The following is a 91342-nucleotide window of genomic DNA, read 5'->3' as shown; positions in this document are numbered from 1 at the left end:
GGCCGGGCGGGGCCGGCGCCGCACCGTCGCGCCGGCCCCGCCCCTGCCGGAGACAGCCATGTCACAGCACCCTGAAGAGAACGGGCTCGCTCCCGACGACGCCCTGCTCGTACGCCCCTACATCGCCCCGTCCGGCCCGCCGGCCCAGGCGGAGGTCCCCGCGTGGCCGCAGACCGGTCCGTTCGCCTTCCCCGGCCCGGAGCACGACGCCGGACACGACGCCACGCACGCCTTCGGACACAGCTCGGAGGCCGGGGCCGGGGCCGGGGCCGGGGCGCGGGCGGGGGTGCCCGCCGCGACCGCCGCGCCCCCCGCTCGCGGAGCCCGGCGAACCGCGCGCGCCGGCCGGCGCAGCCGGCTCCCCGTGGCCGTGGCCGGCGTGCTCGGACTGGCGGCAGCCGGTGCCCTCGTGCTCCTGCTGACCGGTCCCGACCCGGAGCGGCCCCGGGCCGAGGCGCCGGCCGACCTGTCGCTGCCGGCCCTCCCGGACCGCAGCCCGGACGCGGCAACGGGATCCCCCGGCCCGCCGTCCGCCCGGTCCGCCGAACCGTCGGCCTCGGCGACCGGCGCACCGACGGGCCCGGGGACGACACCGCCCGCCGCCCCGAGCGCATCGGCGCCGCGGCCGTCGAACGCGTACGTGACCCTTCGCATGGGCGACAGCGGGCCCGAGGTGCGCGCCCTCCAGGAGATGCTCTACGGGCAGGGGTTCACGTACGTGGCCGTCACCGGCGTCTACGACGGCCAGACAAAGCGCGGTGTCGGCCAGCTCCAGCGCGACCGCTCCATCAAGGGCGACCCCCAGGGCGTCTACGGGCCGAACACGCAGGCCGCCATGGAGTAGCGGGCGTCCGTGGTTCAGCGGCCGCCCGCGACCCGCAGCACGGTGCCCGTCGTGTAAGAGGCGTCCGGGGACAGCAGCCAGGAGATCGCCCCGGCGATATCCTCGGGCCGTCCGGGCCGCCCGAGCGGGGTCGCGGCCCCGATGCGGGCCGCACGGTCGGGGTCGCCCATCGCGGCGTGCATGTCGGTCTCGACGGTGCCGGGCGCGACGGCGTTGACCCGGATCCCGTCCGGGCCCAGCTCCTTGGAGAGCCCCACGGTCAGGGCATCGGTGGCCGCCTTGGTCGCCGCGTAGTGCACGTACTCCCCGGGACTGCCCAGGGTGGCCGCAGCCGAGGAGACGTTCACGATCGCGCCGCCTCCGGACTCCGCCATGTCGCGGGCGGCCCGCCGACAACACAGCAGGTATCCGAGGAGGTTGACCTCGACGACCCGGCGCAGGTCCTCGGTGCGGGTGTCGGCGAGCCGGCCCAGCGGTCCCGTCACCCCGGCGTTGTTGACCAGGCCCGTCACCGTGCCGAGTTCGGCGCCGGCGATGTCGAAGAGCCGCTCGGCCCCGCACTCGTCGGCGGTGTCGGCCCGTACGGTCACGCAGCGGGCCCCGGCCGCCCGTACGCGACCGGCGACGGCCTCGGCGGACGCCTCGTCACGGATGTAGCCCAGCACCAGGTCGTGTCCGTCCGCGGCCAGTCGCAGACACGTGGCCGCACCGATGCCCCTGCTGCCGCCCGTGACGACGGTGACCGGACGACGTGACATGGGAGCCTCCTGCGGGACGCGGATCGCGGATCGTGGAGCGTGCCCGTGCGGGCCCGTGCGGGCGCGTGCGGGAGCCCGTCGCGTCGCACGGTGCGGCAGGCTAACACCGTGATAATCGCTGGACCAGCGAAAATGGTGGAACGGAGAGTGGCGTATCACCGATGCGCCGCACCGCCCGGCGGCCCCGACCGGGCGTGTCGGTCTCGTCCATGACAACCCGTTGGAGGCCCTCCATGTCGACCCTGCGCGTCACCGTCGAAGGACTGACCGTCCACGAACATCCCAACGCCGACGCGTTGGAGCTGGCCCAGGTGGGCCTCTACCGAGCGGTGATAGCCAAGGGCGCCCACCGCACCGGTGACTTCGCGCTCTACATCCCCGAACAGGCCGTGCTGCCCGCCGCTCTGATCGAGGAACTGGGCCTCACCGGACGGCTCGCCGGCGGCAATGCCGACCGGGTCAAGGCGGTCCGGCTGCGCGGCGAACTCTCGCAGGGCCTGGTGTGCCGCCCCCGCGCCCTCGCCGACGTCGACCTGGCGCAGGCGGCCAAGGAGGGCACGGACTTCGCGGAGCTGCTCGGCATCACCAAATGGGCCCCGCCGATACCGACCACCATGAGCGGCGACGTCGAGGCCGCCGCCGACCTGCTGCCCTGGGTGGACATCGAGAACCTCCAGCGCTATCCCCACATCTTCGAGGCCGGCGAGCCCGTCGTCCTCACCGAGAAACTGCACGGAACGGCCAGCCTGTTCACGTACGTCGTCGAGGGCGGACGCTCCATCGTCTCCTCGAAGGGCTTCGGCGCGAAGGGACTCGCACTGAAGGAGGACGGGCGCAACCTCTACTGGCGCGCCGTGCGCGGCCACGGAGTGCCCGCCGTCGCCGAGGCGCTGGCCGAACGCCTCGGCGCGACCCGGGTCGGAATCTTCGCCGAGGTGTACGGCGCGGGCGTCCAGGACCTGGCCTACGGAACGGACGTGCGCACCGCCGACGCGCCTCCCGGATACGCCGTCTTCGACGTGTCCGCGGAGATCGACGGACAGGTCCGCTGGCTGGACCCGGCCGCCGTCCTCGCGGACGGCGAACTGCCGCTCGTGCCACGGCTGTACGAAGGCCCGTACGACCTGGACACGGTGCTGGAGCACGCGAGCGGACGCGAGACGGTGTCCGGGCGGGCCGCGCACCTGCGCGAAGGCGTGGTCATCCGCCCGGCGACCGAGCGGTACAGCCCCGTCGTGGGCGGCCGCGCCATCGCCAAGGCGGTCAGCCCGGCCTACCTGACCCGCAAGGGCGGCACCGAGTACGAGTGATCGCCCAGGGTGTTGCGACGCCTGCGACCGACGCCCTGACCACGGCGAGACCCAACAGGGGGAGCCGCCGGTGGTGGGGCCCCTGCCGCACCGGTGTCCGTCCCTGCCGCGCACGCCGGCGGCCCCGCCCCACCGCCGGCACGGTGGGGAAGGGTCCTGTGCACCCCGGAGCGGTCGTGCACCCCTGACCGGTCGTGACCCCTGAGTGGTCGTGCACCCCTGAGCGGCGGCCGTGTCCGACCTGCCGGGGCGCCGTGCGCGTGGTGGGATGGGCCCGGGGCGGGGTCCACCAGCACACCGAGAGGTCGGGTACATGTCCGAGTCGGGCCGGAGCGGCCAGGAAACCATGCGGGCGATGGCGTACGAGACGTACGGCGGGACGGAGGTGCTCCACGAGGCCCGGCTGCCGCTGCCGAAGGTCGGCCCCGGCGAGGTCCTCGTCCGGGTCACGTGCGCCGCCGTCAACCCCGTCGACTGGAAGATCATGGCGGGCGGGCTCGACCCCCTCATGGACGTCGTGTACCCCGTGGTCCCAGGCTGGGACGTGGCGGGCACGGTCGAGAAGGTCGGCATCGACGTCCCCGAGTACGCCGAGGGCGACGAGGTCATCGCCTACGCCCGCAAGGACTACGTGCACGGCGGGACCTTCGCCGAGTTCGTCACCGTGCCCGTCCGCGCCCTCGCGCACAAGCCCGCCTCGCTGAGCTGGGCCGAGGCCGCCGGACTCCCGCTCGCCGGGCTCACCGCCTACCAGCTGCTCACCCGCCTCGGCACCGGCAAGGACGACACCGTCCTCATCCACGGCGCCGCCGGCGGCGTCGGCTCCCTCGGGGTGCAGATCGCCCGCGCCCTCGGCGCCCGCGTCATCGGCACGGCGTCCCCCCGCAACCACGACCGGGTGCGCGAGCTCGGCGCCGAACCGGTCGAATACGGCGACGGCCTCGCCGACCGCGTCCGCGCCCTCGTGCCCGACGGGCCCACCGTCGTCGCGGACTTCGTCGGCGGGGTCGGCGGCGTCACCAGAGAGGTCCTCCACGACGACGGCCGGCACGCGTCCATCGCCGACCCCAGCGTGCTCGGATCCGGCGGCGAATGGATGTGGGTCCGTCCCGTCGGCAGCGACCTGGCCGAACTGGGCCGACTCGCCGACAGCGGACAGCTGAAGGTGCCCGTCGCCAAGACGTTCCCGCTGGCCGAACTGGCGGCCGCCTTCGAACTCAGCCAGGGCGGCCACACCCCCGGAAAGATCATCATCGAGGTCTGACCCGCACGACCCCGCCCGGACCGTGTCCGCGCAGCGGCTCCGGCGGCCCCGTTCAGGCGCCCAGGTCCGGCACCTCACCGCCCGCCGCCCAGGACACCTCCACCCCGCGCAGGCCGGCCCGCCAGCGGTCGGCCGGCCCGGCCAGCCGCGCCGCGTCCGGCGGCGCGGCCCCCAGGCCGATCGCGTACCGGGCCAGGCCCGGCCCGGACTCGAAGGGGCGGGGCCACGCGTGCGCCCCGGTGACACCGGCCTCCTCCAGCGCGCCGAGGAACGCCCGCAACCGCCCGCGCACCCGGCCCCGCACCTCCTCGAACTCCTCCTCGGCCGCCCGTACGGTCACCACCGCCCAGGCGGCGTGCCGGCGGTGCGGCGCCGGTGCGGCCGCCGCCAGGGCTTCGACGCCGAGCCCCGACTCCAGCAGCTCCCATGCCCCGTACAACTCCTGCACCAACAGGTCCCGCAGACCCGGCGACACCTGGGCGGTACAACTGCGCACCGGCTCCGACGGGGTGAGCACCGTGACCGGATCCGGATCCGGATCCGGATCCGGGCCCGGCGCAGCCGCGGGCACCGGATCGGGCCCCGCGGCCGGCCCCGCCCACGAGACCGGCTCGCGCCAGTCCCAGGCGGCCCACCTGCCGAAGAACTCCCGCACCAGCGCGTCGGGAGGCAGGGCCCCCGCCTGCCGGACCGTGCACGCCGCGAGGACCGACCAGGCCACGCCCGGCAGGCCCCCGAACGGTGCCGAGTCCAGGCCCCTGGCCCGCGCCCACGCCTTCACCCGCCGTGCGAGCCCGGCGAACGCGGCATGCTCCGCACCCACCGCCTCCCGTACGGCGTCGGCGTCGCTCACCGCGCTCAGCGCGACGGCGGCGGCCTCACCCAGCTCCGCCCGCCGCGTCACCGCCAGCGCCGGATCCAGGCCGCCGCTGGCGACCACCACCAGGTCGACGGACAGCGGCCCGACACCGAAGCGCAGGCCCGGCACGCGGGCCCCGGTCACCTCGCGCAGCCCGCGGGCCTGCGGCAGCGCGCCCGCCACCCGCTCGCGCACCAAGGCCATGTCGACCGGTCCCGGGAGTGCCGCCACCAGGTCCAGATCGGCGCCCGGCAGGTCGCAGCCCATCCGGCGCGAGCCCGCCACGTGCACCCGCGCGCCCGGCAGCGCGGCCCCGATGCGCGCGGTGACCGACTCGGCGTGATCGGCACCAGGCTCCGACCGGTGCTCCGGCAGGGGCTCCGGGGCCCAGCGCACCTCGCCCGTGCCCAGGGCCACCGTCGCCCGCACCCGCATCGGGCCGTCCCCGCGCCGCGAGAGCACGGCCAGCTCCCCGACCCGCGCGGACACGCCCCCGCCGAGACGCGCCGCGAACTCGGCGACCGCCCGCTGCGGATCCCGGCTGCGGCCCAGCGTCAGATGCGGGGTGTAGCCCCCGTACGCGCCGGAACGCCCCCGGCATCCGGGGAACCGCGCCTCCAGCGCGCGCCGCAGTTCCAGCCACGGCGCCTCCCCGGCCGCCGCCGGATCCAGCCAGACGGCGGCCTCCTCACGGTGCCCGAAGCTGTGCACGCCCTCCAGCCGGGCCTCGAACGGGGCGGTCTCCGCGGCCGCCTCGGCCAGCAGCGGGACGGCCTCGGTGAAGGAGGACTCCGGTACGAAGCCGAAGAGCACGTTCACGTGCGCGGGCCAGCGGCCGTCCGCAGGGTCGTGGTCCCGGCGGACCTCCCGTACCGCGGCCGGGAGGCGAGGCGGCAGCCACGCCACCGCCGTACGCACCGTCGCCGGCACGTCGAGCCGAGCCGGCGACGGTGCGCACGGCGTCCCGAACTCCACCGTCGCCTCCACCCCGAAGTGGTCCGAGACGAACAGCCCGTCGGCTGCCGGGCGGTCGCCGCGCAGCGCCGCCCGCATCACCCGGGCCGGGGTGGAGCCCAGCAGGATCCGGTCCAGCCGGCTCGCGCGGCCCGTCAGCGAACCCACCGCGGCCAGCGGGTTGGCCACCGGATCGAAGGTCGGCGTGGTGTCCGCCGCCCCGTGCACCTCGCACCAGGCGTCCCGCATGCCGAGCGCGGCGGCGGGCCCCGCGACCCCGTGGCGGCCGTCGTTGAAGTCGCCCAGCAGGGCCACACCGGCTTCGACACCGCCCAGGCCCTCCGCGAGCCGGGCCAGTTCGCCCTCCCGCCGCTCGTGCCCGTTCTCGGTGTGGTCGCTGGTCAGGTGGGTGGCGGCGACGACCAGCGGCCCCGCCGCGGTGTCCACCGTCACGGCCGTGACCGCCTTGTGCGCGCGCAACACGTGCAGGCCCGCCTCCCGCACCGGCAGCCGGCTCAGCACCAGCAGCCCGCACTCGGCGACGTCCCGGCCGCCGGGATCCGTGCCCAGGGTGTACCCGGCCCGCACCCACGGCGCCGCCAGCAGCATGCCGAGCAGCTCCGGCTCGACCTCCTGGAGCGCGATCACATCGGCGTCCGAGGCGGCCAGATCGTCCAGCAGGAGCGGCCGGCGCCGGGCGGTGGCGATGCGCGGGGCGTCGTAGCGGTCCCACAGGGTGTTCCAGGTCAGCAGCCGTACCGAGGACGGCGCCGCCCCCGCCTCCACGGGGCCGGCCTGCGCGGGACGCCAGGCGCCGCCGCCCGCCGGATCCCAGGCGTACGGGGTCCGCGCGGTGAAGAACGGCGCCCGCAGCAGGCGCGGATCACGGACCCGGCCCGCGGAGGTCACGTCGATCACGTCCACGCCGGTGGCCCGGTCCCACACCAGCTCGCCGTCGGCCTCGACGAACAGCACCCGGTGCCAGGGGATGTCCCCGCCGGGCACGAAGGAGGGCAGGGGGACCCGCTTCGGTGCCGCTCCGCGCTGGAGCAGGCCGAGCACGAACCGCGCCGGATCGAACCGGGGGTCCCAGCGGACCTGGTGGTAGAGCTGCTCACTGGTGCGCATCGAAGCCCCCGCCCGTCGTGACCGGGCCCGCCGCAAGCGTGCCCGCCGTGTCCTCCACGTCCCCGCCCGCGCCGACGTACCACGTACGGTGCGCCCTGCCCGCGTACGGCGGGCTGAACCGGTGCAGCTGCGAGGCCAGCACCTGCGGCGGCACCGGGTGCGGTCGCACGCCGTTGCGGCGCTCCAGCTCAGCCTCCTCGACCAGCACCACGGCATGGGTGACCAGCGCGTCGCGGCGGCGCGCGACCGCCCCGGCCAGACCGCGCTGCTGGTCGGTGAGCGACGTGGCGTCCCACACGACCGTCCCGCCGCGGGCCAGGGCCGCGTCGAGCCGGTCCAGACCCTCGCGCAGCACGTCGGCGTTGGCCCGCTGGTCCGTGCGCGAACCCCGGGCGGTGCGCAGGTCGTCGAGGCAGACGTACGCGTCCACACCGGGCAGGCCGCGGCCGAAGGTGCTCTTCCCGCTGCCCGAGGGGCCGCACAGCTGCACCAGCCGGGGAAACGATCCGTCGCGCCACTGCCACGTCGCCGCCACGGCCTCCTCCACGGCGGCTCCGGAGATCCTGCCGTCCGCGAACGCGCGCCGGGCCTGCGCCCAGCAGCGGTCGGCAGCGTCCGCGTCCAGGCCTGCGAGGGGCTCCCGCAGCGCGGCGCGCAGGGACTCCAGCGGATCCGGGCCGCCGACCAGGCCCGCCTCCTCGGCCCACAGCGCGGACCACTCCACGCACTCGCGCGCCCCCGGCCCGTCGGCCAGTGCCCCGGCGAGCGCGTGCAGCACCCCGAGATCGGCGGCCGCGGCCATGCGTACGAGCCCGGCCCGCCGATCGGCGTCGGGGAACGGCCGCTGGAGGTACGGGTACAGCCCGAGCAGGTCGCCGACGCGTCGGGCGAGTCCCATCCCGGCCGGTCCCGCGGCGAGCCGTGCGGCCACGCGGGCCCGCGGCTCGCGGCGCAGCGCGGCGGCGAGAACCCCGGCCAGCCGGTCCTCGCCGGTCCGCCCCATGGCGTCGATCCGGGCGGCGGCCTCGAAGACGTCGGCGATGTCGGCGGCCGTGTCCGGGTCCGTGCCGACGGCCGCCGACAGGGCCCCGACATCGGGCTCGGCTCCCGAGCGGACCGCCCACAGCGGGGCCGCCGGACCGAGCCCGTTGGGCACGACCTCCGCGTACATCCAGTGGGTGCCGGTCTGCACGTGCCCGCCCCGCACCCACTTGGCCACGCGACTCCCGAAGTCCGCACGGGCGAAGCCGGCGGCCGCGCGCACGACGTAGCCCTCCTGGCGGGCGGTGTCGAGCCTCAGCCTGCGCAGCGTGCGTTCGTCGAACGTGCCCCGCCACAGCACGCGCGGGGTGGGCACGCCCAGGCCCCGCAGGAACCGTACGGTCCGGTCCCAGTCGAGACAGTGCTCCCCGTCCCACACCGAGAAGCCGTAGAACCAGCTGTCCAGGTCCTCGTACGGGATCGAGTGGCGTGCGTAGAGGTTCTCCCCGCACACCCGCCACCCGGCCGGGATGCCGGGTCCGATCCGCCCCTGGAGGGCCTTGACCCAGGCTCGTGAGGGGTGGTGCCCGGAGTCGAGCGAGCGGGCGTGCAGCCCGTCCGCGTACAGGGTGGTGTTCTCCCCGTCGAGCTTCTCGGTGACCACGACCTCCCGTCCGGCCAGCCCCGCGGACCCGGCGGCCCGGACGTCGTCCGCCGAGGCCCCGGGCGACCAGGGCAGATGGGGCGTACGGGGGTAGTGGGTGCGCATGATCCGCTCCGGCTCGACGACGGGGTCCGCCGTCACTGTAGGTATCCGGGACCGGGCGGATCCACCCAATTCAGCGGCACAGGGCCACGATGGCCGGTGACACCGTGCCCTTGGCCGCCTCGCACAGCGGACCCATGTCGTACGAACGCCCCGGGACGGGCCGGGGCTTCGCCGGAGCCGCCGGCTGCCGGCGGGCCTTCGCCCGGGGCGCGGGCTTCGCCGGTTTCACGGTTCTCACGGTCCTGGGCGCCTCGGCCCTCCGCGGCGCGCGCACCGGCCGGGCCGGCAGGTCCGCGGCGGCGGCCGGCCGGTGCGGCGCCGACGCCGGTGCGAAGACGGGGTCGTCCGGCGCCGGCGCGGTCTGCCCGGACGGCACCGACGGCACCGACGGCACCGACGGCAGCCGGACCAACGGTCCGGCCACGGCCGCGGGTTCACGCGGCAGCCCGCGGTCCGCGGCGGGAGCCGGCTGCGGCGGCTCCGGCGCGGGCACCGGAGCGGGATGCACCGTCACGCATCCGGAGGCCATGACGAGCGCGGCAAGTGTCAGGGGCAGGGCCCGGCGCAGCTGCATCCGACCACCCTGCCGCACCGCCGCCGCGCGGGCCGCGCCGATCACACGGTCGGGTGACTGCGGCCCCGCGACCCGAAACCTCTCGGCGAGCGCGGCGGCGGCACCCGCCACCCGCTCCACGCGGTGCGGCGAGCACGCTCCGTGCCGGCCCGGCCGGAAGCCGGAGCGGATCCGGGCGATCGAACATACGATGGGCGGGAACCGGCGCGGGCGGCTCGCGGCCCCGCCGGACCGGGCCGCCCCTGGGAGACGCATGACACAGGCCGCCGAACCGGCGCGGACCGTCATCCTGACCGTGGACGACGATCCCGGAGTCTCCCGCGCCGTCGCCCGCGACCTTCGCCGCCACTACGGCGCCGGGTACCGGATCGTGCGCGCCGAGTCCGGCGAGTCCGCGCTGGAGGCACTGCGCGAGCTGAAACTGCGCGGCGACCTGGTGGCGGTGATCCTGGCCGACTACCGCATGCCGCAGATGAACGGCATCGAGTTCCTCGAGCAGGCCCTGAACGTGTACCCGGGCGCGCGGCGCGTGCTGCTGACCGCCTACGCCGACACCAACGCGGCGATCGACGCGATCAACGTCGTCGACCTCGACCACTACCTGCTCAAGCCCTGGGACCCGCCCGAGGAGAAGCTCTACCCGGTCGTCGACGACCTGCTCGCCGCGTGGCGGTCCAGCGACTACCGCCCGGTCCCCGCCACCAAGGTCGTCGGGCACCGGTGGTCGGCCCGCTCCTCGCAGGTGCGGGAGTTCCTGGCGCGCAACCAGGTGCCGTACCGCTGGTACTCCTGCGACGAGCCCGAGGGACGCCGGCTGTTGGAGGCGGCCGGGGCCGACGGACAGCGGCTGCCCCTGGTCGTCACGCCCCAGTGCACCGTGCTCATCGAGCCCGCGCCGGCCGACCTGGCCGCCCACGTGGGGCTCGCGACGACACCGTCCGCCGACTTCTACGACCTCGTCGTGATCGGCGGCGGCCCGGCCGGGCTCGGCGCGGCCGTGTACGGGGCCTCCGAAGGCCTGCGGACCGTACTGGTCGAGCGGTCGGCGACCGGCGGGCAGGCCGGGCAGAGCTCCCGCATCGAGAACTACCTCGGCTTCCCCGACGGCGTGTCGGGAGCGCAGCTCACCGAACGCGCCCGCCGCCAGGCCGGCCGGTTCGGCGCCGAGATCCTCACCGCGCGCGAGGTCACCGGCCTGGAGGCCGTCGGCCCCGCACGCGTCGTCCGCTTCTCCGACGGCTCGTCCGTCGCCGCGCACAGCGTCATCCTGGCGACCGGGGTGTCCTACCGGCAGCTCATGGCGCCGGGCTGCGAGGACCTGACCGGCCGCGGGGTGTACTACGGCTCCTCGCTGACCGAGGCCGCCTCCTGCCAGGGCCACGACGTGTACATCGTGGGCGGCGCCAACTCCGCCGGCCAGGCGGCGATGTACCTGTCCCGGGGCGCGAAGTCGGTGACGCTGCTGGTGCGCGGGCCGTCCCTGGCGGCGTCGATGTCGTACTACCTGATCCAGCAGATCGAGGAGGCGCCGAACATCTCGGTGCGCACCCGGACCGCCGTCGAGGCCGCGTACGGCGAGGAGCACCTGGAGCGGCTGTCCCTGCGCGACGTCGACAGCGGTGGGACGGAACTCGTCGACGCCCAGTGGATGTTCGTCTTCATCGGCGCGGCCCCGCTGACCGACTGGCTGGACGGCACGGTACTGCGCGACGACCGCGGGTTCATCCTGGCCGGCCCCGACCTCACACCCGACGGGCGGCCGCCCGCCGACTGGCCTCTGGACCGGCCGCCCTACCACCTGGAGACCAACATTCCCGGCGTGTTCGTCGCCGGTGACGCGCGGGCCCGGTCCGCCAAGCGCGTCGCCTCCGCGGTCGGGGAGGGAGCCATGGCCGTCATGCTCGTCCACCGCTACCTGGAGCAGTCATGAGCGGGCGGCCCGTGCGCTGCGACCCGCAGGAGATCGCCTCGCTGTTCCTGTTCGAGAAGCTCACCCCGCAGCAGCTCGGGCAACTGTGCGCCGAGGGGCGCGTGGAGCGCTTCGACACCGGCCCCGTGTACACCGAGGGCGACCCCGCGTCCTGCTTCTACGTGATGATCGAGGGCACCGTCGTACTGTCCCGCCGGGTCGGCGGCGACGACATCGAGGTCAGCCGCACCTCGCAGCGCGGCGTGTACGCGGGGGCCATGCAGGCCTACCTCGGCGACCGGGTGCCCCAGACGTACACCAACTCGATGCGGGTGACCGAGCCGACCCGGTTCTTCGTGCTCCCGGCCCTGGCGTTCTCCGACTTCATGCAGGAGTGGTTCCCGATGGCCGCGCACCTGCTGGAAGGGCTGTTCTTCGGCGCGAAGAACACCCAGCGGGCCATCGGCCAGCGCGAACGGCTGCTGGCCCTCGGGTCGTTGTCCGCCGGCCTCACCCACGAGCTCAACAACCCGGCCGCGGCGGCCGTCCGGGCCACCGCCACCTTGCGCGAACGCGTCGGCAAGATGCGGCACAAGCTGGCCGTCATCGCGCAGGGCCACTACTCCCGCGAGGCGATCGCCGACCTCATCGAGGTCCAGGAGCGCACGGTGGAGCGCGTCGCCAAGGCGACGGCCCTCAGCCCGCTGGAGGCCTCCGACCGGGAGGACGAGCTCGCCGACTGGCTCGACGACCACGGCGTCGCGGAGGGCTGGCGGATCGCGCCGACCTTCGTGCAGGCCGGACTGGACGTGGACTGGCTGGAGCAGGTCGCGGCGGCCGTCGGCGACGACATCCTCCCCGGGGCCGTCGGCTGGCTCAACTACTCGGTCGAGACCGAGCTGCTGATGGACGAGATCGACGACTCCACCACCCGCATCTCCCAGCTCGTCGACGCCGCCAAGCAGTACTCGCAGCTCGACCGGGCCCCCACCCGCGTCGTCGACGTCCACGAACTCCTCGACAGCACCCTGCTGATGCTGTCCGGCAAGATCGGCCCCCGGGTGCGGGTCGTCAAGGACTACGACCGCACCCTGCCGGACGTACCCGCCTACCCGGCGGAGCTCAACCAGGTGTGGACCAACCTCGTCGACAACGCCGTCTTCGCCATCGGGAGCACCGGAGGGGACGGCACCCTGACGGTCCGCACGGCACGGGAGGGCGACCGGCTGCTGGTGGAGTTCCGCGACACCGGACCCGGAATCCCGGCCGACATCCGCAGCCGCATCTTCGACCCCTTCTTCACGACCAAACCGGTCGGCGAGGGCACCGGACTCGGCCTGGACATCTCCTGGCGGATCGTCGTCAACAAGCACCACGGCAGCCTCCAGGTCGAATCCGCCCCCGGCGACACCCGCTTCCAGGTACTGCTGCCGCTGACCGCACCGGAACCGGACCCCGACCCCGGGAACCCGGCCGGAACCGAGACCGCCGAGGAGCCCGCATGACCGACATCAAGGGGATCGACGCCGGCGTCCCGCCGACCGGCACCGGGTGCGCCGACTGCGACGCGGCCGGCGGCTGGTGGTTCCACCTGCGGCGCTGCGCCCAGTGCGGACACGTCGGCTGCTGCGACTCGTCGCCCGGCCGGCACGCCACCGCCCACTGGAAGGCCACCGGACACCCGCTGGTGCAGAGCTTCGAGCCGGGCGAGGAGTGGTTCTGGGACTACGACGGCAACGAGATGTACGAGTCCGGGCCCGCCCTGGCCCCGCCCGGCCACCACCCCGCGGACCAGCCGGCCCCCGGACCGGCCGGCCGGGTGCCCGAGGACTGGACGCGCCGGCTGCACCGCTGACCCGCCCGGGCCTGGACGTACTACGGGGCGGGTTCCAGCGCCCCGCCGTGCGGGTGGCCCGCCCGGCGCAGGGCGGCGGGCGTGGTGCCGTACCAGCGCTGGACCGCCCGGCGCAGCGCGCGGGCGTCGGCGTAGCCGCTGCGGGCGGCGATCGCGTCGATGCCCAGGTCGGTGGTGTGGAGCAGCCGCGCGACGTGGTCCCGGCGCACGGCCTCCGCCTCGGCGCTCCACGTGGTGCCGTGTTCGTCCAGGCGGCGCTGGAGGGTCCGCGGGCTGACGGCCATGCGCCGCGCGACGGTGGCCAGGGCCGGTCCGGCCTCGTCCTGGACGGAGGCGAGCGCGCTGCGGAAGAGATCCAGCCAGTCGCGCAGCGGGACGGCCGAGGCGAGGGTCTGGTCGGCGTGCCTGCGCAGCACGGCCGACAGCCCGGGCTGGGCGTGCGGTGTCGGGGCGGTCAGGTCGGCGGTGCGCAAGGTGATCGAGCTGACCGGGGCGCCGAACTCGATGGTGCGGGTGCCGTAGAGCTCGATCAGCGCGTCGTGGTTTCGGGGTGCCTCGGCGGCCAGGGCCACGTGGAGGGGGACGAGCGGCCGTTGCGCGGCCTCCCTCAGGCGGCGCAGGTACAGGCCGAGGGCGCAGGCACGTACGGCGCAGGCGGCCTCGTGGGCGAGATCGCCCCTGTTGAGGTGGCTGAGGGTGACGCGGTTCCCGTCCTCGGTGATCCGCAGGTCGTCCGTGCTGGTGTCGACGACGGCGGCGAGGTAGGCCGCGGCGTCCCGGATCCCTTCGAGCGGAGTGGGCGCGGAGGTGATCAGGTAGTCCCACACCCCGAGGCTCCCGACGCCCGACTCCTGGGCCAGCAGCAGGGACACCTCGGTCCAGGGAGCGTGGACGGTCGCCAGTTCCGCGATGCGGATGCTCGTGACGGCGGGCGGCCGGCACAGGTCGTCGTTGAGGTGCTCGGGCGCCATGCCCAGCAGGTGCGCGTAGCCGGTCGGGGGTATTCCGAGCAGACGTGCGGCATTGACGTTGAGTCGGGTGAGGGCCGAGGACGTTGTCCCCCGATGCGTATGCGAGACCACAGGTGGTGAGCATAGACCAGCGCGAAATACCAGCTCATCGCCGCCATTTGGGTCCTGATGTCCCCAATCCGACGCGCCGGGTCCCCCCTTGGCGCGTTCGGTCCCCTTGCTGACGTCCGCTGCCATGGGTCGAGCAGGCCTCCCCGGCCTAGCGTTGTGATCGTTCCCGCGGGGTGCCCGGCACCCGGGGACGAGTACGGGAGGTCCCGTCCGGATCGGAGTCCCCCCACGGGGGTGGGGGGCTCGGACCCATGGCGCGCGGTCGCCTCCCGTCCTTCGCTGCGGACCGCCGTTTGACCCTCGACCTGGTGGAGGGCGCAGAGTTCCGGCTGTGGAGAACGACATGCACAGCATCGGTGAGATGGCCAGGGACAGCGGCCTGAGCGTGAGCGCGCTGCGGTTCTACGACGGTGCCGGCGTGCTGGTCCCGGCCCGCGTGGACCCGGCCACCGGCTACCGCTGGTACGGCCCCGAACAGCTCGAGGAGTCCCGGGTGCTGGCCCGGCTGCGCCGGGCGGGCATGCCGCTGGCGGACATCCGGCTGGTCCTGGCCGGCCTGTCCGGCGCGGACACCGACCTGGTGCGGGGGCTCCTCCGGGCGCACCTGCGCCGCCTCGAGCAGGGGCTGTCCGATGCCCGCGGTGAGTTCTCCACGGTCCGAGCGCTACTCGAACGCAGGGAGAACCCCATGACACCGCTCCGCACCGCCACCGTCCGACTCACCCTCCGCGCACCGGAGCTGGCCGAGGCCCTGGACGCGGTGCGTTTCGCCGCCGGCACCGACCCGGAGCTGCCGATGCTCGGCGGCGTCCTCTTCGACGTCGACGGCGGGGCGCTCCGCCTCGCGGCCACCGACCGGTACCGGATGGCCGTCGCCGGGGTCGGGGCCGCCGGGTACGACGGACCCCGGGTCCAGGTGCTCGTGCCCTGCCGGCTGGCGGACGCCATGCGGGCCCTGCTGGGCGAGGACACGTCCGTCCAGCTGACCGTGGACGCCGACCGCGTGGCCCTGCGGGCGGGCGACCACGAGGCGGCCGGCCAGTGCCTCGACCACGACTTCCCCGACTACCGCCGCCTCGTGCGCCTGCCCGCGGGACGCCGGGCCCTCGTCGACGTCGAGGCGTTCCGCCACGCGGTGGAGACCGGCCCCGTCCGGGACGGCGAGCCGCGCGAGCCGGACGGCCCGCTCGTCGACCTCACCGTGCTCGAGGTGGCCGACGGCGCGGTGAGCGTCTGCGAGGAAGGCCGCGGCGCCCCGGACCGCGTCGCCGTCAACCGCGCCTTCCTGCTGCAGGCCCTCGCGGCCGGGGCCCGGGACGAGCTGATCGTCGAGGCCGGCGCCCCCACGGCGCCGCTGGCCGTCCGGCGGACCGACAGCGAGGACACCTTCTCCCTCCTCATGCCGGTCCGCCTCGACGACTGAAACGGGCCGGCCCCGGGGTGTCCGGCGGCTCAGGGCCGGACAGTCGTCAGGCTCGGCCGCCCACCTGGGTGGCCAGCCGCAGGGCGTGTTCCACCGGGCCGCGGCGCAGCGGGCTGTCGGCCCAGACCCGCTGCCAGACCCAGGTCAGGGCCAGTGCCGCGCCGCTGAAGGCGATCCACGCCGACCAGGACGCGGCACCGTGGGCCGGGCCGGCCAGCACCAGGGCGTGGGCGACGTACGCGCTCAGCGCCATCGCCCCCAGCACCGCCAGCGGCCGCAGCAGGCGGGCACCCACCGCGTGCCGCGCGGCCAGGGCGCACAGGCCGATCAGGGCGCACCCGACCCCCGCGTTGCCGAGGGTCTCCAGCGGGGTCTGGCTGTAGGGGTCGGCCAGCAGCAGCCAGTCCCACGAGGTGCTCGGCACGGCGCCGAACTGGCCGCGCAGCACCTCCCGTACGGGGTCGGCGGCGGCCATCGCCTCCGGGTGGTGGACCGCTATCGCCTCCAGCAGCCGCTGCCGGGTCCCGAACACATGGGTGGCGAGCCACGCGGAACCGTACCCGGCGAGCGCGGCCGCCGTGCCCCACACCGCCATCCGCCGGGCCATCGGCCGCTCCCGCACGTCGCACAGCCGGGCCAGGGCCATACCGGCCAGGACGTACGGGAAGTAGGTCGCCAGCGGATAGGCCCCGGTGAGCAGCAGCTCGCACACCGCCGCCCCCAGCCCCGGCCAGCTGGTCAGGTCCGCGGCCTCGGGGACCAGGCCGCGCCCGGAGGACCCGTACCCGAACAGCGGGCCCAGCAGGAACGACAGCAGCGGCCCCACCACCACCGACGCCCCCGCGACGGCGGTGAGCACCGGGGTGGAGAGCCGCGTGAAGGGCTCGGCCGCCAGGAAGTACACGGCGAAGAAGGCCAGGATGACGAGGATCCCGGGCCACAGCGAGGCCAGGTACAGGCCGAGTACGGCCAGGACGGCGCACCGGATCAGCAGCGGACGCCACCGCGACGCCCAGCCCTCTGGGCGCCGCGCCGGGTCGGCGCCGCGCTGCGCGAGGACCAGGGAGAAGCCCGCGAGGAGGGTGAAGAGGGCCGGGGCGCGCCCGTCGGCCGCGACGAGCAGGTACCCGGCGCCCTCGGGCTGCGGGCTGGGCCCCACGTGCACGGCGAACATGCCGAGGACGGCTATGCCGCGCACCGCGTCCACCCCGGCCAGCCGGCCGGAGCCGCCGCCCCGCCCGCCCGCTTCCGCTTCCTTCCCGGCACCTGCCCCGGCACCCGTCCCGGCCGCTGTTCCCACCGCTGTCCCCGCCACTGCCGTTCCCGCTCCGCCCCGAAGTTGGTCGGACCGGCGGTGTTCACGCCGCCAGTCCGCCCCCGCACCGTACCAACGACGGCATAACCAGGTAATAAGGAGGGAGGGGCGCGGCAGAGCGGCCAGGCCGGTTCCGGCTCCACGGCCCGCCGTAACCAGCGGGCCGCGCCCGCTGTTGCACAGGTGGCGGGTCCACCCAGGTGAACGGAGTCCCGATGCCGCAGCTGACCGACCACAGCGCGACCGACGACCGTGAGTGCGACGCGGGGACCTGGATGAGCCCGCAGGAGTACGGCGCCTCGCGCGCCGCCGTCTGGACCGCGGCCGTCGTCCTCGTCACCGACACCGACGGCCGGATCCTCGTCCAGAGCGTCGACTACCGCGCCGAGCGGATGCTCCCCGGCGGGGCGATCGACGCGGGCGAGGCCCCGTCCGCGGCGGCCGCCCGCGAGCTGCGCGAGGAGCTCGGCGTCGACGGCCGCTACCCGCGCGGCCTGGCCGTCGACTGGATCCCGGCCGACACCCCCGGCTTCCCGCCGGAGATGCGCTTCCCCGGCGAGATCCTGCACGTCTACGACGGCGGGACGTGGACACCGGAGCGGATCGACGCCGTCAGCCTCCCGCCGCAGGAGATCACCGGCATCCACTTCGCCGAGCCGGCCGACCTGCCCGCCGTGATGGACCCCGGCGACGCCCGCCGCGCCCTGTCCGCCCTCCGCGCCCGCATCAACGGCTGCGGCGCCGCCCTGCTGGAGGACGGCCGCCCCACCGCGCCGACCGCCCTGGACCGGCTCGGCGTGCTCCGCGCCCGCCGGATCCCGCAGCGCGGCGCCTGGCACTGCGGCCCGGTCCCCGCGCAACTGCCCGTACGGGACGTCTCCGCCTGGCTGTTCGCCCCCGACGGCCGCGTCCTGCTCCTGATCGCCCGGGCCACCGGCGCCGCCCACCTCCCGCCCCCGGCCGCCGAGGGCTCCGCGGGCACCGCCCCGCTGGGCTACCGGTGCGGCGAGGAGGGCGCGCACGTCCGCGTCGCGGGCCGCCTCACCGGCCTCCCGCCGGCCGCGGACCCGGCGTACGCCCGGCTGCTGGCCACCCCCGAACAGGTCCGCGAGCTCAGCGACTGGGGACCGGCCGGCGAGGACGAACTCGCCGCGGTCCGTGCGGCCCGCGCCCGGCTGGGCCTCCCGGACCCCGCCCGCACCCCGCTCGCGGAGCTCCCCGAGGAGGGGGTGCGCTGGTGACCGGCGGCGGAGCCCGCCCGCCACCGCCGTGATCGGGAAATCCCTCGTCCGCGGTCCGCGGTCCCGCAGCATGGGGCCATGAGCGACGACAGCGCGATCACCTACACCCTCTACATCCAGGCCGACCCGTCCCGGGTCTGGCAGGCCCTCACCGACCCCGCCTTCACCCGCCGGTACTGGGGGCTGAGCTTCGAGACCGACTGGGCGGTGGGCTCGGCGATGGCCTGGGTCGAGCGGGGGGCCCGCACCAGCGACCCCGGGCAGCTGGTCCTGGGCTGCGTCCCGGACCGCCTGCTGTCCTACACCTGGCACACCTTCAGCCCGCAGTGGGCCGCCGCCGTCGGGATCGACGAGGCGCTGCGGTCGGAGCTGGCGAAGGAGCCCCGCACGAAAGTGACGTACGAGATCTCGCCGGTCGGAGACACCCTCGCCCGGCTGACGATCCGCCACGAGGGCTTCGTGCCGGGCGGCACCCTGATCGGAATGTGCCGCCGGGCCTGGCCGATGCTCGCGTCGAGCCTCAAGACCCTGCTGGAGACCGGGGCGCCGCTTCCCGAGCCGCAACACGAGACGAGCCAGGGGGCCGGCGGATACGAGGCGCACGAGACCCGCGGGGCCTGACCCGTGGCACCGAGAGCCGACGGGCGCCGGGCGGTCGCCCGGAGCCCGTCCCCGTACCGGCCGCCCGACCCGCCCGAACTGCACGACCCGCCCGAACTGCCCCGCTCCGCACCTGAGATCATGTGTAGCGACCACGAATCAGGAGCGCATCCATGACACTCGCACACCACCGCGTCGTCATCACCGCCGCCGGCCGCGACTTCGGCCGTACCCTCGCCCTCCGGTTCGCGGACCGGGGAGCGGAGGTCCACCTCTCCGCCCGCACCCTCGACGCCGCCGAACGCGTCCGCGACGAGATCAGGGCACAGGGCCACGGCGCCGACCGCGTCCACGCCTACGCCTGCGACCTCACCGCCCCCGCCTCCGTACGGGAGTTCGCCGCCGCGGTCGCCGCCCGCACCGACCGCGTCGACGTACTCGTCAACAACGGCTCCCGCTACCAGCACGGCACCGACCTGCTGTCCGCCTCCGACGAGGACGTCGTCGACACCCTCGCCTCCGGAGCCACCGGCACCGTACTGGCCACCAAGGCGTTCCTTCCGCTGCTGCTGAAGTCGCCCCGCCCGGACATCGTCACCATGGTGTCCGGCTGCGGAGAGGCCGGCCACCACCGCTCCGACGCCCACGACGCCTTCTACGCCGCCAAGAGCGCCCAGGCCGGCTTCACCGAGATCCTCTCCCGCCGGCTGCGCGACCGGGGCGTCCGCGTGATCTCGCTCTACCCACCCGACTTCGACAACCACGACCCACTGTCGGAAGCCTGGGAGGGAGCCCCGCGCACGGCGAAGGACCCCCTCACCGCCCAGTCGCTGGTCGACTGCGTCTTCTTCGCGATCGGCCAGCCCCGCGACTGCTTCATCAAGTCCTTCCACTTCGAGCAGGTGTGAGGCACGGCCGCCGCCCCTGACGGAGATCCTGGACGCCGCGCCCCGAGACCGCGGGAAGGCACCCTGACCGCCGGCCCGCCGCGGTGATCGTGTGGAATGGGCGCCATGCGGACAGGCAAGGAACAGGCGCGACCCGCCATAGGCACGCCGGCGAGGGCGCCGGCCGTGCGGGCGGGCGCAGGCCGGGAGGGGTCCACCACGGGTGCCGACCGGGGGGCACGCGGCCGTGAGGGGGCCTTCCGATGAGCCTGGCCGACTCCGACACGCCCCACGAGCACTGGCGCTACGCCCGCCACCTGGAGTCCCTGGCCGCGGTGCCGGGCGGGAACGCCGAGGCCGAGGCCGAGGCCGTGACCGCCGTACTGGGCGATCCCGACCGGGTGATGGCCGAGGCGGCAGTGGTCACCCATCTCGACCGCCGGGCCGCGGGCCTGCTCGACGACGACGGGTTCACCCTCTGGGCGCGGGCCATGTCCGGCGTGCTCGGCGGCCGTGCCTTCCCCGAGCGCCGGCTGCGGGAGTGGAGCCTGCTCAAGGCCGCCACCCGGGGCGAGCCCTGGTCCGCCGCCGAGCTGACGGGCGCGTCCGACTGGTGCCAGCGCACCGCGGTCCGGCTGCTCGCGTCCCGGGAGGCGCTGGAACTGCTGGCCGCCGCCGCCCGCACCCGCCGCGTCCGCAACGCCGCCGCCGAGCGCCTGCGCCGGGCCCGGTCGCCTGAATCCATGTGACCCGCCGCCGACCCGCCGCTTAAGGGCTGTCCCGTAATCCCCGGCGGGCGCACGACGACGGCTACGGCACCTCGCTGCGTTGTCGGAACGCCCGAATACGCCCAGTACGAGGACGCTCCTCCGCCTTGCGATGCACCGCATCTGGCGCCGTGCGCCGATCCACCGGGGATTGCGGGACAGCCCTTAGGCTGCCCGGGTGACCAGCGAGCACCTCTCCAGGATCAACGGGTTCCTGGCGGCCTTCGCCCGCCGCCAGGCCGCCCGTACCGTCCGGCTGCCCGGCGGGTTCGCCGCCTACGACGACGCCTTCGCGCACTCCCGCGGGAACAACCAGGTCGTCATCGAGGGGGCCGTCGACCCCGAGGCGCTGCCCGCCGTCGCGGAGGAGGCACTCGGCCACCTGCCGCACCGCCTGGTCAGCGTCCTCGACGACGAGACCGCCCGGGCGTGCGCCGGACCGCTGGTCCGTGCCGGCTACACCCACACCGCCTATCTGGTGATGCTCCACACCGGACCGGTGCCGGCCCGCGCGGACGCGCAGGAGGTCGGCCTCGACGCACTGCGCGGCCCGCTCACCACCCGCTGGCGCGGCATCCTCCCGGACGTCGACGACGAGGTCGTGCGCCATCTCGTCGACCGGCGCGAGGCCCGCCTGCGCGGCGCCGACGACGTCCGCTTCATCGGCTCCCGCGCCGAGGACGGGGAGGTCGCCTCCTGGGCCGACCTCTACCTCGACCCCGCGGCCGGCACGGCCCAGATCGAGGACCTGATGACCTCGCAGGCGCACTTCGGGCGCGGCCACGCCGACGCCGTCGTGGCCACCGCCCTGAGCCTGGCCGCGGACGAGGGCTGCGACACCCGCTTCCTGACCGCCGACGCGACGGACTGGCCGCGCCACTGGTACGAGCGGCGCGGCTTCCGCGTCATCGGCCACTCGCACGCCTTCGAACGGGACTGACCTGGCGGGCCGCCCCGGACGGTGTCCAGACGGTCAGATGCCGCGGCGCACCCGGGCGGCGCGGCGCGCCTCGGCCTGCTGGCGGGCCTCCAGCGTCTTGCGGGACTCCTTGCCCTTCCCGGGCCGGCCCGGCCGGGTGCCGATGCCGCGGAAGCCGAGCTCCGTCCCCGACGGCCTGCCCTGGGCGTCGGTCGGCGCCGAGCCGGACAGCGGCACGCCGGACGGGGCCTTCGCGCCGGTGATCCGGCTGAGCGCAGCCTCACCGGAGCGGACCTGCGTGATCGTCGGCCGGATCCGGGCGTCGGACAGCAGCCGCACCATGTCGCGGCGCTGGTTGGGGGTGACGAGCGTGACGACCCGGCCGGACTCGCCGGCCCGGGCGGTCCGGCCGCCGCGGTGCAGGTAGTCCTTGTGGTCGGCCGGCGGGTCGACGTTGACGACGAGGTCGAGGTCGTCGATGTGGATGCCGCGCGCGGCGACGTTCGTCGCGACCAGCACGGTGACGGCCCCGGACTTGAACTGCGCCAGGGTGCGGGTGCGCTGCGGCTGCGACTTGCCGCTGTGCAGCCCCTCCGCCCGTACACCCATCGCGCGCAGGTGCTTCACGAACTGGTCGACGCCGTGCTTGGTGTCGAGGAACATCAGCACCCGGTTGTCGCGGGCCGCGATCTCGGTCGCCGCCGAGACCTTGTCGGCCGCGTGGATGTGCAGGACGTGGTGGTCCATCGTCGTCACGGCGCCCGCCTGCGGGTCGACGGACGACGAGACGGGGTCCTTCAGGTACGTGCGCACCAGCTGGTCGACGTTGCGGTCCAGGGTCGCCGAGAAGAGCATCTTCTGGCCCGCGTGGTGCACCTGGTCCAGGATCTCCGTGACCTGCGGCATGAAGCCCATGTCGCACATCTGGTCGGCCTCGTCGAGCACGGTGATGCGTACCCGCTCCAGGTGCACGTCGCGCCGCCCGACCAGGTCGCTGAGCCGGCCCGGGGTGGCCACGACGACCTCGGCCCCGGTCCGCAGGGCGCTCACCTGCCGGCCGATGGAGAGTCCGCCGACCACCGTGGCCATCCGCAGCCGCAGGGCCGCCGCGTACGGCTCCAGCGCCTCGGTCACCTGCTGCGCCAGCTCGCGCGTCGGTACCAGGACCAGCGCCAGCGGGCGCTTCGGGTCGGCCTGCCGTCCCGCGGTGCGCGCCAGCAGGGCCAGCCCGAAGGCCAGGGTCTTGCCGGAGCCGGTCCGCCCGCGCCCGAGGACGTCACGCCCGGCGAGGGCGTTCGGGAGGGTGGCGGCCTGGATCGGGAACGGCCGGGTGACCGACTGGGCGGCCATGGTCTCCACCAGCTCCACGGGCAGGTCGAGCTCGGAGAACGACTCCACCGGCGCCAGCGCCGGCGACTTCGGCTCGGGCATCGCGAACTCACCCTGCGGCCCGATGCTGCGGGGGGCCTTGGCGGCGGACTTGGCGCCGCCCTTCGCACCGCCCTTCACACCGAAGCGGCCATGAGCTGACGGGTTCCTCATGCAGGACCTTTCGAAGCAGCGGGGAAGAAGAAAAGAAGATGGTCAACCGCCCATGGTACCAGCGGGGGGCAGGCCCTCCGGGGCGTCGAGACCGCCGGAGCGGACCTCGGCGCAGTGGGCGCGGACCTCGGCCGCGGCGCGCTCGAAGAAGTCCGCGATCACGGCGGTCTCGTCGGGGGTGTAGTCGGCGAACAGCGTGCCGAGGCGGTCGTAGAACGGCTGGTAGACAGCGAAGACCCGGGCCGCCGCGGCCGGCTCGGCCACGACCCGCACCCGGCGCCGGTCGGCAGGGTCGGGCCGGCGGCGCGCGTAGCCGGCCTTCTCGAGGCGGTTGAGGACGCCGGTGACGGCGCCCGTGGTGAGGTCCACCAGCTCGGCCAGGTCGCCGGCGGCGAGCGGGTTCTCCCCGGCACCCAGGATGTGCCCGAGGCAGGTCAGGTCGGTGACGTTGAGCCCGAGCCGCTGCGCCACCTCCTGCTGGCCGACGATGCCCAGTGCGACGAACTGGTCCATGCGCGAAAGCGCCTCCGCGGCCGTGGCCGAGGGGCGGGGCTTGCCCTGCACGCACATACTCCTTAGCATCTAAGTTACTTAGCTGATGAGATACTTATCTCGCGAAATAAGCATCTCCTTGTCCTGAGCCTACTGCTGCCCTCCGACCAGGGAGAATCATGAGCGCGCACGGTCACGTCGATCTCGGCCACACGGTGGCCGGCTGGACCGGAACCACGTTGGCCCTGCTGGGCTTCACCGGCGCGGGGGTCGCCGTCTGCGCGGCCTGGCCGCCCGGGATCCTGATCGGCCTCGCCGTCGTCGTCCTGGCCGGCGTCGTCACCTGGCTGCTGCACCTGGCCGGATGGGGCAAGCCGAGCGGCCCCCGTCCGGAATCCGCATGGGACTGGCGCACCCGCGACAGCGCGGCCCGCGCCGGGCATGCCGACTGCCTGGGCTGCCGGGCCGGCGGACCCCGCCGGGCCGTCGCGGCCGCCCGGTCCCACCCCCGTCCCGCGGCGCCGCTGCCGGCCGCCGGGGAGGGCGCGTGAGCCCGTGCGGTGCGGGCCCGATCCCTCGTATCGCGGACAGGGCGATCGTAAGTTCGAGCGCGCGACGCGCCCCAGTTGGCCGCGTCCGGCGTGTGCTCCGCGGGACTGTTGGGCAGGATCGAGACGGCCGCGTGTGCGGCCCGCAGTGGACCATTGTGAAGGATCAGCAAGATGGCAACAGGTGTCGTGAAGTGGTTCAACTCGGAGAAGGGGTTCGGCTTCATCCAGCAGGACGACGGCGGTCCTGATGTGTTCGTGCACTTCTCCGCGATCCAGACCCAGGGCTTCAAGTCGCTGGAGGAGAACGCGCGGGTCGACTACACCGTCACCCAGGGGCCGAAGGGCCCCCAGGCCGAGAACGTGGTCCCCATCGGATAGCCGCCACCACGAGCCGCGTGCCGTGAACGAAGCCCCGCCGGTCCGCCGGCGGGGCTTTCGGCATTCCGGACCGGCCTCAGGCCGTGGCGGCCCGGTGCAGGGCCAGCAGTAGCGGCCACAAGTGATCCGCGAGGGCGGTCGGGTCCGCCGGGATCTCCTCGTGCAGCCAGTCCGCGAGGACCCCGGTGAAGGTGGCGGCGACCGCCGAGGCCACGAGCTCGGGCCGGGGGGCGCCCACCGCCGCGCGCTCGGCGCGGGCGCGGGCGCGCAGCTCCCGGTGCAGCCGGTCGCCGAGGGGGCCGCCGCCGCCCGGGAGGAGCAGGGTGCGGTAGAGCGGCGCCCGGGCCGCCGCCCCCGCCAGGAACTCGGCCAGGGCCGCCGGGGGCCTCGCCGGGGGCAGCGGCGAGGGGCCGGTCTGCCAGGCGTGCAGCGCGTCCACCGCCGCGTGCACCACGTCCGCGCACGCGTCGACGGCGAGGGCGGTGAGGTCCTCGTAGTGCAGGTAGAAGGTGGCCCGCCCGACGCCGGCCCGGCGGACCACCGCCGAGACGCTGACCTCCGCGAGCGGCCGGCCGGCGCACTCGGCCAGCAGGCCCTCCCGCAGCCGCCCCTTCGTCCGGGCCGTACGCGGATCCTCCGGGGTCATGCGGCCGCCAGTGCGGCGCCGAGCGCGAGGGCGCCCGGTACGGCCTGGGCGAAGAGGATCCGCCGGTTGGCGGTCGCCGCCCCGAACACGCCGGCGACGATCACGCAGACGAGGAAGAAGACCTGCACGGCGAGCGAGCCGATGACCAGCCCCCACACCAGGCCTGCGGCGAGGAAGCCGTTGTACAGGCCCTGGTTGGCGGCGAGCGGCGCGGTCAGCCGGGCGGTGTCGGCGTCGAAGCCGTGCAGCGCCCGGCCCGGCGGCCGCTGCCACAGGAACATCTCCAGGACCAGGAAGTACGCGTGCAGGGCGGCCACGAGGCCGATCAGGATCAGAGCGACCGTCTGCATGGCCGCCTCCACTTCTTGCGAGAAGGAACGAGGGAGGGAAACTTCCTGGACAACTGTACAGGAAGTTGGCTGTCCGACCCCGCCGCTACGCTGCTCGCATGCTCCTGTACGAGGAATTCGGGACCGGGCGCCACCGGGAGAGCTCCCTCGTCCGGCACGCCCTCGGCGGCACGCACGACGAGGCGCTCGTGGCCGGCCTCGCCGGCGGCATCGGCTTCATGTACTTCGTCTTCGAGTACACCGGCCGCCCGCCCCAGCTCACGATCGTCGCCCAGGCCCACCCCGGATCCTGGGTCCGCTCCGCCCTCGACCGGCTCCGCGTCCCCTACGACGTGGCCCACAGCGCCGGGCCGCGCTGGGACCGGGTGCACGCGGCGCTCGACGCCGGGCGCCCGGTGTTCTGCACCGTCGACCGGTCAGGGCTCCCGTGGCACGGGGCCGGCGACGAGCCGGCCGGAGCCGATCCGTACACCGTGGTCCTCGCCGGCCGCGACGGCGACACCCTCTACGTCGAGGACACGGCCCCGACACCCCACCGGATCCCCCGCGAGGAGTTCGGCGCAGCCTGGTCCGGGCACCGCAAGGGCCGGCACGAGATGATCGTGCCCACCGGCCCCGCCACCGGGGACCCCGACGTCGAAGGGGCCCTCGCCGCCACGGCCGCGCGCCTCACCGGGCCCGTGCTCGGCAACCGCTTCGATGTGAACTTCGGCTTCTCCGGCATGGAGAAGCTCGCCGCGCACCTGCGCGACAGGCGCACCAAGAACGGCTGGGAGCGCCGCTTCGGCACCCCGGAGGCCTTCCTCGCGGGGACCCGCCGGCTGTACGCCTGCCTGGAGCGGGAGTGGACCGCCCCAGGAGCCACCCGGCCGCTCTACGCCGACTTCCTCGACCTCGTCGGACGGCCCGCCGCGGCCGCCCTGTTCCGGGAGTCGGCCGGGCACTGGTCCCGACTCGCGGAACTGGCCCGCACCGCCGGCCCGGACGCGGACGCGCGGCGCGCGCTCCTCGACGGCTTCGCCACCCTCGTGGAGCAGTCGCTGGCCCTGGAACGCCGGGCCGTCGCCCAGCTGTGAGCCCGCCGGGCCCCGGGTCAGAGGTGGGCGTCCAGGAACGCCCGGAACTCCTCGACGTCCATCGGGCCCGCCTGGCTCGCGACCGCCTCGCCCTCCTCGATGAGCACGACGGTCGGCGCGCCGGTCACGCCGTAGCGCTTCGTCGGCCCGGGACAACGCGTCATGTCGGCGCGCACGGCTGTCAGACGCGTCCCGTACTCCCGCGCCAGCTCGCCGACGACCGTGTCCATCACCCGGCAGGACTCCAGCGCCTTGGGCCAGGTGCCGCAGAAATAGGCGAGGACGGGACCCCTCGCCATCGACAGGACGAAGTCGAACTCCGCGTCCTCCTGCGGCCGGTGCACCCCGTGTGCCATGCGTGTCGCTCCTCGCTCGTGGGCCCCTGCGCAGGGGCGCGGCCCCCATCATCGCCGCCGGCCGGACGAGCGGCCGCCGGGCCGTTGTCAGTGCCGCCTGTGAAGCTGATCGACATGGACGACAGGATGCTCCGGCGCCGGGTCTACGGCGCCGACCACGAGGACCCCGATCCCGGCCCGCGCCCCGGCCACGACTACGGCGAACTGGTCGGCGGCCCGCTCGACGGCCTTCTCCTGGACATCACGGGCTGGAGTGCGCCCCAGCTCGACGAGGAGGCCCGCCTCCCCACCGAGATAGGGCGCTACGGGGCCGGCGGTCGCGCCCACTACCGCCGCCGCGCCGGAGACCCGGGGCACTGGGACTGGACCGGCGACAGCCGCTGACCACACCCCCCGCATGCGCGGGGAGCCGCCGCAGCGCGTCAGAAGGTGTAACAGGCGCCCGGCGCGCCCGGAACGTCGTCGCGCAGTTCGAAGAACGTGCGTTCGGGAGCCGCGGTGAAGGTCCGCACGGCCGCGGCGGACACCGTGAGGCAGAACGGCTTCTCGATCGGGCTCCCGGTACTGGCGCGGTGCAGGACGAGCGTCCCCTCGTACCTGCCCGGACCGACCGTCCACGTGTGGGCGTTGAACAGGAGCGTCGGCTGCTGGGGGCTGTCCTGGGCGACCACGAGCGGGGTGGGGTCGGCGGTGCGCTGGTAGCTCAGCCGGTTGGACGCGTGGTCGTAGCTGTAGGTGCCCGATTCGTCCCAGTAGAACGCGGGGCGCGCGACCTTCGGATCGGCCGGCAGCAGCCGCAGCTCCGTGTCGGTGATGATCTCGACGTCCTCGGCGCGGACCCGGCTGGAAATCGTGGGCTGGAGGGACAGGTGCACGTTCCCTCCCGGCCCCCTCGGTTCCAGACGCACCACGTGCGGCAGTGCGACGTCCACGTCGGGTTGCCGGTGCAGGACCACGAGGTTGTAGAGGGAGACGGCCAGCGCGATCAGGCTCGCCCCCGTCGTGGTCCACAGGTGCACCGCGTCGAAGCGCCGCCGCCGCTGCGGACGGGTCTGCGCCGGGTCCGGGCCTTCAGGGCTCATGCTCCCGATTCTGCTCACGCCGGAGGGCCGGTACCGGACGGGACACGCGGGCTCCTCCGCCTGCGGCGCCGGCCGCTGCGGGCCGGGAAAATTCCCCGAAGAATTTTCCCCAGGGCTGTCGATCCGGGCGCCTCCCGTTCGACGCAAGGGTGAGAGGCGGGGAAGGACCCCGCCCCCGCGACCGAGGAGTCACCATGCCGCGCTTCCTGACGATGATCCGCATCGACGAGCAGGACCTGCCCCCCGACGAGTTCCCGCCGGAGTTCGAGCAGCGCATGGGCGCCCTGCTCGAGGAGATCACCAAGGCCGGCGTCATGCTCGACACGGCGGGACTGCTCCCCACCTCCGAGGCGACCCGCCTCAGCTGGTCCGGCGGGAAGATCAGCTACACCGACGGCCCCTTCACCGAGACCAAGGAGGTCGTCGGCGGCTACTCCCTCACCCAGTGCAAGGACAAGACCGAGGCCGTCGAATGGACCCGGCGGTTCCTGGAGATCCACCCGGCGGAATGGAACGTCAGCGCCGAGGTCCGGGAGATCCAGGAGATGTGATCCGGCGGACCGGATCCGGGAGCGGTGGTTCCGCCCGCCGTGCCTGGTTTGCCCTGCCCCGTCACGGCTGCTCTGATGGGTGGCCGTGACGGCAGTGGATACGGCCCGGGCGGTCGAAGCGGTGTTCAGGATCGAGTCGGCGCGGATCATCGCCGGCGTCACCCGCATCGTGCGGGACGTCGGCATCGCCGAGGAGATCGCACAGGACGCCCTCGTCACCGCACTGGAGCAATGGCCCGAGGCGGGTGTCCCGGACCGACCGGGCGCCTGGCTCATGGCGACCGCCAAGCACCGCGCGATCGACCTGGTCCGCCGCAAGGAGACGTACGCGCGCAAGCTCGCCGAGGTCGGCCGCACCCTGGAGGACCAGCCGCCGCCCGCCGAACCGCCCGAACCCGACGACATCGACGACGACCTGCTGCGCCTGGTCTTCACCGCCTGCCACCCCGTCCTCGCCACCGAGGCCCGCATCGCGCTCACCCTGCGCCTGATCGGGGGACTGACGACCCAGGAGATCGCCCGCGCCTTCCTCACCTCCGAGAGCACCGTCGCCCAGCGCATCGTGCGCGCCAAGCGGACCCTGGCCAAGGCCGCGGTGCCCTTCGAAGTCCCCTACGGGGCCGACCGCGACGCACGGCTCTCGTCGGTCCTGGAGGTCATCTACCTGGTGTTCAACGAGGGCTACGCGGCCACCTCCGGCGACGACCTCGTCCGGCCCGCCCTCTGCGAGGACGCCCTGCGCCTGGCCCGCGTCCTGGCGGGCCTGATGCCCGAGGAGGGCGAGGTGCACGGCCTCGCCGCGCTGCTGGAGTTCCAGGCGTCCCGGACGGCCACCCGCACCGGCCCCGGCGGCGAACCGGTGCTGCTCGCCGACCAGAACCGGGCCAGGTGGAACCGTCTGCTCATCGCCAGGGGCGCCCGGGCGATGAGCCGCGCCGGCAGCGGCCCGTACTCCCTCCAGGCCGCGATCGCCGGCTGCCACGCGGCCGCCGTCCGCTACGAGGAAACGGACTGGGCCAGGATCGCCGTCCTGTACGGACGCCTGGTCCAGCTGACCCCGTCACCGGTCGTGGAACTCAACCGGGCGGTGGCGGTCTCGATGGCCGACGGACCCGCGGCCGCCCTACCGCTCGTCGACGCCCTGGCCGGCGAACCGGCCCTGAGCGCCTACCACTTGCTGCCGAGCGTACGGGGCGACCTGCTGGAGCGCCTCGGCCGGCCGTACGAGGCCCGGGCCGAGTTCGAACGCGCGGCCTCCCTTACCCGCAACGAGCAGGAACGCACCCTGCTCCTGCGGCGTGCGGCCCGCCTCTGATCCGCGTTCCCGAGCCGCGGCCCCGAGTCGCGTTCCCGGCCCGCGGTTCAGCCGCGGCGCGCGAACGCGGCCACGTCCAGCGGGGTCGTCCGTCCCGGCCGGCGCTGCGCGGTCAGCGCGACGGGCCGGCGGAAACCGCCGCTGCGGGCGACCTCCTGGACCGTCAGGCGCAGCGCATCCTGGAAGTCGCGCATGGTCCGGCGGGCCGCCGGGGTGTCGACGTAGATGGAGTTCATGTGCAGGCCGTCCGTGTCGCGCTGGAACCACGAGCAGGCCCCGTTGGCCCGTGCCGACCACACGTGCGTGGTGGGCCGCCAGTCGTCGTGGCGCTCGGCTCCCGGGCACTTGCGCATGTCGATGTACGAGAAGAAGTTCACCGGGTACGGCCAGGAGCGGGCGGCGAACTCCTCGGGCGCCAACAGCTCCCACGCCCGCACGAACGGGACGTCGAGATGGGTCATCATCTCGGTGAACCCGGCCCGGACGGAGGCCATCACCTGGGCGAAGTCCCGGCCGGGCGAGGCGTCGAACTCGATCGGCAGGGTGTTGACGAACCAGCCCACCGAGTTCGTCCAGGTGCTCCGGCCGCGCTCGCTGACCGGCATGAAGCCCCGGTAGACGCCCGGCCCGCCGGCCTCGCGCAGACACACGGCCACCGACCCGAGCACGCCCATGAACGGCTTCCCGCCGACCGCCAGGCAGGTCTTCTCGAAGACCTCCGCCTCACCGGCGTCCAGCAGCATCGACGCCTCGTTGACGATGGGGTACATGCGGCCCGGCTCCACGCCCAGATCGAGGGGGAAGCGCGGGAAGAACTCGCCCGCCGGCCCCATGAAGGCCTTCCAGTAGTCCAGACGGCCGTCGCGGGCGTCGATGGACAGGTAGCGGCGCCGCTGCTCCTCGGCGAAGTCGAGATAGCTGGGCGCGGGCGGCAGTTCGGCGGTCCCGCCGCCGCTCAGGCCCTCGTAGGCGGTCAGCACCTCGCGGGCCACGATGGGCATCGACATGCCGTCGCAGACGATGTGGTCGAAGGCCAGGTAGACGGTCGCCGAGGCCTCGCGGACCACCGCGCCCATGATGAACAGCGGCCAGGACAGGGTGTCGATGCTCCGCTTGAAGCGCTCGACGAGGAAGTCGCTCAGCACTGCCGCGTCCTCGAAGGTGCCCACGGCCTCGGGGTCGAGGACGAGCGTGTCGGGGGCGAAGGGCTCGCAGGCCACCTCGCCGGCCAGCCTGCGGAACGCGCAGCGCAGCACCTCGTGCCGCTGGACGAAGGAGAGCAGCGACTGGGCCAGGGCCCCTTCGTCCAGCGGGCCGGCCACCTCGAAGGTGACCGCGACCCAGGACGCGACGGGGTCGTCGGCGGCCCGGCTCTCCTCGGCGACGGTGAAGTGCTTGTCCTGGTTGAAGGACGCTTTCCGGCTCGCCGGGTCACCCGGCTCCTCGGCCTGCGCCGCTGTGGACCTGAGCCGCCACTCGACCACCCTGCCGGGTGCCACGTGGTGCGTCTCCAGAGGAAACTGCCGCATACCGCCATCCCTTCGCCCCCCGAGTCAACCCCCAGGCCCTAACGACCCCCGGCCCGGGGAGGTGACGGAATCGACCCTGCGGGGCGGGCGGTGCGGTCGCAGGGGGTGTTCCCCGCCTGCGGGAAGCGGCCTCGAAGAGGGGTTAGCCGTCGATCTCCGTGCCCGGCGGGCCGCCGTTGCTCCCTCCTCGTCCGTCCGGTTGCGGGGGAGCAGCCGACGGAGCCCCGGACACCGGCCGCATCCGCAACGCGTCCCCGCGCGGCGGCTATTCGGTGTGCAGAGCCGCCGCGATCGTCGTCCGGGCCGCCGCCCGGGCCGGAACCAGCGCGCCCGCGACGGCGATCGCCACCCCCGCGAGCAGCAGGCCGGACAACTGCGGCGCGCCCCACACGTCCTTCATCCGCTCGGGGAAGGAGATGATCCCGACGTTGTCCACGACCAGCCGGTGGGCGAGCATCCCGAGCGGGATGCCCAGCAGCCCGCCGACCGCGCCCACCCCCGCGGCCGAGGTCACGGTCATCGTCACCACCTGCCGTGGTGTCATCCCGATGGATTTGAGCATGCCGAGATCCCGGCGGCGCTCCCGGGTGCCCAGGAGCACGGTGTTGAAGACGCCGAGCGACGCGACGGCGCTCAGCAGGACCGTGAACACCGTGGAGAAGGCGACGACGGTGGTGGTGGCGGTGTTGCCCGAGTCCGACACCGAGGCGCGCATCCCCGGGTCGGCGGCCTCGGCCGCCGCGGCGTACGCCCGGGCGTCGGCTCCGGGAGCGAGCCGCACCTCGTACTCGACGGCGCGGGCGTCCGGCGCCAGGGGCAGGAGGGTGTCCCAGGAGGCCTCCAGGGCACGGGCGTCGCCCTCGATGAGCTTGCCCACGACGGTCGCGGAGGTCTGCCTGCCGCCCAGCGCCAGGGTGACCCGGTCGCCGAGCCGCAGCCCGTTCTGCGTCAGGAAGGCCGGTCCGGCGACGAGCTCGCCGGCCGCCCCGGGCATCCGGCCTTCGGCGATCCGGGCGGCGGAGGAGGAGTCGTCCCCGCGGTAGAAGTCGGCGAAGGCCGGCCGGCTCTGCCCGACGAGGGTCACCTGGGCCAGTGCTCGGGCCCGTACTCCCGCCGCGCCGGGCAGGGACCGCAGCCTTTCCTCGATCCGGGCGTCGCCCGCCAGGGGAGCGGCCCGGCCGTTGGCGGGCCCGCCGGCTTCCACCCTGACCAGCGCGCCGCCGCCGTGTCCGGCCTCGCTGTACGCGAGCATCGTGCTGGTCAGCCCGGTCGCCAGGGTCACCGTGGTGACGCCGAGGACGATGGCCGTCAGCGTCAGCAGCGTGCGGCCGGGGCGGGCGAACGGCTGGCCCAGGCCCATGCTCACGGCGCGGGGGAGCCTGCTGCCTCCGAGGAGGCGCTGGACGCGCAGTCCGCGGCCCGTCAGCGGGGCGGCGCCCGCGCTGATCGCCCGGGCCGCGGGCAGCCTGTGCGCCCGCAGCGCGGGAACCAGTGCGGTGAGCAGCACGAGGGCGGGCATCCCCAGCAGGCAGACGACCGACACCCACCACGAGACGCCGCCGACGGCGGCCCGGCCGGTCTCGATGCCGGAGAACGCGATCCTCAGGATCGGCTCCGCCAGCGCGTTGCCGAGCAGGGTGCCGGCCGCGGAGCCGACCAGGGCCGGCACAGCCATCATCGCCAGGTAGACGGCGACCACCTGGTTCGGGGTGAAACCCAGCGCCTTGAGCACGCCGATGTGCCGGTAGCCGGAGACGACCGCCCCGCTGACGACGTTCCCGACGATCAAGGCGGACACCAACAGTCCGAGGACGCCGAAGAGCGTCATGAAGGGGAGGTAGGCGTCGGCCAGCGACGAGAAGGCCTTCCTCAGCTCGAGGTGGGTGTGCGCACTGGTCACGGCCCCCTCGGGCAGTCCGGCCGTGGCCCGGGCCAGTGCGTCGCCCAGCCGCGCCTGCGTCGAGGAGTCGGTGAAGCGGTACAGCATCTGCGCGGCGGTCGGGCGCAGCACGGTCATCTGCTCCGGCGAGACCCAGGCGTCCGCCGACCTGCCCATGCCCGCCGCGAACCCCACGACCCGCAACGGCGCCGATCCGGGGACGTCCAGCGTGGTTCCGAGCAGCTGCGGCCCGGGTGTGCCCGCGGACGGCCACGCGATGACGATCTCGCCCGGCGCGGTAGCCCAGCGGCCCTCCAGGACCTCGACCCGGTCGACCGGGCCGCCCGGGTCGGCCCGCCCCACCACCCGCAGGGAGCCGCCGGGCATCCAGAGCCGGCCCTCGGCCACCTCCAGGACGCCCTGCCCGAACGGCCCCGCCGCGGCGCTCACGCCGGGCTGCCGGGCGGTCTGCGCCAGCTGCTCCGAAGTGACCTTCGCCGTGTCGAACACCGCGACGGTGTGCGGGCCGCGCTGGGCGGCGTACGCCTTGTCGAAGGGGCTGGTGGCGACGTCGAGCAGGCCCAGCGCGAGCAGGACGGTCGTGGTCGAGCAGAGCACGACCAGCCCGATGACGAAGGTCTGCATCCTGCGGCGCTTCACGGCCGCGCGGGAAGCCCGCCACACGGCGCTCACGCGGTCGCCTCCAGCACGCTCTGCCGGGCGACCCGGCCGTCGGCGACCTCGACCAGGCGGCTGGCGCAACGGGTGGCGAGCTCCGGATCATGCGTGACGATCAGCAGCGTCTGGCCGATCTGGTTGAGGTCGATGAGCAGGTCCATCACCTGCTCGCCGGAGCGGCTGTCGAGGGCGCCGGTCGGCTCGTCCGCGAGCAGCAGCGCCGGACGGTTCATCAGGGCGCGTGCCACGGCCACGCGTTGGCGCTCGCCGCCGCTCAGCGTCGCCGGGTAGTTGTTGCGGCGGTCGGCCACGCCGAGCTCGTCGAGGAGCTCCAGGGCCCGCCGGCGCGCCTGCCGGGCCGGGGTGCCCGTCAACTGGGCGGCCAGCGCCACGTTGTCCAGGGCGGGCAGGTCGTCGATGAGGTTGAAGAACTGGAAGACCATGCCGATGTGCCGGCGCCGGAACAGCGCCAGCCCCGTCTCGCTGAGCCCGCCCAGGTCATGGCCCTGCACCTCGACGGTGCCCGACGTCGGCCGGTCCAGCCCGGCCACCATGTTGAGCAGGGTGGACTTGCCGCAGCCGGAAGGTCCCATCACGGCCACCGCGTCACCCGCCCGGATCTCCAGGGAGAGGCCGTCCAGGGCCTTCGCGTCGCCGTACTCCTTGTGCACGTCGTCCAGTCGGACGACGACCTGCGGTGCGCTGTCGTGATCGGTTGTCATGGCCCCGAACCTAGGTCGGCGGCCGGGCGCGGGGCGTCAGCCCCCGGATGTAAGCGCCGGCGCAGGTCATCCCGGGGATGTACACGGTTCGTCCGGCAGAATGACACCGGGGCATCACGGGTGGGGAGTTGAGGGTGGGACAGATCATCGCGACGGCCGTCGCCTGCGTCGCTGCGGCAGCGGCCGGCGTCCTGGGCGTGGCCCTGCTGCGCGCCCGGCGCGGCCACCGGACGGCGCTCGAAGAGCGCGGCTGGCTGCTGGAACGGGAACGGGAGAGCGCGGCCCGCAGCGCGGTCGACGCCGAACGGGCCAGGATCGCGGCCGAACTCCACGACATCGTCAGCCACAACGTCAGCCTGATGGTGGTCCAGGCCGGGGCGGCCCGCGAGGTGCTCACCACCCTGCCGGAGGAGGCGGCGGCCGCCATGGGCGCCGTCGAACGGGCCGGGCGGAACACGATGACAGAACTGCGCCACCTGCTGGGACTGCTCGCGCCCGCACAGGACGGCGCGGACGCCCCCTACGAGGAGCAGGTGGCCGCGGCCGCCCGGCTGTCGCCGCAGCCCAGCCTGACCCGGCTCAGCGCGCTCGTCGACCGCTTCGCCTTCGCGGGCCTGCCGGTGGAGGTGCGCGTGTCCGGTGACCCGTGCCCCCTCCCGGCCGGGATCGACGTCACGGCGTACCGGATCATCCAGGAAGCGCTCACGAACGCGCTCAAACACGGAGAGGGAGGCAGGACACAGGTGACGGTCCGGTACGCGGAACACGCCTTGCGCGTGGAGGTGTTGAGCGGCGCGGCGAGCGGGCCCCCGGCGGGTGGACCCGGCCCCGGCCCGCACACCGGGGGCCGGAGCGCACCCAGGGCCGAGGGCACCGGGCGGGGCCTGCTCGGCCTGCGCGAACGGGTTGCGGTCTACGGCGGCGACCTCGACGCCCGCCGCCGCCTCGGCGGCGGCTACCGGGTGCGCGCCCGCCTCCCCCTGGACCGGCCGTGACCGCGCCCGCAGCGCCCGGCGGGCCGGCGCCCCGCGTGCTGATCGCCGACGACCAGGACCTGGTCCGCACCGGCTTCCGGCTGATCCTGACGGCCCGCGGGATCGACGTCGTCGGCGTCGCCGCCGACGGCGCGGAGGCCGTCGCCCAGGTGCGCCGCCTGCGTCCCGACGTCGTCCTGCTCGACATCCGCATGCCCGTCATGGACGGCCTGGAGGCCGCCCGGCGGATCCTCGCCGAGGCCCCCGGCAGCCGCGTGATCATGCTGACCACCTTCGACCTCGACCAGTACGTGTACGCCGCCCTCGCCGCCGGGGCCAGCGGCTTCCTCCTCAAGGACGTCACCCCCGAACACCTCGCCGCCGCCGTCCGCCTGGTCGGCACCGGCGACGCCCTGCTCGCCCCGTCGATCACCCGCCGCCTGGTGGAGCGCTGCGCCCCGGGCGCGGCCGCGTCCGACCGCGTCGCGACGGCCGACACCCACCGCGGGCTGGCCGCCCTGACCCCGCGCGAACGCGAGGTGCTGACCCTGATGGGCCACGGTCGCTCCAACTCCGAACTGGCCGAGGAGCTGACGCTCAGCGAAGCCACCGTGAAGACCCACGTGGCCCGCATCTTCGCGAAGCTGTCGCTGCGCGACCGTGCCCAGGCCGTGGTCCTCGCCTACGAGACCGGCCTCGTGACACCCGGTTCGGGGGGCTGAATCCGCCGACACGGCACCAGCCGGGCCATCACGGCGGGCGGCAGCGAGGGATTGGCGGCGAGGCCACACAGGAGGTGGCTCAGGGACGGGCTCCGATCTGCGTGCGGGTGCCGGTGCCTGTGCCTGTGCTGCCGGTACCGGTGCCGGTGGCGGTGGTGGCGGCGGCCGCGAGGGCTTCGGCCAGCGCCTCGGCGCAGGGGTTCGCGCGGCGCCGGCGCGGCAGGACCAGGCCGATGTGCCGGGCCGGACGCGGGGGTTCGACCCGGACCGCGACCACCTCCGGCGCACCGGCCAGCGCGACCTGCGGGACGAGGGAGACCCCGACCCCCGCCGCGACCAGTGTCTGGGCGAAGAAGTAGTCGGTGGTGGAGGCCCCCACGCGCAGGTCGAAACCGGCGAGCTCCGCGTACCGGCGCAGGAAGGCCTCCGTCTTGAGGCAGCCCAGCACCCACCGGTCGCCGGACAGCTCGCCGAGGTCCACCGAGGACCGGCCGGCCAGGCGGTGGCCGCGCGGCAGCACCAGCCACAGCGGATCCTCCATCAGCGGCCGCCAGCCGAGGCCCGTGCTCCCACCCGGCCGCACCGGCGGCGGCCCGTCGAAGTGGTAGGCCAGCGCGAGATCCGCCGCACCGCCGCGCACCATCGGCACGGCGTCCTCCGGTTCGCTCTCCCGTACCGTCAGCTCCACCTCCGGATGTGCTTCCACGAACCGGGAGAGCGCCGCCGGCAGCAGGTGACGGCCCCCGCTGGTGAACGTGGCGACGGTCAGCCGCGGCCGATCCTGCGCCAGCCGGTCGATCGCCCGGCGGACCTGGTCCAGTTCGGCGGAGATCGTCTCCGCCGCCTCCACCAGCAACCGCCCCGGCTCCGTGAGCGTGACACCGCGCGTGCTGCGCACCGCCACCGGGTGGCCGAGCGTGCGCTCCAGCGCCGCGATGTGCTGGGAGACGGCCGACGGGGTCAGCAGCAGCGCCCCCGCCGCCTTGTTGAAGCTGCCGTGCTCGGCCACGGCCCGCAGGACGCGCAACCGCTGCACATCGATCATCAGTTTTCCTTACGACCCGTTCAGCAGCCGATCGGTTCCGCTGGGGACGATACAACGCGAGAGTCGGACGCATGAAGCGGATACTTGTCATCGGCGGCAGCCGGTACTTCGGGAAGTCCCTGGTCGCGCGGTTGCGTGACGAGGGGAACACGGTCACGGTCCTCAACCGGGGCTCCAGCGCCCCGCCGCCGGGCGTCGGCCGCCTCCTCGCCGACCGCGACGACGAGGCCGGGCTGCGGGCGGCCCTCGGCCGACGCGACTTCGACGTGGTCGTCGACCAGGTCTGCTACACGCCGCTCCAGGCCGCCGTCGCCCGCCGGGTGTTCACCGGGAGGACCGGGCGCTACGTGATGACCTCGACGATGGAGGTCTACGACCCGGCCACCCTCCCGGCCGGCTCCGCGCCGCACACCGTGCCCGTCGCCGAGGAGTCCCTGGACCCCGCGCGCCCGCCGTTCGGATCCGGGCCGGAGGCCGGCCGCCCCGCACGGGCCGGCGCCGCCCACGCCTACGCGGAGGGCAAGCGGCGGGCCGAGGCCGTCTTCCTGCGCGAGCCGCCCTTCCCGTACGTCACCGTGCGGACCGCGCACGTCCTCGGCGGCGGCCGCGCGGAGTTCACCGGGCGCCTCGCGCACTACGTGGAGCGGATCGGGGCCGGGACCCCGGTCGATGTCCACGAAGCCCCGTACGGCACGTCGTTCATTCACCACCTGGAGATGGCCGACTTCCTGCGGTGGACGGCGGGGCAGACCTTCACCGGGCCCGTCAACGCCGCCTCGCACGGTGCACCGGACGTCCACGCGCTGTGCGCGGCGGTCGGGGAACAGCTCGGACGACGGCCCCGCCACCGGGTCGTCGAAGCCGGCGCCGACGCCTCGCCCTTCTCCTTCGACCGCGCCTACGCCATGGACAACAGCCGGGCCACGGCCCTGGGCTTCACCTTCGGCCGGGTCGCCGACTGGCTGCCCGGCGCGGTCGCCGAGACCGCACGCGACACCCCCTGACGGGCCGGCCGCCGCCCCGTCGCGGAACTGCCGCGTCAGGACGCCGACAGGCCGAGGATCTCCAGGATGCCCTCGGCGTACGCCGCCGTCCCGGATCCCGGTACGGCGGCCAGCTCCTGGCGGAAACCGTCCACACCGGTCCGGATGAACGCGGCGCACTGCCCGTGCAGCCCCGCCTCGTGCGTGCCGCCGTCGTCCACCGTGCACAGCAGCGCCAGCAGGGTCCACAGCAGCGCCTCGCGGGTCGCCCGCCGGGGAGGACCCGCCGACCACACCGCCATCAGCACGGCACACACCGCCGGAGCGGGCGGTTTCAGATGCTGTGCGAAGAAGGCGTGGCCCTCCAGCGCATGGAACGCTGCGGGATGCCCCTCGGCGGCGTCGCGCACGGCATCCACCAGATGGCCGGCGGACCGGCCGCAGCCGCACTCGATGCCCTCCCAGTCGTGCCGGGCGATCTCCGCCATCACGGAGTCCGGAACCATCGGGCTGCGCGGCAGCGCATTCAGACGCCGCAGAACGTGCGGCTGCTTCTCACTCCCCCTCATGCGCCACAGTATGAGCCAGGGCGGATCGTGCAGCGAGAGGGGGCGGAACCGGATCACCCGGTCGGCCGTCCCAGACCCCGTGCAGATGAGACGAAGGATCCTGATACTGCTGTTCGCCCTGCTCGCGACCCAGGTGGGCGCGCTGGTCAACCCGGCCTACGCGTGCGGCTGCGGAGCGATGATCCCCGACAGCCGGTCGCGCATCGGCGTCGACCGGGAGACCTCCGTCGTGCGCTGGGACGGGCGTACGGAACAGATCGTGATGCGTTTCACCGTCGCCGGCAACGCACAGCGGGCCGCCTGGATCATGCCGGTGCCGGGACGGGCCACGGTGGAGCTGGGCGACGGGGACATGTTCGACGAACTACGCGATCTGACCCGGCCCGAGCGCAGGACCCGCAGCCATTTCTGGCCGCGCGAAGGCGACTGGCCCTTCTCCCGCCACACGGGCGACAGCGCGGGCGCCCCGGCGCCCGGCGCCGCACCGTCCGTGGGCGTGGTCGGCCGCGAGCAGCTCGGCGACTTCGACGTCGCCAGGCTCACCGCCACCGACCCCGACGCCCTGAGGAACTGGCTGGAGAGCAACGGCTTCCAGCTCCCCGAACGCCTCGCCACCGAGGTCAAGCCGTACGTCGACCAGCGCTGGGAGTACGTGGCGATACGGCTCGCCCCGCGCGGCGGCCAGGGCAGGGTGCTCCGGGGCGACCTGGACCCGCTGAAGATCCGCTTCGACAGCGACCGGCTGGTCTACCCGATGCGGCTCTCCCGCATGGCCAGGACGCCGCAGTCGCTGGGCCTGTACGTGCTGGCGGACCACCGCATGGAGCCCGCCACCTCGATCGGCGGCTCCGCGCCGAGGGTGACGTTCGCGGGAACCATCCACCCCGAGGACGGCCCGCTCGCCGCCCTCGCCGACGCGAAGCCGGTGTTCCTGACGGCGATCGAGCAGGAGTTCCCGGAGCCGGGCCGCATCGACGCCGACCACGAACTGCGCGCGACCCCGAAGGACACGCCGTACCGCCGGGTCGTCCACCGCGACGAGCTGCTCACGGTCGGGGGCGGCATCCCGCTCTGGCTCCTGACGGTCGCGGCGGGCGCCGTGGCCCTCGCGTCCGCCGCCTACGTACGGACCCGCCGCCGGCCCGCCGGGCCCACTGCCTAGCCGGGGAAGCTGCGCCGTACGGATGGACTCGGGCCGTACAGCGCCGGGTACGGGCCTTCGCCGTGCGAAGCGCCCTACCTTCGCACTGCTTCCTCCACCCTCCACGAAAGGCAGTGACTCGTGCGTTCGATCCGTTGCGCCCTGACCGCTCTCGCCGCCGGCGGCATCATCCTGGCGGGCGCGTCCGCGGCCTCCGCCGACGACACCTTCACCATCTACGCCCCGGTCAGCAACACGTACTCCATCGTCTTCGGCGACCTGAGCCAGGTCGCCGGCGACGACGTCTTCAACGCCGGCCGCGACAACACCGTCGGCTCCCACAACGGCGCGGCGCCGGCCGGCGACATCGGCATGGCGGCCCTGCCGGGCACGCAGGTCCTGAGCAACGAGGCCATGATGCACGGTGCGGCCGGCCAGTGGACGGGCAGCATCCTCGGCAAGTGAGTCCCGGCTTCTCCGCCCCTCACCGGGGCGGGGAAGCCCCCCCGCCGGGGCGGCGGGAGTCGCATACCGGCACGGCGCCGCCTCGGTCGCACGGCGCCGCGGTGGGCGCCCGGCGCAGCCGCAGGTTCGCCCCGCCCCGGGCCGGGGCGGCCTTGGGCCGCGGCGGCCGAGTCGTGCGCTTCCGCCCCGCTTTCGGGCCGCCGCGGGGGCGTCCCACGGCCTGCCGATGCCGCCGTCCCGGCAGCAGCCGGGCCCGCCCGTCACCGCATGGGCGGCGGCACGGTGTAGTTCGGAATCGACGGGTCCTTCGTGCGCCGGGCCGCCGGTGGCCGAAGGCCGCGGCGCCGCGGCCGGCGTCGACGGCGTCGCGGACGGCTCGGCGGTCCCCGGCTCCGAGGGGGAGGGCGGCGGTTCGGCCACCGGCGGCGTCGAGGCGGGAGCCGGCGCGGTCGGCTTCGCGCCGGCCGGCTCGCCCGAGCAGCCGCCCAGCGCCAGGGCGCCCGCCAGCGCCACCGCCGCGGCACCCGTCACCGCGCCCCTGCCACCCACAGCCATCACCCACCCCGTCCCGGCACGGTCCGTCCGCCCCCGGGTCGGATGATGCCGGCCCACAGGGGCGCACCGCATCCGGGCGCGCGCCCCCCGCCGTACCCGCAACGTGTGGAAACGGCCCGATTCGTGCTCTCGGGAGTGACACCAGCGGCGTCTGCAGCGCTGAGGGGCATGGGTCGCCATCCGGTGACCGGGTCACCGCCACGACGTCCGACACCCGTCGCCCGATCCCCAGAGGCCACGACGCATGCACCCAGCCCCAGGCGCCCACGACGAGGACACGTTGGAGCTCTTCCTCGGTGACGTGTCCGCCGCCCGCACGGCGCCGGGACCGCCGGACCCTCCCCGCGCCGAGGCACCCGTGTTCGTGGACAGCTCCGGGCGCAGGCAGCGGTGGGTGCGCCGATGGGGCCGACTCCTGGTGATACCGGCCGCCGCCTACGTCATCCTGCTCCTGAGCACGCTGATGGGCGGCCCCACCTTCCCCTCGCCGTTCCTGCCCTCCGCCCAGTCCCCGCACACCCCGGCGCCCGGGGAGCCGGCCAAGGCCGGGACGACCGGCCCGTCCCCCCGCGGCACGGCGGGCGGAACCCCCCGGGCCACCCCGGCCGCCTCACGGCCCAGCGCGCCCGCGCCGGCCGCCACCGCGGGCAGCAGGACCCCCGGCACCGGACCGGCGCCGACGCAGTCGACCGACGGGCCGGGGAACCCGGCCGAGGCGTCCCCGGGCGGCCGCGGCCGCTTCACCACGCCGCCCGGTCAGGGCGGCGGCAAACCCACGGGCCGGCCCTGAGCCTGCGGGCCGGCACCGTCCACACCGCCCGTACCGCACCGCCCGCCGCAGCAGTCAGGAAGCCCCACCCCGTGTCGAAGAACCGCCGCCGCCGCCCGCAGGGCAGGCACACCTCCGTACGCGATGTCCCCCTGCGTACTCACTGGTTGCTGCTCACCACCCTCGTGCTGACGCTTTCGGCGGCGCTGCTCCTCGAGGGCTACACCCAGCACCTGTTCGACGAGCGCCCCGACGGGGCTCCCCGCCGGCAGGCGGCCGCGACGTCCGTACCGGCCGCGATCGGCTCCGGCGGCCCGGTCATCGAGGGGGCGGCCGGCCGGACCGCCACCCCGGCACCCCGCACGATCGCCCTGACCTTCGACGACGGCCCCGACCCCGTCTGGACCCCGAAGATCCTCGACGTGCTGCGCCGCAACGGGGTGCCCGCGACGTTCTTCACCGTCGGTACCCGCGTCGCCGAGAACCCGGACCTGGCCCGCCGAATCGTCGCCGAGGGCCACCAGATCGGCCTGCACGGCTTCACGCACACCGACCTCGGCGCCGTGTCCGCCTGGCGCCGCTCCCTGGAGCTGCGCGAGACCCAGCTCGTCATCGCCGGCGCCACCGGGGTCACCACGCCCCTGCTGCGCCCGCCGTACTCCTCCACCGGCAAAGCGCTGGGCGACGCCGACTGGGACGCGGTCGTCCAGGCCGGGGAGGAGGGGTACCTGACCGTCCTGACGACCCTGGACAGCCAGGACTGGCGCCGCCCCGGCGTCGAAGCGATCGTCGCCGCCGCCACCCCCGCCGACTCCGCCGGCCAGGTCGTGCTGCTGCACGACGCCGGCGGGGACCGCTCCCAGACGGTGGCCGCGCTCGAACAGCTCGTGCCGCGGCTGAAGGCGTCCGGCTGGACGTTCGCCACCGTGGGCGACGCGGTCGCCCTCCCCACCGCCGTGCGGAGCGCCGACACCGCCGACCGGTGGCAGGGCATGGCACTGATCGCCGCACTCCGCACCAGCGGCTGGATCCTCGACGTGCTGTCGTGGCTGCTGTGGGCGGCGGGCGCGATCAGCCTGCTCCGCGCGGTCGCCGTGTTCGTCGCCGCCCGGCGGCACGTGCGGATGCGGCGCAGGCCCTGGGGCGCTGCGGTGACCGAGCCGGTGAGCGTCATCGTGCCCGCGTACAACGAGAGCGCCGGGATCGAGGCGGCCGTCCGCTCCCTGCTCGCCTCCGACCACCCCGTCGAGGTCATCGTGGTCGACGACGGCTCCACCGACGGCACGGCCGACATCGTGGAGGCGCTCCGGCTGCCCGGCGTACGGGTCATCCGGCAGCAGAACGCGGGCAAGCCGGCCGCCCTGAACACGGGGATAGCGGCGGCCTCCTGCAACCTGCTCGTCATGGTCGACGGCGACACCGTCTTCGAACCGGACGCGGTCCGCATGCTCGTCCAGCCCTTCGCCCAGCGCAGGGTCGGCGCGGTCTCCGGCAACGCCAAGGTCGTCAACCGGGGAGGCCTGCTCGGCCGGTGGCAGCACATCGAGTACGTCGTCGGATTCAACCTCGACCGCCGTCTGTTCGACCTCGCGGAGTGCATGCCCACCGTCCCCGGCGCGGTCGGGGCGTTCCGCCGCGAGGCCCTGCTGCGGGTGGGCGGTGTCAGCGACGCCACGCTGGCCGAGGACACCGATCTGACCATGGCCCTGTGCCGGGACGGCTGGCGCGTGGTCTACGAGGAGCGGGCCAAGGCCTGGACCGAAGCCCCCGCATCGCTGGGCGCCCTGTGGAAGCAGCGCTACCGGTGGTGCTACGGCACCCTGCAGGCCATGTGGAAGCACCGCGGGGCACTCGCCCAGCGCGGCCAGGCCGGCAAGCTCGGCCGCCGCGGCCTGGTCTACCTCCTGATGTTCCAGGTCCTGCTGCCGCTGCTCGCTCCCGTCGTGGACGTCTTCGCCGTCTACGGGCTGGTCTTCCTCGACCCGTTGCGCATCCTCGGTCTGTGGACGGCCTTCCTGCTGCTCCAGGTGCTGATGGGCGTGTACGCGTTCCGGCTGGACGGCGAACGTCCCGGCCCGCTCTGGAGCCTGCCCCTCCAGCAGTTCGTCTACCGCCAGCTCATGTACCTGGTCGTGATCCAGTCCGTCTTCACCGCCGTGGCCGGCTCCCGCCTGCGCTGGCAGCGCATGGAGCGCTACGGCAGCCTCCAGGTGCCCGTCGGCCCGTCGGAACCCCCGGCCGAGCCGCAGTTCGTGACCGCGGCCCCGCCGGCCGCCGAGATCCGGCCCGAGCCCTGGCCGGATCCCGCCGGCCCGTACGGGGGTTACGACACGGACCCCTGGGCGCCCCACCCCGCGGCGCCGGGCCCGCAGAACCACATCTGGCCGTCCCCGCAGGGGCATCCGTACCCGTAGCGGGTGTCCGGCCGGGTCAGGGCGCGCCCTCCCCGGCCCGGGACAGGGCGAACACCCCCGCGCAGACCAGGGCCACGCCCAGCAGCTGGGGGAGCAGCCACCAGCCCGCGCGCAGGTGTTCCTCGTACAGGACCACGCCCAGCGCGATGCTGATGCTCGCGTCGCCGAGGGTCAGGGCGGGCTGCGAGGCGACCAGCGGGCCGCCCTGCATGGCGTGTTCGAGCAGCAGAAGGGCGCAGATGCCGCTCGCGCCGAAGGCGTACGTCTCCCAGGCGGTGAGGAACCCGCCGATGCCGTGTTCGTCGAGGACGTGCACGGAGGACTTCATCAGGGCGGCCGTGAGCGCGTAGCAGACTGCGGTGGCCGCGCCGAGGAAGCCGGCCCGCGAACGGCCCGGCGGCCGCCGCAGGCCGGCCACGGCGAGCAGGGCGACGATCACCGCGCAGGCCGGCAGCGCCACCACCCACCGCTCGGTCGGCACGTCGGTGCGGTTGCCCGACGGCGAGGCGGCCACCAGCGCGACCCCGAGCCCCGCCACCACCCCCGCCACGGCCAGCCACAGCGCTCCCGGCAGCCGCTGCCGGGTCAGCAGGGAGGCGATCAGCAGGGCGAGCGGCAGCTCCAGCACGAACAGGGGCTGTACGAGGGCCAGCGCGCCCGTGGCCAGCGCCGCGGCCTGACCGGCACCGGCCGCGATCACGGCCAGGATGCCCGCGACCCACACGGGCCGGCGCAGCAGGTCCAGGACGAGACCGGGGCGAAAGCCCTCGCTCTGCGGCACGGTGAGCGCGGCCCGCCGCTGGAGCACGGTGGCCAGCGCGTTGCTGAAGGCCGCGAACAGCGCGAAGAAGACCGGCAGGACGACGCCCATGTCCCGATCCTCACCGCGTCCGGCGCCCGCCCGTGCCGCGACACCGGGCCGCGGGCGTCGCGGGGGCCGCATTCCCCCGTCCGGACCTGCCGCGCGGCGCCGCCGAGCCGCGTCAGGTCCGGCCGGCCGCCCGCCGCAGGGCCAGCGCGGCGAGGGCCTCCGGGGCGCCGGCCTGGCCGCGGATGCCGGGGAAGGCGTTGACGTCCACGATCAGGGGCGTCCCACCGCCGGTGTCGATGATGTCCACGCCGTAGACGTCCAGCGCGAACACCGATCCGACCCGGCGCACCAGATCGGCCCAGCCGGCGGGCAGTTCGTCCACGGCCGACGGGAGGGTGGGGCCGCGTCCGCCGGGGGAGAGCTCCGACCGGCGCAGGGCGGAGAAGACCCGGTCGCCGACGGCCCACAGTTTGTGGTCCCAGCCGTTGTTGGGCGCGTACTCCTGCACCACGACCGGCTCCCGCGGCCAGTCCCGCGCCAACTCCCGCAGCCGCGCGGGGCCGTCGGCACGGGCGACGAGGTCGCCGCGCCGGCTGCGCCGGCTCTTGACCACCACGGGGGCGGACGGCCGCGCCCGGCTCGCCCACGCCCCCAACGCGCCGACGGTACGGGTCGCGGCGAACGGCAGACCGGCCCGCAGGGCGAGCCCGGCCATCTCCGTGCGGTCCTGGCACAGCGCGGTGGCCGACGCCGTGTTGACCACCGGCGCGCCCCGCCGCTCCAGGTACCGCGCGAGCCCCAGCGCGTGCGGCGTCCGCGACTTCAGCAGGTACACATCGGCCAGCGGCAGGGGTACGTCCCCGAGGGTGATCGGATCGAGCGCCGCCACCTCGTGCTCCGGCGTGAGCAGCGCGGTGGTGTCCGCCAGCAGCGGGTGTCCGGGCTCCGGGGTGATCAGGCCGATCCTCATACGGTGTCACCCGCCGCGGCGGAGATCTGCGCCGGAGACGACTGGGCCGGGATCGACAGGGGGAGCGACACGGGCGCCGCCGCCATCGTCGTCGCGGCTGCCGGTGCCTGTGCCACGGGCGCGACCGCGGGCACGGGTGCGGCCGTCGCGGGGCCGCCGCCGGCCCGCGCCAGCCCCAGTACGGCGCGGGCCACCCGCGCCGCCGCGTCCGGCACCTGCCGGAAGCTCGGGAAGTCGTTGACGTCCACGACCACCGGTCCGTCGGGACCCAGCAGTACGTCCACCCCGTACAGGTCGAGCCCGTAGACCGCCCCCACCTGGGCGGCGATCGCGGCGACCTCGGACGACAACGGTACGCGGCGCTCACGGACCGAGGGGTCGGGGTGCAGCGGGGAACACCGCTCGGTCGCGAACAGCTCCCCGCCGACCGCGTACACCTTGATGTCCGTGCCCGAGTTGGGTACGTACGGCTGGGCGATGAGCATGCCCTCGCCCGCGAGCACGGGCAGCAGTGTCTCCAGCCGCCCGGGCGAGGACACCAGGTGCACCGCCCGCCCGGAGCTGCCGTCGGCGGGCTTGACCACGAGCGGGTACTCGGCCGCCGGTATCTCCCTGAGCAACTCGGGGCGGGCGACGGCGTAGGTGGGCGGCAGCGGGAGGCCGCGGCCGCGCCCGATGGCGGCGGCCAGCGCCTTGTCCCGTACGCCGCGGATCGAGCGGGCGTCGTTGACGGTGGTCAGCCCGGTCGCAGCGGCGGCTTCGAGGAGGGTCAGCCCCGGGCCGCCCGACACCGTCTTGAGCACCCAGGCGTCGTGCGCACCCTCGGCCACGACCTCGGTCATGCGCAGCAGCGAGCCGCCGGGCCGCAGGACGTCCACACGGTGCCCCCACGCGGTCAGCTGTCCGATCACCTCGTTCGGCATACCGTCGTGACGGTAGTGCTCCTCCACCAGGAAGCAGAGCCTCATCGACCTTCCCCAAATTCCCGGACGTCCGCCGAATCCGCCCGGCGAGTTGTGACGTCACAGGATGTCATGGACCGCAATGTGATGATCGGTCCGCCTGTGGGCTGCGGTGTGACCCTCCGGCCTCCTTGTTAGGCTTCCCGTTTCCGTTCGACGGGGGGAAGTACGGAACATGTGCGACCAGTGGACGCGTCAGTTGTGCGCGCTGGCGGTCAACAGAGCGGCACCGGCGGATGTGCTGCTGCGGCTGCTCGGCCAGGAGGACGAGTGCGCGCGGCGCCCGGTTCCGAAGCGTGCCGTTCTGCCGCAGGAAGTGATCGAGGCCATTCTGGTCCACCCGGACCGCCAGGTCCGGAAGGCCTTCGCGGAGAACGCCGACGCCGACCCCGAGCAGCGGGCCCGGCTGGTCGACGACCCGTCCAAGTCGGTCCACCTCAGCCTCGCGGTCGGTCCCATGCCCTACCGGGAGCCGGTGCCCCCGTTGCCCGACTGGGCGTACGAGCGGCTGCTGAAGCACCCCGAGGCCCTGGTGCGCCAGGAACTGTTCAGCTGGGGCGGGCGGCCGCCCGCCCACGTGCTGGTCGGCCTCGCGGACCACGAGGACCCGCTGTTCCGCCTGGCCGCCTGCCGGTACGCCTGGCACGAGCTCCCGGACGCAGCGCGGCAGCGACTCCTGCACGACGACGACCGCGAGGTACGGCTGGCGGCCGCCGAACAGGTCTGCCCCGAGGACGAGGAACGCACTGCCTGGCTCATCGGGGAACTGGACGGCTCGTGGCCGGCGGCCGAAATCCTGCGGACCGGCCGGCTCCCCCGGGAACTCGCCGAACGCCTGGTCGCCGAGGGCGATCGGCTCCGGGAGCTCGCGGGCAACCCGTCGCTCGCGCCCGACCTGGTGGCACGCCTCGCCGTCGACCCCGACCCGGCGGTCCGGCTGGTGGTCTCCGCCCGCCCCGAGCTGAGCGAGGCCGACCGGGCCGCCATCGACTACACCGTGGACCCCGAGGCCCGGCTGGGCACGCTCCAATGGGTGTGGGAGCGCCGTGAGGACGCCGAGTTCCTGCGGCAGTGCGCCCGGTCCGCGCACACCTGGCTGCGCCGCAGCGCCGCCGTCTGCCCGGGCCTGCCGGCCGACGCCGTCGAACTGCTCGCGGAAGACGAGGACTTCGCCGTCCGACTGCTGCTCGCGGAGTTCCACCCGGCACCGCCGCCGGAGCTGCTCCTCGACCTCTACCTGGGCGGCACCCACCGCGCCGTCGGCATGCTGACCGCCCGGCCGGGCTTCCCCTTCGCCGGGCTCGCCGCCCGCTTCGGCGACTCGCCGGATCCCGAACGCCGGATGCTGGCCCTGCACGACCCCGGCCTGGATCCGGAACTCCTCGACCGCCTCAGCCAGGACCCCGGGACGAGGAACGCCGCCGCCCGGCACCCCCGGCTCCCCGTGGCGCGGATCCGCGAACTGCTCGCCGATCCGGACGAGCACACCGCGGCCGCCGCGGCCACCAACCCGGCTCTCCCGCCCGAGGACATGCGCCGGATCCTGGACCGGGCGGGCGTGCCGGAAATCCGGGTGAATGATCGGACAAGCGGCTGATAGGTTGATCACGTGCCGAAGCTGAATCAGATCATCGCAGTCGAAAAGGGCGTCAAGTCCAAGTCCCTCCAGGAGCTGACCCAGGCTCACCACGACGTGCAGAAGCCCGCCCTGCTGGCCGGCATCTCGCGGACGTACCAGCCCAAGGACGAGGAGGGCGAGCAGCTGCCGCCCGAGTCCACCCGGGTGCAGGTCAAGGCGGAGGACGTGCTGCGCGCGACGGCCGGGACGCTCACACGGCTCTTCGACGTGACGGCCACCAAGGACTGGGCGAACCGCAGCGCCGCCGCGGACGTGGTCGTCGACGGCAACGTCCTGCTGGCGCAGGTGCCCGTGCCGTATCTGCTCTTCCTGGAGAAGCAGCTCACGGACCTGCACACCTTCGTGCGGAAGCTGCCGGTGCTGGACGCATCCGAATCCTGGAACCTGGACCCGTCCACGGACTCCTGGAAGACGGACCCGGTACGCACGATCCGCACCAAGAAGGTGCCGCGCAACCACGTCAAGGCCGAGGCCACCGAGAAGCACCCGGCCCAGGTCGAGGTGTACTACGAGGACGTGCCGGTCGGATACTGGACGACCGTGAAGTTCTCCGGCGCGCTGCCCGCCCGGCGGGTCAACGAGCTGCTCGACCGTGTCGAGAAGCTCCAGCAGGCCGTCAAGTACGCCCGTGAGGAGGCCAACAGCGCCGAGGTCACCGACCAGCGGGTCGGGGACGCGGTGTTCGGCTACCTGTTCAGGTAGCCCTCAAGAACCCCTCCCGTATGTCTGCGGGAGGTGCGCGAGAGCGCAAGCTGAAACTGATGTTGAAGCTGAAACAGGGGTGTCAGTTGGGGGTTCGAATCCCTCCCCCGGCATTGCGTGCCGGGGTGGCCCAAGCTGGTAGAGGCGGCCCCATGAATCTCAGATTCTCGCTCCAGTCTCAGTATTCGCCGCCGAACACCGGATCGACCGAGCGTGGACGACCATCGATGGATGGGGGTTCAAGTCCCTCCTGCGCCTCTACCGTGGCGCGGTAGTTCAAAGGTAGAACACGTCGATCTCAGAATGATCCGCGACTCTTAAACGTGCCGGTGTGCGCAATTGGGTGGCACGCAGGAGCCCGGGAGCTGGATATGCTCCCGGGCTCCGTCACGTCCGCCCCGAGGTCACGCGGTCAACCGGTCAACCGTCCCCGGGTCACACGGGGACGGACACGAAGGTCCTGCCGGCCTCGTTCTCGACCAGGACGGCCTTGACGTCCGCCCGGTCGACGGCGGCCGAACCGTCCAGACCGGCGCCCTTGGCCTCGCCGTTCTCCTGGCTTCCCACGACCCAGCTGCCCGCGGTGGTGCGCTTGCCGTCCTTGGAGACCACGATCAGCCTGCAGCGTTCGCCCGGCGGCACACCGGTGACCGCTGCCCGCAACCGCACCCACTTGGTGGCCGGCGTCATCTGTACGGTCATCCGCGCACCCGTGCCCGCATCGGTCGCGGAGTGCAGCGTGGTCCCCTTGGGCGGGGGAGAGGGGTCCGCCGGAGCGGTCGGCGACGGGGGCTGGGGCAGTGCGACGGGGTCGGGACCGCCCGTGCCCAGCTGCGTACCGGCCCAGAACACGGCGGCCAGGGAAGCCGCCACCGCCAGGCCCGTGAGCCCCGCACGACGGCGTGCGGCACCGGCGCGCTCGCCCCGCATCTGCCGCAGCGTGCGCTGGAGCAGCAGGTCGCCGCCCTGCGGCGGTCCGTCGAGGAACGCCTCCTCGGGCACCTCGCCCAGTGCCGCCTCCATCTCACGCAACGCGGCCACCTCCTCCCGGCACTGCACGCACCCGCTCATGTGTCCCTCGACCCGGCGGACCTCCTCGTCGTCCAGGACGCCGAGCACGTACGGGCCGAGCAGTTCCTCCTCGTGCCGCTGCCGGTTCATGCCACCACCTCACGCAGTCCGGCCGGCTGCTGGGGCGGCCTGCCCGATCTTTTTCCGTCTTTTGTTCCGCTCTCCCGGAAGCCGTCGTCCCTGAAGACGTCGCGCAGGGCCTTGAGCGCGTAGTGCGAACGCGACTTGACCGTACCCGCCGGGATGCCGAGGGTGTCGGCGGCTTCCGCCACACTGAGCTGCCGGTAGTACAACTCCTTCAGCACGTCCCGGTGTTCCGGGGACAGCCGGTCGAGAGCCCCCAGCACCGTCATGCTGTCCACCACGGAGTCGGCGTGGTCCGCCTCCACCGGGGGAGCGGCCGCCGAACCGGACACCTCCGGCGGCCGGGCGGCCCTGGCCCGGTACCGGTCGGTGATGATGTTACGGGCCACGGTGAGCAGCCAGCCGCGTACCGAGCCCTTTCCGTTCACGAGGACCTCGGAGTGCCGCCAGGCACGTATCAGGGTCTCCTGCACGACGTCCTCGGCCGCAGCCCGGTCCCCGGTCAGCCGGGTGGCGTACGCGAGCAGGGCGTGGCCGTGCTCCTCGTACACGGACTTGATCAGTGCCTCGTCGGTCGAGCCCCGCCGAGTGCGGGGCCACAGTGGTCCGGCCATCTCACCCTCTCCGTCTTCCTCGCTTGCGTGGTGCGGTCGGAACACGCCGGCGGAGCCGAAACGGTTCATGTGACCTGCGTCACCCGAGGTTCGGGGTGTTCAAGTCCGGCAGGCCCGGCCCTCGTTGAGGCAGTCGACGACCGCGGCCATCTGCGGCCCGGTCATCGCGTTCACGAACATCGCGTGGTCCGTCCTGGGGCTGTGCCGTTGCTCGGGGAAGGAGTCGATCGCGACCGGCACCCCCGCGGGGACCTCGTAGGCGAGGGAGAGGCGCAGTTCGGGCACGGGGAAGGTGTCGGTGGGGCAGACGCCGTTGCCCCCGGGGAACAACAGGTGCGAGCGGTGCCCGGCGCTCGCGGTGTCGAGGCCGTTCCAGCAGCTCGGGAAGACCAGCGTGCGGGTGACGCGGTCGCCTTCGGGGCAGCGCGGGTAGCGGGTGGTGGAGCGGTCGGGGGAGCCGGAACACCCCCAGCGGGCCCGGACATGGGCGTCGCTGCCCGCAGTGCGGGCGACCGCGTCGCCGGTCATCGCGCGCAGGAAGGGCGGCATCTCCACCACCTTGCTCACCGGGTTGCCGCGGAACTCGACCCGCACCGAGGTCTCGGGCACGATCTCGCCGCTGTTGCCGTGCCCCGCCGAGGTCTCGTGGGGGCGCACCCCCGGCCGGTCCAGGCGGCGCAGGACGGGCCAGTAATACGTCGAACGGTCGCCGCCCGCGCAGCTCGTGGCGGCGGCGGCCAGCGACTCGTCGGTCGACATGGCGTCCGTGGACAGGTTGCCCACGTAGGAGTGCGTGTGGTGGGCGCCGGCCCGCAGGCCGGGCGAGACCACCAGGTTGTCCTCGTTGTAGTGCCCCTGCTCGTTGCGGCCGCAGTCCACCGCCACCGAGCCCGGCGAGCCGTCGCTCCGGTCGGCGGGGGTGGCCGGAGCGGCGGCGGGGGCGGGCGGAACATCACGTATGTCCACGTAGTCGGACGGTGCGGGGGCACCGGCCGGCGCACCCGCGTGCGGTCCGGCGGTGCGCGTGGCGCCCAGCACCGCGGCGGTCAGCGCACCCCCCAGGACCAGGCAGATGACGAGAGTGAGCAGTCGGCGTTCTTTCCCCATGGCGGTCACGGTTGCCGGTGGCGACCCAGCCGTCAACCTGGCATCCGCATGGCGGTCGCCCGCACGGCGGTTCGCACGGTCCGGTGTGGGGCGATGCGTCGCGCGGGACGGTAGGGCCGCAGGTGAACGGTGGTGCCGCCGTCCCCCGGGATCCGGAGCGCGAGCCCCTCCCGCATCGCGGCCCGCGGCCCGCGGAGGGCGCGTACGGCCCTTCCGGACGGGCCGCGACGCCCGCATCCGCCACATCGGGCAGCACGGCGGTGCGGTGCGGGGCGGTACGGGGCAGTGCGGGGCGGGGCGCCGAAGTGGGCGCCGGCGCACGGCCGGTCCTGTCCGCGGGGCCGCTTGTCGGGCCGTGCGGGAGCCGACACAGTGGGCGCATGACACCAGCAGCGACCCCCGCCGAGCTCCTGCACGCATTCGCCCGCACCCGCTGCCGACTCGACGGCGGCGAGGTCGCCTACTGGTGGACCGGCGACGTCCACTCCTGGGCACCGGGCGAGCCCTACCGGCGGCTGTTCGGCTTCGAAGGGGTCAACGTCTCGCGCCTGGTGGCGGACGAGGAGGCCGGCGGCTACCGGCTGTTGTCCCGGGAGGCCGCGTTCTACCTGGACCCGGTGACCCGCGAGATCATGGAGACCTGGCAGGACAAGCCCGTGGTCCACGTCTGGAACGACCCGGCCAACCAGAGGTGGCGCCCCTTCCCCGTCCCCGTGACCGAGCTGGGCGACCAGATCTGTTTCAGCCTGGAGATCCCGCTCGCCTACCCCTCGCCGCTGCCGGTCGAGGAGTACCCGGACCACTGCGCCGACGACACCTACCGGGCGCTGGAACTCTTCCAGTTCTTCGCACCCGCCACCGCCCTGACCACCGACGAGGCGAGCGTCCCGGCGACGATGTCCTGGACGCGGATGTCCCCGTGGCTGCCGTGGATGGAACAGGGCCCCCGCCCCGGCGGCCTCACCTTCCACTGCCGCGGCCGCAAGCTCGACGCCTACGCGCAGGTCCCCGAACGCACCCGCGCGTACATCGCCGACCACCATCCCGAGTTCGCCCACGCGCCGGAGAAATGGAGCGAACCGAACGAGACGAGCTGGACGTACTTCCGCAAGCTGTTCCCGCCGGACCGCGGGGAGTGAGCCCCCGGCGCCGCGCCGCGCCGCGCGGCGCCCGGTGCCGTGCCCGTGAACAGGGAAAGACCTGATCACACCCCCTGCTGAGGGAACCCCGGGGGGAGCCGAAGGGGGCGGACAAGGGTTTTCCCGGTATCCAGTTCATCCCCGCGTTGCCTACTGTCTGCCCACCGGCGATCTTCTCCAGGCCGGGCGGTACACACTCCAACCCCACATGGCGTGTAGGCCTACCACCGGGGGAAGCGCGCCGGGACCGCCGTTGCCCCTGCCTCGCCGTTGCGGCCGGGACAACGTGGCGTGCGGCGGCAGCCGGGGCGAGACCGACCAACTCGCTCCCGGCCCCGCGGCCGCCGGAACCTCCCACACTGCACCGAACCGGCCGTTCCGGCCTGCCCGGAACAGGCCCTCGAAAGGGATCACGTGCACGCAACGAGACGCAGGCTCATATCCGTGGTGGCCATGTCCGTCACCCTGCTCGCCGGCACCGCCACCGCCTCCGTGGCCGTGGCCTCCGAGACCCCCGCCGCAGCCCCCGCGGCCGCGCTCGCCCCCACCGCGCCGGTCGAGAACCTGATCGTCGGCTACAAGTCGTCCGCCTCCGAGGCCAGCTCCAACAACGCCGCCGCCGCCGACGCCACCGCCAAGGGCAAGAAGGCCGGCAAGAAGGCGACGTTCGACCGCCGCCTGGGCACCGGAGCCGCGCTGGTCAACCTCGGCGGGACCGTCGCGCCGGCCGAGGCCGCCGACGTGATGGCCCAGTTCCGTGCCGACCCGGACGTCGCCTACGTCGAGCCCGACACCCGCGCCTACGCCGCGGCCGTGACCCCGAACGACACCGAGTACGCCAAGCAGTGGGACCTCTTCGAGTCCACCGCGGGCATGAACGTCCCGGCCGCCTGGGACAAGACCACCGGCACCGGCGTGACCGTCGCCGTGATCGACACCGGCTACGTCGCCCACTCGGACCTCGCGTCGAACACCGTCGCCGGCTACGACTTCATCAGCAGCGCCACCTACGCCCGTGACGGCGGCGGCCGCGACAGCAACCCCGCCGACGAGGGCGACTGGAACGCCACCGACGGCGAGTGCGGCGTCGGCTCCAAGGCCAGCAACTCGTCCTGGCACGGCACCCACGTCGCCGGCACCATCGCCGCGGCCACGAACAACTCCAAGGGCGTCGCCGGCATCGCCTACGGCGCGAAGGTCCAGCACGTCCGCGTCCTCGGCAAGTGCGGCGGTTCCACCTCGGACATCGTCGACGCCATCACCTGGGCGTCCGGCGGCTCCGTGGCCGGCGTCCCGGCCAACGCCACCCCGGCCAAGGTCATCAACATGAGCCTCGGCGGCCCGGGCGCCTGCGGCACGAGCTACCAGAACGCGATCAACGCGGCCGTCGCCCGCGGCACGACCGTCGTCGTCGCCGCCGGCAACAGCAACGCCGACGCGGCCGGCTACTCGCCCGCCAGCTGCAACAACGTCATCAACGTGGCCGCCAGCAACCGCGCCGGCGACCGCTCGTACTACTCCAACTACGGCTCGATCATCGACATCGCCGCCCCGGGCGGTGAGACCCGCCGCGCCACGGACACGCCCGGCACCGTCACCACCCCCGAGAACGCGATCCTCTCGACCCTGAACGCGGGCACCACCACCCCGGGCTCCGAGATCTACAAGCCCTACCAGGGCACCAGCATGGCCGCCCCGCACGTCGCCGGCCTCGCCGCGCTGCTGAAGTCGGCGAACTCCGCGCTGACCCCGGCCCAGATCGAGACGGCGATCAAGAACAACGCCCGTCCGCTCGCCGGCACCTGCACCGGTGGATGCGGCGCCGGCCTCGCCGACGCCGCCGCGACCGTCGCCGCCGTGACCTCGACCCAGCCCGCCCCGGCCTTCGAGAACACCGCGGACTACGCCATCGGCGACAACACCACCGTCGAGAGCCCGATCACCGTCACCGGGAAGTCCGGCAACGCCCCGGCCACCCTCAAGGTCGGTGTGAACATCGTCCACACCTACATCGGCGACCTGAAGGTCGACCTGGTCGCCCCGGACGGCTCCGTCTACACGCTGCACAACCGCTCGGGCGGCAGCACCGACAACATCAACCAGGTCTACACCGTCAACGCCTCCTCNNCGGCACCTGGAAGCTCCGGGTCAACGACAACGCCGGCGGCGACACCGGCAAGATCGACTCCTGGAATCTCACCTTCTGAGACGGCTCACGCCCACTCGGGTCCGCCACCAACTCCGCCTGACGGAGCGATAGTACGGACCAATAGAATCCCCGGGCCTGCCGATACTACGGGTATCGGCAGGTCCGCCGGGTTTTCCCTGCACTGTGACTGAATTCTGCGTCACAATGCGGGTCCACCAGCCGTCCGACCTCGTATTCTCGCCTCTCACAGGAAGGGCACAGGAGATGGGGACCGGAAGGCTGGTGGCTGTGCGTGGTGGCGGCGACGGGGCACGCTGACACAAGTGTCGGACACGGAGAGCTGATCAAGGCGGTCGACCGCGCGCTGACCACGCACGGCCGGGCGCTCCTGACCGGACCCGCCGGCGCGGGCAAGACCGAGGTCGTCCGCGCCGTCTCGGCCGCGGCCGAAGCGCGCCGCGAGATCGTTCTCCGCCTCGCTCCCGAGGCCGCCGACCAATGGATACCCGAGGCCTCCGCCGCCGCCCTCCTCGCCTCCGTGCCCGCGGCCGCCCTCGAAGAGCTCTCCGGCCCCCAGCGCACCGCCATCGCCTTCCTGCGCCGGGAGGCCGACGCCCCCCGCGCGGGCCGCGACCACGTCGCACTGCGCCTGGCCGTCGTCGAGGTGCTCCGCACCCTCGCCGTCCGCCAGCCCGTCCTCCTCGTCATCGACAACGCCCAGTGGCTCGACGCCGAGAGCACCGACCTGCTCCGCTTCGCCCTGCGCCTCACCCCGACCCGCGTGCGGGTGCTCGCCGCCGAACGCGTCCAGGGCGGAGCCCCGGTCGGCGAACCCCTCTGCGGCCCCGGCGTCCCCGCCGTACGGGTGCCCCCGCTCGGCGCCGACGAGGTCGCCGAGCTGCTGCTGCGCCACGGCCTGCCCGCCCGCCTCGCCGGCCGCATCCACCAGGCCAGCGGCGGCAACCCGCGCCTGGCCCTCGCCCTCGGCCATTCCCTCGCCGAGGCCGCCGAGGCCCGCGACTGCAGCGCCCACCACGCCGACCCCCTGCCCGTCTCCGGACAGGCGCGCGAGGTCGCCCGCCGCCTCCTCGCCGGAGCCCCCGCCCAGGCCCGCCGCACCCTGCTGCTCGCCGCCCTTGCCTCCCGCCCCACCATCTCCCTGCTGCGGCGGGCCGGCCGCCCCGACGCCGAGGCCGAGCTGGCCGAGGCGGAACGGGCCGCGCTGGTCAGGGTCGGAGAGGACGGCACCGTCGAGTTCACCGCCGGCGCCCTGCCCACCGCGCTCGCCGCCGACGCCGGCTGGCCCGAACGCGCCGCCGGGCACGCGGCACTGGCCGCCGCGGTCGACGACCCGGTCCAGGCCGTACGCCACCGGGCGCTGGCCGTCGACACCCCCGACCAGGGGCTCGCCGCCGAGATCACCGAGGCCGCCGCGGTCTGCCGCAGCCGCGGCCAGCGCGCCCTCGCCGCCGAACTGGGACTGCTCGCCGCGGAACGCACGCCGTCCCGCCTGGCCGACGACGAACTGGCCCGCCTCGTCACCGCCGCCGAAGACGCCGGCTGGGCGGGCCGCGCCGACCTCGCCCGGCGCGCCACCCGGGCCGTACTGGCCCGCGACGCCTCGCCCGCCGACCGGGTACGCGCCCGGCTCGCCGTGATCGACGCCGCGGGCCAGGCCCTGGGAGCGCTCGAGGAGACCTTCGCGTACGCCATGGACGAGGCCGCCGGGGACCCCGCCCTGCAGGCCGCCGTGCAACTGCGCATCGCCTGGAAGCACAACCTCAGCGACGGCGACCCCGTCCGCTCCCGCGACGCCGCGGCCGAGGCGGGCGCCCTCGCCGCGCAGGGCGGCGACCAGACCGCCGAGGCCATGGCCCTGACCGTACGCGCCCGCATGGGCCGCATCCTCGGGGACGCGGGAGCCGAGGAGATCCTCGCCGAGGCGCTCGCCCTGCCCGCGCCCGAGGTGCCGCTCGGCATGCGCAACGCCCCGCAGTACCTGGCCGTCCGGCACGCCCTCTTCGACGACCGCCTCGCCGACGCGCGCCGCCAGCTCATGGTGCTGCTGCCGGCCGTCCGGCGCACCGGTTCGGCCGAGGACGTCTTCGAGGTCCTGCGCAGCCTCACCGAGGTGGAGCTGCGCAGCGGCCGGTGCGAGGCCGCCTCCGTCCACGCCCGCCGGGCCCTGGAACTGACCATCGAGGCAGGCCTCTCGCCCGGCCCCGCCTGGTACGTGGCGGCGATGGCCGAGACCATGGGCGGCAGCTTCGCGCGCGCCGAGAGCTACGCGCGCCGCGGCATCCAGGCCTCCCAGGAGGAACAGGACCAGGTCTTCCTCTCCCGCAGCCTGCACGCGCTCGGGCTCATCGAACTGGCCACCGGCGAGGCGGCGAAGGCGGTCGCCACCCTGCGCCGCGTCGCCGAACTGGAGGCGGCCCAGCAGGTGGTGGACCCGTCGATCCTGCGCTGGCACGGCGAACTCGCCGAGGCCCTGATCGCCGCCGACGCGCCCGGCGAAGCGGCCGAACTGATCGACCCCGTGCGCGCGGTCGCCCACGGCCTCGGCCGTACCGGCGTCGTCGCCGCCCTCGACCGGGCCCGTGCGCTGTGCCTGTCCGCGCAGGGCGACGCGGACGCCGCGGTGGGACTGCTGGAGGACACGGCGCAGCGCTTCGAATCCCTCCGGCTGCCGCTGGAACGGGGCCGCACCCTGCTCGCCCTCGCCCGGGTGGAGCGCCGCCGCCGGCGCCGGGCGCCGGCCCGCGCGGCGCTGCGGGCCGCCGCCGAGGTGTTCGAGCGGGCCGGAGCCGCACCGTGGACCGAACTCGCCAGGGAACCGGTCCCGGGCGACGGGGCCGGCTCCCCGGTCACCGCGGCAGCGGCGCTGACCGAGGCCGAGACCCGCCTCGCGCTGCTCGTCAGCCAGGGCGCCAGCAACCAGGAGGCTGCGGCGAAGCTGTTCCTCAGCGTCAAGACCGTCGAGGCCCGGCTGACCCGCATCTACCAGAAGCTCGACGTACGGTCACGGGCCCAGCTGGCCACCGCGCTGCGCACGCGGTGACCGTACGGCACGCCGGTCAGCAGCTCAGGTTGCCGCCCGGCGTGACGCCCAGCAGCTGGGTGAAGCTCTGGTACTTCGAGATCCGGCTCTGGACCTGGGCGGGGTTGCCGCCGTTGCACTCCAGGGCGCCGTTGATGGAGCGGATGGTCTCGCCGAAGCCGGCGCCGTTCACCATGGCGGCGTGGGCGGTCATGGTGCCCGGACCGTTCTGGGTGTTCCAGTACCACAGTGCCGTCTTCATGGCGACGGCCGGATCCTGCTCCACGAGGTAGGGGTTGGCCAGGAGGTTGATGCCGAGCGCGTCGCCGGCCGCCTTGTAGTTGAAGTTCCAGCTGAGCTGGATGGGCCCGCGGCCGTAGTAGGCGGCCTGTCCTGCGGGACAGCCGTACGGCTGGGTCGCGTCGCAGTAGTGGGGGTAGTTGGCGGTGTTCTGCTCCACGATGTGCACGAGACCGCCGGTCTCGTGGGAGACGTTCGCGAGGAAGGCGGCGGCCTCGCGGCGCTTCACCGTGTCGTCGCCGGTCCTGGCGAAGCCGGGGTAGGCGGACAGCGCGGCGACCAGGCCGTTGTAGGTGTAGAAGGGATTGCGGTTCGGGAACATCTGGTTGAACTGGGCCTCGGAGACGACGAATCCGGACGGATCGGGGTCCGGATCCTGCCCGCCCCCGCCGCAGACGCCCTGGTCCGCCCAGACGCCCCACTGGCCGGTGGTGCCGGGGGTCTCGCCCTGGGTCCACCACTTGGCCTGCCAGTTGCGACCGCCGTACGAGGCGCTCATGCCGTTCGTGTAGACCGCGGACGAGGCCCAGGGCGAGGCGCAGGGGGCCGCCGCCGAGGCGGGGGAGGACGGAAGGGCGATGGCGAGGCCGGCCGTGACGGCCGCAGCGGCGACGAGGCCGAGAGCGCGGCGGCGAAGCGCACGTATCACGTAACTGCTCCTTCAGTGGGGGGAATTGCCGTGGGGGCAACAGCGCCCACTGAAACGGAATGGTCTGCACCTGTCAAGGTCTAGACCAAAGGAAAGCGCCGGTGTCCCACGTGACGCGGGACACCGGCGCGGAAGGAGCGATCAGCTGCCGGCGGAGAGGTTGCCGGAGAGGACCGGGATGTTGCTGGCGATGTGCGAGAGGGCCTCGTCACCCTTGGCCTGGGTGGAGTTCTCGGCGCACTGCTGGTTCTGCGGGTTGGACAGGACGTTGACGTCCTGGACGCCCACGTTGGCGATGACCGCCAGCAGGGACTGGGCGTTGACCTTGGCGGGCAGGCCGACGCAGAGCTTGTTGAGGGAGCCCTGGATCGGGGCGAGCTGCGGGCTCTGGTTGCCGCGGGTCTCCGCGTTGCCGTAGATCTGCGCCGAGTCGTTGCCGTTCACGGTGTTGACGCCGTTGTCGTTGCCGATCGCCATCGCGGGCGAGGCGGCGGCTGCGCCCGCGCCGAGCATGGCGGCGGTGGCGGCGGCGGTGGCCATGAACTTCTTGAGCATCTGGGGGATCCTTCGGTCGCACTGTCGCATGTGATGGCTGCCCACGGCGGGACGCGCTGATCAACTGCCGACGGTGCCCGGGGTTATGCCCCGTCACCCGAGTGGCCCAATGGTGCGCCGGGCCGGGCCGGATCGGCCCCGCCGCGGTGGCGGCGGGGCCCGGCCCCCGGGATCCCGCGGGTCAGCCGCTCTTGCGGCGGACCTTCTTGTTCTTGCCGCTGGCCGCGCTGCTGGAGCCCTGGACCTTGTTCCGGTTCTGGTGGGACTGCTGCGCGTGGGCCTTCGCGGCGTTGCGCTCAAGGGCTTCCCGGAACCGGCGCTTGGCCGCTTCGGCCGGGGACTCGTCCTGCGGGGTGCCTGCTTCGTCAGCCATTCGTCCTCCTGGAGTGATCAAGCGGCCCCAGTGTGTCAGTCGCCGTACGCGCTGACCAGCGAGTTCCTGGATACTCCAAGGGTAGCTTGGGGAGGTTATAAGCTTAGGTTATGGGGGCATAAACCGACACCGGGTGCTGAGTTAGGCATACCTTCGTTTAGGGTTCCCTTTGATCCGACTTGATCCACCTTGCCGTCGCTCGAAGGGAACCTCTGCCATGCCTCGCCCTCTGCGGGTAGCAATCGTCGGTGCCGGCCCGGCCGGCATCTATGCCGCCGACGCGCTGCTGAAGTCCGAGGCCGCCGTTGATCCCGGTGTGTCCATAGACCTCTTCGAGCGCATGCCCGCGCCCTTCGGCCTGATCCGCTACGGCGTCGCCCCGGACCACCCGCGCATCAAGGGCATCATCACGGCCCTGCACCAGGTCCTGGACAAGCCGCAGGTCCGCCTCTTCGGCAACGTCGACTACCCGAGCGACATCAGCCTCGACGAGCTGCACTCCTTCTACGACGCCGTGATCTTCTCCACCGGCGCCACGGCCGACCGCGCGCTCGACATCCCCGGCGTCGACCTCGACGGCTCCTACGGTGCCGCCGACTTCGTCTCGTGGTACGACGGCCACCCGGACGTGCCGCGCACCTGGCCGCTCGAGGCCGAGAAGGTCGCCGTGCTCGGCGTCGGCAACGTCGCCCTCGATGTCGCGCGCATCCTCGCCAAGACGGCCGACGAGCTGCTGCCCACCGAGATCCCGGCCAACGTCTACGACGGCCTCAAGGCCAACAAGGCCCTCGAGGTGCACGTCTTCGGCCGTCGCGGCCCGGCCCAGGCCAAGTTCAGCCCCATGGAGCTGCGCGAGCTGGACCACTCGCCCAACATCGAGGTCATCGTCAATCCCGAGGACATCGACTACGACGACGGCTCGATCGCCGAGCGGCGGGGGAACAAGCAGACCGACATGGTCGCCAAGACCCTGGAGAACTGGGCGATCCGCGACATCGGCGAGCGGCCGCACAAGCTGTTCCTGCACTTCTTCGAGTCTCCCTCGGAGATCCTCGGCGAGGACGGCAAGGTCGTCGGCCTGCGGACCGAGCGCACCGAGCTGGACGGCACCGGCAACGTCAAGGGCACCGGCCGGTTCACCGACTGGGACGTGCAGTCCGTGTACCGGGCGGTCGGCTACCTCTCCGACGAACTGCCCAAGCTGCCCTGGGACGTCAAGTCCGGCACGGTCCCGGACGCGGGCGGCCGCGTGATCGACGCCGGCGGCCCCATGCAGTCGACGTACGTGACCGGCTGGATCCGCCGCGGCCCGATCGGCCTGATCGGCCACACCAAGGGCGACGCGAACGAGACCGTCGCGAACCTGCTCGCCGACCACGCCGAGGGCCGCCTGGGCACGCCGGCCACGCCGGAGCCGGAAGCGGTCGAGACCTTCCTCGCCGAGCGCAGCGTGCGCTACACGACGTGGGAGGGCTGGTACCGGCTGGACGCGGCCGAGAAGGCCCTCGGTGAGCCCCAGGGCCGCGCGCGCGTGAAGATCGTGGAGCGCGAGGAGATGCTCGACGCGAGCGGCGCCTGAGCACCGGGGGCCGGGACCGGACGGGTCCCGGCCCCCGCGCGTGGGGCCGCCCCCGCGGCCGGAGGTGGCCGGGGGCGACGGGTCCGGATGCGGGCTCGCCCCGCGTCCGCCGTACGGGGGTGGCCGCTCCGGAGCGGAATGCCGCGCCGCCCGAGGGAGTTGGACACGAGCACGACACCGACCCCGCAGGCACTGGAGAGCTCATGAAGATCGGCATCATCGGCGCGGGCAACATCGGCGGCAACCTCACCCGCCGGCTCACCGCCCTCGGACACGAGGTCGCGGTGGCCAACTCGCGGGGGCCCGAGACCCTGGCCGCCCTCGCCCAGGAGACCGGCGCCACCCCCGTCACCGTGACCGAGGCGTCGCGCGGCGCCGAGATCGTCGTCGTCAGCATCCCGTTCAAGAACGTGCCCGACCTGCCCGCCGGCCTCTTCGACGGGGCGGCCCCGGGCTTCGCCGTCATCGACACCGGCAACTACTACCCGCGCCGCCGCGACGGCCGGATCGCCGGCGTGGAGGACGAGGGCCTCACCGAGAGCCGCTGGACCGAGCGGCAGCTCGGACACCCCGTGATCAAGGCCTTCAACGGCACGTACGCCCAGGACCTCCTCGACCGGCACCGCCCGGCCGGCGCCGCCGACCGGATCGCGCTGCCCGTGGCGGGCGACGACGAGGCGGCGAAGAAGGCCGTACGCGACCTCATCGAGGAACTCGGCTTCGACACGGTCGACGCGGGCGGCCTCGACGACTCCTGGCGGCAGCAGCCCGACACCCCCGTCTACGGACTCCGGGAGGGCGTCGAAGGAGTCACCCGGGCCCTCGCCGAGGCCTCCCCGGACCGCCCGGAGGCCTTCCGGGGCTGACCTGTCCGGGCAACGGGACGATCTCGTACCGGCTGCGGGAACGGCCGCCCGCGATGCCGCGTCCCAGCCGGCAGACGGCCGGACGGCCATCGGAAGAGGGCCGGCCCGACGGGCCGCATGGCGGGTCGACCCCTTCCGAGGGGCGGGGGCCGGGCCGGGGCCCGTGGTGGCTCAGGCGTCCGCGCCGCGCTCCAGCACGCCGCGTACGAAGGCGGCCTGGCCGGCGTGCTGGAGGTCGTCGGCGAGCACGCTGACCAGGCGCACCCCGAGGGTGACCGGCGGGTCCCAGCGCTCGTCGACCACCCGGTCCAGGTCGGCGGCCGCGAGCCCCCGGACGAAGGCCAGGGTCCGTTCGTGCACCGCGTCGAAGTAGCCCAGGAGCAGGTCGCCCGAGTCCACCCGGACCGTGCCGGCCTGGCGCGCGGAATGGCCGTAGCCGGTGGACGCGGCGGGCAGCGGCAGGTCGAACCGGTCGGCCCAGCCGTCGGCCTGCCACGCCTGCTCCAGGCCCGCCGCGGCAGCGATGTGGTCGTCCTGGATCCGGGTCAGGTGCCAGACCAGCCAGGTGATCGAGTTGGCGGCCGGGTCGACGCGGGCGTTCAGCAGTTCCGCCGGCACCCCGTCCACGGCCTCGTACACGACCTCCCGGATCCGACCGAACCCGTCAGCGATGACGTCCGTAGCCTTCATGCACCCACCATGCAAGGCCCGGCGGCCCGCCCGGCGCGAACGACACGCGGGGCCGGGCCGCCGGGCCTGCGGTCACGGGGTCAGCGTCGGCCTTCGCGGGCTCCGCGGGCTCGGCGGCCCGCGGCGGCACCGCCCGACACCCTCGACGCGACCGAGAGCGCGACGCTCCCCGCCCTGGGTGGCCCGCCTGCGGCCGTCGATGGCGAAGGGCTAGTCTCGACCCTCGTGGACACTCTTCAGAAGATCAACGGCGTCCCCGTCCTGATGTGCGGCACCGAGGGCGAGACCATCGCGGGTGAACGCGAGGCCCTGGACTGCATCGCCAACGCCTCCTACCAGGGCGCCGACTGGGCGGTCATCCCCGTCGAACGCTTCGACGAGGCGTTCTTCCGGCTGAGCACCAGGGTCGCGGGCGAGATCATCCAGAAGTTCGTCCAGTACCGGGTGGGCGTCGTCGTCCTCGGCGACATCTCCCGCCACACGGAGGCCGGCACGGCGCTGCGCGACTTCGTCCGCGAGTGCAACCGGGGCCGCCAGACGTGGTTCGTCGCCGACGCCGACGAGCTGCGCGACCGGCTGACCGGGGCCGGGGCGTGACGGGCGGCGGCGACGTCCGGATCCTGCGCGCGGCCGACCGCCCCGCCACGGTCTGGAAGAACGGCGGGGGAGTCACCCGGGAGATCGCCGCCTGGCCCGCGGACGCCGACATGGAGTCGTTCCGGTGGCGGGCGAGTCTGGCCGAGGTGGCCGCGGACGGCCCCTTCTCGGCCTTCCCCGGGATCGACCGCACCCTCACCCTCGCCGAGGGCGCGGGCATGGACCTCGTGGTGGGAGGCGTGCACCGGCTCGTGGCCGAACGCTTCGCGCCGCAGGACTTCGCGGGGGACGAGCCGACCGACTGCCGGCTCCTCTCCGGCCCCGTGGTGAACTTCAACGTGATGTACCGGCGCGGCGCGGCGACGGCCGAGACCGCCGTCGTACGGGGCAGGCTCACCCTCGCCGCCGAGCCCGGCGAGACCCTGCTGGTGGTCGCCCTGGACGGCCCGGCGACGCTCGAGGGCGCCTGGGGCGCCGGCCACGCCCTGGGCCCGTACGACGCGGCCCTCGCACGGGGGGCGTTCACCGGCCGCCTGCGGACCGACGGCCGCGCGGCCGTGGTCCGCCTGCGGTAGTCCGAGCCGGCCGCCCGCGCCTCGTGCCCCGGGCCGTTGCGACGCCCGGTCAGCAGACCGGCACTCCGGGCACCTGGTTCTCCGGCACGCTGAGGTAGATGTTGGTCATGTAGCCGCCGTACTGCGGCAGGTGCGCCCACCAGTCGCCCGCGTAGGGCGGTTGGCTGACCTGCTGACCGCGCTTCTGGCAGCCGACCAGGACCTCGACCCCGGCCGGCAGTGTGGTGACCGCACCGGAGGCGGTCGTGGCCTGGGTGCGGACCCGGACCCCGCTGCCCCAGGTGCCGATCCACGTACCGGCGGGGCGGGAGGCGCCGGGGACGTTCAGCGAACGGGTCAGCCGCCCGATGTCGGTGTAGGCCTTGCCGTAGGACGTTCCACCGGGGTGCAGGGTGAAGACCGCCACGATGGAACGGTCGCCCGCGCCCACCACGCCCGTGGTGTGCAGTGCGGGACGGGAGAGGTCCACGGCCCCGGCGGTGCCCAAGGACTCCCCGGCCTCCCCGGACCCCGCGGCCTCGGCGGCCTTCGTGGTCGGTGCCGTGCAGCCGCCCGAACTGAAGCCCGACCAGCCCTGCTTGACGGCCCAGGGCTGGTTGAAGGAGCCGGCGATGCCGAAATGCTGGTCGTAGCCGTCGGTGGCGCAGCGGGTGGACTGCCGCAGGCCGCCGAGGAGGTAGTCGCGGGTCGCGGCCGGGGCGGAGTCCAGCAGATGGCGGTAGATCTTCACGGTGTCGCGGGCGGAGAGGGCCGTGTAGCCCCAGTAGCCGGGGTGGGTGGACGGCGGCCGGGCGGTGTCCGTCAGGCCGAGCCGGGCGACCATCCGGTCGACGATCGCCCCCGAGCCGTTGTTCGACCAGAAGGTGCTGGCGGCCGCGTCGTCGCTGCCCCGCAGCATGGTGTCGATCCGGGCCCGGTCGGCGGCCGACAGGGCGTCGGGGCTGCGGTTCCAGAGCACGTCCAGGGCGATCAGCAGCTTCACCACCGACGCGGACCTGAACTGTGCGGCGGTGTTCAGCTGTTCGGTGAAGGTGCCGGTCCGGCGGTCGAAGACGGCGACGCCCGCCGTCACCCCGGCAGGCACGTCGGCTCGGACCGCCGCCGTGCGCGCCGACGGGGGCTCGGCGGCGGCGACGGAGACGGTGGTCGCGGTGGTGCACAGGAGCGCGGCGAGGGCGGCGGTCAGCCCGCCCGCCCGCACCGCGCTCCGCACGCTGCTCGAGATCATCATGGGGTCCTCGGGATCGGTGGAGAGGGATGTGGAGGTGGCGCGGCGCCGTAAGGGATACGAGAGCCCTGGAACGGGAGCCGGAGCGCCGGATGCCCCCGGGCCTGGCGCGGCCCCGGGGGCATCCGGTCGGTACGGGGCGTCGTTCAGCAGTTCGGCAGACCCGAGTCGGGCTCGTCGTTGCCGCCTCCGACGAGGAAGATCTCGCTCATGTACGCGGACTTGGCCATGCCCACCGCCGGGGTCTTGACCCACCAGGTGTGCCAGTAGTCGCCGTAGGTCGCGCGGCCGCCCCTGACCTGGCACTGCACCCTGAGGACGCCCCCGGCGGGCGACGTGGCGGAGACCGGGGCGTGCGGATCGGGGGCGGACCGCAGATTGACGTTCGAGCCCCAGATCCGGCAGAGGAACGTGCCCGGATAGTTCCGGTCGGGGGTGCAGGGCGCCGAGTCCGCGGCCCGCGCGGACGAGGTGAAGCCGGGGGAGAGGAGCAGCCCGGCGGCCAGGACCGCCGCCGCGGCGCCCTTCGTACCGGTGCGGGCGGCGGTCAGCACGTACCCACCCCCGGCAGCCAGGCGGCGGGGTGGTCGATGTAGATGTTGGAGACGTAGCCGCCGAGCGCCGGGATGTAGGACCAGGCGTCGTTGGTGTGGCCCTCGGCGGTGACCGAGTCCCCGCGCTTCTGGCACTGCACGTACACCGGCGTCGGCCCCGTCAGCGTGCGCACGACCGCCGCGTTGAGGCGGGCGTCGGCGCGCACCCGGACCGAGGTGCCCCAGGTGGTGAAGTTCGTACCGGGCGTTCCGCTGCCCGGGGTGCACGGCAGGCTCACACCGCGCTGGGCCAGATAGGCGACGGGGTCCATGCCTCGGGTGCTGGCCGTGGAGGCGTGCGCCTCGAAGTGCAGGTGCGGCCCTGTGGACTGGCCCTCGGACCCCATGCGCGCGATCAGCTGACCGCTGCTCACCCGCTGGTTCACGGAGACGAGACGCTCGTACATGTGGCCGTACTCGGTGACGGTGCCGTCGTCGTGCTTGATGCGGATCCACTGGCCGTAGCCGCTGGCGGTGCCGGAGACGATGACGGTGCCGGGTCCGGTGGAGTGGATCGGCGTACCGCGGTTGTTGGCGATGTCGACGCCGTCGTGGCCGGAGTGCCACCCCTGGGTCACCGTGCCGGCCGTCGGGCAGGAACCGGCGTAGCCGGCGGCCTTGGCGGGCGGGGCGGCGGACGCCTGGCCGGCCGCGAGCGGGACCAGCCCGGCCGCGGCGACCGTGGCGACGAGCATGCCGATGGACGTGGTGCGCTTGAGTGCGCGCATGGCGGAGTCTCCTCTGTGGGTGATATAGGGCGATAAGGCGGATGGGGGAGGTGGGGGGTCAGCAGGTGGGCACGCCGGGCAGCCAGGCCGCCGGGTCGTCGATGTAGATGTTCGAGATCCAGGCCTTGTACTGGGGCAGGTACGACCAGGCGTCGTTGGAGTAGCCCTCGGCGGTGACCATCTCCCCGCGTACCTGGCACAGCACGTCCACGGCCGTGGGGCCGGGCAACCGGCCCACGGGAGGCCGCCGGGTGCCGGGCTCGGGACGCAGGCTCACATCGGTGCCCCAGGTCATGAACCGCTTGGTGTCCGCGGGCGGCTGCCCCGTGCCGGCGATCCGCAGGGCGCCCGCGTACTGGGAGTTCAGCCGTACGTCGCTGACCATCACGAGCGTCCCCGACTCCCGTGCCTCGACCATCCTGCCGTTGCCGAGATACACGGCGATGTGGTGCACGCTGCCGAGGTTGGCCGGGTCCGACCCCCACAGCAGCAGATCGCCCGGCTGCAACGGGGCGGTGCCCTGCGCGCGGGTGAACCGGGCGGTGGCCCCGCTCCACCGGGCCTGGTTCCACGTCCCCTCGGGCAGGGCGATGCCCGCCCCCTGCCAGGCCGCGTACTGCACCAGGTGCGAGCAGTCGAAGCCCTTCACCTGGCTGTCGTGGGCGCCGGGGCCGCCGCCGGGATAGTCCTGGCCGTATGTCGGCCCGTGGAGGGAACCACCGCCCCATGAGTACGGCACCCCGATCTGTGAGCACGCGGCGTTGACGATCGCCTGCGCCTGGGCGGGCGCGTCCGCCAGGGGCCGGCAGGCGGCCGCGGCCGCCGCCGCCGAGGACAGCGGCGACGAGGCGGCCACCGCCGTACCGGTACAGGCCAGCGCGGTGGCGAGCAGCAGTCCTCCCGCCGTCGCGAGTGTGCGGTTGGCGCGGTGCATGGTTCCCCCTCGGGTGGTCGGTGCGATGTGCACAGGTGCTGTGCTGTGCTGTGCTGTGCTGTGCAGTGCAGTGCGGGTCGGCGGCTGCCGGCGCCTATGGGGCGAGCGCCGCGCGGATCTTGGCGTGGCCGCGCATCCGGTTGCGCTGCACCGTGCCGCGGTGTGCGCCGAGCCGTTCCCCCGCCATGTCGTGGGTCAGGCCCTCGATGTCGACCAGGATCACGGCCGCCGCCTCCTTGGGGGACAGGCCGCGCAGCAGCGCGGCCGTCACCGCCTCGGCCTCCCTGCCGGCGAAGCCGCCGTCCCAGCCGCGTTCCGGCAGCCGGTCGGTGCAGCGCTCCCGGCGCGAGGGGTGCCGCCACAGATCGCGCAGCAGGTTGAGCGCCGCCGCGCAGGTGTAGGCGTAGGGCTGCTGCTGACGCGTCAGGGTGTGGGCGCGTGCCCGGCGGGAGAGCTTCAGGTACGTCTCCTGCAGCAGGTCGTCGGCGTCGTGCGGATTGCCGGTCAGGGCCACCAGCCGGCGCCGCAGTCTCGGCATCACGGCGGTGAACGCCTCGTCGAACTCGGCGGTGGTCATGCGGTCGTCGGCTGCCGTCGTGCTCGCGGCGTGCTCCGTCGTGGTCTCGGAGGTCTCGGGCGACGTGGTCGGCGTCGCGATGCGGGTGATCTCCACGGTGTTCCCCCGGGGTCCGGCTGTCTCAGTCTGTGGTCGGGCTCAGGGAGGCGGGCCCGTACTTGGCCGTCGGAGCGTCGGTCAGGAGCGCCCAGTACCGGTCCCCGTACGACCAGTGCCACCACTCCGTCGGGTAGTTGACGAACCCGGCGGCCGTCATGGCGCGGCCCATCGCCGCCCGGTGGGCACGGGCGCCGGCGTCGACGTGGGGCGCGGCGGTGCGGCAGCCGCCCCCGCTCTCCTCGGGAGTGGCGTTGACCTCCGTACCGAGAGGCAGTTCGGCGCCGTCGTCGGTGCACAGCGTCAGGTCCACCGCACCGCCGCTGACGTGCGGGGCGACCTCCGGGGGCGAGATGTACGCGCTGGCCAGCTCGCGGATCCGGTCCGGTCCGGCGTCCGGATGCGCCGCGCGCAGCGTCGCCGCGTACTCGTCGAAGTAGCGGCGCTGCAGGGCGGGCGGCCGGAAGCCCTCCACCATCAGCAGGCGGATGCCCCGCGGCAGCGCCTCCTGTGCGAGCAGGAGCCGGCGCAGCACGTCGGCCCGCAGATGCGCGTACGAGCCGTCGTGGTCGGTCTTGCGCGGGTCGACCCGCAGTGCGGCGACCTCCCGGGCGTCGACCAGCGGTTCACCGTTGTCGGTGACACGCGTGGCCGCGACCCGGGGGTCCGAGAGGAGGATGATGTCCGTCACGCTCACAGCGTCGAGGCGGGCGTTGCAGGATCGATGCAGATCCTCTGCAAGACCCTTGCAACGCCGGGAACGGGCCACCCGCATCGTCGGACCTGATGGGTTTCGGTCACCCGTGCGCCACATCGGCCGTCCGTGAAACCGGAGTCCGGTGGCGGACGTAAAGCACAGTGGGGGCCGACACGTTGTCCCCGGATGCGGAACGTGAAATCGGGGGACGCGGTGGACGTTTGCCTTCTGGGTCCGGTCGAGGTGTGGAGCGGGGGGCACCGGATCGCGCTGAAGGGCGCCAAACCCACCGCGATCCTCGCGGCGCTCGTCGTGCATCTCGGTGAGGTGCTGTCCGTCGAGCGGCTGGTCGATCTGGTCTGGGAGGAGGAGCCGCCCGCCACCGCGCGGGGGGTCGTCGCGTCACACGTCTCCGGACTGCGCCGGGCCCTGGCCGGTACGGAGGGCGCGGAGGCCATCCGCACCCGCACCCCGGGCTATGTCGCCGAGTTCCCGCCCTCCGCCGTGGACGCCCGGTGCTTCGAGAAGGCGTGCGCGGCCGGCCGGAAGGCGGCCGTCGGCGGGCGCGCCGAGGAAGCCGTCGAGATCCTGCAAGGGGCGTCGCGCCTGTGGCGCGGCCGGGACGCACTGGAGGGGCTCGGGCAGTCCTTCGCCCGGGTGGAGGCCATGCGCCTGAGGGAACTCCGGCTGGAGGCACAGGAGTTCCGCTTCGCAGCCGAACTGGACCTGGACCGTCGCACGGATCTCGTATCCGAACTCGTCGCCCATGTCGCCGCCCATCCCCTCCGGGAGCGCCCGCGCGGCCAGCTGATGACCGCACTGTTCCGCACCGGCCGGATGCCCGACGCGCTGCGCTGCTACGAGGAGGGCCGCCGGCTGCTCCGTACGGAACTGGGTACGGATCCCGGCCCGGAACTGCGCGCGCTGCACCAGGCCCTGCTCCGGGCGGACACGACGGTGCTGGGAGCGCCGGCTGCCCGAAGGGCGCCCGCCGGGAAGGGAACCGCGCCCGCGCCGGCGGCGGCTCCCACGCGCGCGGGCCAGGACGCACCGGCAGCCCGCCGTGCCGAGCGGTCCCACGCAGGCGCCGCACAGCCGGCGCCCACCCAACTCCCGCCCGACGCAGCCGACTTCGTGGGCCGCAGCGAACAGACGGCCTGGGCGACCGCCCTGCTGGAGGAGGTACGCGACCCGAGGCGCACCGCGCCGCCCATCGGGGTGATCTCCGGCCGGTCGGGCACCGGCAAGACCGCCCTGGCCGTCCACGTGGGCCACCGCACCGCAGCGCTCTTCCCCGACGGACAACTCTTCTTGGACCTGCGCGCCTCGGACTCCGAGCCGGTACGGACCGCGGACGCCCTGGCCAGACTGCTGCGCGCCCTCGGGGTGGAGACGGAGACCCCGGCACGCGACGAGGGGGACCTCCTCGGGCTGTACCGCACGCACATCGCGCACCGCCGGGTCCTGCTCGTCCTCGACAACGCTGTCAGCGAGGCCCTGCTGCGCCCGCTGGTCCCGCCGGGCGGCGGCTCGGCCGTGCTGGTCACCGCCCGCCGCCGGCTCGTCGCGCTGGAGGGCGCCGCCCACCTCGATCTGGGGGTGCCGTCCGAAACGGAGGCGCTGGACCTGCTGGCCCGCGTTGCCGGTCCGACCCGGCCCGTGCTGGATCCCGACCGGGCCGCCGAGATCGTCGCACTGTGCGGCCGGCTGCCGCTCGCCGTCCGCATCGCCGGTGCCCGCCTCGCCGCCCGCCCCCACTGGACACCGGCGCGCCTCGTGGCGCGCCTGAGGGACGAGCGCCGCCGGCTGGACGAACTGCAGGCCGGTGACCTGGAAGTGCGCGCGAGCCTCCACATGGGCTACGCGGACCTGGACGAGCAGGAGCGGCGCGCCCTGCGCCGCCTGGCCCTGATGGATCTGCCCGACTTCGCCGCATGGGTCGCCGGACCGCTCCTGGACGTGGGGGAGGACGATGCCGAGGACGCGGTCGAACAACTCGTGGACTGCCACTTCGTGGAGGTCGTGGGCACCGACGAGACGGGCAGGACGCGCTACCGGATCCATGACCTGGCGCGCGAGTACGCCCGGGAGCGCTGCGTGGCCGACGAGACGCGGCAGGAACGGGAGACGGCGGTTCGCAGACTGGTCGACCGCTGGCTGGACATGGCCCGCATCGCGGCGGCCCACGGCCCGGGCGGCGCGTCACGGCTCCTCCCCGTCGCCGCCGCGGGCGGGCCGTGGAGGGGCACGGACGGGTCGCACGGGGGCGCGGACGGATCGGACGGCGGCGCGGACGGATCGGCGGCGGTCTCGGGCGGGCCGCCCCGGGCACCGGTCGAGCCGGTCCCGCCGACGCAGGCGCCGGCCCACCTGACGGACGAGCCGGCCGCGTGGTTCGCCGCCGAGCAGCCGTGTCTGCTGGCCGCCGTCATCCACTGCGCGGACCACGGCATGTTCGACGCCGCCCGCGAACTCGCCGCCACCCTCATGGCCGCCTCCGTGGCCCTGTACAACCAGTTCGACGCATGGTCCCGCTCCCACGACGCGGCCCTGGCGGCGGTGCGGCGGGGCGGGGACGTCGAGGGTGAGGCCTGGCTGCTGAACGGTCTGGGGCAACTCCGCCTGGAGCAGGACCGCTTCGACGAGGCGTACGCGTACTTCGCCCTGGCGCTTCCGCTGTTCGAGGAGCGGTCCGTACGCACCGGCTGCGCGGGCGCGCGGGCCGGCATGGGCGCCGCCCGCCGCGAGCAGGGCCGTTTCGACGAGGCGCTGCCCCTGCTGACCTCGGCGCTCGAACAGTACCGGGAGCCGGAGGACATCTCGTCCATGGCCCATGTGCTGTACGGGATCGGGTTCGTCCACCGGGAACAGGGCCGCGACGACGAGGCGTGGGAGGCACTCTCCCGCGCCCACGGCCTGTACGTCACCGCCCGGGACCGGCACGGCGAGGCACTCGCGCTGCGCTCACTGGGCCTGTGCCACCGGGCGCGGGGTGATCTGGCGGGTGCGGAGGCCCTGCTGCGGCAGTCCCTCGGCATCTTCGAGGAGACGGACGACGCCTACGGCATCATGTACGCGAGTGTGTCGCTGGCCAAGGTCGAGTTCCGGCAGGGCCGGTCGACCGAACCCTGGCAGCGGCTCCGGCGGTGTCTGGACATCACCCGCCAGCGTCAGGACATGTTCGGCGAGGCCCTCGTCCTGCGCACCATCGGCGAATGGCATCTCGCCGCGTCCGACTGGGAGACGGCGACCGAGACCCTGCGCCAGGCCCTCGGGCTGTGGGACAAGCTGCAACTGCCGCTGTGGCGTGCCCGCACCCTGCGGGACCTGGCCCGCGCCGCGCGGGCCCTGGGCCGGACCGGAACGGCACGCGAGTGCGAACAGGAGGCGCAGGAGGTCTTCCGCCGGCTCGGGACCCGCGAAGCGCTGGAAGGCCCGGAACCGGGGACGCCCCCGGGGCGCTGAGGCAGCCGCCTGCGACGGGGCCTTCGGCCCGGCACCCACAGGACACGCACCAACAACACCAACCTGACCAAGCCCTACTAGGCGGGGTCAGCGGGCGCCGAGCTTGATCCATTTCGCGGTGCTGGGGACGCCCTTCGCGTCGAGCAGGAAGAGCATGTAGTAGCCGGGCGGGGCGTCGGCCGCGCCCGGCGGGGTCCGCAGCCCGATCCGGTCGCCCTGGACCCCGGTCAGTCGCAGGTCGAGGTGGCGCTGGCTGGTGTTCACCGAGTGCGTGACCGTCGTCGGGGCCAGCAGGACCGCGCGTTTCACGTCCTTCGCCGTCGAGCTGGTCACCTCGAAGCCGCTGTCGTGGCGGAGGTCTCCCGCCGGGACCCGGTCGAGGGCCGGGCGGGCGCCCCGGTGCAGGTAGGCGGGCTCGTAGAGCTCGATGCTCCCGTCCATCCCGTCGTCGATGTCGGGATCGTTGGCGATCTGCTGGAGTTCGTCGCCGGTGACCATCATCCGGCCGTCCGGCAGGACCAGGGCGTTGGAGTGGTAGCCGCGGGGCAGCCGCTGGGCCGGTCCCAGCTTCCACCTGCCACGTGCGTCGCGCACCTCGATCTGCCGGTACTTCAGATCGGCCGTCGGGTTGAACGGGCCGTGGCCGTAGTCCCGGGTGTCCAGGGCCCCGTTCACGGTGAGCAGTGTGCCGTCCGGGAGGATCAGGGTGCCGTCCTGGGTGCGGCCGAAGGCCCTGGGCTCCTCGGTCGTCCAGCGTCCGCCGGACAGCCGGTAGGTGTGCGGGTCGCGGGGGTCGCCGCCGAGCACCAGGACGGAGTCCGGGCCCCGGAAGCCGGCCGGCAGCGGCACGGCCGATCCGTAGCCCCGGAAGTCGGCGGGCCGCCGCGGCAGCTCGGCGCGTACGTCCTTGGCCGGGTCGAAGATCCACTGCTGGTCGGCGTCGCGGCCCAGGCCGTAGACCATCCCGTCGCGCAGCGAGAAGAGGTGCGGGTAGTCGTTGCGGAAGGGGGCCTGCGAGCGGAGCCGCTCGGCGGGGACGCCGGCCGGGATGTCGTACGGCCGCCAGGGCACGCGGTGCCCCAGCGCGGGGAAGCGCTCCACCACCGGGGTGGGGGTGCCCGTACCGCGCTCGGACTGGCCCGACATGATGATCTGCCGGCCGTCCGCCCCGGTCACGACCGAGGGGTACCAGCGGCCGACGGCCATGTCGCGGTTGCGGAACCACTTCTCGGTCCACGGGTCGAAGACGAAGGACAGCTTGGCGCCGCTGCCGCCCTTGCCCCCGACGTTGCCGCCGAAGACCCCGACCATCCCGTTGGGCAGGTAGGAGTGTCCGGCGCAGAAGAACGGCGCCGGGCGGGGGGAATAGGTGCCGTCGGGCATCAGCACCACCGGCGGCGGCACGTTGCGGAAGGCCCGGGCCCCGGTCCCCTCGGCGGGGTCCCAGAGCCAGGCGCGGCCCGCGTTGGCGCGGCCGACGGTGTTCGTCGGCCCGGTCTCCTTCGTGGGGTCGGCCTCCACGCGTTCGAAGGAGAACAGCAGCACTTTGCCCGTGGGCAGCAGGGCCACGTGCACGCCGAAGTCGGGGGAGGGGAAGAACTGCGTGAAGCGGCCGAACCGGGCCGCGTCGAAACGGGCGTTGGTCCTGCGCTGGGACTCCTCCAGCGAGGCCAGGCTCGCGGTCCGCCTGGCCTGCGGATACCGCTGGGTGCCCTGGGCGGCCCGGCGCAGCCTCGCGTGGGCGCGGGCATGGTCCTCGCCGAGGACGGCGGCCTCGTCGCCGGTGTGGTGGACCGCGGCCCGGGCCGGTGCGGGCGGCCCGGCCGTGGGGACGGCCAGGGCGGCGGCGAGGGCCAGCACCGACAGGACGGCGGACCGTGGTGTGCGGGACATGGGACTCCTCACCGCAGGAGGGCGCGGGGCCGAGGACGGCTCCGGAGCCCGCTGATGGCCTGAAAGATCCCGGCGATATTAGGACAAAGCGTATGCCCGGATGGCTGCGACCCGGCGCGATCGGCGCTCCCCGAAGGCTTCTTGGGGCCGTTCGGCGGGTCGACAGGGAGCGGTTTATCGTTTCTGCGGTGAATCGTTTCGGCCGTCAAGGTGAGACCGCGTACCCGCCGACCGGCCCCGCCCGTCGCGGACCGCTATCCATGTCGGTGTGATCAAGTCGCTCCGTACCGGATTCACCGCAGCAGCCGTGACCGCCACGCTCGTCACGCTCAGCCCCTCCGCGGGGGCCACCGCCTCGGCCCCCCTCGACCAGGTGACCGTGGACGTCGCCACGGTCAACGGATCGGGCTGCCGTCCCGGCAGCGCCGCCGTCGCCGTGTCACCCGACAACTCGGCCTTCACCGTCACCTACAGCGAGTACGTGGCCCAGGCCGGCGGCGGCGCCCCCGCCGTCGAGGGCCGCAAGAACTGCCTCCTGTCCCTCGTCGTGCACGTCCCCCAGGGCTACACCTACGCCATCGCCAAGGTCGACTACCGGGGCTTCGGCAGCCTCCAGCCGGGTGCGATCGGCACGCAGAAGGCCAGCTACTACTTCCAGGGCATGAGCCAGACCGCCTACCGCACCCACCGGTTCGACGGCGCGCTCGACGACAACTGGCAGGCCACCGACACCACCGGAATCGAGGCCCTGGTCTGGTCGCCCTGCGGCGAGCAGCGCAACTTCAACATCAACACCGAACTGCGGGCGGAAGTGGGCACCTCCGACCCGTCGAAGACCAGCTTCATGGCCCTCGACTCGACGGACGGCAGCATCAACAGCGTGTACCACTTCTCCTGGAAGCAGTGCGCCCGGCGCTGACCCGGCAGGACCCGGGGCCCGTCGTCGTACGGGCCCCGCGTCAGCCCGACGCGCGCTGCACCAGAGCCGTCTGCGTTATCACCGGGCCCGGGACACTCCGGCCGCCCCCGCGGCCGTCGCCCAGCCGCTCCATCAGCAGCCGCGCCATCATCCGGCCCATGCCCTCGATGTCCTGACGCACGGTCGTCAGCGGCGGGTCGGCGCTCTCCGCCACCGGCTCGGCGTCGTCGAAGCCCACCACCGCGACCTCCGCGGGAACCGCCCGGCCCCGCTCCCGCAGCACGCGCAGCGCACCCGTCGCCATCAGGTCGTTGCCGGCGAACACCGCGTCGATCGAGGGGGCCCGGTCCAGCAGTTCGGCCATCGCGCGGGCCCCGCCCGCCGCGGTGAAGTCCCCCGACGCGACCAGTTCGCACCCCGCGTCCGGGAGCACGTCCCGGTAGCCGCTCAGCCGGTCGGCCGCCGAGGTCTGGTCGAGCGGGCCGCAGATGTGCGCGATCCGCCGCCGTCCCTGCGCCAGCAGGTGCCGGACGGCATCCCGGGCGCCCCCGCGGTTGTCGGCGTCGACGTAGGTCACCCTGTCGTCCTCACCGGGCCCGGCGGTCCAGCCGGGGCGGCCGCCGTAGACCATGGGCATGCCGATGCGGTCGGCGATGGCGGGCAGCGGATCGTCGGTGTGCAGGGAGAAGGCGAGCGCCCCGTCGACATGGCCGCCGGCCAGGTAGCGCTCGATGCGGTCGTAGTCGCAGAGGTCCTCCACCAGCAGCAGCACGAGCTGGGTGTCGTGCGCGGTCAGCTCCTTGCTGATGCCGCGTATCTGACGGGAGAAGAAGGGATCCGAGAAGATCCGCGCCTCGGGCTCCGGGATGATCACGGCGACGGCGCCGGTGCGCCGGGTGACCAGCGTGCGCGCCGCGTGGTTCGGGATGTAGCCCAGCTCCTGGATCGCCGTCTGCACCCGGTCCGCGAGATGCGGGCGGACCCCGTCGCCGCCGTTGACCACACGGGAGACCGTGGCCCTCGACACGCCCGCGAGCGCCGCGACGGCCTCCAGGGTGGGACGGCTGCCGGAACGCGGTTCGGGCACGTGATTTCCTCCATGATCAACAGGCGGTGGCCTCGCCGAACAGAAGGGTAACGGGTGATCAACGCAGGGTGTGAGGTCAGGAGGGGAGCGGAGTGTGTTCGGGCGGTACCGCCTCCCCGGCGCCGACCGGCGCGGGCGGGGTGCCGTCGCCGAACGGACGGCCGCCGAGCGACTCCCGGCCGTGGGGAGCGAGCCAGCCGGACAGGTCCGGGCCGGCCGGTACGATCCCGGTCGGGTTGATGTCGTCGTGGACCAGGTAGTAGTGCCGCTTGATGTGTTCAAAGTCGACGGTGTCGCCGAACCCGGGGGTCTGGAACAGGTCCCGCGCGTAGGCCCACAGGACCGGCGTCTCGGACAACTTCCGCCGGTTGCACTTGAAGTGGCCGTGGTAGACGGCGTCGAAGCGCACCAGGGTGGTGAACAGCCGGACGTCCGCCTCGGTGAGGGTGTCGCCCACCAGGTACCGGGACTCCCGGAGGCGTTCGGCGAGCAGGTCCAGGCGGGCGAACAACTGCTCGTACGCGGACGCGTAGGCCTCCTGGGAGCCGGCGAAACCGGCCCGGTAGACACCGTTGTTCACCTCCTCGTAGACCACCGCGTTCACGGCGTCGATCTCCGGGCGGAGCTCCCGCGGGTAGAGGTCCGGGGCTCCCTCGCGGTGGTACGCCGACCACTCCAGGGACAGGTCGAGCGTGATCTGCGCGAAGTCGTTGGTGACCACCCGGCCGGTCGGCACGTCGACGACGGCCGGCACCGTGATGCCCCGGTCGTAGCCGGGGTCGCGGGCGAGGTAGGCCTCCTGGAGCCGTTCGATGCCGAGCACGGGGTCGCGGCCGCCCGGGTCCAGGTCGAACGTCCAGCTGCGGTCGTCGTGGGTCGGGCCCGCGACGGCCATCGGCAGCGCCTCCTCCAGCCCGAGGAGCCGCCGTACGATGACGGCCCGGCTCGCCCACGGGCAGGCGCGGGCCACCACCAGCCGGTAGCGGCCGGGCTCCACCGGGAAGCCGTCGCGTCCGTCGGCCGTGATCCGCGTGGTGAGGTACCGGCTGTCCCGCGCGTACTCGCTGCCGGGGTTCACGTACCGCATGCGCGCCCCTACATGTGGGACTGGCCGTAGTAGTGCCCGAACCGGTCCATGAAGTTCGGCTCCCCCGCGTACTTGGCCTCGTCGTAGTCCGGTGCGTTCTTGATCTGCTCCTTGGTCAGGTTGAGGTAGACCTTCTGCTCGGCCGTGTCGATGCGCTCGACGACGCCGGCGGGCAGCAGGACGTGCTTGCCGAAGATCCAGACCCCGGTGTCGACGACGAGGTGGGAGGCCTGGAAGTCGGCGGAATGCCTGTCGACCTTCCCGATGGGGCCGTCGGTCGCCTCGACCTTGTAGCCGACGAGGTCGGTGCCGCTGTCGTGGCCGGCGTCCTCGTGGTATCCCCAGATGTCCTTCTCGCTCACCGCTCTCGCCTCTCTGTCGCCCGTACGTGTGCCAGTGGCCGCGCCCGCCCCGGAAGCCGGCAGGGGGCGCACCCAGGCGCCTCCCCACATATGACCGGCTCACGCCCAGGATGCCGGAGCGATCACGCTCCCGCGCGCGTCCGCCCGCCACCGCGCGGGGCGCCGGGACCCGCGCATGCGGCGTGGCAGCACGGGTAGGCGCCCCACACCCCCAGCGCCCTCCCGGAGAGGAGCCGACACCATGACGCGGCACGCACCGGCGGAGAAGGACGACACCGAACGCACGGCCGGGCGGCGCGGCGAGGGCATCCACGTCGTGGTCGTGGGGGCCACGGGGAACGTCGGGACCAGCGTCGTGCTCGCCCTCGCCGAAGACCCCTCGGTCCGCTCCGTCCTCGGCCTGGCCCGCAGGCTTCCCCGCTGGACACCGCCGAAGACCCGCTGGCAGGCCGTGGACGTGGAACCGGGCGGGGTGGACCTGGCCCCGCTCTTCACCGGCGCCGACGCCGTCGTCCACCTCGCATGGAAGTTCCAGCCCACCCACCACCCCGCGGAGACCTGGCGCACCAACGTCCTGGGCAGCATCCGCGTCTTCGACGCCGTGGCAGCCGCCGGCGTACCCGCCCTCGTGCACGCGTCGTCGGTCGGCGCGTACTCACCGGGACCGAAGGACCGCGCCGTCGACGAGTCCTGGCCCACCCACGGCTGGCCGCAGGCCGCCTACACCCGGGAGAAGGCCTACCTCGAACGGGTCCTCGACACCTACGAACGCGCCCACCCCGACATCCGGGTCGTGCGGATGCGGCCGGGCTTCCTGTTCAAACGGCAGTCCGCCTCCGAACAGCGCCGCATCTTCGCGGGCCGGCTGCTCCCGAGCCGGTTCCTGCGCCCCGAGCTCCTGCCCGCCGTCCCCGACCTCGCCGGGCTGCGGTTCCAGGCCCTGCACACCGACGACGCGGCCGCCGCCTATCGGGCCGCGGTCGTCCGGCCCGTCCGCGGGCCCTTCAACCTGGCGGCCGACCCGCCCCTGGACGCGGAGGCTCTCGCCCGGATCCTCGACGCCCGGAGCCTGCCGGTGCCGACGGCGCCCGTACGGGCCGCCCTGGCAGCGGCGTGGCGGCTGCACCTGGTGCCGGCCTCCCCGGACCTGTTCGACGCCGTGCTGCGGCTGCCGCTGATGGATTCCTCGCGGGCGCGCGCCGAACTGTCCTTCGAGCCCCGGCACACCTCGGTGGAGGCCGTCGAGGACTTCCTGGAGGGCCTCCGTTCGGGAGCGGGCATGGACACCGCCCCCCTCGCCCCGGACGCCAAGCCCGCCCGGCGCTTCGCGAAGTCCCGTGGGCAGAGCGTCTGAAGCCGGGTTGCTTCGGCTTCGCCCGGTCCGCCGGTGCCGGTGCCGCCGCCCGTCGGTGTGTCGGTGCCGGTCAGGCCCCGCTCGGCCCGTGCAGGCGGGGCAGGCCGTGCAGACCTCGGCGCCGTACGGCGTCCGCGGCGTGCGGTGTCGCGGCCCGGCCGCGGTCCTCTTGGGCGAAGAGCTGCGACGCGCAGGCGCTGCGCAGGGCCTCCAGGGTGCGGATCTGCTGTTCCGCTCGCCGGAGGAGTTCCTCGATCAGGGCGGTGTCGATCCGCGGGTCGGTGCGGGCCAGGCTGCGCAGCGAACGCCAGCAGGCCGCCTTGCCCTCCACGCCGAGGCGCATCGCCTCCAGTTCCAGGACGTCGCTGAGCGGGGAGCGGGACAGGACCCGTCCGTTGAGTTTGAGCCTGCCCACCTTCTCCGCGAGCCGGCCGAGGGCGGCCCTGGCCCGCATCACGGGAACATCGAGATCGGCCATCAGGGTGCGCAGGCTCTCCCGGTCCGCGGCCACCTGCTCGGCCAGCGACTCCAGGGAGGTGCCTAGCGTGCCGCCCCGCTGGGCCGCGGCGGCCCGGCGGAGCAGCTCGACGCCGCCGTTCGCTGCGGCGAGGTGGTCGTTGAGGTAGATGGCCAGGAAGGTGGGGGCGCGCCCCGTGGGGGGTCTGTGGCTCCGGTTCACTCCGGCCTCCTCAGTGAGGGCGCCGGGGCTTGGCGGGCCGTTCGTCGTCCGGCCCGATCCAGCGCGTTCCCCGGCCGGACCCGCCCGATTCCACCGGCCGGTCGAGGCGGCTGGCCTCGTCCGTGTCCGCGGCCCGCGTGGTCCCGTCGCCCTTGCCCAGCTTCCCGGCGCTCGGTGCCCGGTGCCGGTCTTCGTCGCCGTGGTGCAGCGGTACTCCGCCTGCGCCGCCCTGGTCGTCCATGACTGCTCCTCTCGTGTCCCCGGAGCCCCCTTCCGGCGCGTGCCCGGCCGGGAGGACGGGAAACCCTCTTCTCGTACGGCCCTGCGCTCACCCCGCGGCCGTCGTCGCCGCCAGGCCGTCGACCACGTCGGCCAGCCTTCCGCGCCGGCCGTGGGCGGCACGCTGACGGGCCGCCCCGCCGCCCTCCGCACGCAGCCGGTCGAGCAGGGTGTCCACCAGGGGCAGGTCGCCGGCCGCGTCGAGCCCGGGAGCGGCCCGCTCGCGCAGCCGGTCCAGCATGTGCCACACCGGCACGTGGGCCCCGCCGACCGGATCGAGCCCTTCCCCGCCGCACAGCCCGTGCAGGGCCGCGAGCCGGTGGGCCTCCCGCAGCCGCCCGCACTCCAGAAACGGCGGCGGCCGGCCCTCGTCGCGCTCCGGCAGCAGCACGCCGGCGAGCCCCCGCACGAGCGCCGCCAGCAGGACGACGGTGTCGAGGCGGGCGTTGACGTCGGCGACGCGGATCTCCAGCGTCGGCACGTGCTCGGACGGACGGGCGTACCAGTAGATCATCCGCCGGTCCAGCAGCGCCCCGCAACTCACCAGGTCGTTGGCGATGCGCTCGTACGAGGCCTCGTCCAGGAAGGGAGCGGGCCCCACCGTGGGCCAGCGGGCGTGTTCGACCGCCCGCCAGCTGGCATGGCCGGTGTCCCTGCCGCGGTCGAAGGGGGAGTTCGCGCTCAGGGCCTGCAGCGTGGGCAGCCAGGGCCGAAGCCGGTTGGCCAGGTCCAGGGCCTGAGCCCGGGACGACACGCCGATGTGGACATGGCAGCCGCACACCGGCTGGTCGTAGCCGGCCACGGCCGAGGCGAAGCGGACCGCCATCCGCCCGTAGCGTTCGTCCGGTGTGATGGCCAGCGGACGCTCGGGCGGGATCACGGGCGTGCCGGTGGCGACGAGCAGGCAGTCCTGCGCCTCCGCCGCCCGGACCAGCTCGGCCCGCAGCCACGCCAGCTCGGCCCGCAGGACCGCCGTGCTCGACGTGGGGCTCGTGCACGACTCGACCTGCGCGGTGAAGAACTCCGGCTGGACCAGCGGCCCGAGCCTGCCCGAGGCCGCCTCGATGACACCGGCCGCGCGGCCCACCGGGGCCCTGCTGCGACGGTCGACGAGCAGGAACTCCTCCTCCACGCCCATGGTCGGCACGGTGGCCGAGGCGGATCGGCTGCCTCCCGCTCCGGAAGGCGCGGGGGTCCGGCTCCCGTGGCGGGGCGCCGAGGTGGACACGGCCAGTGACATCGGGGGTCCTCTCGGTGAGAGTGGGCGCCGCCGGCAACCGGTGCGCTACCGGCGCGGCCGAGGCGGTGGTGCCGTCCTTCCGGGCTCTCCTTCTGTGCTGCGCCTACCCGCCGGACCACCCCCCACTCGGGGAGGTGCGGACGCGGCTAGAGTTCCGGGATGAAGGGGAGGTAGTCCACGTCCGGACCGGACGGGACGACCGCGTAACTGCTCTCCGGGAGTTCGTTCCACACCCCCGGGAGGTCTCCCAGCGGCTCGGACACCACGATGCGCGTGTCGTCGGACACCTCCCTGAGGTAGTCGATCTCCGGGTAGAGGTGCCGGACCGTGTCCGCCCTGCTGCTGTAGTACAGGGAGCGCGACTTCCCCTCGCTGGAGTACCGGAACGCCCACACGCGCTCGCCGTCGCTCACCGCCACCGTCATCTGCAGCGGCTCCGCCACACCGTGCTCCTTGCCGAGGCGCTCCACGAGTCCGGCCATCCTCGCCACCGCGCCCGGCGGGTCCTGGTCGAGCCCGTAGGTCACCGCGAGGTAGAACATCACCTCCGAGTCCGTGGACCCCTCGATGCACGAGAACAGCGCCGGGTCGACCGCCATGCACAGGTCCCGCTGGAGCCGCTGGAAGTCCCCGATCGCCCCGTTGTGCATCCACAGCCAGCGGCCGTGCCGGAACGGATGGCAGTTCGTCTGCTGGATCGCCGAGCCGGTCGAGGCCCGGACGTGCGCGAAGAACAGCGGCGAGCGGACGTGCGCGGCGAGCTCCTGGAGGTTGCGGTTGTTCCAGGCGGGTCCGATGTCACGGAAGACCGCGGGCGTGCCGTTGCCGTCCGCGCTGTACCAGCCGAGCCCGAAGCCGTCCCCGTTCGTCGACTCCACACCCAGCCGGGACCGCAGGCTCTGGTTGATCAGCGAGTGCTCGGGGCGGTAGAGCACGGTGTCGAGCAGCACGGGCGTACCCGAGTAGGCGAGCCACCGACACATGCGCACCATCCCTTTCGCGGCTTGCTCCGAGGGTAACTCCGCGGGCGGCGCCCTTCCCGCGGGGCGGCGGGCGCGCCGGGCGCCCGCAGGGCCGCCGGCAGCCGGACGCGGACACCGGCGCCGCCGTGCCATCCTCAAGGTATGACGCCCGACGGCGTGCCTCCCGGCGAAGGCGCCTCCCCCGAGGTCCTCGCGTTGGCCAAGGTGGTGGCCAGGCTGCGATCGGAGATCGCGGACCTGGAGGGCGTCGCCGCGGCCACGGCCGTGCTGGAACGCGCCAAAGGCGTCCTGATGGCCCAGATGGGCATCACCGCCGACGAGGCCTACGAGAAGCTGCTCGCCACCGCGGGCCGGCGGGGCAGCACCCTGATGGAGGAGTGCTGGCTCGCCCTGGGCCAGGTCCGGCCCGGGGCAACCCCACTCGTCCCGTTTCCCCCGCCCGCCCCCGCCCCCGCCCACGCCGCCGAGAGCCGTCCGCCGCCCCGTCCGGCCGCCGGCACCACAGCCTTCCGCGCCGGCCCGCCGCCGCACGCGGCCGGGTCGCGCCCGCTGCTGCCGCAGATCGCCGAGGGCCTGACCGAGGCGGGCGACGAGGGGGACATCGCGGAGCTGCTGCGGTCCGTACTCGCGGAGGCGGTCGGCGTGGACGCCGTGATGATCTACGCGGTGACGGCCGCGGGCAGCCTGGAACTGACCGGGCACGCCGGCATCGACCGGGAGCTGGCCGACCAGTGGAGCCGCGTGCCCCCGCTCGGCGGCGTCGCCGCCCTCGAGGCCATCGCCTCGCGGCACCCCGTGTGGCTCGAGGACCCGGTGCAGGACGCACGCCGCTACCTGTTGATCGGCAACCCGCCCGAGCGGTGGCCCTCGCGGGCCTGGATACCCGTACCGCCGGACGCCGTCGCGAGGGCCGCCGTGGGGTTCCTGTGCACGCGGCCCGGCCCCTTCGACCCCGACACGCGCACACTGCTGCGCCGGTCCGTGCGGCTCTGCGGCGCGCTGCTGCGCGCCTTCGGCGGCCCCGACGACCGCAGGGCCGAGCGCCCCGCGGCCCCCGACGCCGTGGACCAGGCCCAGCGGATCCTGGAGGTGCTGTCCGGGCCCGCGGTCCTGCTCACCCCGCTGCGTTCGCCGACGGGCGAGGTCGAGGACTACCGGATCGACGCTGCGACCCCGGAAGCGGTCGACGTGGCCGGGCGCCGCGGCAAGGAGCTCATCGGGCGGAGGGTGCTGGAGACCTACCCCACCGTGGCGGGCACCGCCCTGTGGGAGGGCTACCGGGACACGCTCGCCACCGGAGCGGTGTACGAGAGCGAGCCCTTCCTGTACCAGGAGGTCGACGCCGGATTCCCGCAGGAATCCGTGTACTCCGTCCGGGCGACCCGACTCGGGGAGCGCCTGGTCGTCTCCTGGATCCGGCACGACACCAGCGAGCGTGAGATCCGCCGGCTGGCCGACATGCAGCGCCTGGGCAACCTCGGCTGGGCGGGCTGGAACCTCACGACGGACCGGATCGTCTGGTCCGACCAGGTCTACGCCATCTTCGACCGCGAGCCCGCCCTGGGCCCGATCGGCCTCGAGGAACTGCCCCGCCACGTGCTGGCGGAGGACCAGGCGGGCCTCGGCGCGGCCGTCCAACGGCTGCTCAGGCTCGGACACCCCGTGGACCGGCCCTTCCGGATCAGTGCTGCGGGCGGTGTACGACACCTGCGCATCGTCGTGGAGGCGCAGACCGACGCCCACGGCACCCCGGTCGAGGTCCACGGATTCTTCCAGGACGTCACCGCCCTGCGCGACGCCGAACAGGCGTTGCACGAGAGCGAGCGGGCCGTCCTCCTCCAGCGCGGCATGCTGCAAGCAGAACGCGCACTCGCCGCACGGCTCCAGTCGACCCTGCTGCCCATCCCCGAGCAGTCCCTGGAACTCGCCGGTCTGTGCGTCGGCGTGGCCTGCATGCCCGCGGACAGCGGGGTCAACGTCGGCGGCGACTGGTACAGCGCCATCGAACTCCCCGACAGGAGCGCGCTCTTCGTCGTCGGGGACGTGGCCGGCCACGGCCTCGCGGCCGTCGGCACCATGGCCCAGCTGAGGTTCACCGCCAAAGGCATGGCCATCACCGGCTCCGCCCTCATCGACGTCCTGCGCCGCCTCAACAACCTCCTGCTCCACACCGACACCGAACCCTCCGCCACCGCGACGATGGTCATCGGCCGCTACCAGCCCGAGGGCCGGCGCCTGACCTGGGCGCGGGCCGGGCACCTGCCGCCGCTGCTGCTCCGCGGCGGCCGCGCGCGATTCCTCCCGCAGCCCGACGGCTGCCTCCTGGGCGCAGTCCGCGACTCCGTCTACGGACAGGCCGTCATCGACCTCCGGCCCGGCGACCGGCTGCTGCTCTACACCGACGGGCTCGTGGAGGAACCGGGCGAGGACATCGACCTCGGACTCGACCGGCTCGCACGGGACGCCCTCGCGCTCCTGCGGGACGGCACCGACACGGAGCTCGCCCGCACGCTGGCGGGGCGGCGCCTGGCCAACCGGGACGACATCTGCGTTCTGGACATCCACGTCCCGGACGAGGCATGACTCGTCCGGGACGTGCGTCGGGCCGCCCGCCCCGGTCGGCCCGTTCAGGTCTTGAGGAGGCGGTTGAAGAACGAGCGGTAGTGCTGCAACGCCACCCGCAGGTCCTCCGTCGCGACCTGCTCGCCGCGGTCCCACTGCCCCTCCAGGCCCTGCTTGCGCGTGGAGAAGCTCCCGGCCAGGGCCTGCATGACCTCCGCCACCAGGGTGTCCGCCGACCTCACGGCGTCCTGCGGGTCGTCGACGAAGCGGCCCTGGACCTCACTCCACCTCCTGCGGTACTCCTCGGTGTCCGTCGCGCCGAGCAGCGGTTCCTCCGTGTCGGCGTCCACCCCTTCGCGGGCACCGGCCCGATCGGCCGCCTCCGCCTCGTCCGTCCCGGTGGTCCCGGCCGGCTCGTCGGCCCGTACGCCGTCCGGCCCGCCGGACGTGGACTCCCCCGGGTAGAGGGGCGCCTGCCGTTCGCCGCCCGCAGCCGAGTTCATGATGTCCTCGGTGGTCGGGCCGGATCCGGTGTCCCCGTCCCGGGCCTGCTGATCTCCGCGTATCCGCATGTCAACGACTCCTTCGATCCGTCAGAAGCTCCTCGAACAGGGCGCGGTAGTGCACCATCGCCCCCCGCAGTTCCTCCGTCGTCGCCCGGCCCCCGCCGCTGCGCACCTTGACGTCGTGCGCGGCCCGGTAATGGTCGAGGGTGCGGCCGTGCTCGACGGACAGGTCGCGCAGCCGGCCCTCGTACTCCGCGGTGGGGTAGCCGCGCTCGTCCATCAGCCTGGAGACCAGGTCGTCCGCTTCCGCCACGGAGGTCTCCGGACGGTCCACGAAGTGTTCCTGGACGTCGCTCCAGGCCTCGGCGTACTCGCGGCGCCGCTCGGCCGGAAGCTCCTTGATGTCGAGCTGCTCGTGCCGCTGTTCCCGGGCGCGCAGGTCGCGCTCGGCAGCCCTCGCGCCGCCCTCCTCCTGCACGGTCCGCTCGTACTCCGGGCCGAACCGGTCGCGCAGGCGGCGCCGGCGAGCCGACAGCCACAGCGTCGCGATGAGCGCGAGCACCACGACTGCCGCGATGACGATCGCCACTACGAGTGTGGTGGTAGACATGTCCGCACTCCATTCCGGGGTCCGCTTCGGGGCCTTTGTCTGTGTGCCACGCGGCTGCCCCCGCTGCGGTGGAGCAAACCGGCACGCACCCAGCGCGGGCGCTCACCCGTCCGCGTGGACGCGGAGCGCACCCTCCGGCGTACGGGACACCGCGGTGGCGAAGGCGCGGCTGGCCCGGGTGAGGACCTCGCCCAGCAGGTCGGTGTCGGCACCGGAGGCCCGGCGCAGCCGCATCCGGTGGACCTGCAGCGGGACCAGCAGCGCGTCGGCGAGACGGCCGGTGTCCGCCTCCAGCCGGAGCAGGTACAGCAGCCGGAGATCGTCCCGGTACCGCTCGTGGCCGCCGATGCCCTCGTAGTCGTCGATCAGGTCGCCGCAGCCGTAGAGGACCGCGTGGCCCCGGTAGACCTCGATCGGGCGCGGATGGTGCGAGGAGTGCCCGTGGACGACGTCCGCGCCGCCGTCGACGAGCGCGTGCGCGAAGCGGACCTGTTCGCGGGGGACGGCGTACCCCCAGTTGGAACCCCAGTGGATCGAGACGACCGCCAGGTCGCCGGACCGCTTCGCCCGCCGGATGCGGCCGGCCACCTCGGCCGCGTCCGCCTGCGAGGACTCGTCGACGAGGTCGACGCCGCTGCGCCGCGCCGCGGCCGCCCAGCCGTGGGGGATGCCGCTCGACGCCGATCCCAGCGAGAAGACCAGCAGGCGCCCGCCGCCGGCCAGGGGCAGCACCGCGGGCCGCCGCGCCTCGTCCAGGTCCCGGCCGGCACCCGCCGTCCGCAGCCCGGCGGCGGCGAGCACGTCGAGGGTCTCGGCCAGCCCGCGCCGCCCGTAGTCCATGACGTGGTTGTTGGCGAGGACGCTGACGTCGGGACGGGCGACGGCCAGAGCCGGAAGGTTGGCCGGGTGCATCCGGTAGTGGACCGCCTTGCCGGGCGCGAGGTCGTCGCTGACGGTGACGGACATCTCCAGATTGACGATCCGGGCATCCGGCGCGGCCGCGTCGAGGACCGCCAGGGCCTCGCCCCAGGGCCACGCGTACGGCACCCGCCGCGGGACGGCGCCGTTCACGGCCTCCGCCAGCTCGACATAGGTGCGCGCATCGCGGACGTACGCCTCCGGCAGGGCCGGGTCACCGGGGTGCGGGAGGATCTGGTCGACGCCGCGGCCGAGCATCACGTCACCGGCGAGGAACAGCGTCACCTGTGCACCGTCCACCCCTTCAGCGTAGGCGTACGCGCCCCGGCGCGGCCGGCCCGTCCGGCGTGCCCGCCCGGTGCCGGCGGGGCACCCTGGAGGCATGGCCCGAGCCAACGACCAGGTCGAGGCGATGCTCCAGGAGTACGCGGACCTCATCGCGATCCGGGGCGGGGAGGCGTTCAAGGCGCGCGCCTACGAGAAGGCGGCCCGCGCCGTCGGCGGCCACCCCCAGGACGTCGCCGCCCTCGACGCCAAGGGCCTGCGCGAGATCCCCGGCGTCGGCCGGTCGGTCGCGGACAAGATCCTCGAATACCTGCGGACCGGCCGCATGTCCGTCGTGGACGAGGCGAGGGCCTCCGTGCCCTCCGGCGTGCGCGAACTGATCGCGATCCCCGGGCTCGGACCGCGCAAGGCCATGACCCTGTACGAGGAGCTGGGCATCACCTCCGTCGAGCAGCTCCTCGAAGCCGTCCACCAGGAACGGCTGCGCGACCTCAAGGGCTTCGGCGAGCGCACCGAGGACAACATCCTGCACGGCATCGCGCTGCTGCAGAAGGCGGGTGAGGGGCGGATCCTCGTCGGCGCCGCCATGGACGTCGCCGAACAGCTCGTCGCCGAGCTGTCCGCCGTCCGGGGCTGCGTCCGCTGCACGTACGCGGGATCCCTGCGCCGCATGCGGGAGACCATCGGCGACGTCGACATCCTGGTGGCGGCGCGCAGGTCCGCGCCGTTCATGGACACCCTGACCTCCCTCCCGTACATCGCCGAGGTCATCGCACGCGGCGAGAAGAAGACCTCCGTACGGACCGCCACGGGCCTCCAGGTGGACCTGCGGGTCCTCCCGCCCGCCTCCTGGGGCGCCGGCTTGCAGTACTTCACCGGTTCCAAGGCCCACAACATCCGCACCCGCGCACTCGCCGTACGCCAGGGCCTCAAACTCTCCGAGTACGGGCTCTTCGACGCCGAGAGCGGCGACAGCATCACCTCCGAGACCGAGGAATCCGTCTACGGCCGGCTCGGACTGCCCTGGATCCCCCCGACGCTGCGCGAGGACCGCGGCGAGATCGCGGCCGGGCTGCGCGGCGAACTCCCCGACCTCCTCGACGACAAGGACATCCGCGGCGACCTGCACACCCACACCGACCTCACGGACGGACTCGCCCCGCTGGAGGACATGGTCGCCGCCGCTGCCGCCCGGGGATACGCGTACTACGCGGTCACCGACCACGCCCCGAACCTCGCCATGCAGCGCATGACCGGCGAGAAGATCCTCGCCCAGCGCGAGCGGGTGCGCGAACTGGACGGCAGGCACCGCCGGATGCGGCTGCTGCACGGGACGGAACTCAACATCGGCCCCGACGGCTCACTGGACTGGCCCGACGAATTCCTCGCGGGCTTCGACCTCTGCGTGGCCTCGGTGCACTCGCACTTCCACCAGAGCAGGCGGGAACTGACGCACCGTCTCATCCGCGCCTGCCAGAACCCGCACGTTGCCGTCATCGGCCATCCCACGACCCGCCGGATCGGCAAACGCCCGGGCATCGACGCCGACTTCGACGCCGTCTTCGAGGCCTGCGCGCGGGCGGGCACCGCCCTGGAGATCAACGCCCACCCCGAGCGGCTCGACCTGTGCGACGAGGACATCCTGCGGGCGAAGCGGTACGGGGTGAAGTTCGCGGTGAACTCGGACGCCCACGCCACCACACATCTGCCCTACATGCGCTACGGGGTGGGGACGGCGCAGCGCGGCTGGCTGACCGCGGACGACGTCATCAACGCCTGGCCGCTGACGAGGCTGCGCCGCTTCCTCGACAAGAAGGCGTAGCGCCGAGAGGGGCCCGGAGCCCGCTCGCACGCACGCACGGTCGTCGCGGCGGGCGCGGCCGGTGGCGCACCGGCCGCGCCCGCGGGCAGGCCGTGTCAGTGGCCGAATTCGAACCAGTTGACGTTCACGAAGTCGGCCGGCTGGCCGCTGGTGAAGGTCAGATAGACGTCGTGCGTGCCCGTGACCGCGGTGATGTTCGCCGGGATCGTGCGCCAGCTCTGCCACCCGCCGGTGTTCGCCACGGAGAAGCTGCCGATCGGGGGCGAGGTCCGGCTGTCGAGCCGTACCTCGACGAGCCCGCTGACCCCGCCGGCGGCGCCGCTCGCCACCCGGCCGCGGAACTGCAGCGCCGCGGCGGAGCCGAAGTCGACGCCACGGAACAGGGCCCAGTCGCCGTTGCCGATGGCCGCGAGGTTCTGGCCGCCGCCCGTGTCCGCGGACGCCTCCCGGGCCGTGCCCGACTGTCCGTCGTACGACTCGGCCTGGATCGCGGCGTACGCGTCGCGGTTGCCGGACGGCGGGGTCGTGGGCGGGGTGGTCGGGGGAGTGGTGGGCGGTGTCGTACCACCCGTCGACCGCAGGACGGACACGTAGTCGACGACCATGGCGTGGCCGGGCTCGGTGCCGGCGTCGGGCCCGCCCCCGAACGCGTCGGGGAAGCCGCCGCCCATGGCGACGTTCAGGATGATGAAGTAGCCGTGGTTCGTGGCGTCGGCCCAGGTCTTCGCGTCCACCTGATCGGCGCGCACGGTGTGGTAGTTGAGGCCGTCGACGTAGAAGCGCATCTGCTCGACCGCCGTCGAGCGGTCCCACTCGACGGCGTAGGTGTGGAAACCGGCCTGGCAGGTGGCCCCGGGGCAGACGCGCTGGCCGCCGATTCCGGACGTCTCGTTGCAGGGGCCGCCCGGGGTCGTGCCGCAGTGCACGGTCGCCCAGACGGTGTTGAGGCCCTGGACGTTCTCCATGATGTCGATCTCGCCGATGCCCGGCCAGTTCCACCAGTTCCCGCGGTACGGGGTGCCGAGCATCCAGAAGGCGGGCCAGTAGCCCTTGGCGGCCGGCCCCGTGACGTTCGGCATCTGGATGCGGGCCTCGGCGCGGAGGGTACCGCCCGCGGGGGGCTGGAAATCGCCCCGCCGGGTCTCGACGCGACCGGACGTCCACCGGCCCGCCGCGTCCCGGCGGGGGGTGATGCGGAGGTGGCCCGCTCCGTCGAGGGAGACGTTGGCGGGGTCGGCGGTCATCGTCTCGATCTCGCCGGTACCGAAGTTGGCGGGACCGCCGGGGTAGCTGGTGCCGGTGGTGTACTGCCAGTCGGCGGTGTCCACGCCGGAGCCCGCGGGACCGTCGAACTCGTCCAGGAACACCTGGGACCAGCCCGCCGGTGCGGGGGGAGCCGCGGCGCTCGCGGGCAGCACGATGCCCGCGGCGGCGGTGGCGACCAGGGCGGCCGTACCGATCGCGGCCATGACGGCCCGCCGTAAGGTCGCTCGTTCTGGCCGTTCTGCTCGTTTCCGGTCGGATGTCTCGCGCATGGGTGCCCTCTCTGAAGCGCGCGCGGAGGCGCGGATGCGGGGGGATGTAGAGCCGGGTCCACCGTTCTGAGAGCGCTCTCAGAACGCTGGCTACTGTGCTCTGCGCCCCTGCGGCCGTCAAGGGCCGCGGCAAGCGCCTCCCTGTAGCGGCCCGGCGAGGCGTGCGAATTCGTCCACGTGTTCGATGTCTGGCAGGATGGGGACATGG

General features: G+C 74.0%; 85 protein-coding genes and 1 pseudogene (1 of these 86 running past the window's edge). 41 read left to right on the top strand and 45 right to left on the bottom strand.

Annotation, left to right across the window (positions count from 1 at the left end):
- Positions 1 to 844: peptidoglycan-binding domain-containing protein (locus AVW11_RS04850; RefSeq protein ID WP_206281876.1), on the top strand; the 844-nt coding region annotated here is incomplete at its 5' end.
- A gap of 14 nt (positions 845 to 858) precedes the next feature.
- Here the strand turns inward: AVW11_RS04850 and AVW11_RS04845 are convergent.
- Positions 859 to 1602: an SDR family NAD(P)-dependent oxidoreductase gene (locus tag AVW11_RS04845; protein ID WP_030848574.1), complete on the bottom strand. Its 744-nt coding sequence runs from the start codon at positions 1600 to 1602 to the stop codon at positions 859 to 861.
- Between the two features lie 233 nt (positions 1603 to 1835).
- Here AVW11_RS04845 and AVW11_RS04840 point away from each other — a divergent pair, with 233 nt between their 5' ends.
- The gene (locus tag AVW11_RS04840; protein WP_076043347.1) at positions 1836 to 2912 is read left to right on the top strand and encodes an RNA ligase (ATP); all 1077 of its coding nucleotides are present in this window, start codon (positions 1836 to 1838) and stop codon (positions 2910 to 2912) included.
- Between the two features lie 346 nt (positions 2913 to 3258).
- Positions 3259 to 4176, top strand: a complete 918-nt coding sequence (locus AVW11_RS04835; RefSeq protein WP_107423235.1) for an NADP-dependent oxidoreductase — start codon at positions 3259 to 3261, stop codon at positions 4174 to 4176.
- A gap of 52 nt (positions 4177 to 4228) precedes the next feature.
- Here the strand turns inward: AVW11_RS04835 and AVW11_RS04830 are convergent, their stop codons facing one another.
- The 3 genes from AVW11_RS04830 to AVW11_RS37070 form a co-directional block, all read right to left on the bottom strand.
- On the bottom strand, positions 4229 to 7117 hold the full coding sequence (locus AVW11_RS04830) for a poly(A) polymerase (protein ID WP_076043345.1): 2889 nt from the start codon (positions 7115 to 7117) through the stop codon (positions 4229 to 4231).
- Entirely contained in the window at positions 7104 to 8867 is a 1764-nt protein-coding gene (locus tag AVW11_RS04825) for an RNA ligase family protein (protein ID WP_076043364.1), read from the bottom strand. The genes AVW11_RS04830 and AVW11_RS04825 overlap by 14 nt, the downstream gene beginning before the upstream one ends.
- 70 nt (positions 8868 to 8937) lie before the next feature.
- On the bottom strand, positions 8938 to 9441 hold the full coding sequence (locus tag AVW11_RS37070; RefSeq protein ID WP_143568808.1) for a hypothetical protein: 504 nt from the start codon (positions 9439 to 9441) through the stop codon (positions 8938 to 8940).
- Between the two features lie 253 nt (positions 9442 to 9694).
- Between AVW11_RS37070 and AVW11_RS04820 the strand changes: the two genes are divergently transcribed.
- Genes AVW11_RS04820 through AVW11_RS04810 form a run of 3 tightly spaced genes read left to right on the top strand, consistent with a single transcriptional unit; the run spans position 9695 to position 13205 of the window.
- On the top strand, positions 9695 to 11371 hold the full coding sequence (locus AVW11_RS04820) for an NAD(P)/FAD-dependent oxidoreductase (protein ID WP_060179735.1): 1677 nt from the start codon (positions 9695 to 9697) through the stop codon (positions 11369 to 11371).
- Positions 11368 to 12855 carry an ATP-binding protein gene (locus AVW11_RS04815; RefSeq protein ID WP_076043344.1) on the top strand — a complete coding sequence of 496 codons (1488 nt, stop codon included), beginning with the start codon at positions 11368 to 11370 and terminating at the stop codon, positions 12853 to 12855. The genes AVW11_RS04820 and AVW11_RS04815 overlap by 4 nt, the downstream gene beginning before the upstream one ends.
- The gene (locus tag AVW11_RS04810; protein WP_076043343.1) at positions 12852 to 13205 is read left to right on the top strand and encodes a UBP-type zinc finger domain-containing protein; all 354 of its coding nucleotides are present in this window, start codon (positions 12852 to 12854) and stop codon (positions 13203 to 13205) included. The genes AVW11_RS04815 and AVW11_RS04810 overlap by 4 nt, the downstream gene beginning before the upstream one ends.
- A 20-nt stretch (positions 13206 to 13225) precedes the next feature.
- Here AVW11_RS04810 and AVW11_RS04805 read toward each other — a convergent pair whose 3' ends face one another.
- Positions 13226 to 14287: an AraC family transcriptional regulator gene (locus AVW11_RS04805; RefSeq protein WP_158076118.1), complete on the bottom strand. Its 1062-nt coding sequence runs from the start codon at positions 14285 to 14287 to the stop codon at positions 13226 to 13228.
- A gap of 343 nt (positions 14288 to 14630) precedes the next feature.
- Here AVW11_RS04805 and AVW11_RS04800 point away from each other — a divergent pair, with 343 nt between their 5' ends.
- Positions 14631 to 15710: a DNA polymerase III subunit beta family protein gene (locus tag AVW11_RS04800; RefSeq protein ID WP_076043363.1), complete on the top strand. Its 1080-nt coding sequence runs from the start codon at positions 14631 to 14633 to the stop codon at positions 15708 to 15710.
- Positions 15711 to 15756: 46 nt separating this feature from the next.
- Here AVW11_RS04800 and AVW11_RS04795 read toward each other — a convergent pair whose 3' ends face one another.
- Positions 15757 to 17025 carry a DUF418 domain-containing protein gene (locus AVW11_RS04795; protein ID WP_143568807.1) on the bottom strand — a complete coding sequence of 423 codons (1269 nt, stop codon included), beginning with the start codon at positions 17023 to 17025 and terminating at the stop codon, positions 15757 to 15759.
- A 215-nt stretch (positions 17026 to 17240) separates the two neighbouring features.
- Between AVW11_RS04795 and AVW11_RS04790 the strand changes: the two genes are divergently transcribed.
- The 5 genes from AVW11_RS04790 to AVW11_RS04770 all read left to right on the top strand — a co-directional run bounded on the left by AVW11_RS04790 (position 17241) and on the right by AVW11_RS04770 (position 21460).
- Positions 17241 to 18266, top strand: coding sequence for an NUDIX domain-containing protein (locus tag AVW11_RS04790; protein WP_240528128.1), 1026 nt, complete (start codon positions 17241 to 17243; stop codon positions 18264 to 18266).
- Between the two features lie 78 nt (positions 18267 to 18344).
- Positions 18345 to 18887, top strand: a complete 543-nt coding sequence (locus tag AVW11_RS04785) for an SRPBCC domain-containing protein (protein ID WP_060179731.1) — start codon at positions 18345 to 18347, stop codon at positions 18885 to 18887.
- 152 nt (positions 18888 to 19039) lie between these two features.
- Positions 19040 to 19774, top strand: a complete 735-nt coding sequence (locus AVW11_RS04780; protein ID WP_076043342.1) for an SDR family oxidoreductase — start codon at positions 19040 to 19042, stop codon at positions 19772 to 19774.
- 242 nt (positions 19775 to 20016) lie between these two features.
- Positions 20017 to 20502 (top strand): hypothetical protein, encoded by a 486-nt coding sequence (locus tag AVW11_RS04775; protein ID WP_030848542.1) that lies wholly within the window; start codon positions 20017 to 20019, stop codon positions 20500 to 20502.
- A 196-nt stretch (positions 20503 to 20698) separates the two neighbouring features.
- Complete coding sequence (locus tag AVW11_RS04770) at positions 20699 to 21460, top strand: GNAT family N-acetyltransferase (RefSeq protein WP_076043341.1); 762 nt, start codon at positions 20699 to 20701, stop codon at positions 21458 to 21460.
- Between the two features lie 33 nt (positions 21461 to 21493).
- Here AVW11_RS04770 and AVW11_RS04765 read toward each other — a convergent pair whose 3' ends face one another.
- Both AVW11_RS04765 and AVW11_RS04760 read right to left on the bottom strand, forming a co-directional pair.
- On the bottom strand, positions 21494 to 22981 hold the full coding sequence (locus AVW11_RS04765) for a DEAD/DEAH box helicase (protein WP_079070750.1): 1488 nt from the start codon (positions 22979 to 22981) through the stop codon (positions 21494 to 21496).
- A 42-nt stretch (positions 22982 to 23023) separates the two neighbouring features.
- Entirely contained in the window at positions 23024 to 23545 is a 522-nt protein-coding gene (locus AVW11_RS04760) for a MarR family winged helix-turn-helix transcriptional regulator (protein WP_051700395.1), read from the bottom strand.
- 107 nt (positions 23546 to 23652) lie between these two features.
- Between AVW11_RS04760 and AVW11_RS04755 the strand changes: the two genes are divergently transcribed.
- On the top strand, positions 23653 to 24024 hold the full coding sequence (locus AVW11_RS04755; protein WP_076043340.1) for an HGxxPAAW family protein: 372 nt from the start codon (positions 23653 to 23655) through the stop codon (positions 24022 to 24024).
- Positions 24025 to 24195: 171 nt separating this feature from the next.
- Positions 24196 to 24402, top strand: coding sequence for a cold-shock protein (locus tag AVW11_RS04750; RefSeq protein WP_030848526.1), 207 nt, complete (start codon positions 24196 to 24198; stop codon positions 24400 to 24402).
- A gap of 76 nt (positions 24403 to 24478) precedes the next feature.
- On the opposite strand, the gene AVW11_RS04745 is transcribed toward AVW11_RS04750, so the two are convergent.
- Both AVW11_RS04745 and AVW11_RS04740 read right to left on the bottom strand, forming a co-directional pair.
- A complete protein-coding gene (locus tag AVW11_RS04745; RefSeq protein WP_076043339.1) occupies positions 24479 to 25048 on the bottom strand; it encodes a TetR/AcrR family transcriptional regulator in 570 nt (189 codons plus the stop codon).
- Positions 25045 to 25398 (bottom strand): DUF1304 domain-containing protein, encoded by a 354-nt coding sequence (locus tag AVW11_RS04740; protein WP_076043361.1) that lies wholly within the window; start codon positions 25396 to 25398, stop codon positions 25045 to 25047. Before AVW11_RS04740 ends, AVW11_RS04745 begins: the two co-directional genes overlap by 4 nt.
- 98 nt (positions 25399 to 25496) lie before the next feature.
- On the opposite strand from AVW11_RS04740, the gene AVW11_RS04735 reads away from it, so the two are divergent.
- Positions 25497 to 26474 (top strand): BtrH N-terminal domain-containing protein, encoded by a 978-nt coding sequence (locus AVW11_RS04735; RefSeq protein ID WP_076043338.1) that lies wholly within the window; start codon positions 25497 to 25499, stop codon positions 26472 to 26474.
- Between the two features lie 17 nt (positions 26475 to 26491).
- Here AVW11_RS04735 and AVW11_RS04730 read toward each other — a convergent pair whose 3' ends face one another.
- Entirely contained in the window at positions 26492 to 26830 is a 339-nt protein-coding gene (locus AVW11_RS04730) for a thioredoxin family protein (protein WP_076043337.1), read from the bottom strand.
- 114 nt (positions 26831 to 26944) lie between these two features.
- Here AVW11_RS04730 and AVW11_RS04725 point away from each other — a divergent pair, with 114 nt between their 5' ends.
- A complete protein-coding gene (locus AVW11_RS04725; RefSeq protein ID WP_030848514.1) occupies positions 26945 to 27214 on the top strand; it encodes a hypothetical protein in 270 nt (89 codons plus the stop codon).
- A 38-nt stretch (positions 27215 to 27252) separates the two neighbouring features.
- Here AVW11_RS04725 and AVW11_RS04720 read toward each other — a convergent pair whose 3' ends face one another.
- Positions 27253 to 27912 carry a hypothetical protein gene (locus AVW11_RS04720; RefSeq protein WP_076043336.1) on the bottom strand — a complete coding sequence of 220 codons (660 nt, stop codon included), beginning with the start codon at positions 27910 to 27912 and terminating at the stop codon, positions 27253 to 27255.
- A 194-nt stretch (positions 27913 to 28106) separates the two neighbouring features.
- On the opposite strand from AVW11_RS04720, the gene AVW11_RS04715 reads away from it, so the two are divergent.
- Both AVW11_RS04715 and AVW11_RS04710 read left to right on the top strand, forming a co-directional pair.
- Complete coding sequence (locus tag AVW11_RS04715; RefSeq protein WP_076043335.1) at positions 28107 to 28463, top strand: YciI family protein; 357 nt, start codon at positions 28107 to 28109, stop codon at positions 28461 to 28463.
- Positions 28464 to 28557: 94 nt separating this feature from the next.
- Positions 28558 to 29778, top strand: a complete 1221-nt coding sequence (locus tag AVW11_RS04710) for an RNA polymerase sigma factor (RefSeq protein WP_076043334.1) — start codon at positions 28558 to 28560, stop codon at positions 29776 to 29778.
- A gap of 47 nt (positions 29779 to 29825) precedes the next feature.
- Here AVW11_RS04710 and AVW11_RS04705 read toward each other — a convergent pair whose 3' ends face one another.
- From AVW11_RS04705 to AVW11_RS04695, 3 genes are all read right to left on the bottom strand, one after another.
- Positions 29826 to 31307, bottom strand: coding sequence for a condensation domain-containing protein (locus AVW11_RS04705; RefSeq protein WP_076043333.1), 1482 nt, complete (start codon positions 31305 to 31307; stop codon positions 29826 to 29828).
- A gap of 265 nt (positions 31308 to 31572) precedes the next feature.
- Positions 31573 to 33879: an ABC transporter permease gene (locus AVW11_RS04700; RefSeq protein WP_076043332.1), complete on the bottom strand. Its 2307-nt coding sequence runs from the start codon at positions 33877 to 33879 to the stop codon at positions 31573 to 31575.
- A complete protein-coding gene (locus AVW11_RS04695) occupies positions 33876 to 34586 on the bottom strand; it encodes an ABC transporter ATP-binding protein (RefSeq protein ID WP_030848499.1) in 711 nt (236 codons plus the stop codon). The genes AVW11_RS04700 and AVW11_RS04695 overlap by 4 nt, the downstream gene beginning before the upstream one ends.
- Positions 34587 to 34720: 134 nt before the next feature.
- Here AVW11_RS04695 and AVW11_RS04690 point away from each other — a divergent pair, with 134 nt between their 5' ends.
- Positions 34721 to 35581, top strand: a complete 861-nt coding sequence (locus tag AVW11_RS04690; protein WP_030848497.1) for a sensor histidine kinase — start codon at positions 34721 to 34723, stop codon at positions 35579 to 35581.
- Entirely contained in the window at positions 35578 to 36282 is a 705-nt protein-coding gene (locus AVW11_RS04685; RefSeq protein ID WP_076043331.1) for a response regulator, read from the top strand. Before AVW11_RS04690 ends, AVW11_RS04685 begins: the two co-directional genes overlap by 4 nt.
- Positions 36283 to 36361: 79 nt before the next feature.
- On the opposite strand, the gene AVW11_RS04680 is transcribed toward AVW11_RS04685, so the two are convergent.
- Positions 36362 to 37327: a LysR family transcriptional regulator gene (locus tag AVW11_RS04680; RefSeq protein ID WP_079250512.1), complete on the bottom strand. Its 966-nt coding sequence runs from the start codon at positions 37325 to 37327 to the stop codon at positions 36362 to 36364.
- A 71-nt stretch (positions 37328 to 37398) separates the two neighbouring features.
- On the opposite strand from AVW11_RS04680, the gene AVW11_RS04675 reads away from it, so the two are divergent.
- Positions 37399 to 38331 (top strand): NAD-dependent epimerase/dehydratase family protein, encoded by a 933-nt coding sequence (locus AVW11_RS04675; protein WP_076043330.1) that lies wholly within the window; start codon positions 37399 to 37401, stop codon positions 38329 to 38331.
- 35 nt (positions 38332 to 38366) lie between these two features.
- Here the strand turns inward: AVW11_RS04675 and AVW11_RS04670 are convergent, their stop codons facing one another.
- Positions 38367 to 38879, bottom strand: coding sequence for a hypothetical protein (locus AVW11_RS04670; RefSeq protein WP_143568806.1), 513 nt, complete (start codon positions 38877 to 38879; stop codon positions 38367 to 38369).
- Between the two features lie 85 nt (positions 38880 to 38964).
- On the opposite strand from AVW11_RS04670, the gene AVW11_RS04665 reads away from it, so the two are divergent.
- The 5 genes from AVW11_RS04665 to AVW11_RS04645 all read left to right on the top strand — a co-directional run bounded on the left by AVW11_RS04665 (position 38965) and on the right by AVW11_RS04645 (position 44223).
- Positions 38965 to 40041 (top strand): DUF2330 domain-containing protein, encoded by a 1077-nt coding sequence (locus AVW11_RS04665; protein WP_060179782.1) that lies wholly within the window; start codon positions 38965 to 38967, stop codon positions 40039 to 40041.
- A gap of 120 nt (positions 40042 to 40161) precedes the next feature.
- On the top strand, positions 40162 to 40485 hold the full coding sequence (locus AVW11_RS04660) for a hypothetical protein (protein ID WP_030848480.1): 324 nt from the start codon (positions 40162 to 40164) through the stop codon (positions 40483 to 40485).
- A gap of 325 nt (positions 40486 to 40810) precedes the next feature.
- A complete protein-coding gene (locus AVW11_RS04655; protein WP_030848477.1) occupies positions 40811 to 41086 on the top strand; it encodes a hypothetical protein in 276 nt (91 codons plus the stop codon).
- Between the two features lie 198 nt (positions 41087 to 41284).
- Positions 41285 to 41830, top strand: coding sequence for a hypothetical protein (locus AVW11_RS37650; RefSeq protein ID WP_167389205.1), 546 nt, complete (start codon positions 41285 to 41287; stop codon positions 41828 to 41830).
- Positions 41831 to 41901: 71 nt separating this feature from the next.
- Positions 41902 to 44223, top strand: coding sequence for a bifunctional polysaccharide deacetylase/glycosyltransferase family 2 protein (locus AVW11_RS04645; RefSeq protein WP_234362310.1), 2322 nt, complete (start codon positions 41902 to 41904; stop codon positions 44221 to 44223).
- 16 nt (positions 44224 to 44239) lie between these two features.
- Here AVW11_RS04645 and AVW11_RS04640 read toward each other — a convergent pair whose 3' ends face one another.
- The 3 genes from AVW11_RS04640 to AVW11_RS04630 form a co-directional block, all read right to left on the bottom strand.
- Positions 44240 to 45094 carry a DMT family transporter gene (locus AVW11_RS04640; RefSeq protein WP_076043329.1) on the bottom strand — a complete coding sequence of 285 codons (855 nt, stop codon included), beginning with the start codon at positions 45092 to 45094 and terminating at the stop codon, positions 44240 to 44242.
- A gap of 112 nt (positions 45095 to 45206) precedes the next feature.
- Positions 45207 to 46004, bottom strand: a complete 798-nt coding sequence (locus AVW11_RS04635) for an ATP-grasp domain-containing protein (protein ID WP_076043328.1) — start codon at positions 46002 to 46004, stop codon at positions 45207 to 45209.
- A complete protein-coding gene (locus tag AVW11_RS04630; protein WP_076043327.1) occupies positions 46001 to 46972 on the bottom strand; it encodes an ATP-grasp domain-containing protein in 972 nt (323 codons plus the stop codon). Before AVW11_RS04630 ends, AVW11_RS04635 begins: the two co-directional genes overlap by 4 nt.
- 169 nt (positions 46973 to 47141) lie before the next feature.
- Between AVW11_RS04630 and AVW11_RS04625 the strand changes: the two genes are divergently transcribed.
- Positions 47142 to 48563, top strand: coding sequence for a hypothetical protein (locus AVW11_RS04625; RefSeq protein ID WP_076043326.1), 1422 nt, complete (start codon positions 47142 to 47144; stop codon positions 48561 to 48563).
- 12 nt (positions 48564 to 48575) lie between these two features.
- Complete coding sequence (locus AVW11_RS04620) at positions 48576 to 49307, top strand: DUF7873 family protein (protein ID WP_030848455.1); 732 nt, start codon at positions 48576 to 48578, stop codon at positions 49305 to 49307.
- A gap of 435 nt (positions 49308 to 49742) precedes the next feature.
- On the opposite strand, the gene AVW11_RS04615 is transcribed toward AVW11_RS04620, so the two are convergent.
- The 3 genes from AVW11_RS04615 to AVW11_RS04605 all read right to left on the bottom strand — a co-directional run bounded on the left by AVW11_RS04615 (position 49743) and on the right by AVW11_RS04605 (position 52183).
- On the bottom strand, positions 49743 to 50468 hold the full coding sequence (locus AVW11_RS04615; RefSeq protein ID WP_060179712.1) for an anti-sigma factor: 726 nt from the start codon (positions 50466 to 50468) through the stop codon (positions 49743 to 49745).
- A complete protein-coding gene (locus AVW11_RS04610) occupies positions 50465 to 51076 on the bottom strand; it encodes a sigma-70 family RNA polymerase sigma factor (RefSeq protein ID WP_030848443.1) in 612 nt (203 codons plus the stop codon). The genes AVW11_RS04615 and AVW11_RS04610 overlap by 4 nt, the downstream gene beginning before the upstream one ends.
- A 99-nt stretch (positions 51077 to 51175) precedes the next feature.
- Positions 51176 to 52183: a DUF1996 domain-containing protein gene (locus AVW11_RS04605; protein ID WP_076043325.1), complete on the bottom strand. Its 1008-nt coding sequence runs from the start codon at positions 52181 to 52183 to the stop codon at positions 51176 to 51178.
- A 380-nt stretch (positions 52184 to 52563) separates the two neighbouring features.
- On the opposite strand from AVW11_RS04605, the gene AVW11_RS04600 reads away from it, so the two are divergent.
- From AVW11_RS04600 to AVW11_RS04590, 3 genes and pseudogenes are all read left to right on the top strand, one after another.
- Positions 52564 to 53322 carry a DUF1838 family protein gene (locus AVW11_RS04600; protein ID WP_076043324.1) on the top strand — a complete coding sequence of 253 codons (759 nt, stop codon included), beginning with the start codon at positions 52564 to 52566 and terminating at the stop codon, positions 53320 to 53322.
- A 453-nt stretch (positions 53323 to 53775) separates the two neighbouring features.
- Positions 53776 to 55529, top strand: a pseudogene (locus AVW11_RS04595) (S8 family peptidase).
- 234 nt (positions 55530 to 55763) lie between these two features.
- A complete protein-coding gene (locus AVW11_RS04590; RefSeq protein WP_240528127.1) occupies positions 55764 to 58532 on the top strand; it encodes a helix-turn-helix transcriptional regulator in 2769 nt (922 codons plus the stop codon).
- Between the two features lie 16 nt (positions 58533 to 58548).
- Here AVW11_RS04590 and AVW11_RS04585 read toward each other — a convergent pair whose 3' ends face one another.
- From AVW11_RS04585 to AVW11_RS04575, 3 genes are all read right to left on the bottom strand, one after another.
- Entirely contained in the window at positions 58549 to 59460 is a 912-nt protein-coding gene (locus tag AVW11_RS04585) for a glycoside hydrolase family 19 protein (protein ID WP_076043322.1), read from the bottom strand.
- A 141-nt stretch (positions 59461 to 59601) separates the two neighbouring features.
- Positions 59602 to 60015: a rodlin gene (locus tag AVW11_RS04580; protein ID WP_076043321.1), complete on the bottom strand. Its 414-nt coding sequence runs from the start codon at positions 60013 to 60015 to the stop codon at positions 59602 to 59604.
- Between the two features lie 181 nt (positions 60016 to 60196).
- Positions 60197 to 60388 carry a DUF5302 domain-containing protein gene (locus tag AVW11_RS04575; protein ID WP_030848425.1) on the bottom strand — a complete coding sequence of 64 codons (192 nt, stop codon included), beginning with the start codon at positions 60386 to 60388 and terminating at the stop codon, positions 60197 to 60199.
- Between the two features lie 217 nt (positions 60389 to 60605).
- Between AVW11_RS04575 and AVW11_RS04570 the strand changes: the two genes are divergently transcribed.
- On the top strand, positions 60606 to 61967 hold the full coding sequence (locus AVW11_RS04570) for an FAD-dependent oxidoreductase (protein ID WP_076043320.1): 1362 nt from the start codon (positions 60606 to 60608) through the stop codon (positions 61965 to 61967).
- A gap of 203 nt (positions 61968 to 62170) precedes the next feature.
- Positions 62171 to 62833 (top strand): NADPH-dependent F420 reductase, encoded by a 663-nt coding sequence (locus tag AVW11_RS04565; RefSeq protein ID WP_076043319.1) that lies wholly within the window; start codon positions 62171 to 62173, stop codon positions 62831 to 62833.
- Positions 62834 to 63004: 171 nt separating this feature from the next.
- On the opposite strand, the gene AVW11_RS04560 is transcribed toward AVW11_RS04565, so the two are convergent.
- Positions 63005 to 63523 (bottom strand): mycothiol transferase, encoded by a 519-nt coding sequence (locus AVW11_RS04560; RefSeq protein ID WP_030848416.1) that lies wholly within the window; start codon positions 63521 to 63523, stop codon positions 63005 to 63007.
- Positions 63524 to 63748: 225 nt separating this feature from the next.
- Here AVW11_RS04560 and AVW11_RS38220 point away from each other — a divergent pair, with 225 nt between their 5' ends.
- Positions 63749 to 64120 carry a DUF4180 domain-containing protein gene (locus AVW11_RS38220; RefSeq protein WP_076043318.1) on the top strand — a complete coding sequence of 124 codons (372 nt, stop codon included), beginning with the start codon at positions 63749 to 63751 and terminating at the stop codon, positions 64118 to 64120.
- Positions 64117 to 64695 carry a HutD/Ves family protein gene (locus AVW11_RS04550; RefSeq protein ID WP_076043317.1) on the top strand — a complete coding sequence of 193 codons (579 nt, stop codon included), beginning with the start codon at positions 64117 to 64119 and terminating at the stop codon, positions 64693 to 64695. Before AVW11_RS38220 ends, AVW11_RS04550 begins: the two co-directional genes overlap by 4 nt.
- Before the next feature lie 49 nt (positions 64696 to 64744).
- On the opposite strand, the gene AVW11_RS04545 is transcribed toward AVW11_RS04550, so the two are convergent.
- From AVW11_RS04545 to AVW11_RS04520, 6 genes are all read right to left on the bottom strand, one after another.
- Positions 64745 to 65926, bottom strand: a complete 1182-nt coding sequence (locus AVW11_RS04545) for a hypothetical protein (protein WP_107423234.1) — start codon at positions 65924 to 65926, stop codon at positions 64745 to 64747.
- Between the two features lie 143 nt (positions 65927 to 66069).
- Positions 66070 to 66477, bottom strand: coding sequence for an SH3 domain-containing protein (locus AVW11_RS04540; protein WP_076043316.1), 408 nt, complete (start codon positions 66475 to 66477; stop codon positions 66070 to 66072).
- Complete coding sequence (locus AVW11_RS35630) at positions 66471 to 67244, bottom strand: M23 family metallopeptidase (protein WP_060179688.1); 774 nt, start codon at positions 67242 to 67244, stop codon at positions 66471 to 66473. The genes AVW11_RS04540 and AVW11_RS35630 overlap by 7 nt, the downstream gene beginning before the upstream one ends.
- Positions 67245 to 67302: 58 nt before the next feature.
- Complete coding sequence (locus tag AVW11_RS04530) at positions 67303 to 68178, bottom strand: NlpC/P60 family protein (protein ID WP_076043314.1); 876 nt, start codon at positions 68176 to 68178, stop codon at positions 67303 to 67305.
- Between the two features lie 94 nt (positions 68179 to 68272).
- The gene (locus AVW11_RS04525; protein ID WP_076043358.1) at positions 68273 to 68755 is read right to left on the bottom strand and encodes an RNA polymerase sigma factor; all 483 of its coding nucleotides are present in this window, start codon (positions 68753 to 68755) and stop codon (positions 68273 to 68275) included.
- 121 nt (positions 68756 to 68876) lie between these two features.
- Positions 68877 to 69542 (bottom strand): M15 family metallopeptidase, encoded by a 666-nt coding sequence (locus AVW11_RS04520; RefSeq protein WP_076043357.1) that lies wholly within the window; start codon positions 69540 to 69542, stop codon positions 68877 to 68879.
- A 192-nt stretch (positions 69543 to 69734) separates the two neighbouring features.
- On the opposite strand from AVW11_RS04520, the gene AVW11_RS04515 reads away from it, so the two are divergent.
- Positions 69735 to 73013: an AfsR/SARP family transcriptional regulator gene (locus AVW11_RS04515; RefSeq protein ID WP_076043313.1), complete on the top strand. Its 3279-nt coding sequence runs from the start codon at positions 69735 to 69737 to the stop codon at positions 73011 to 73013.
- An 87-nt stretch (positions 73014 to 73100) separates the two neighbouring features.
- On the opposite strand, the gene AVW11_RS04510 is transcribed toward AVW11_RS04515, so the two are convergent.
- Positions 73101 to 74906 carry a galactose oxidase early set domain-containing protein gene (locus AVW11_RS04510; RefSeq protein ID WP_076043312.1) on the bottom strand — a complete coding sequence of 602 codons (1806 nt, stop codon included), beginning with the start codon at positions 74904 to 74906 and terminating at the stop codon, positions 73101 to 73103.
- A 268-nt stretch (positions 74907 to 75174) separates the two neighbouring features.
- Between AVW11_RS04510 and AVW11_RS04505 the strand changes: the two genes are divergently transcribed.
- Positions 75175 to 75825, top strand: coding sequence for a DUF4360 domain-containing protein (locus AVW11_RS04505; RefSeq protein ID WP_076043311.1), 651 nt, complete (start codon positions 75175 to 75177; stop codon positions 75823 to 75825).
- 40 nt (positions 75826 to 75865) lie between these two features.
- Here AVW11_RS04505 and AVW11_RS04500 read toward each other — a convergent pair whose 3' ends face one another.
- The 3 genes from AVW11_RS04500 to AVW11_RS04490 all read right to left on the bottom strand — a co-directional run bounded on the left by AVW11_RS04500 (position 75866) and on the right by AVW11_RS04490 (position 78361).
- On the bottom strand, positions 75866 to 76912 hold the full coding sequence (locus AVW11_RS04500) for a LacI family DNA-binding transcriptional regulator (protein WP_076043310.1): 1047 nt from the start codon (positions 76910 to 76912) through the stop codon (positions 75866 to 75868).
- Positions 76913 to 76988: 76 nt separating this feature from the next.
- A complete protein-coding gene (locus tag AVW11_RS04495) occupies positions 76989 to 77999 on the bottom strand; it encodes a glutathione S-transferase family protein (protein WP_173675199.1) in 1011 nt (336 codons plus the stop codon).
- A gap of 8 nt (positions 78000 to 78007) precedes the next feature.
- Positions 78008 to 78361, bottom strand: a complete 354-nt coding sequence (locus tag AVW11_RS04490; RefSeq protein ID WP_030848382.1) for a PRC-barrel domain-containing protein — start codon at positions 78359 to 78361, stop codon at positions 78008 to 78010.
- Positions 78362 to 78602: 241 nt separating this feature from the next.
- On the opposite strand from AVW11_RS04490, the gene AVW11_RS04485 reads away from it, so the two are divergent.
- Complete coding sequence (locus AVW11_RS04485; protein WP_078093539.1) at positions 78603 to 79715, top strand: NAD-dependent epimerase/dehydratase family protein; 1113 nt, start codon at positions 78603 to 78605, stop codon at positions 79713 to 79715.
- A gap of 70 nt (positions 79716 to 79785) precedes the next feature.
- On the opposite strand, the gene AVW11_RS04480 is transcribed toward AVW11_RS04485, so the two are convergent.
- The 4 genes from AVW11_RS04480 to AVW11_RS04465 form a co-directional block, all read right to left on the bottom strand.
- Entirely contained in the window at positions 79786 to 80394 is a 609-nt protein-coding gene (locus AVW11_RS04480) for a hypothetical protein (RefSeq protein WP_076043309.1), read from the bottom strand.
- Between the two features lie 10 nt (positions 80395 to 80404).
- The gene (locus AVW11_RS04475) at positions 80405 to 80635 is read right to left on the bottom strand and encodes a hypothetical protein (RefSeq protein WP_076043308.1); all 231 of its coding nucleotides are present in this window, start codon (positions 80633 to 80635) and stop codon (positions 80405 to 80407) included.
- An 87-nt stretch (positions 80636 to 80722) separates the two neighbouring features.
- Entirely contained in the window at positions 80723 to 81913 is a 1191-nt protein-coding gene (locus tag AVW11_RS04470) for a carboxylate-amine ligase (RefSeq protein WP_076043307.1), read from the bottom strand.
- A gap of 146 nt (positions 81914 to 82059) precedes the next feature.
- Positions 82060 to 82896 (bottom strand): class II glutamine amidotransferase, encoded by an 837-nt coding sequence (locus tag AVW11_RS04465; protein ID WP_030848369.1) that lies wholly within the window; start codon positions 82894 to 82896, stop codon positions 82060 to 82062.
- 141 nt (positions 82897 to 83037) lie between these two features.
- Here AVW11_RS04465 and AVW11_RS04460 point away from each other — a divergent pair, with 141 nt between their 5' ends.
- Complete coding sequence (locus AVW11_RS04460) at positions 83038 to 85479, top strand: SpoIIE family protein phosphatase (RefSeq protein ID WP_060179680.1); 2442 nt, start codon at positions 83038 to 83040, stop codon at positions 85477 to 85479.
- Positions 85480 to 85523: 44 nt separating this feature from the next.
- On the opposite strand, the gene AVW11_RS04455 is transcribed toward AVW11_RS04460, so the two are convergent.
- The 3 genes from AVW11_RS04455 to AVW11_RS04445 form a co-directional block, all read right to left on the bottom strand.
- On the bottom strand, positions 85524 to 86030 hold the full coding sequence (locus AVW11_RS04455; RefSeq protein WP_076043306.1) for a hypothetical protein: 507 nt from the start codon (positions 86028 to 86030) through the stop codon (positions 85524 to 85526).
- A gap of 1 nt (position 86031) precedes the next feature.
- Positions 86032 to 86574: a hypothetical protein gene (locus AVW11_RS04450; protein WP_030848360.1), complete on the bottom strand. Its 543-nt coding sequence runs from the start codon at positions 86572 to 86574 to the stop codon at positions 86032 to 86034.
- A 102-nt stretch (positions 86575 to 86676) separates the two neighbouring features.
- The gene (locus AVW11_RS04445) at positions 86677 to 87792 is read right to left on the bottom strand and encodes a CapA family protein (protein ID WP_076043305.1); all 1116 of its coding nucleotides are present in this window, start codon (positions 87790 to 87792) and stop codon (positions 86677 to 86679) included.
- A gap of 82 nt (positions 87793 to 87874) precedes the next feature.
- Between AVW11_RS04445 and polX the strand changes: the two genes are divergently transcribed.
- Positions 87875 to 89599 carry a DNA polymerase/3'-5' exonuclease PolX gene (gene polX / locus AVW11_RS04440; RefSeq protein ID WP_076043304.1) on the top strand — a complete coding sequence of 575 codons (1725 nt, stop codon included), beginning with the start codon at positions 87875 to 87877 and terminating at the stop codon, positions 89597 to 89599.
- 95 nt (positions 89600 to 89694) lie between these two features.
- Here polX and AVW11_RS04435 read toward each other — a convergent pair whose 3' ends face one another.
- Positions 89695 to 91134 (bottom strand): glycoside hydrolase family 16 protein, encoded by a 1440-nt coding sequence (locus AVW11_RS04435; protein WP_076043303.1) that lies wholly within the window; start codon positions 91132 to 91134, stop codon positions 89695 to 89697.
- A 204-nt stretch (positions 91135 to 91338) separates the two neighbouring features.
- On the opposite strand from AVW11_RS04435, the gene AVW11_RS04430 reads away from it, so the two are divergent.
- Positions 91339 to 91342, top strand: the start of a protein-coding gene (locus AVW11_RS04430; protein ID WP_078857692.1) for a MepB family protein. It continues 569 nt past the right edge of the window; the window shows 4 of its 573 coding nt (coding positions 1-4); its start codon is at positions 91339 to 91341; its stop codon lies off the right edge, out of view.

The sequence above is a fragment of the Streptomyces amritsarensis genome, assembly GCF_001953875.1.
Lineage (GTDB): Bacteria > Actinomycetota > Actinomycetes > Streptomycetales > Streptomycetaceae > Streptomyces > Streptomyces amritsarensis.
The sequence above is the reverse complement of the archived record's forward strand: the minus strand, read 5'-3'. Positions and strand labels throughout refer to the sequence as shown.

What these genes read in the sequence shown, in the direction of transcription:
- AVW11_RS04740 (WP_076043361.1), bottom strand. Translation starts at nt 25,398, where the DNA reads ATGCAGACGGTCGCTCTGATCCTGATCGGCCTCGTGGCCGCCCTGCAC.
- AVW11_RS04625 (WP_076043326.1), top strand. Translation starts at nt 47,142, where the DNA reads ATGTGCGACCAGTGGACGCGTCAGTTGTGCGCGCTGGCGGTCAACAGA.
- AVW11_RS04470 (WP_076043307.1), bottom strand. Translation starts at nt 81,913, where the DNA reads ATGTCACTGGCCGTGTCCACCTCGGCGCCCCGCCACGGGAGCCGGACC.
- AVW11_RS04610 (WP_030848443.1), bottom strand. Translation starts at nt 51,076, where the DNA reads ATGGCCGGACCACTGTGGCCCCGCACTCGGCGGGGCTCGACCGACGAG.
- AVW11_RS04695 (WP_030848499.1), bottom strand. Translation starts at nt 34,586, where the DNA reads ATGACAACCGATCACGACAGCGCACCGCAGGTCGTCGTCCGACTGGAC.
- AVW11_RS04475 (WP_076043308.1), bottom strand. Translation starts at nt 80,635, where the DNA reads ATGGACGACCAGGGCGGCGCAGGCGGAGTACCGCTGCACCACGGCGAC.
- AVW11_RS04825 (WP_076043364.1), bottom strand. Translation starts at nt 8,867, where the DNA reads ATGCGCACCCACTACCCCCGTACGCCCCATCTGCCCTGGTCGCCCGGG.
- AVW11_RS04580 (WP_076043321.1), bottom strand. Translation starts at nt 60,015, where the DNA reads ATGCTCAAGAAGTTCATGGCCACCGCCGCCGCCACCGCCGCCATGCTC.
- AVW11_RS04735 (WP_076043338.1), top strand. Translation starts at nt 25,497, where the DNA reads ATGCTCCTGTACGAGGAATTCGGGACCGGGCGCCACCGGGAGAGCTCC.
- AVW11_RS35630 (WP_060179688.1), bottom strand. Translation starts at nt 67,244, where the DNA reads ATGCGCGCACTCAAGCGCACCACGTCCATCGGCATGCTCGTCGCCACG.
- AVW11_RS04560 (WP_030848416.1), bottom strand. Translation starts at nt 63,523, where the DNA reads ATGAAGGCTACGGACGTCATCGCTGACGGGTTCGGTCGGATCCGGGAG.
- AVW11_RS04635 (WP_076043328.1), bottom strand. Translation starts at nt 46,004, where the DNA reads ATGAGGATCGGCCTGATCACCCCGGAGCCCGGACACCCGCTGCTGGCG.
- AVW11_RS04765 (WP_079070750.1), bottom strand. Translation starts at nt 22,981, where the DNA reads ATGAGGAACCCGTCAGCTCATGGCCGCTTCGGTGTGAAGGGCGGTGCG.
- AVW11_RS04675 (WP_076043330.1), top strand. Translation starts at nt 37,399, where the DNA reads ATGAAGCGGATACTTGTCATCGGCGGCAGCCGGTACTTCGGGAAGTCC.
- AVW11_RS04435 (WP_076043303.1), bottom strand. Translation starts at nt 91,134, where the DNA reads ATGCGCGAGACATCCGACCGGAAACGAGCAGAACGGCCAGAACGAGCG.
- AVW11_RS04600 (WP_076043324.1), top strand. Translation starts at nt 52,564, where the DNA reads ATGACACCAGCAGCGACCCCCGCCGAGCTCCTGCACGCATTCGCCCGC.
- AVW11_RS04495 (WP_173675199.1), bottom strand. Translation starts at nt 77,999, where the DNA reads ATGCGGTACGTGAACCCCGGCAGCGAGTACGCGCGGGACAGCCGGTAC.
- AVW11_RS37650 (WP_167389205.1), top strand. Translation starts at nt 41,285, where the DNA reads ATGCACCCAGCCCCAGGCGCCCACGACGAGGACACGTTGGAGCTCTTC.
- AVW11_RS04615 (WP_060179712.1), bottom strand. Translation starts at nt 50,468, where the DNA reads ATGAACCGGCAGCGGCACGAGGAGGAACTGCTCGGCCCGTACGTGCTC.
- AVW11_RS04730 (WP_076043337.1), bottom strand. Translation starts at nt 26,830, where the DNA reads ATGGCACACGGGGTGCACCGGCCGCAGGAGGACGCGGAGTTCGACTTC.
- AVW11_RS04800 (WP_076043363.1), top strand. Translation starts at nt 14,631, where the DNA reads ATGCACAGCATCGGTGAGATGGCCAGGGACAGCGGCCTGAGCGTGAGC.
- AVW11_RS04810 (WP_076043343.1), top strand. Translation starts at nt 12,852, where the DNA reads ATGACCGACATCAAGGGGATCGACGCCGGCGTCCCGCCGACCGGCACC.
- AVW11_RS04455 (WP_076043306.1), bottom strand. Translation starts at nt 86,030, where the DNA reads ATGCGGATACGCGGAGATCAGCAGGCCCGGGACGGGGACACCGGATCC.
- AVW11_RS04670 (WP_143568806.1), bottom strand. Translation starts at nt 38,879, where the DNA reads ATGAGGGGGAGTGAGAAGCAGCCGCACGTTCTGCGGCGTCTGAATGCG.
- AVW11_RS04725 (WP_030848514.1), top strand. Translation starts at nt 26,945, where the DNA reads ATGGACGACAGGATGCTCCGGCGCCGGGTCTACGGCGCCGACCACGAG.
- AVW11_RS04750 (WP_030848526.1), top strand. Translation starts at nt 24,196, where the DNA reads ATGGCAACAGGTGTCGTGAAGTGGTTCAACTCGGAGAAGGGGTTCGGC.
- AVW11_RS04525 (WP_076043358.1), bottom strand. Translation starts at nt 68,755, where the DNA reads ATGACCACCGCCGAGTTCGACGAGGCGTTCACCGCCGTGATGCCGAGA.
- AVW11_RS04450 (WP_030848360.1), bottom strand. Translation starts at nt 86,574, where the DNA reads ATGTCTACCACCACACTCGTAGTGGCGATCGTCATCGCGGCAGTCGTG.
- AVW11_RS04570 (WP_076043320.1), top strand. Translation starts at nt 60,606, where the DNA reads ATGCCTCGCCCTCTGCGGGTAGCAATCGTCGGTGCCGGCCCGGCCGGC.
- AVW11_RS04665 (WP_060179782.1), top strand. Translation starts at nt 38,965, where the DNA reads ATGAGACGAAGGATCCTGATACTGCTGTTCGCCCTGCTCGCGACCCAG.
- AVW11_RS04715 (WP_076043335.1), top strand. Translation starts at nt 28,107, where the DNA reads ATGCCGCGCTTCCTGACGATGATCCGCATCGACGAGCAGGACCTGCCC.
- AVW11_RS04515 (WP_076043313.1), top strand. Translation starts at nt 69,735, where the DNA reads ATGCGGAACGTGAAATCGGGGGACGCGGTGGACGTTTGCCTTCTGGGT.
- AVW11_RS04565 (WP_076043319.1), top strand. Translation starts at nt 62,171, where the DNA reads ATGAAGATCGGCATCATCGGCGCGGGCAACATCGGCGGCAACCTCACC.
- AVW11_RS04840 (WP_076043347.1), top strand. Translation starts at nt 1,836, where the DNA reads ATGTCGACCCTGCGCGTCACCGTCGAAGGACTGACCGTCCACGAACAT.
- AVW11_RS04835 (WP_107423235.1), top strand. Translation starts at nt 3,259, where the DNA reads ATGCGGGCGATGGCGTACGAGACGTACGGCGGGACGGAGGTGCTCCAC.
- AVW11_RS04545 (WP_107423234.1), bottom strand. Translation starts at nt 65,926, where the DNA reads ATGATGATCTCGAGCAGCGTGCGGAGCGCGGTGCGGGCGGGCGGGCTG.
- AVW11_RS37070 (WP_143568808.1), bottom strand. Translation starts at nt 9,441, where the DNA reads ATGCAGCTGCGCCGGGCCCTGCCCCTGACACTTGCCGCGCTCGTCATG.
- AVW11_RS04820 (WP_060179735.1), top strand. Translation starts at nt 9,695, where the DNA reads ATGACACAGGCCGCCGAACCGGCGCGGACCGTCATCCTGACCGTGGAC.
- AVW11_RS04630 (WP_076043327.1), bottom strand. Translation starts at nt 46,972, where the DNA reads ATGAGGCTCTGCTTCCTGGTGGAGGAGCACTACCGTCACGACGGTATG.
- AVW11_RS04755 (WP_076043340.1), top strand. Translation starts at nt 23,653, where the DNA reads ATGAGCGCGCACGGTCACGTCGATCTCGGCCACACGGTGGCCGGCTGG.
- AVW11_RS04830 (WP_076043345.1), bottom strand. Translation starts at nt 7,117, where the DNA reads ATGCGCACCAGTGAGCAGCTCTACCACCAGGTCCGCTGGGACCCCCGG.
- AVW11_RS04510 (WP_076043312.1), bottom strand. Translation starts at nt 74,906, where the DNA reads ATGTCCCGCACACCACGGTCCGCCGTCCTGTCGGTGCTGGCCCTCGCC.
- AVW11_RS04845 (WP_030848574.1), bottom strand. Translation starts at nt 1,602, where the DNA reads ATGTCACGTCGTCCGGTCACCGTCGTCACGGGCGGCAGCAGGGGCATC.
- AVW11_RS04465 (WP_030848369.1), bottom strand. Translation starts at nt 82,896, where the DNA reads ATGTGTCGGTGGCTCGCCTACTCGGGTACGCCCGTGCTGCTCGACACC.
- AVW11_RS04575 (WP_030848425.1), bottom strand. Translation starts at nt 60,388, where the DNA reads ATGGCTGACGAAGCAGGCACCCCGCAGGACGAGTCCCCGGCCGAAGCG.
- AVW11_RS04785 (WP_060179731.1), top strand. Translation starts at nt 18,345, where the DNA reads ATGAGCGACGACAGCGCGATCACCTACACCCTCTACATCCAGGCCGAC.
- AVW11_RS04780 (WP_076043342.1), top strand. Translation starts at nt 19,040, where the DNA reads ATGACACTCGCACACCACCGCGTCGTCATCACCGCCGCCGGCCGCGAC.
- AVW11_RS04745 (WP_076043339.1), bottom strand. Translation starts at nt 25,048, where the DNA reads ATGACCCCGGAGGATCCGCGTACGGCCCGGACGAAGGGGCGGCTGCGG.
- AVW11_RS04790 (WP_240528128.1), top strand. Translation starts at nt 17,241, where the DNA reads ATGCCGCAGCTGACCGACCACAGCGCGACCGACGACCGTGAGTGCGAC.
- AVW11_RS04485 (WP_078093539.1), top strand. Translation starts at nt 78,603, where the DNA reads ATGACGCGGCACGCACCGGCGGAGAAGGACGACACCGAACGCACGGCC.
- AVW11_RS04640 (WP_076043329.1), bottom strand. Translation starts at nt 45,094, where the DNA reads ATGGGCGTCGTCCTGCCGGTCTTCTTCGCGCTGTTCGCGGCCTTCAGC.
- AVW11_RS04775 (WP_030848542.1), top strand. Translation starts at nt 20,017, where the DNA reads ATGAGCCTGGCCGACTCCGACACGCCCCACGAGCACTGGCGCTACGCC.
- AVW11_RS04720 (WP_076043336.1), bottom strand. Translation starts at nt 27,912, where the DNA reads ATGAGCCCTGAAGGCCCGGACCCGGCGCAGACCCGTCCGCAGCGGCGG.
- polX (WP_076043304.1), top strand. Translation starts at nt 87,875, where the DNA reads ATGGCCCGAGCCAACGACCAGGTCGAGGCGATGCTCCAGGAGTACGCG.
- AVW11_RS04705 (WP_076043333.1), bottom strand. Translation starts at nt 31,307, where the DNA reads ATGCGGCAGTTTCCTCTGGAGACGCACCACGTGGCACCCGGCAGGGTG.
- AVW11_RS04460 (WP_060179680.1), top strand. Translation starts at nt 83,038, where the DNA reads ATGACGCCCGACGGCGTGCCTCCCGGCGAAGGCGCCTCCCCCGAGGTC.
- AVW11_RS04530 (WP_076043314.1), bottom strand. Translation starts at nt 68,178, where the DNA reads ATGCACCGCGCCAACCGCACACTCGCGACGGCGGGAGGACTGCTGCTC.
- AVW11_RS04680 (WP_079250512.1), bottom strand. Translation starts at nt 37,327, where the DNA reads ATGATCGATGTGCAGCGGTTGCGCGTCCTGCGGGCCGTGGCCGAGCAC.
- AVW11_RS04605 (WP_076043325.1), bottom strand. Translation starts at nt 52,183, where the DNA reads ATGGGGAAAGAACGCCGACTGCTCACTCTCGTCATCTGCCTGGTCCTG.
- AVW11_RS04815 (WP_076043344.1), top strand. Translation starts at nt 11,368, where the DNA reads ATGAGCGGGCGGCCCGTGCGCTGCGACCCGCAGGAGATCGCCTCGCTG.